The sequence below is a fragment of the Pseudomonas corrugata genome, from assembly GCF_001269905.1.
Taxonomy (GTDB): Bacteria; Pseudomonadota; Gammaproteobacteria; order Pseudomonadales; family Pseudomonadaceae; genus Aquipseudomonas; species Aquipseudomonas corrugata.
This window is the reverse complement of the sequence record NZ_LHVK01000007.1, coordinates 112116-227458: the sequence shown is the minus strand read 5'-3', so window position 1 is coordinate 227458 and position 115343 is coordinate 112116. Positions and strand designations below refer to the sequence as shown.

Below are 115343 nucleotides of genomic sequence, written 5' to 3'. Positions count from 1 at the left end.
CGCCCGACCCGCTATGAAACCCTTGCCGAAATGCTGGCCGGCCTGGTGAACGAAAAAAGCGATCCGATGCTGTTGATCGAAGGGTTGCATTACCTGACCCAGCTACCACTGACGTCCCCGAATGTGCATTTGCCAGTGCGCATCGACCAGATCGGGCGCCTGGTCAATGAGCTGGTGCCGGCCATGTTGACGGCCTGTCAGGAGCAACAACTGGCGTACTGGAATGCATCCGTTGGCGAGTCCGGCCCACGCTGGCATGAACTCTCCAGCACCCTGCGCAAGGCGTGGAACGTCGGGCGTATCGAGGACTGGACGACGACTGAGTGCGACATGGCCAGGCAACTGTTCCATTACCCCGACCGCAAGAACCGCAAGGAGAGCGACCCTTATGACACCCACGCGTATCTGATCGACGTCGACAAGGTGGATGGTCCAGAGGTGAAACGTCTGGGCGACAACTCAATCGTGGTCCTGATCGGCACCATCGAAGGCAAGGAAGTCATCCTCAAGTACTCGATCGTCAACGGCTACGAGAAGTTCGCTTCACAGCAAGCCCTGGGCCAATCCCTCCCGACCCATTTCGGTACGGCCACCTATCGCAAAATCCAGTGGCGGCTGTTTGAGCCCGACGGCAACATTTTCGATCACAAGGCCTGCGGGATGATTGCCGAGCAGGTCAAGGTCATCGGGTCCTCCCCGCAGACCTGGGTGACCTACGAGCCCCCTGTCAACGGCGAAGAAGCCGCTGAGGACGAGCTCGTGGCCTGGTTCCAGAGACAGATGCCCCATTGGTTGCTGGAGGCCTCGCCGTCCGATCAGACGCTGTTTGCCCAGTACATGAAGAACCTGTCGATACTCAATCAATCCCATGCCGGCAAAACCTATCTGGATGGGATTCCTGCCATCAAGGACTACGCGTTAAGCGAGCTGAAGAAACAGATGGTCCTGGACCATCCCGATGCCTCGACGCTCGATCTGAATGAAATCGAGTTCGAGGTACGCAGCCCCGTTATCTGGGGAAGCTTCGTCGTGCCCGGAAAGATCGATACCACCCGCTTCACCTTGGTCGAGCTCGCCTTGCAGAACCTGATTGCGCTTCCCCTGGGCGACAAAGCCGTCCAATCCCTGGGCGAGAACGAGTTGCCCGAGTGGATGACCGTGGCGTACATCGAAAACCTCATCGCCCAAGTCGATATCGGTCGCACTTACCTCGAGCTGGTGAAGGGCAAACTGCTCGACGATCCGGCAGAGTCGAGCCGCCGCGAAAAGTTGTACACCTCCCAGTTGCGCATCCAGCTGCCAATGCTGGCGCTGGAATGCAAAATCCGTGGGGAAGGACGCCTGGACGATAGGGGTTACCGCTACGTCGCCGCGCTGATGGAGCTTGATGAAGCCGATCGCAAGGTGGATGGAAAAGCCATTGTCGTGCGCCAACTGGCCTTCGTACCCGAACTGCAACTGGGTGACTCGGAAGACGTCGTGACCAATATGTTCGTCATCGGCCCCGAGGATGCGAGCGCCGGGCCTTGCGTGCTGTATCGGCCCATGCTGGAGCCGCAGCTGAGCCAGTACCCATCGTTCAGCAATCTGTTGTATGCGATCCGGCAGATCCCTTCGTTACGCCAATCGGTGCTGGCCTGGCTGCCTGATGGGGTGCGTAACGATTACGGTCGATTGGTTTTTCCAGACCTGCTGCCCTCCCCTTGGGGCATCGTGTCGTTCGTGACCGACCCTTTGACTTCCTTGGCTTATAGCGGTCCCGTCAGTTTGACCGACAAAACCCTGGGGACGGATTTCCTGCCGCAGTTGTTCAAGGCCAATGCCGATGCCTTGGTCGAACTGGCCGATCGGCAATCGGTGTCCAACCAGGAAAATCGCTGGGAAACCTTCAAACGCGCGGGCTGGCTGATGTTCAACCTGACCTTGCCTTACCTGGGAACCGCCGTTGGCACCGCAGCCTGGCTCTGGCAAATCCTGGACGACGTCGACACATTGATGCAAAACAAACCAGAGGCCGAACGACCGGCCAAGTGGGAGGCGTTCACTGACCTGCTGTTGAACATCGCATTGGCGATCATTACGCACGCCATCGACCGCGCCAGGGCCGCCAGGAGTCCTCACCGGGCAAAAGCCCCGCCGGAGGTGCGCGAACTGGAAAACCTGCCAAAAACACCCCACAAACTGGTGATAGAGCAACTCGGAGCGCTTCCGAATACGTCGCTGCCGACCGAGCACTACGAGACCATCCGTTCCGTTGGCGCCTTGATGGGCAGATCGCGGGAAAGCGCACAGTTCATCGACACCTTCAGCATCGACGAACCCGCAGATCCGGGAGAGCTCCAAACCGAGGGTGTGCTCAAGGGACTCTACGAACAGACGGGGGACTGGCACGCAAAAATGGCCGGCAAGTGGTTCAAGGTGCGGGTCGAAGGCGAGTTGGTCTCTATCGTCGACGGAAAAAATCCCTCCCGCGAGGGCCCTCCCCTGATGGGTGATGCCCACGGCAAATGGCACATCGACACACGCCTGCGGATACGCGGTGGCGGGTCCAAAGGTGTCAGGCAGAAAGTCATCGCCGACGCGCAGCGGCGTCGGATCGATCTGCTAGCTGCATTGAATCAATTCGAAGCAAAGAAGCCGCAGAACCAGAAAGCGCTGACAATGCAGGCCGAGGCAATGGACGAAGCGTCGGGCGCGGCCAGGGAAATCAAGCGCGATGTGTATGTCGCCACGCTGAAAACCCAGCGGGAAAACTACGAGCAAGCGTTGAGAACGCTGATGGAATGGCCGCTTTTCCAGTCAAGGCCCGACTACCCTCGAACCCGACTTGGCTACCTGAACGCCCAGGTCAACTTCACGTTCGCCGAGTTGGAAGCTCTCCAGGAACGCTTCATTCCGGCCTTGGACAAAGCCAAAGGCTTGATCACGTCCGGGGTCAAGGTGCTGGAACAACAGCACATTGACGCCGCCGAGAGCATGGTCAGCGTCGGTGACGACATGATCGAGCGCCTGGACTATATGGAGACGCGCTTCACCGAACTGAAGAACGTCGGCTATGAAGGTTTCGAATTCATCCGGCGGCACCGTAAGAAGATGCCGATCTATACGGCCGCCGACCTTCGCCTGATCAAGATCGATATGTTTCGTCACCTGTGCCTGACACTGGAAAGTGTCGAGTCGATGCCCGAAGGCTGGGGAGCGCTCAACCAGGTTGTCGATAACGCCACGGTCGCGTACCAAAGCCTGCGCGACGCCATCGATGAGCGCAGCGTGATCCGGCTGGATGAGCGGATCGATGCATTCGGTAGCCTGGCCGAGCAGTTCGCCGCCATCGACGAACACCTCCACTACCTGGGTAACGAGTACAAGAGCAGCGTGCGTCAGCCCCAACTCGCCCGACTGCGCACGGGGATCGCTACGCTTGAACAATGGACGTTGCGTCATCTGGCGGCCGCCCTCGATGAGAGAAGGGATCGGCGAAACGCTGGTTCCCCGTATGAGCAACGCCCCAGGCCGAGGAAAAAGTTCATCCGGGCGCGCTTCTGGGGCCTGGTCAGCGGCGAGCCGCGTTTATCCCGATCGATGGAGGAAACCGATTGGCTCGATGTGAAGAATCCGTTCTCGGGAGACATCATCGTCACGTTCCATCGCAAGGAAACCGGCGAATGGATCCCGCATATGAAACACGACGCCTCGAGCTCCACCGTCCCGGCCTTGAATATCAGCATCACGAAGGGCAACGACCTGATCAACGGACTGGCGGCGTTCAAGACACAGATCGAGGAAACCGTGAACCAGCCCAGCAAGACACCTGCCGGCATCGGGATGATCCTCAATGCCCACGCGGGCAGGATGGAGAAAGTCAGCGCGGCCATCAAGAAGGCCCTCGACCAGGCGCAAGGCGTGGCCTCAAACGAAACGTTCGAACTACCAGAAGAGCAGCGACGCTCGGCCGAAACCTTGCGCGTGCAGCTCGAGAAGGAAGCGAGTGCCCTTTATGTCCTGGGGTTCGAAACCGTTCTGAATGTCATCAAACAACGCCCGCCGACCATGAGCAGCATCATATGGCTTAAAAGTCGGAACCTGATTTCCATCACCAAACAGAAGAGCCGGCAACGCATCAAGTATCCGCCCTATGGCTTCCTCGACCGGTATGAGATCAAGGACATGAAAACCGGTAAGGTGCTCTGGTATGCAGACTTCCGTTACTCGACAAACTGGGTACCCGCCTACACATATCTTTCCGCACGCTTGAAAACCGTTACCCAAGCCAATCACAGGACCACCGTCATCGCCGGCACCGAATCCCTCACCCAACGTCAACTGATCGACCATTACCGCGCTGAAATCGCCGTGGATCAGGCCAAGGACGTGTTCTTTAGAAAAACGCGGTCATAAGCAAGGCCGGGCATCTGCCGATGCCCGGCCTTCACGCCTCAGCGCTTCCAGGCGTTCACCAGGCTCGCCAGCGCGGCAGCGATTGCCGCGGGTGGCACGGCTGCAAAACCCAGCACCAGCCCGCCACGAACCGGCGAGGTGGCGCTGGGCAGCCAATAGTTGCTCAAGCCATTGACTTCGACCCCCGCCGCAGTCGCCTGGGCGATCAGTTCACGCTCACGTTCGACACTGTCCACCGGCACCGTGACATGCAGCCCGGCCACGACGGTCGGCATGGCGCCGACACCCGCAATGTTTTGTGGCCAGCCCGCCAGCAGCGCATCACGCCGCGCCAATGCGGCCCGCCGCATACGCCTGATGTGACGCTGGAAATGCCCCGCCGCCATGAACTCGGCCATTACCGCCTGGGTGCTGACTTCGGAGTGGCGCACATCCACGGCACGCCGGCGGGCAAAGGCGTCCACCAGGCCAGGAGGCAGCACCAGGTAGCCCAGGCGCAAGGCCGGGAACGCCACCTTGCCGAACGTCCCGACGTAGAGTACGCGCCCCTGGCGATCCAATGCAGCCAACGGCGCCAGTGGCGCGCCGCTGTAGCGGTACTCACCGTCGTAATCGTCCTCGACGATCCAACCGTCGTTGCGCTCGGCCCAGGCCAGCAACTCCAGCCGCCGCGCGAGGCTCATCACCACCCCGGTGGGGTATTGGTGGGACGGTGTCACGTAGGCCAGTCGACACGGGTTCAACGAGGCGAGCGCGCTGCAATCCAGGCCCTCACCGTCCACCGGCACGCCTCTCACGTCGGCACCGGCCACGGCAAAGGCATGCCCGGCTGCGCGGTAGCCCGGGTTTTCCACTGCCACGACGTCTCCAGGGTCCACCAGCAACTGTGCACAAAGGCTGATGCCCTGCTGCGCGCCACTGGTGATCACAATTTGCTCAGCCGTGCAGTGCAAGCCACGGGAACTGCGCAAATATGCTGCAATCAGCCCACGCAAACGGGCATCGCCCTGGGAGTCGCCGTAGCACAGCTGTTGCAAGTCCGGTTTGCGCCAGAAAGCCGCGTTCAGCTTGGCCCAGACGTCGAAAGGGAACAGATCGAAAGCCGGGACGCCCACCCTAAACGCCCGTGGCGGACCACTGGGAGGCGCGGGTAAATGGTGCTTTTCGACCCGCTCCAACGCACCACTGTGGATAACTTTACTGGATGAAATCACAGGCAAATCCAACCAATCTGTGGATAACCCAGTGGATAAGCCTGTTGAAAACCCTGTGGACACTTTTGTGGATATGTTTTTCTCTCCGGGCCTCTTCGCGCGCAAACTCGCTTCCCCGGCGGTACCCATTCCAATGTGGGAGCGAGCCTGCTCGCGATGAGGCCGGCCCAGCATGAGAGAAGACAGCTCCGCCACGTAAGTGCCGTCCCCTACCCGCCCTTCAATGAAACCCTCGGCATAGAGCTGGTCGTAGGCCCGGACCACGCTGTTGCGGGAAATCGACAGCGCCGCCGCCAGGTCACGACTGGCCGGTAGCCGGGTGCCGCTGCCCAGCCGTCCATCCAGCACCCGCGCCCGCAGCGCCTGGTAAAGCTGGCGGCTGAGCCCCTGACGACGGTCCAGCTCGATTCCCGTGGGGTTGAACGACAATGGCGGCACGGCGTTGCTCATGACAACCCTCGCAAATGGACCTATCGAATTGGTCTTAAGTGGCTCTTACAACAGACCAATAGCCTGCCTAGGATGCTGGCATTCGCCAAGGAAAATCGTCATGTACAACCCCAAAGCCTTTGCCGTCGAAGACCTGTCCCAATTACACCGGATGATGGAAGCGTGTCGCCTGGCCTTGCTGGTCACCCATGGCGAGCATGGCTTGCAGGCCAGCCATCTGCCGCTGTTGCTGGACACCCGACAAGGCCCCAACGGCAGCCTCTACGGGCACATGGCCCGGGCCAATCCACAATGGCGCGACCTGGAATCCGGGGCCGAGGCGCTGGTGATATTTGCCGGGGCCGACGCCTACGTCAGCCCGGGTTTCTATCCCAGCAAGGCCGAACATGGCAAAGTCGTGCCAACCTGGAACTACCAGGCCGTACACGCCTATGGCGGCGCCGAGGTGTTCAATGATGCCCACCGGTTGCGCAACCTGGTGAGTGCCCTCACCGACCGCCACGAAAGCGGCCGGGCCCAGCCGTGGAGCGTCGACGATGCACCGGCTGAGTACATCGACAGCATGCTCAAGGCCATCGTCGGCTTCGCCCTGCCCATCCAGCGCCTTGAAGGCAAACGCAAACTCAGCCAGAACCGCGTCCCCGCCGATGCTGCGGGTGTGCGCCAGGGACTGGCGACCAGCCACGATCCCCAGGACCAAGCCGTCGCGAGCCTGATGTCCGAATTTTCGACCAAGGAATGAACATGAGCCAGATCGAGATCCGCCCTGTTACCGCTGACGATCACGCCGCGTGGCTGCCGCTGTGGCAGGCCTACCTGAGGTTCTACAACACCGAACTGCCAGATGCGGTAAGCCAAAGCACCTGGCAACGCTTGCTCGATGAGCGCGAACCGACCCACGGGGCCCTGGCCTGGCGCGGCGACACGGCCATCGGCCTGGTGCACTTCATTTATCACCGGTCCAATTGGAGCATCGAGAATTCCTGTTACCTGCAGGACCTGCTGGTCACGGAGCAGAGCCGTGGCACCGGCGTCGGTCGTCAGCTCATCGAGTACGTCTACGCCACCGCCAAGGCCGATGGTTGCTGCAAAGTGCACTGGCTGACCCATGAAACCAATGCCACGGCGATCCAGCTCTACGAGCGCATCGCCGAACGTCCCGGCTTCATCCAATTTCGCAAAGCCTTGTAAGGAGCGCCGCATGTTGACTTCACTTGCCGATTGGAAAGGGGTTCCGGCACCGTTCACACAGTTGATCGAAGGGCGTTTCATCCGCCTGGAAAAACTCGATCCGGCACGCCATGCCGACGGTCTGTGGCAAGCACTGGAAGGCCCCGGCGCCGATCCGAAACTCTGGGACTATCTGCCCTACGGCCCCTTTTCCGAGCGCAAGGCGTTCGATGCCTGGCTCGGTAATCATGCCGCGAACATCGACCCATACTTCTTCACGGTGATCGACCGCGCCAATGGCGAGGTGCAGGGCATTCTCAGCCTGATGTCCATCGTGCCAGCCCAGGGGCGCATCGAGATCGGCCATGTGACGTTCGGCGCTTCCATGCAACGTTCGCCGAAAAGCACCGAGGCGCTTTACCTGCTGGCGAAAGAGTCCTTCGCTTTGGGTTATCGACGCCTGGAATGGAAATGCAACAACGCCAACGCCCGCTCGAAATACGCTGCCGAACGATTGGGGTTCACGTTCGAGGGCGTCTTCCGCCAGCACATGGTAGTCAAGGGACAGAACCGCGACACCGCGTGGTATTCGATGCTGGATTCGGAATGGCCGGCGATCGGCGCGGCGTTCGAGCAATGGCTCAGTGAAGAGAATCAAAGCGAGAACGGACAGGTACGTAGCCTGGCGGAATGTCGCTCATCGCAGTGAGTGATGGATGATCGCCACCGCGAATCCCTTCGCGATGGCGATCGATCAAGGCAAGCTATCAGGACTCAGGCGGTTTCCGGGTGGCCAGGAAGGGTTTGAGCACCTCGGGCGTCACCGCACTTCGGGCATAGGGCCAGGCCCATTGCGGTATCGATCCATGAGCGCTCACGTAACTGGCGAAATCCAGCCGACTGTGCCCCGCCGGGCTCTGCGAGAAATCGAAATTATGGAGAAAGTACTGGGCCTGTCTTTCGCTCATGGTGTACGACCCCATGATCAACTGATGCGCCCGGGCCTCTTCATTGACCAGGCTGTCTATCAACGCCTCCGTGAAAGCCGACTCGCTGTTGAGCGAGCCGGGCCGCCCCAGGGCGAATCGAATATTGCTGTCGCTGAATGCCGGGCCCGTCAAATCCTGCCAGATGGCCCTGGCGCTTTCCCGCGAGATCCCGCGCATGGCACGAATGGACATCCACAGGTTCGGCCTGCTGAACAGGATCGCCACCCGGCTGTTGGAAAGCCGCTGCCCTGGCGCAGTGAACAACCTGGCGACAGCCGACAGGTCACTGTCCTTGAAGTACCGGACCTCCTGGAGAAAGTTGAAGAAGTCCAGTAAAGCCTGCCGATGCGTGAACAGACTGTTCAGGTTCCAGTCATCGAACGGTCGCATCCAGTTGATATCGACGCCACCGTATCTCGTCAATTCGTCATAACGACCACTGACATAATCGCCGATGAGCTGAAGTCGCATGTTGGATATGCTCGGGTTGCGAATCCATTGTGAAAGCAGACTCACGGGAAACAGGCCACCCAGGTTGGAAGCGATCACCGGGGACTTGAGAAGAATATTTGCCCGCGCCTGCAACATAGGAAATCGCTCGAGTGCCACGGTGAGCAGGTCGGCCAGGTCCTCGGCGCGGTCGTAATAAATGTGCTGCTCCAACAGTTCCGAGTCGTCATCCATGACATTGCCGGTCTCTTGCTCGTACCGTCTCTTGACCTTTTTCAAATCATCACGATCCACCAGATAGGCACCATTGAGCAGTTCCTCTAGCTGCGTATCGTCGAGATGACCATGCAGAGCGTCATCGTAGAGGACATACGCCAGACTGTTCTTTGGATGGTGATCGGTCAGCTCTCGGGCCCTGACCCCGTATTCGAGCATGATGTGAATCACGTCCTGGGAGAACATGAGGTGTTCATTGTTGAGCAGTTCATCAATTTCCGAATTTTCGATGGGACGTATCAACGTGTCCTCGAAGAAGGTCCGCACGGATCGATCGGTTTGCATGTAGTAAGGAATGCTGCTCAGTATCGGACGACCCGGAGCCCGGGGGGACAAGTAGCTACCGATGTGTTGCAGGATCTCGGGTGGCAAGTCGGCTTTCCGGGCTTGGCTCAAGGTCCTGCGCACCATGTCGTCGGCATACAGGTTCAGGAAATGCACCAACGGTCGAAACAGGTTATGCGGGTTGCGCGTGCCATAGACAATCTGACTCACGTCATACACCGCGGCCTTGCCCAACAAGTTCTCCAGGGAGCGTGCGTTATCCGCCAGCGCCTGCTGCAAACCGGTGGGCGGTGACACCAGGTAATGACTCATCTCCGGGTGCAGGTCGATATAGGCGGCGGTTTCATTGCGCAGCCCCTGCATCGAAAACGTTGGCTGGGGCTGCCCCTCGTTCAGTCCCCGGGCAACGGCATTGAAGAAGCAATTGCCGTCGGCATCGAACGTGACGTCAGTGTTATCAGCCAACCTTAAGGTGTAATGATTTTCACCGGTGCGTATCAGCACCACGTCAGTGTTGGACCTGAGCGGATGTGCGCCCGTCGGATAGCCGCTTTCCTCTTGCCCGGGGGTGAAGCGTATCGACCAGTCCTGGCGTCCACGCCGTTGATCCACGATCAACAAGCTGCGACGTTGCGGCCAGCTTGGAAGGCGGGTGATGAGTGACGGGACCAGATCCATGATCTCGACGTCCCACTCGTTTGACGTGCGGATCAGATCGGCCACGGCGCGAAGCGATGTCGAAGGTTGCTTAGGGGCTGACGGGCCCGGTTGGGGAGGTCCTCCGCTCGGGCGTTTGCCCCCTCCGCCCAGGCCAAAGCCCACGGCATGCCACTGCCCATCGGGCGCGCGGGCCACCGTGCTCCTCATCACGCCACTGGAGCGAATATTCAAGCCCGTCGCCGGGTCGACAATGGTGGCCTCGATGGCCTTGAGCGACGTATGGTCATGCACCCGGAATACCGTGCCATCGGGTTGCTGCACATACACCTGGCGAGCAGAGCGCCCCGTGACGCTGTCCGTGATCGTGGGGCGATAAAAGCCCTGGGCATCCGCTGACACTCCCCGGAGCACCGACCTATCCGCCACGGCATAGCGCCGATAAAGCGTTTCTTCCAAGGGCAATCCAAATGGCGCTTTAGCCTGGCTTTGGCGAGCCGTTATCGCCAGGAAAGAGGAGCGCCCTCGCACGTTGACGCTCACGCCACCGAAGCCGATAGCCTTCCGGGTGTTTGCCACCGCATGGACGAACGCCAGTGTCGTCGTATTCGTTGGCACGGCACCGGTCCTGAGCACCAAAAGGCCGGTCCTGACGGCACGGGTCAGCATCTGGAAACCGGGGATCAACAGCAGGCCGGCCAGGTCCATGACAATTTCAACCGTCATCATCACCAGCCGCGCGACGGTCTGCAGGCCAATGTCCCGGTTGCTGTTGGAGCGGTGATCCGCATAGGCGCTGTGAAAGTTGACGTGGGCCCGGTGAAAGCGCTCAAGCCAATCATCGGTAATCAAGACGCCACTGATCAGGGGCCGACCACGGTGCTGCCCCAAGGCGCGCTTTATCTCCTCTGGATCGAGGGCGCAAATGCGCGAACGGAAATACGCTCGCCATTCTTTCTGTTGCAGCAGCCCGGTAATGCCATCGCTCAGGTCGGAAAACTCTTGCAGGTCATTGCCCTGGGGGCTGTCCGGTAAATACACGCCCACGGTGCCCTTGATGTCCGGCCCAAGCTGGTCTGAAAAGATCAGCACACCGTCGATGCCGAGCGCGTTGCGCGGCGTACCACCTTGCGCGCTGACACTGCCGCCCAGGAGAAGACCGTGGACATGGATCCTGCGCCCGCTCACCCTGGCCCGATTCGCCGCCGTGGGTGATTGCAGGACCGCCTCCAGCCAGCTAGCCAGTAGTTTTCGCGGATGGGCTGGCTTGGCAACCGGATCCGTCACTCTGGCCTGGAACACTGCGTCGCCCCTGAGTGCAGCCTCATAGCCCTTGAATTCCAGGTGGGCCCGGTACGACGCCTGCCAAGCCGCCTTGTACCGAGGTTCATTCATTTGCTGGCGCAGCAGGATTTCATAGTTGCCACCGACATCGAGGCTCGTCGCCATCCTGGCCAGTTCGCCCCCGGTCACCGTGATCAGGAAGCCGTTTTCCGGATGTCGGATGCGTTGACGGTGTTGATCCAGAAGGCAGACCGCCAACACTTCGCGCATGGCGTTCGGGTATTGCCGTGGCCGCAGATTGTCGAGCATCAATTGGGTCAAGCTGCTGGTACGGGACTGCCTGGGGCTGGCCCGGTCACCGTAGAACAGCCTGACCAGGGTTTGGTCCGGGTCCACGTCGATGCGCGGGTGGATGGTTTGCTGGAGGTACTGTTTGATCTTCCGGCGAGCGAACTGCACCAGGGTAGGAACACCGCTGCCCAGTGTGTAGACGGCCTCGAATACCTTTGTTTCGAGACGGCGATAATGGGCTCGCTCGGCAAACGTCGCGGTCTTGTAGAAACCGGGGCGACGGTTTTCCACCAAGGTTTCCTGACGGGCCGCCAGTGGCCCGGCCAGTGACAACAGGGGCAAGCCAAGGGCATCTTCGGTTTGCCGGGCAAAGTCAGCCACCGTCACCGTTGCGTTTCCTGGCGCATCCAGGACTTTCTCCAGCGCCGCACGCTGCATCTGCAGCAGGTCCGCCGCCGCCACTTCGAAAACATGCCCGGACAGTTCGACGGAAATGTCCTGAATCCTGCACGCCTGGCCCTCAAAGGTGGGAAATACCTGTCTGATCAGGTCCTGGAAAGCGTTGAAGCGCTGAAGCCCATGCTCCAGGGAATACAGGAACAGCGATGGCCGGTCGGTAAACTTGATCACCATCGCTGCAGGCCATTTTTGCGGCTGCGCGGCGCCGCTATCGAGCCTGACCGCATAGGCATGGGGAACCGGTGCGCGCAACAGGCGGCCTCTGTCCGCCTGGGAAGGATGGGTAGTGATGATGTCCAATAGGCGATCTTCATCGCTTTGCTGGATTCGCTCGCCCTGGCTGAGTCGAGCGGCAGGATCCCGATCGGCTTTGTACAGGTCGAAAAGATGCAGGAAGCGCCGGGACAATAACTGCGCGAGGGCGACTTCGGTCGTGGATGACGCCGCCACGCCTGGCAACACCTCCCAGCCCTTGCGCTGACGAAAGAGCACCAGTTCGTCGCGGAACTGACGCTTCACCCGTTCATTCGTGGCTGGATGGGCCACATAGAACACGGCTTCCATGGCCCGCAACGTGTGCTCGTCCAGCGGGCCGGCAAAGACGCTGTCGGCCTCCTCCAGGGAATCCGAACGGGTAAAGAACCCGACGCCACCCTTCGAAAAGTCGGGCGCCGTGTCGCTGAGCAAACAGTTGCGCATGACGTGGGTAAAGCTGTCCGAGGCGGCCAGGATGCGCCCACCGTCCGGGCCCGTGGTGAAGCGGCTCACATAGCATTGATCCGGTTCGATGTCCGGAAGCAGCGATGCACGAAATTTCTTGGCGGGAATCCTGGTCTTGAGCAGGCCGACCAGCAGCGCGCCCATCACCCTGTCGAAGGTGGGAACGGCTGCGAACAGATGGGTCAGCTGTACCTGGTGGGTGTCCAGCAAGTCCAGTTGCCTGAGCTGTTCCTTCGCCTGGGCATCGATCGTTTCTGATTGCGGTATAGGTGACGCAGCACCCGGTTCATCCTTGGGGGAAATCGACATCTCAATGGTCCGGTTCTGATTGAAAGAGTCCGGACCCTATCGCGCTGTTCGTCCCGAGATGACGTACATATGTATAGAGGGCAGTGGAACTGGGAGGGAAACGTAAGCTGATATTTATGGGTAATTGAAGCCCGTTATCGCGAGCAGGCTCGCTCCCACAGGGGAAATGCATTCCAAATGTGGGAGCGAGCCTGCTCGCGATGACAATCGATCAGCCGATGATTCGCTACCGGCTCAAGCCAACTTCTGCGCCAGCACCGCAATATGCTCCGGGCCGATTCCACAGCAACCGCCCAGGTGACTGGCCCCACGTTTCTGCCAGTCCGCCGCCCACTGGAGGTAGCCCGGCGGATCGAGGTCTTCACGCAGCGGATCCAGCCCGTCGTTGGCGGTCGCTTCTTTGGGTTGCGGCGGGAAGGCGTTGGCGTAGGCGCCGATGTGGATCTTCACCCCCAGGCGCTCGAAGGTTTGCCGGGCAGCATCGATCGCAGCACCGATCACCTCCGGCTGGCTGCAGTTGAACAGCAGCGCCTCGACGCCCAGTTCGGCCGCAACGGCCGCAGCGTCCGCCACCGGCTCGCCGGAACGCAAGCGCGGCACTTCATCAGTGTCTTCGTCCTTGAGGGTGAACGACAGCCAGAACGGCTTGCCATCCTGGGGCAACCCGGCATGAATCGCCTTCGCTTCCACCGTCGAGCTTTGGGTTTCGGCCAGCCACAGGTCGACATGGGGCGCCAGGCCGGTTACCAGAGGCGACAACAGCTCACTGGCGCGGGAGGCATCAAACAGATCAGGCCGATAGGAACCGAACAGCGGCGGCAACGAGCCGGCAACCCGTACGGCTTTGCCGGATGCCTGCACCGCCCGCCGGGCCAGTTCGCCGGCCAGCGCTGCCAGGGCCTGGCCTTCGGCGGCGAAGCGCGCTTCGCCAATATGAAACGGCACGACGGCATAGCTGTTGCTGGTGATGACATTGGCGCCGCTGGCAATGTAGGCCGCGTGCACGGCCTCTACGGCCTGAGGGGCTTCGCTCAGGGCCAGTGCCGACCATTCGGGCTGCCTGAACGGCGCGCCACGGCGTTGCAGTTCGCGGCCCATGCCGCCGTCGAGAATGACTGTCGTTGCTGAGCCCATATGCGATTCACTCATAAGCTTATGAAAATAACTCACTACCGGAGTTGTTCTTATAACTATTTAATACGCACAATTCGGTTAACCACAACCTGTATTTTCAGCCAGGGCCTAACATGAAACTTCAACCATTAATGGCCTTGGGCCTGACTCTTCTGGCCGCCTCTTCGCAGGCGTTTGCCGGCACCACGCTGGACCGTATCGAGCAGAAAAAAGAATTGGTCGGCGTATTGATGGAAAGCTACCCGCCCTTCTCGTTTCTCAACGATCAGAACCAACTCGACGGGTTTGATGTGGACGTGGCCAAAGCCGTGGCGCAGAAGCTGGGTGTGAAGCTGCGCCTGGAAACGCCGTCCTGGGACGTGATCGCCGCCGGGCGCTGGAGCGGGCGCTATGACATCTGCATCTGCTCCATGACGCCGAGCAAGGCCCGCGCCGAAGTGTTCGACTTCCCGGTGCAGTATTACGCCTCGCCGGCAGTGATCGTGGTCAACGCCAAGGACGACCGGATCCATGGTGCCAAGGACCTGAGCGACAAGAAGGTCGGCCTCACCAGTGCCTCCAGTTATGAGAGCTACCTGAACAAGAACCTGGTGATCGAAGGCGCCGAGGATACCCAACTGAGCTATCCGTTCGACAACGTACAGATCGCCCCGTATGACACCGACAACGTGGCCTTCCAGGACTTGGGCCTGGGCGCCGGAGTACGCCTGGACGCGGTGCTGACCAATCTGGTGACCGCGCAACCGCGCCTGACCGAAGACAAACGCTTCAAACTGGCCGGCGAGCCGCTGTACTCCGAACCGAACTCGGTGGCCATCGAAAAGGGTGACGCCCAGTGGGACAGCAAGGTGCGTGAAGTCTTCGCCCAGTTGAAACAAGATGGCACCTTGAGCAAACTCTCGCAGAAATGGATCGGCGCCGACATCACTCAATGACCTCTTTTCCACCACCATCCCAGCCACCGCAACCGGTGGCTGAGTCGCGCCTGAAAAAAATCTTCGGTTTTCGCACACGGTTATACCTGACCTGGGCGGTCATGCTGGCGCTGTTCGCGAGTTTTTTCCTGGGCTTCGACCTGAAGTTCTCGATCATCCTGGACAAGTTGCCGAACCTGATCGGCCTGCATCTGGCACCCAACGGTTTTCTGCAAGGCGCGGTGCTGACGCTGTTCCTGTGCCTGTGCTCGATCGTCGCTTCGTCATTGCTGGGCTTCATCACCGCCCTGGCACGACTGTCCAACAGCGCGGTGGCGTTCGGCATTGCCAGTTTCTATGCCTCCTTCTTCCGTGGCACGCCACTGCTGATCCAGATCCTGCTGATCTACCTGGGCTTGCCGCAACTGGGCGTGGTTCCAGGCGCCGTCACCGCCGGGATCATTGCCCTGTCGCTGAACTACGGCGCTTACCTGAGCGAAATTTTCCGCGCCGGCATCGTCGGCGTCCCCCAAGGCCAACGCGAAGCCTCGCTGGCGCTGGGCCTGAGCGAGACAGTGATCTTCTGGCGCGTCACCCTGCCCCAGGCCATGCGCACCATCATCCCGCCGACCACCAACCAGTTCATCTCCATGCTCAAGGACTCCTCACTGGTCTCGGTGATGGGCGTCTGGGAAGTGATGTTCCTGGCGCAATCCTATGGTCGCTCCAGCTATCGCTACATCGAAATGCTCACCACGGCGGCGATCATCTATTGGCTGATGTCCATCGCACTGGAACTGATCCAGGCGCGCATGGAGCGGCATTATGGGAAGGCGTACCTCAAGCGCAGTTGACAGCCCCGTCGCTGTCAAACGGACCGTTCCGAGAGTGATGCAGGGCAACGTCCCGTACCGTGAACGCAGACGCGACGGGGCTTGTTCAAGACGCGACCGGCCTACAGGCTTCGTCGCGATCTCTCGTCAGAGGCACAGCGTTGACCGGCATCGCGCTCCAGAGGGAATGTTTAAAGTGCGGACTCTCTTCACGAGTCGGTCGCATCAGTGACAACTCCCGAAGTGCATGTGCCTGCCGTAGCCCAGCTCCCCAAACCTACCGAGCCTGCGAAAACTGCCCCTATTGCGCAAGCACCCGCCGCTCCGTCGCCAGTCGCCCCGCAGCAAAACCCGATGCCGCCATCAACGCCCTGCTGGGTAGCAACGTATTCAAGGCCGCCGAAGCTGTCGACCTGCTCACGGCCCATGACACCGCAAACCTCGCCAACGCCACCCTGGGCAGTAGCGCTCCGACCAGCAAGACCCAGGCGCGGCTGGACGGCCGGCGCTTCGACGGCGGACTCGACAGGGTTCGGTGTGGGGTAGAAATTTGCGCACAAAAAAAGGGGAGCACATGCCCCCCCGAGGTTAAAGCGTTGTATCGAGACTGTTAATTCAGCCTTCGATCTCGATCAGGATCAGGATCTCGCCCGGATTGACCCGGTCGCCCTTGGCCACATGAATGGCGGTGACCTTGCCGGCGATGGCCGCCTGCACTTCGGTCTCCATCTTCATGGCTTCGGTGATCAGCACGGCTTGACCGGCCTTCACCACATCGCCTTCCTTGACCAGCACATCGACGATGTTGCCCGGCATGGTGGTGCTGACGTGGCCAGGTTCAGACGCTTGCTTGCGCTTGCTGCCGCCACCGCCGACAAACTCATTGAGCGGTTCGAACACTACTTCTTCCGGCATGCCATCAATGGACAGGTAGAAGTGACGCTTGCCTTCGGCCTTGACGCCGACGCCGGTGATGTCGACGCGGTAGGTTTCGCCGTGAACGTCAATAACGAACTCGGTCGGTACACCCTCGCCGCCCGGCGAACTCACGCTGCCTGCCTCAGGGATCGGCAGCAGCACTTCCGGGGTCAGAGTGCCGGCTTCGCGCTCTTCCAGGAATTTGCGCCCGATATCCGGGAACATGGCATAGGTCAGTACGTCCTCTTCGGATTTGGCCAGAGCACCGATTTCGCCGCGCAGCTTGGTCATTTCCGGCTTGAGCAGATCGGCCGGACGCACGTCGATCACGTCTTCGCTACCGATAGCCTGGCGACGCAGCTTCTCGTTCACTTCGCCCGGAGCCTTGCCGTAACCACCTTGCAGATACAGCTTCACTTCGTTGGTGATGGTCTTGTAGCGCTCGCCGGCCAATACGTTGAAAAAGGCCTGGGTACCGACGATCTGCGAGGTCGGCGTGACCAATGGCGGGAAGCCGAGGTCTTCGCGCACCCGCGGAATTTCCGCCAGCACTTCGTTCATGCGGTTCAGCGCGCCCTGTTCTTTCAACTGGTTGGCCAGGTTGGAGATCATCCCGCCGGGTACCTGGTTGACCTGGACACGGGTATCCACCGCCGTGAACTGGCTTTCGAACTGGTGATACTTCTTGCGCACCGCATAGAAGTACAGGCCGATTTCCTGCAGCAATTCCAGGTCCAGGCCAGTGTCGAACTCGCTGCCCTTGAGAGCCGCAACCATCGATTCGGTGCCAGGGTGGCTGGTGCCCCAGGCAAAGCTGGAGATGGCGGTGTCGATGTGGTCCGCGCCGTTCTCGACAGCCTTGAGCTGGCACATCGCGGCCAGGCCGGCGGTGTCATGGGAGTGGATGAACACCGGCAACGATTGCTCGGCCTTCAAGGCTTTTACCAGTTCGCCAGTGGCATACGGGGTCAGCAAACCGGCCATGTCCTTGATTGCCACCGAATCGCAACCCATGGCTTCCATCTGTTTGGCCTGGGTCACGAAAGCGTCGATGGTGTGCACCGGACTGGTGGTGTAGGCGATGGTGCCCTGGGCATGCTTGCCGGCAGCCTTCACCGCCTCGATGGCCACGCGAAGGTTACGTACATCGTTCATCGCATCGAAAATGCGGAAAACATCGATGCCGTTGACCGCGGCCTTGGCCACGAACGCCTTGACCACATCATCGCTGTAATGGCGATAGCCCAACAGGTTCTGGCCGCGCAGCAACATTTGCAGACGGGTGTTGGGCAGCGCGGCGCGCAGCTGGCGCAGGCGCTCCCATGGGTCTTCTTTCAGGAAACGCACGCAGGCGTCGAACGTCGCGCCGCCCCAGACTTCCAGCGACCAATAGCCGACTTTGTCGAGCTTGTCGCAGATGGGCAGCATGTCTTCGGTGCGCATGCGGGTGGCGAGCAGCGATTGGTGGGCGTCGCGCAGGATTGTGTCGGTAACAAAGATCTTCTTGGACATGGTCATACTTCCTTACAGGCCTGCGTGGGCGGCGATGGCGGCGGCGATGGCCAGGGCCAGCTCTTCGGGTTTGCGCTTGATCGAGTAGTTGGTCAGTTCAGGGTGGCTTTCGACGAAGCTGGTATTGAACTGGCCGCTCCGGAATTCCGGGTTGCGCAGGATTTCCTGGTAGTACGCAGCAGTGGTCTTGACCCCCTGCAGGCGCATGTCATCCAGGGCGCGCAGGCCTCGGTCCATGGCTTCTTCCCAGGTCAGCGCCCAGACCACCAGTTTCAGGCACATCGAATCGTAGAACGGCGGGATGGTGTAACCGGTGTAGATCGCCGTATCGGTGCGCACGCCGGGGCCGCCAGGGGCGTAGTAGCGGGTGATCTTGCCGAAGCTGGGCAGGAAGTTGTTCTTCGGGTCCTCGGCGTTGATCCGGAACTGCAAGGCAAAGCCACGGTGCTGGATGTCTTCCTGCTTGACCGACAGCGGCAGGCCGGACGCAATGCGGATCTGTTCGCGAACAATATCGATACCGGTGATTTCTTCGGTGATGGTGTGTTCCACCTGCACCCGAGTGTTCATTTCCATGAAGTACACCTCGCCCTCGGCGAGCAGGAACTCCACGGTGCCGGCGTTCTCATAGCCCACGGCTTTGGCGGCGCGCACCGACAGGTCGCCGATATAGGCACGCTGCTCGGGCGTCAGTTGCGGGCTGGGGGCGATTTCGATCAGCTTCTGGTTGCGCCGCTGGATCGAGCAGTCCCGTTCGAACAGATGCACCACGTTGCCGAAACTGTCACCCAGGATCTGCGCTTCGATGTGCTTGGGATTGACGATGCACTTTTCCAGGAACACTTCCGCCGAACCGAACGCCTTGGTGGCCTCGGAAATGACCCGCGGGAACGCCTGTTCCAGTTCTTCACGGCTGTTGCAGCGCCGGATACCCCGGCCGCCGCCGCCGGAGGTGGCCTTGAGCATCACCGGGTAACCGATCCGGTCGCCCTCGGCCAAGGCCTCCTCGATGCCCGACACGTTGCCTTCGGTACCCGGTGTAACCGGCACACCGGCCTTGATCATGCTGCGGCGCGCTTCGGTCTTGTCGCCCATGCGGCGAATGACTTCCGCCGCAGGACCAATGAATTTGATTCCGCGTTCGGCGCAGATGTCCGCCAGTTCGGCGTTTTCTGAGAGAAAGCCATAACCAGGATGCAAGGCATCGCAGCCTGTTTCGACTGCCAGGTTCACCAATTTGCGCGGATTGAGGTAGCCGGCCAGCGGGTCAGCTCCGATGCTGTGGGCCTCGTCCGCGCGCTTGACATGCAGGGCATGGCGATCAGCGTCGGAATAGACCGCGACCGAGCGAATGCCCATCTCGGCGCAGGCGCGCACGATGCGGACGGCAATCTCACCACGGTTGGCGATCAAGATCTTTTTTATCAATTGGAGGTTCCCTTGAGCCGGTGATACCACGGCCTGAGGTTCAGGCCGACGCGTGACCAGATGTAACAATCGGTCGCAGCACCACACTAGTCCCGGTCGTTGATTAACAAAAATGAATATTTATTGGGATAGGCATAAGTGAAGACTTATAGTTGGAGTATCCGTTTCGGAGCAGGGTGACTAAAAAATGCGTAAGTCATTGATGCGTATGACATTGCGTCAGTTACAGATTTTCAATGAGGTGTGCGACTTGAGGTCCTACAGCCGCGCAGCCGACGAAATGTCTCTCACGCAGCCGGCCGTCAGCCTACAGATTCGATCCCTGGAAGAGCTGATTGGGCAACCGCTGTTTGAGTATGTTGGCAAAAAGCTCTACATGACCGAAGCCGCCGAAGCCCTGCAACGCGCCAGCCGGGACATTTTCGGACGCTTGGAAAACCTCGATATGCAACTCTCGGATATGCAGGGCTCGTTGCAAGGTCAACTGAAGCTGGCGGTGGAGTCCAGCGCCAAATACTTCGTGCCGCACCTGTTTGCCGCGTTCAGGCGCCAGCACCCGGAGGTCAATCTGAGCCTCACAGTAGTCAATCGCGGACAGGTGATCCGTCGCCTCTCGGATAACCGGGACGATTTGGTGATCATGTCCATGGTGCCTCAGGACATGGGATTGGAGTTCCTGCCCTTTCTCAACAATCCGATCGTGGCCGTGGCGCCGCCGGATCACCCCTTGTGTCACATGGGCCCACTGCGCTTGCAGGATCTGGAGCCGTACACGTTGTTGCTGCGGGAGCCGGGATCGGGCACGCGGCTGGCCTGCGAGGAATATTTCAAGGAGAAACGGGTGCATTTCACCCAGACATTGGAGGTGGCGTCAGCGGAAGCCCAACGCGAATGCGTGGTAGCGGGCCTGGGCGTGGCGTTGTTGACGCGCCACGCCGCGAGCCGGGAGCTGTCATCCGGCGCACTCATCGAGTTGCCGGTCGAGGAACTGCCGCTGTACCGCAGCTGGTGCCTGGTACAGGCCAGGGCTAAACGATTGTCACCGGTGGCCCACGCCTTCCTGGCGTTTGTGCGCGGCGAGCGCGCTCAGATCATTGGCCTGGTTGAGCGTTTCGACGGGAAGCCGCCGGCGTCGCCTGCCAGTAATTGAATTCTGTGACGTCGGGATACTCGCTGATTTCCGCCAGGAGCTGGCGCTGCTCATAACGGTCTTCGATCGCACGACGAAACGCCATGCGGCGCTGGTCTTCCTGTTGACGACGGGTTTTGACGGCGCTGCGTTCTTCGTAGGACTGGGTCATGTCGAGACTCCCAAGACGTATACGGGAGCTTTACGATGCAGGCACGGGATGACGGTTTGGCAACGCGGGAGTTACAGAACGATGAATGTTGCTACCAGTGGCCTGTGTGGCTTCAGGATCGTAGTTTGCAGCTTCAATCATCCAACGCCTTCACCGACTTGGGCGACAGCCGCAAGCTGCGAAGGCTGCGCTTGACGCTCTTGAGGTGGTTGACCAGGCTGGGGCCGCGAGCCATGGCAACGCCCATCGCCAGCACATCGATCACCACCAGGTGAGCGATGCGCGAGGTCAGCGGGGTGTATATCTCGGTGTCTTCGTGCACGTCGATGGCCAGGTTCACCGTCGAGAGTTCGGCCAATGGTGTCTGGCTCGGACAGAGGGTAATCAGCGAGGCGCCACTTTCACGAACCAGATTGGCGGTGATCAATAGATCCTTGGAACGCCCCGACTGGGAAATGCAGATCGCCACATCGGTGGGCTTGAGGGTCACCGCGGACATGGCCTGCATGTGCGGATCGGAATAGGCGGCCGCCGTGAGCAACAGCCGGAAGAACTTGTGCTGCGCATCCGCCGCCACCGCGCCCGATGCGCCAAAGCCGTAGAACTCGACACGCTGGGCCTGGGACATGGCCGTGACCGCTTTCTGCAGCGCCACCGGGTCGAGCTTCTCGCGAACCTCCATGAGGGTGTGCAGGGTGGTGTCGAAGATCTTCAGGCTGTAGTCGGCGACCGAGTCGTCTTCATGGATCGCAAACTGGCCGAAGCTCGCGCCGGCCGCCAGGCTCTGCGCCAGCTTGAGTTTCAGGTCCTGGAAACCGGAGCAACCGATGGCACGACAGAAGCGCACGATGGTCGGTTCGCTGATGCCGACACTGTGGGCAAGATCGGCCATGGAACTGTGCATCACGGCCGCAGGATCAAGCAGTACGTGATCGGCGACTTTCAGTTCCGATTTGCGCAGCAGGTGGCGTGACTGGGCGATGTGTTGCAACAGGTTCAAGGGGCTGGACTCTTGTTATTGGTGGTGGCCGGGATGTAGCAAGTTTGTAGTTATACTACAGGAAATGCCTTTTTGCCCGTCCATTACGTAACTCGATATCCAGATTTCATACCGCATGCACGCCATGTAGCAGTCCGGCGCTATAAACAGTCTTCATTAGCCTGTAACAAGGCGGCCAGACCCTCGGCCTCCACGGGGCGGCTGATGAGGTAGCCCTGGACTTCGTCGCAATGCTCGGTTTTCAGGAATTCGAGTTGCCCCTGCCGCTCAACGCCCTCGGCCACCACCTTGAGCGATAGTCCATGGGCCATGGCAATGATCGCCCGGGTGATCGCCGCGTCCTCGCCGCCCTCCTCCAGCCCACGAATGAACGCCTGGTCGATCTTCACGTAATCCACCGGAATACGCTTGAGGTAACTCAGGGACGAATAACCGGTGCCGAAGTCGTCGATCGCCAGCTTGACCCCAAGGTCGCGCAACTGTTGGAAGGTGGCGATGATGTGCTCGACGCTGTCGAGCAACTGGCTCTCGGTAAGCTCCAGTTCCAGGTATTCGGGAGCCAGGCCGGTTTCTTCCAGCACTTGGCGCACGAGGCTGACAAGCTTGCCCTGGCGCAACTGATGGACCGACAGATTCACGGACACCCGGATCGGTGCAAGCCCCTGGCGCTGCCATTCGCACGCCTGCCAACAGGCCTGGCGCAGCACGAACTCGCCAATGGGCCCTATCAGTCCTGTCTCCTCGGCGAGGCCGATGAAATGCCCCGGCGGTACCCGACCCATCGCCGGATGGTCCCAGCGCACCAGCGCTTCCGCCGCGTTCAGACGACCGCTCGCCAGACACAACTTGGGCTGATAGAAGACCTTCAGCTGGTGCTCTTCCAGGGCCTTGCGCAGCTGGTTCTCCATTTGCAGACGCTCCAGCGTACTGGCCTGGAGGCTGTCGGTGTAGAACTGGAAGTTATTGCCCCCCAGGTGCTTGGCATGTTGCATGGCCATGTTCGCCTGGCTGACCAGGGTGGAAACTTCCCGTGCGTTGTCAGGCAGCAGACTGATACCGATGGATGCGCTGACCACCAACTCGTGACCTTCAATGGTCTGCGGCAAACGCAACTTGGCGGACAAACGGGTTGCCATGCGCGCCAGGCTTGAAAGATTGCCATAGGCATCGAACAGCACCGCGAACTCATCGCCGGATAACCGGGCGATGGTGTTGGCTTCCGGCAGAGCATTGATCAGGCGCCGGGCCATCTTCTGCAACAACTGGTCGGCAATGTCATGGCCGAGGCTGTCATTGAGCAGTTTGAAGCGGTCCAGGTCGATGTGCAGCAAGGCCAGGCTGCGGCGCCCGCCCTGGCGCACCCGCTGCTGCGCTTCCTGCAGGCGTTCGCGGAACAGCGAGCGATTCGCCAGTCCGGTCAGCTCATCGTAATGGGTGAGGTAGCGCATCCGCTCTTCGGACTCGCGCCTGGCCGATAGATCGGCGAAAAAGCCTACAATATGACTGACGTTTCCTCGAGAATCCCTCACGATACTCAATTGCAGCCACTGCGGATACAACTCGCCACTGGCCCGCGCCTCCACCAGCTCACCCTGCCAGGTACCTTGCTGCCTGAGTGCCTGGCGAATAACCGGATAGTGCCGGCGCGCATCGCGGCTGCACGGCAGATCGACGACGTTGCGCCCCAGCATGTCCGCGATGTTGAAACCGGTAATCCGGGTGAATGCCTGGTTGGCGGCGAGCAGCGCATAGTGAGGATCGAAGATCACGATGCCTTCGCTGGCGGCCTCAAATACCGTAGCCGCCAGTTGCCGCTGCTGTTCCAGCTCTTTACTGACACTGATGTTTCTTCGGGTGCCAACCATGCGCAGGACCCGGCCGCTGGCGCTGCGCTCCACGGCCCGACCTCGATCTTCGAGCCAGACCCAGTGGCCATCACCGTGACGGATGCGATATTCGATCTGGTAGTCCTCGCTACGACCCTTGAGGTGTTCAACCAGGGCGCGCTTGAGCGCCGGCAGATCTTGAGGGTGCAGGCGTGGCGTGAGATGGCTGAGCATTGCCGTGATGTATTCCGGCTCCAGGCCCAGCAGTTCCTTGAGCTGGGTGTGATGGACTTCATCGGTCTGCAGGTTCCAGTCCCATAATCCCAACTCACTGGCCTTGAGGGCCAGGGCCAGACGCGCCTCGCTCTTGCTCAAGGCTTGACTGGCCACCTGCAGTTCAAGGCTGCGCTGTGCGACCCGCGCCTCGAGACTCACTTGGGCCGCACGCAGTTGTTCCTCGGCGAGACGACGCTGCTCAACCTCCCGTCCCAGGGCCCCGTTAAGTTCAGCACTACGGATTTGCGTCTGTTGCAGATGCTCGATCAGCGCCTGATTCTGGAACCGTCGCAGCATGCCGCTTTGCATCAGTCGATTGACCTGCCAGGCCACCACGCTCAGGGACACCAGCACCACCAGGCCGAGCCAACCCCATCCGCGCTGTTGTTCGTCACCGCCCCAGAAGAGGAAGCCGATGGCCGGCAACAGGCAGGGCAAGGTGAAGGACAAAAAGGCCGGGAGGCTCACGGCATAGGCAACACTGGCTGACAGGGTGGCCGCGCCGATCAGACCGAACACCCAGGCCTGTTGCTGGAAGCTGTCGGCCGGGACCAGGGCGATGCCGGCCCCGGCCAGCGTCAAGCCAGTCATCGCCGAACCGAGCAGGAACATGCGCAACCAGATCGGGTGCGCCTGGCGGCTGGGGATCGCCGAATCGAAGGCCGCGACCTGTATCACCCGTAGCGCCACCAGCGACAACAGCCAGACCAGCCATACGCTGACCAGGAAATAGCGTGACGGCTCCCACAACAGGGCTGCGCAGACCAGGCCGTTGACCAGCATGAACAACGTGGGCAGCAGCGAGCCCTGGTACAGCAACCGTGTACGCTCTACAGCCATCTCCGTGGCGTACTGCTTGCAGATGACCCGCGGTTCCACACAGGGGCCCGCCAGATCGGAATTGAGGGTCATAGGCACTGTTCTTGTTCTTGGGGGCACGGAGAACCCGAAACGAGCACCGAGCATACACAAGCCAGAGGCCATCACACACTGCTCCCCCTCACAAAAATGTCTAAAAATGTCGCCATTTCATTGGACGACAGCCCCTTCAAGCGTGTTTTGCCGCCGCTTGCACCCATGACTGACCGGTCATCCCAATCGGTTTTTTATCGGCTGAGATAAAGCTTGGTTTGCCCGGGGTGCCGCCGCACCCTAGAATGCGCCGATGCGCGATGATCTCTCCCTTCTGCTGAACTCCCTCAACGATGCCCAACGCCAGGCCGTAGCCGCCTCCGTGGGTCGACAGTTGGTCCTGGCCGGTGCCGGTTCCGGTAAAACCCGGGTGCTGGTGCACCGTATCGCCTGGTTGATCCAGGTCGAGAACGCCTCGCCCCATTCGATCCTGTCGGTGACCTTCACCAACAAGGCCGCTGCCGAGATGCGCCACCGCATCGAACAGTTGATGGGTATCAACCCGGCCGGTATGTGGGTCGGTACGTTCCACGGCCTGGCGCACCGCCTGTTGCGCGCCCATTGGCAGGAGGCCGGCCTGAGCCAGACCTTCCAGATCCTGGACAGCGACGACCAGCAGCGACTGGTCAAGCGGGTGATCCGCGAGCTGGGGCTGGACGAGCAGCGCTGGCCCGCCCGCCAGGCCCAATGGTTCATCAATGGCCAGAAGGATGAAGGTCTGCGCCCACAACACATCCAGGCCAGCGGTGACCTGTTCCTGGCGACCATGCGCAGCATCTACGAAGCCTACGAGGCCGCGTGCCAGCGCGCCGGGGTCATCGATTTTTCCGAACTGCTGCTGCGGGCACTGGATCTTTGGCGTGATCATCCGGGGCTGCTTGAGCACTACCAGAAGCGCTTCCGGCATGTACTGGTGGACGAGTTCCAGGATACAAACGCCGTTCAATACGCCTGGTTGCGCCTGCTGGCCAAAGGCGGCGACAGCCTGATGGTGGTGGGTGACGACGATCAGTCGATCTATGGCTGGCGCGGCGCCAAAATCGAGAACATTCATCAGTACTCGGCGGATTTTCCTGACGCCGAGGTTATCCGCCTGGAACAGAATTACCGCTCCACCGCGGGTATCCTCAAGGCCGCCAACGCCCTGATCGCCAACAACACCGGGCGTCTGGGCAAGGAGCTGTGGACTGATGGCGGCGAAGGCGAAGCCATCAATCTCTATGCAGCCTTCAACGAACACGATGAAGCCCGCTACGTAGTGGAAACCATCGAGAGCGCGCTGAAAACCGGCCTGGCCCGCAGCGACATCGCCATCCTGTATCGCTCCAACGCCCAGTCGCGAGTATTGGAAGAAGCGCTCTTGCGCGAGCGGATCCCGTATCGCATCTATGGCGGCCAGCGCTTCTTCGAGCGCGCCGAAATCAAGAACGCCATGGCCTACCTGCGCCTGCTCGAAGGTCGCGGCAACGACGCAGCCCTGGAGCGGGTGATCAACGTACCGACCCGGGGCATCGGCGAGAAAACCGTCGAAGCTATCCGCGATCATGCGCGTCACAGCCATGTGTCCATGTGGGAATCCATGCGTCTTCTGGTGACCAATAAGGGCGTGACCGGTCGTGCCGCGGGCGCTCTGAAGGCTTTCATGGACCTCATCGAGGACCTGGCCGCCAAATGCGCAGAAATGCCGCTGCACTTGATGACCCAGACCGTCATCGAGCAGTCCGGCCTGATTGCCTATCACGAAGCGGAGAAAGGCGAGAAAGGCCAGGCCCGGGTAGAAAACCTCGAGGAACTGGTCAGCGCCGCCCGCAACTTCGAGAACACCGAAGAAGACGCGGACCTGTCGCCCCTGGCGGCCTTCCTCGGCCACGCCTCCCTGGAGGCCGGCGATACCCAGGCCGAGGAGCACGAAGACAGCATCCAGTTGATGACCCTTCACAGCGCCAAGGGCCTGGAGTTCCCCTACGTGTTTCTGGTGGGCATGGAAGAAGGCCTGTTCCCCCACAAGATGAGCCTGGAAGAACCGGGGCGCCTGGAAGAGGAGCGCCGCCTGGCCTATGTCGGCATAACCCGTGCAATGCAGAATCTGGTGCTGACCTACGCCGAAACCCGACGTTTGTACGGCAGCGAAACCTACAACAAGGTGTCACGTTTCGTACGTGAAGTACCGAAAGGCCTGATCCAGGAAGTGCGCCTGTCCAACAGTGTCAGTCGTCCGTTCGGTGGCAGCCAGCAAAATGGCACCAGCAGCCTTTTCGGCGGCAGCGACATCCCGGAGACCGGCTTCAGTCTCGGCCAGACCGTTCGGCACTCGGTGTTCGGCGATGGCGTGATCCTCAATTTCGAAGGCGCCGGCGCCCAGGCCCGGGTGCAGGTGAATTTCAGCGAAGGCAGTAAATGGCTGATGCTGGGATACGCCAAGCTCGAGGCGATTTAGGCTCTGTACGAAAAGCCTAGAAGGATTGCTCGAAACGTTGTGTGGGAGCGAGCTTGCTCGCGATGGCGGTGAATCAGACAACATCGATGTTGACTGACACCCTACCATCGCGAGCAGGCTCGCTCCCACAGAGAGTCCCCTTCTCCATTCCGATAGAACTTGTCCACCTTTCCTACAGCCCAAAGCGAACAGGCCCTCTTGCGAAGCTGAAGCTGAACCTAAGCTGTCACGCAAAAGCCCGAAACACTCTGTCGCTAGCCAGCAACAGTTCACCTGTGCAACATGGCGCGCGTGCTACTCACAAATGGGAATGCCTTTATATGAAACGTTTTCTGAGCATCGCCATGGCGCTGTGCATTGGCCTGACGATGGCCATCGACGCCAATGCCGCCAAGCGCTTTGGCGGGGGTAAAAGTGCGGGCGCGGCCCCGACTCACCAGACCAGTCAGATGGCGCCGTCCTCCGCAGCCGGTCCGACTGCCGCCACCGCAGGCGCGGCCGGTGCCGCGGGAGCCGCCACCAGGGCCGGCGGTGCTTCACGCTGGCTCGGCCCCCTGGCCGGTATCGCCGCCGGCGGCCTGCTTGCCTCCATGTTCATGGGTGGCGGCTTCCAGGGCATGCAGATCTTCGACATCCTGATCCTGGGGGTCATTGCCTTCCTGGTTTTCCGCTTCATTGCCGCCCGTCGTCGCAAGCAGCAGGAGCAATACGCTCCGGCCGGTCATGCGCCTATGCAACGTGAAACATTCAACCAGCAACCTGCCGGCGGCTCGATTTTCGGCGGTTCGGCACCCGTGGCCGCCCGTCCGGTGATCAATGCCCCCGCCTGGTTCAATGAAACGAACTTCGTCGAGGCCGCGCGCACCCACTTCCACTCCCTGCAGCAGCATTGGGACGCGAACGAAATGGACAAGATCGCCGAGTTCGTGACCCCGCAACTGCTGGAGTTCCTCAAGCGCGAGCGTGCCGACCTGGGTGATGGCTATCAATCCACCTACATCGACAACCTTCAGGTGCAGTTGGACGGTGTTGATGATCGTACCGACAAGACCATCGCCACCCTGACCTTCAGCGGTGTGTCGAAGGACTCCCGCTTCGACCAGGGCGAAGCGTTCAGCGAAAGCTGGAACATGGAGCGTGCCCATGGCGAAAACCAGCCTTGGCTGGTGGCAGGTATTCGCCAGAACGGTTGAACCTTTACGCGTTTCGCGTGTTGAAATAAGAGAACCCCGGCTCAAGCCGGGGTTTTCTATTTCGCGGTTGCATCTATGGCGCGCTACTGTATAAACCGCCTCATGTAAAACCGCGCCATCGAGAAAGAGGACACCCGGACGTGGAAGAAATCATCGAACAATTGCGTGAAGCCAACGAACCGGTACCGGTTCCACTGGAGTTGCCCGACGAAGACTTGCTGGTAGAGATCGAAGAGCAACTGTTCATCGACATCCCGTTCGTCTTCAGGGAGTTTTTGCTGACCGTCAGCGATGTTGTCTACGGCAGCCTGGAGCCGGTCACCGTTACCGACCCACAATCCCACACCTACCTGCCGGATGTGGCTGCCAACGCCTGGGACGCCGGCGTCGACCGCAGCCTGATTCCGATCTGCCAGGACGGCGACGATTATTATTGCGTCGAAGAGGACGGTACCGTGGTGCTCTGGCAAGCCGAAGAAGAATTGATTGCCGAAGAAACCTGGGAGTCTGTCTGGCACTGGGCACGGGACGTCTGGCTGGAAAGCTGATCAGCAGCTGGGATCAATGCCCGGACGACTCCTTGTGGTTGTCCAGGGTTTCCATCAAGGCCACCTGCATCCTTGTATGCAGGCGGACGAACCATCGCCAGAGCAATGCCGCCACGGCAGTCGCTACCACGGCAATCAACACCAGCAACTTGTTGGTCGGCAAAATACTGGCCGACAGGGCTGCCAGTAGCAGGAAAATCACCAGTAGCGAGAGGATAGGGATCACTTCGGCAATCACCCGACGCACCCGCTGGGTGTGACGACCCGCCATCTCAGCCTTCACTCCCATCTCAGCCAGCAGCATCGATAGCGCCTTGAGCTTGCGATAGGCAGCGATCAGGAAGGGCAGCGACAACAGCAGCGCCCCGCCCCAGATCAATGCTTTCTGCCAGCTCGGGTCGCTGATCCAGCCTTGCAGGTAGATCGACATTCGTTCAGCGAAATACCCGCCCGACACGAAAATCGCGATGACCAGCGCCAGGTTGATGCCCACCTGCAGCAGAATCCGCCTGATCATCGAAGCAACCAGCGCTCCTTCGCCGCTAGGCTGGATGCTGCGCAGCCATTCACCGTACATGCCCAACACCCGCGTCAGCCGTCGCGGCATGACTGCCGCCAACTTGAGGGACAACGGATCAGCTGCACGGATCAGATACGGCGTCAACAACGTGGTCAGCACCGAAACGGCGACCGCCACCGGGTAAAGGAAGTCACTGGTGACCTGCAGCGTCATCCCCAATGAGGCGATGATGAAGGAGAACTCGCCAATCTGCGAAAGCCCCATTCCGACCCGCAGAGAGGTGCGCCCATCGTTGCCAGCGATAAAGGCGCCGAGGCCGCAGGACAACATCTTGCCCAGCACCACGGCCGCCGTGATCACGGCGATCGGCCAGGCGTACTGCAGCAATATCGCCGGGTCGAGCATCAGGCCTATGGCTACAAAGAAAATCGCACTGAACAGATCACGCACCGGCTCTACCAGCCGCTCGATTTTCAGCAGTTGCCGGGACTCGGCCATGATCGCCCCGATCAGGAACGCCCCGAGCACCATGCTGTATTCCAGTTTCACCACTAGCAGACAGAAACCGAAACACAGGCCCAGCACGGTGATCAGAAGCATCTCGTTGCTGTCGAACTTCGCCACGTAGGCCAGCAGTCTCGGTACCAGCAGGATACCGATGACCAGCGCGACGATCATGAACAAAGACAGCTTGCCGACTGTGGAGAACACCTCGCCGGAACTCACCGTTCCGCTGACGGCGATGCTCGATAACAAGGCAATGATGCCGATGCCCAGGATGTCTTCGACGATCAGCACGCCGAAAATCAACTGCGCGAAGCGTTCGTTCTTCATCTTCAAGTCGTTGAGCGCCTTGACGATAATCGTGGTCGAGGAAATGGCCAGGATTGCTCCCAGGAACAGCGAGTCCATGGTGTTCCAGTCGAACCAGCGGCCGATTTCATAGCCGATCCAGATCATCAGCACGATTTCGAGGAACGCCGCGATAAACGCCGTGGCGCCGACCTTGAACAGCTTGCGCAGGCTGAATTCCAGACCCAGGCAGAACATGAGGAAGATCACACCCAGCTCGGCCAGGGTCTTGATGGTGTCTTCGTCATGGATGAAACCGAACGGCGGCGTATGGGGACCGATGAGGAAACCGGCAACGATGTAGCCCAGCACCACCGGTTGCTTGAAACGATGGAAGAGCACCGTCACCAACCCTGCTGCCATCATGATGATTGCCAGATCTTGAATGAAATTGATGGCATGCATCGGTCGGGCTCCCTGATCAAAACGTCTCATCGCCAAGCTGAATGAGTCCGCCTCCTTTGTAGGAAATGCCCTTGAGGTGGGCTTTTGCAGGTTAACACCGCGACTTCCGACAAAAAGACGGTGCAATATATGGAAACAGATCCATCGACGCGTGACGGCGGGCACAGGCGCAGCGTCCCGATATCGGTGGTTTTGATAAAACCTGATGGCCTATGAGCCAGCGACCAGCGCCCGCAGAGGTGCACTCCCTGAATTGCTGCCTTGAACCGTGAGTACGTTATGGAACCCGGAAACGCCCAACTGTCGATGACGGTGTTGATGACCCCCGATATGGCCAACTTCTCTGGCAATGTCCATGGCGGCACCCTGCTCAAATACCTCGACGAAGTCGCTTACGCCTGTGCCAGCCGTTATGCGGGACGCTACGTGGTGACCCTGTCGGTGGATCAGGTGATCTTTCGCGAGCCTATTCATGTCGGTGAATTGGTGACCTTCCTGGCGTCGGTGAACTACACCGGCAACACGTCGATGGAAGTGGGCATCAAGGTCGTGACCGAAAACATTCGCGAACGCTCTGTACGCCACACCAACAGCTGCTTCTTCACCATGGTAGCGGTGGATGACCAGCGCAAACCCGCTGCGGTCCCGCCCTTGCAACCGCAGAACAGCGAAGCAAAACGCCGCTACGAGCAAGCGCAGCAACGTCGGCAGATCCGTCAGGAGCTGGAGAAGCGTTACCAGGAGATCAAGGCGGACGGGCCTTAACCATTCAGCCTGTGGGACCGAGTCGCGCCCTTCGCGAGCAGGCTCGCTCCCACAGTATCTGAACCTACTCGGTCAACGGTGGGAGCGAGCCTGCTCGCGAAGGCGCCGGTGTGAATCAAAGACTGATCGGCACCGCCTCGAACCGAACCCGCGGATGTGCGATCCGGTCCTGGGCACGGACCAGTTCCAGCTCATAGCTGGCGCACGCCTGGGTTTCCAACAGCACCTCATGCACCGCCGCAGCGGTGAATTCGCAGGCCGCCACCAGATTGTCTCCCAACAGGACCCGCGCCAGGAACAGCCCGGACGTCAGGTCGCCCACGCCAACAGGCTGGCGAGGAAAAGCCAGCAGGGGACGGCTCAAGTGCCAACTGCCATCGGCGGTCACCAGCAGCATCTCGAAGCGGTCCTCGGGCTTGCCGGGGTAGGCCAGGTGCTTGACCAGAACAGCCTTCGGCCCACGAGCCATGAGCGCGCGAGCCATGGCGAGGCAGTCGAGCAGCGACTGCGCCTTGCGCCCCGAGAAGCTGTCCAGCTCCAGTTGATTCGGGCACATGAGGTCAGCCACGGCCGCAGCCTCCTCCAACAGGAACTCACTGACCTCGGGTGCCACGATACAGCCCTTCTCCGGGTGTCCCATGACCGGATCGCACAGATACAGCGCCTTGGGGTTAGCGGCCTTGATCCGCGCCACACCCGTCAGAATCGCCCGCCCCTGCGCGGCACTGCCCAGATAGCCGGACAGCACTCCATCGCAATTGCCCAGCTCGCCAATCGCTGCGATGCCCTCGACCAATGCCGGTATCTGCTGCGGCGCAAACACTTCGCCGGCCCATTGGCCGTACTGGGTGTGATTGGAGAACTGCACGGTATTGAGCGGCCAGACATTCACGCCGACACGCTGCATGGGAAATACCGCAGCGCTGTTGCCTGCGTGACCGAATACCACATGGGACTGGATGGCAAGCAGATGAGGCGTCCGTTTCATGGGGGAGGGTTTCCGTAAAACGATTGAAATTCAAGCCGCGCAGTATGCGACTAAACACAGCCTGTACGACAGACCGGCGACACAGTTAAGCTGATAGCAACTTGTTGGAGCACTTCGTTCATGCTGACTCTTGGAAACATTTTCGTGCTGATGCTGCTGGCCACCGGTGGCGCGTGGTTATGGCACAACCATGGCTTGCGCGAACGGGCCCTGGCGAGAGTCGTGCAGCATTGCGCCAACCTCAAGATCGAGTTGCTGGACGGCAACGTAGCGTTGAAGAAGATCGGTTTCGTGAAGGATGGCAGTGGACGGCGGAGGCTGGCCCGAGTCTACAATTTCGAGTTCACCGTGACCGGTGAGTCCCGCCATACGGGTACCATCACCCAGTTCGGTGCCCACAGCGCGCAGATCGAACTCACGCCATATCCGATGCCCTTCGAAGAAACACCCGAAGCGCCGATTGAACCGGTCCAGACCAGGCCTCGGGCCGAGGTCATCGAGTTGAGCCAGTGGCGCCAGGAACACAACAAGTGGAAGCCTTGAAACAAAGCTGATTCACGGACGCCCACAGTTCGCCAGGCCGGCTTGGAGCGCTTCAACGTCCTGCGGCTCGCCGAAAATCAGTTCGAGCCGCGAGTCCTGGCGCCACTCGCTGGCTTGCCAGGTCAGCGCTCCCTTATCCAGTGCATTGGCCGACACCCAGCCATCGACGCTGTGGATAACCAGCTTCGCCCGTCTCCAGTTTCCGTTCTGCAGCCATTCCGTCAAGGCTGTCGGATCGAAGCGCTGGCTCGGGTGCCAACGCCAGCCGATGCTCCAGCCCTCTTCCCGCTGCTGATACAGGCAGATCGGCAACGTCGGATCGCTCCAGATCGCCGGCAGTTGGCCGACATCCCTGGGCACATTCAAGTTGTCCACAGCACCACTCCCCCGCACACCCAACCCCGGCAGCCTGTCGAGGGGCAATGCAGCCTGTTGCGTCCAGTGCTGCTCAAGAGGTGGTAGCTGGGCGGCGATGCGGGCACGGTCGGTTTCACTGAGGCCTTCGGACTTGTTCAGTACCAGCAGTCCGGCATGGGCCAGCGCTTGATGCTGCGCCTCGGGCAACGTTCTGCCCACGGCCAGCGCCCCGGCGTCCAGGACCATCACACAGGGCTGCACCGCCAGCACGCCGAGCCACGGCGGCTGTTGGAGCTGCTGCAGCAGTTGTGCAGGATGGCCCAGGCCGGACGGCTCGATAAACAGACGGTCCGGTCGCGCCTTGCGCAGCAGACGGCCGAGGCCGATCTGAAACGGAGCCCCGTTGACGCAGCACAAGCAGCCCCCAGCCACCTCCCCCAGTGCGATACCATCGGCCGCCTGAGTCAGCAAGGCGGCATCCAGGCCGATCTGGCCGAACTCGTTGATCAGCACCGCCCAGCGTTCATCGGCCGGGCGCTGGGCCAGCAGTTGCCTGATCAGGCTGGTCTTGCCGGCCCCCAAGGAACCGGCGATGACGTGGGTGGGGATGTTCTGCAACATAATCGGCGACTTTTGATGGAGGTAAATGATGCGGATAATCGGTTGGTGCTTGTTGGCGCTGATTTCGGACCAGGCACTGGCCCAAGCTTGCGTGGTTCACAGTCAAGCGGAGCGGCTCGATGTGAAAGTCTGCCAGCAAAACCGCAACATCCCGCCCAAACTGTTCGCCGACGGCTTCTGCCAACCGAACCTTGCCGGGCAAAAAGTCGACGTGCAATACGTCGATCAGTGCCCCGGCGGTGCCTTTGGCATCTGCAGCAACGCCCAAGTCGCCAATATGCCTTACCGCCAGGATATACACTATTACGGCGTAGCCACCGATACCGCTTATCTCAAGCCGTTTTGTGAAGGGAAAAGCCAGGGTATCTGGCTCAAGCCTTAGGCCAGCCAGTCCAGCGTGAGGATCAAGCGGCGTTCCCCCGGATCCGGCTCCGGCGAGCGATGAATCAGACCGAAGCCTTCATTACCCAGCCACTTTTCACCTTTTAGCAACGCCACTTCGCCAGTGCACAGCTGCTGGATCACCTGCCGATCACGGGGCTCGGCATCAGGTTGAGCCAGCCGTCGACGTTCCATGGCGCCCTCCTCAAGCCATTCGCTGCCAGCACCGGCGTACGTCGTGATCAGCCGCACCGGCACATGATCGACGTGAAAGCGTGGGCACATGGCCTTGTCCAGCGTCCGCAGGCGCAACCCGACCCGCTTGACGCCCAGCAGGCAGGCAAATGCGCTGACCAGCCAAGCGACATCGGCTACGAAGCCTTCATAGCCGTGCAGGTCGCTGAAACCGGCGGCAAGCCCCTTCAGTTCAGGTTGCGAGTCCTCCTCGGGCACATCGAGCACCAGTGACTCGGCCAACGGTTGATCCATTGAAAGCACCAACGCCGCAAAATCACTGATGTGCGCCGGAAGCTGACGCTGCCAGACCGCCAGGTTGGTGTCGTCTTCCAGAATCTGTGCCAGGGTCCGTGGGGTATCGCCCTGAACCTGCCGAACCTGGCGCTCCTGTTTCAGTGTGGGCGCCAGCATCAGGCCGCGACCTCGTCATGCCAGGAACCGAACGGGTCCGGCAACAAGCGCCAGCTCTCGATGCCGAGGGCCATTTCCGCATCCGTGAGCAGACATCCGTCCAGCTCTTCAGCGAGCAGGTCGAAGTCGATGTTCTGACCAATGAACACCAGCTCCTGACGGCAATCCCCAGTGCCGGGCAGCCAGTTTTTCATGATGGCAGCGGTGCTTTCCGCATCCTGGGGCCATTGATCCTTGGGCACGAACCGCCACCAGCGACCGGCAAACCCATGTCGCATCAACCCACCTGCCTGAGACCAACTGCCCGCCTCTTCAGGTTTGCTCGCTAGCCAGAAGAAGCCTTTGGAGCGCAGCAGCTTGCCATTGATCCAGGGTCGTTCGATCAGGTCGAAGAAGCGCTGGGGATGGAAAGGCCCGCGCGCCCGGTAGACTGTCGAAGCAATGCCATATTCCTCGGTCTCAGGCGCGTGCTCGCCGCGCAATACCTGCAGCCAGCCAGGCGCTTGAGCCGCACGCTCGAAATCAAAGCGACCGGTGTCGAGGATTTCTCCCAGGGGTACCTGCCCCATGACCATGGGCATAATCTTCGCGTGAGCGTTGAGACGCCTGAGGATAGCCACCAGTTCTTCCCGTTCGTGGCGGCTGATCAGATCGATCTTGCTGATCAGAATCACGTCGGCGAACTCGATCTGTTCAATCAGCAGATCCGTGATTGAACGTTCATCGTCCTCGCCCAGGGTTTCGCCCCGTGATGCCAGGCTCTCGGCGGCCTGGTAATCCGGCAGGAAGTTCAGGCCGTCGACTACCGTCACCATAGTGTCGAGCCGTGCGACATCGGCCAGGCTTCGGCCCTCTTCATCGCGGAACGTGAAGGTTTCAGCCACCGGCAAGGGTTCGGAAATGCCGGTGGACTCGATCAACAGGTAATCGAAGCGTCCTTCCCTGGCGAGGTGCCCGACTTCTTCCAGCAGATCCTCACGCAGCGTGCAGCAGATGCAACCGTTGCTCATCTCCACCAGCTTTTCTTCAGCACGGTTCAGGCTGACATTTCGCTGGACTTCGCTGCCATCGATGTTGATTTCGCTCATATCGTTGACGATTACTGCGACACGTAGATTGTCACGATTTCGTAGGACGTAGTTGAGCAGCGTGCTCTTACCGGCACCGAGAAACCCGGAGAGCACAGTTACGGGAAGACGATTGGGCATCAGGTATATCCTCATCGGACGGCCGTGTTGGAAGTGTGTGTTGTGGCGCGCTTTGTCAGGCTGCAGCTTCGGTCAGGGCGGCTTATTTTATGTTATAGTATAACGACAAATGCTCGCCAGCCCGAAATTCCAACTCTTCGAGTGTCACTGATGCGCATTATTTTAAAATTCGTATTCGCGTGCTGGATGCTGTCAGGCCCCCTGGAGGCGTCTGCCCAGACCTCGCTATTGGCAAATTGCACGCGCAGCGCGAACTTGCTGGCTTGTTCCGATGGGCAAGGGAATGCCTATAGCGTCATGACGGCTGGGAACACGGTTTATTTGCGCGGTTTTGAGGTGAAGGGCAGTCGGCATTGGGCACAAACGACCAGTCGCTACGGTCAATTGACGTTCTTCACGGGCTTGGCCTCGGACGGTGAAGCCTGGGTTGGTTACAGTCGACGCGTCGGCTGGACCACCCTGAATCGCTTTTCCAGTTCAGGCGGTGCAGCCGGTAAATTTATCTGCGGACGCATAAATGGCTGCCAGGATTCACGCTGATGTTTCACGTGGAACGATCATAAGAACCGCATGAAACTCTGTTCATGAAAAAGATCTAGTCGAATTTATCGTTACATTATAACATTAGCTTGACCCTACGACGGATCTTGATCATGAATGCATTTGCGCTTCCAGACATTGCTGCCCAAGCTTCGCGCCAAGCCTTGCCTCTCGATTGGGTGGGGATGTGTGGCGTCGCCTTGCCTGTGTTGATCGAAGGACAACAACTGAGCGCTATCGCGGACCTTGGCGTCAGCCTCGACGATGTGGACGCTCGCGGTATTCATATGTCCCGCCTGTACCTGGCGTTGGAGATGCTCGAAAACTCGCCGCTTTCTCCCCCACTGCTGCAACGTGTCTTACTGCATTTCCTGAACAGCCATGAAGGCCTTTCCCAAGCCGCCTCCCTGACCCTTCACACCGAATTGTTGCTCAAACGCCCTGCCCTGGTCAGCCCGTTATCAGGCTGGAAGCGCTACCCGGTGAGTATCGAAGCGCACCTCAAACACGCTGTGTTCCACGTGGAACTGAACATCCAGATACCCTACTCATCCACCTGCCCATGCTCGGCGGCACTTGCAAGGCAGCTGATCCAACAGCAGTTCGTGGATGATTTCGCGAATAAATCTTTGGAACATGCTGAGGTTCTGGCTTGGCTGGGTTCCTCAAAAGGGATCGTTGCTACGCCACACAGCCAACGCAGCATCGCGTCCCTGAACATTCGCTTGAGCGCGGGTACCAGCCAATTGCCGCTGCCGCGGATCATCAACCAGGCCGAAGCCGCCTTGGGCACCGCGGTACAAACCGCAGTCAAACGCGCCGACGAACAAGCATTCGCCCTCGCCAACGGTCAGAACCTGATGTTCTGCGAGGACGCCGCTCGACGATTGAGTCAGGCCTTGAGGCAGTCACCCGACGTCATGGCCCTCAATGTGCGCGTCGTTCACGCGGAAAGCCTGCATGCCCATGACGCCGTGGCGCAAAGTCGCTGGACACGGGAGGCAGCATGATCAGTTGCCAAGCCTTGCGTTGGGGCCCACCGGGACGTCCGCTCACACCCGAGCTGTATGTTGAGCGCCCCGCAGGCAGCCTGACGGCTATCATCGGCGCCAACGGTTCGGGCAAAAGCAGCCTGTTGAAAGTCCTCGCGGGGTTGCAAAAGCCCCTCTCCGGAAAACTCACCCTGACGGTTCCACGTCGGGGCGGCGTCTCGTTCCTGCCGCAGCAGCAACACCTGGATCGACAATTTCCCATCAGCCTGCAAGAGCTGATAGCCGCAGGAGCTTGGGGTAGCCGACACACACCGGCCCAGCGAAGCCAGCGACTCGGAACGGCGCTGGAGAACTGGGCGTTGACTGGCCTGGAAAATCGCCCACTCATGGCGTTGTCTGGAGGCGAATTACAACGCGCTTTACTCGCTCGCCTGAGTCTGGCTGAAGCGCCGTTGCTCTTACTCGATGAACCCCATGCAGCGCTCGATGAAGAGGGTCAGGCGTTGTTGTGGAAACACATTCACACCTGGCACGCCGAGGGCCGCACCCTCGTGGTTGTGTGTCATGACCTTGCCGCTGTACGCCAGCATATTCCCCACACATTGTCGGTCAGCCCCACAGGCTGCACGTTGGGTCGCAGCGTCGAAGTGATTACCCAACAACCTCATATGAAGGTGGCTTGATGCTCGCGGCCACTCATCTCTGGCAACCCTTTCAGGAATTCGTCTTCATGCGTCGGGCTTTGCTTGGTGGCCTGGTACTGGCCTGCAGCACAGCGCCGTTGGGGGTATTTCTGATCCTGCGCCGCATGAGCCTGATCGGCGATGCGGTGGCCCACGGCATTCTGCCCGGTGCCGCACTGGGCTTCTGGTTCGCCGGCTTGAGCCTGCCCGCCTTGACCTTGGGCGGCCTCGGCGCGGGCCTGGGCATGGCTGGACTCGCCGCTTGGGTGACCCGCCGAACCGGCCTGCGAGAAGATGCGAGCCTCGCGGCGATCTATCCCATTTCCCTCGCGGCCGGCGTGCTGATCCTCGGCGTCGCGGGCAAACGCCTGGATCTCCTGCACCTGTTATTCGGCTCGGCCCTGGCGGTGGACGGTCCGACGCTGACCGGCATGCTGTGGGTGTCGGCGGCCAGCTTGATTGCCATGGCGCTGATCTACCGCCCTTTATTACTCGACACGCTGGATCCGCTGTTCCTGCAAACCGTCAGCCGGCTCGGTCCGTTGGCCCACGGTGTGTTCCTGACTTTGGTGGTGCTGAACCTGGTGATTGGGTTCCAGGCCATTGGCGCTCTCATGGTGGTCGGCCTGATGATGTTGCCGGCCACCCCTGATGGCCATCGCTGCGCTGCTCGGTTGCCTCTCGGTCTGGTTTGGCCTGTTGCTGTCCTTCTATTTCTCATTGCCCAGCGGCCCGGCCATCGTGCTGGTTGCGGGGATGTTTTATCTGCTCTCCGTGATAGTCGGTCCGGTACACGGTCTGCTGCACCGCCCGCCCCTGTTCACATCCCCATGAGGTGTTTCCCGATGCGCGCCCTGCTCGTGCTATTCAGTTTGATGCTGTCGATGTCCTTGTCCGCCGCCGAGAAACTTCAGGTGGTTACCAGTTTCAGCATTCTTGCCGACATGACCCGACAGGTCGGTGGCGAGCATATCCAGATTACCAACATGGTCGGACCAGACGCCGATGCGCACACTTACGAACCGACGCCGGACGATGCCAAGGCGCTGCTCGGTGCAAAATTGATCATCAAGAATGGGTTGGGCTTCGAGCCTTGGCTGGATCGCCTGGTCACCAGCACGGAAACCGGCGCGCCCGTCATCAGCGCCAGTCATGGCGTGATTCCGCGCTCGCTGGATGAAGACGGGGAGACCGTTCCCGACCCACACGCCTGGCACAACCTGGCGAATGCCGAGCTGTATGTGAACAACATTACCAAGGCATTGGAAGCCGCCGACCCCGCCAACAAAGCCGATTATGAGCGCAACAGCCAAGCGTACCTGAAGAAGATCTACGCGCTGCTCGCGGATGCCAAGGCCAAGCTCGGTTCCCTGCCGCCAGGCAACCGCAAGATCGTGACGTCTCATGATGCATTCGGTTATCTGGGTCAGGCCTATGGCATCGACTTCATAGCACCACAGGGACTGTCCACTGAACGCGAGCCGTCAGCCGCCGAAGTCGCAGCGCTGATTACCCAGATTCGTCAGGCGCACGTCAAAGCGGTGTTCATGGAGAACATCAAGGACGCACGCCTGCTCAAGCAGATCGCCGATGAGAGCGGCGCTCAGATCGGCGGCACGCTGTACTCCGATGCCCTCGCTGCCAGCGGACCAGCCAGTTCCTTCACCGGCCTGTTCGAATACAACCTCAACACGCTGTACGACGCGCTGTCCAAACCGTAACCGTCAGTTTCACCTGCACAATGGTCAAGCCCTCGGCTTGACCGTTCCGCAATCCTGCCCCAACCACACGGCCCGGGTATCGAGGCTGCCATTCTGCTGGATGCCAGTGGCATTGAAGGTACCGTTGACCTTGGTAGTAAATTCCCGATCGCTCTGGAATGTCGCGATACCATTGCCCTGGGCTTTCGGGCAACTGAAGCGAAACTTCCACTGATTGCCGGTGCGCTCGGTGATCTGCTGTTTGCATCCCGACTGCGGATCCTGCAACGGGATGTCATTGGTCTGGACCTGGGCCGGCGTCAGGCATACCCGGATCCCCTTCCCGCCCATGGTAATGCCTTGCTTTTCCAGCATTGCCCGTTGCTCCGGGGTGATCTGGTTCTGCAGCTGGCCGAGAATAAGTTGCAGGTCTGGCAGGTTCTGGTTATCGACTTTCATGTTGCTTGTAGTCAGTTCCCACAAACCAGGCTGAAGCATTTGCGCCTGAGCCGCCACAGGAACTGACAAGCCAACCGCCAAGGCCAAACTCAGCAGACGAACATTCATTGCAAGAACTCCAGAGGACAGGTGGCCGTTAGACGCCGCCCACGGGCTTCGGTTCAGGCTCGGCGACAGTGAATTAAATAGCGACATTCGCCATGGAACATGGTTTGTTAGGCATTGAAACTTCAGGAGCAAGGCTGCCCATGGATTATTTTGGACCGCATGTTTTCGGTTACCTGATTGCGTTGTTTCATACCCTGGGTTCCATCGCCGCGGTACACGCGGTGTTGACGGTGCGCACCGCCCAAGGCTCGATCGCCTGGGCCCTGTCATTGGTATTTATTCCGTACCTGACGTTGGTTCCCTATCTGGTGTTCGGTCGCAGCACCTTTGACGGCTACATCCAGGCACGCCGCCAAGCCAACGAAGAAATGCGCAAGGCGATGTCCGAGCTGAACTGGCGTCCATGGGTCGAAGAGGCCCTGACTGCCCGTGCATCCCAGGCCTACGCCTCGCTACGCGCCATGCCCAAGCTGGGCCGAACGCCCTGCCTGGCGAACAATGAAGTACGTCTACTCATCAACGGTCACGTCACGTTCGAAGCCATTTTCCAGGCCATCGAGAACGCCAGGGAAGCGGTACTGATCCAGTTCTTCATCATTCATGACGACCGGTTGGGCCAGCGCCTGCAGGCGTTACTTCTGAAAAAAGCCGCCGAAGGGGTTGCGGTATATCTGTTGTATGACCGGATCGGCAGCCACGCCTTGCCCCATCACTATGTTCAGGCGTTGCGTGATGGGGGTGTCCATGTCAAAGCATTCGCAACCCGTAGCGGTTGGCTCAATCGTTTCCAGGTCAATTTTCGCAACCACCGCAAGATCGTCGCGGTGGACGGCGCGTTGGGGTTCGTCGGTGGACACAACGTGGGCGACGAATACATGGGGGAGATACCTCCATTGTCGCCGTGGCGCGACACCCACGTCGAGGTGCGCGGCCCCGTGGTGGCGAGCATGCAAGAGTCATTTGCCGAAGACTGGTTCTGGGCTGCCCGTTCGCTGCCGCCCCTGATCCTGCCAGACACCTACCCCGATGATGGCGTGCTCTGCCAATTGCTGGCCAGCGGGCCGGCCGATGCCCAGGAAACCTGTTCGCTTTTTTTCGTCGAAGCCATTCATGCGGCCAGCGAACGGGTCTGGATAACCACGCCCTACTTCATTCCTGACGAGTCAGTATTCGCTGCATTACGCCTGGCGGTGCTGCGCGGGGTAGACGTGCGTATCCTCCTGCCTTCACGACCGGACCATAAAGTCGTCTATGCCGCCTCCAGCCTGTATGCGTTCGAAGCGGTACGGGCCGGTGTACGGGTATTCCGTTTCGAGCCGGGGTTCTTGCATCAGAAGGTGGTATTGATCGACCGGGAAATCAGCGCCATCGGCAGCGCTAACCTGGACAACCGTTCGTTTCGGTTGAATTTCGAAGTGATGCTGCTGACGGTGGATATTCCGTTCGCTACCGAGGTGGAGCAGATGCTTGAAAAAGACTTCGCTCAAGCCCACGAGATCGCCAAGGAAGAAAGCCGGGAAACCCACCGATTGCAAAAAGTCGGCATGCGAATCGCCCGGCTCATTTCGCCAATACTCTAAGGCGTGTAGATATCGTCCCGAGTCCAGGGCAAATCATGGCTGCCATCGGCGTAGGCCTTCACGGCCAGAATTTGATGCAGGTTGATCCAGCCCTTGGCGAACGCATAAGCGCATCCAGCCAGGTACAGGCGCCAGATTCGCAACGCCTGCTCCGGCACTTCTTTCGATGCGGCCTCCAGATTGTCTTCGAGCCGTTCACTCCAGTGATCCAGCGTGCGCGCGTAGTGCAGGCGCAAGCTCTCCACATCGACAATCTCCAGCCCCGCCTCGCTGATCTGGGCCGAAATCATTGAAAGATGCGGCAACTCGCCATTGGGGAAAACGTACTTCTCGATGAAGTCCCCCGCGCCACGTCCTACCGGACGGCCATCGGTATGTTTGGCCGTGATGCCGTGATTCATCACCAGCCCACCCTCGCGGACCGCACCGAACAACGTCTTGCAGTATTGCTCCAGATTGGCGTGGCCGACGTGCTCGAACATGCCGACACTGACCACTTTGTCGAACCGGCCATCCTGCGGGAGGTCCCGGTAATCCAGCAACTGCAACTCCACCTGATCCTCCAGGCCCTCCGCTTGGACTCGCTCCCGGGCCAGGGCCAGCTGCGCTTTGCTCAGGGTGATACCGAACACCCTGACACCGAACTCCCGCGCCGCATAACGTGCCAACCCACCCCATCCGCAGCCGACATCCAGCAGGTATTCACCGGGCTGCAGGCGCAGCTTGCGGCACAGGTGACGGAACTTGGCTTGTTGGGCCTGTTCTAGGGTTTCGCTGCCCGTCTCGAAATAGGCACAGGAATAGGCCATGTCGCTGTCGAGCCACAGCTGATAAAACGCGTTGGAGAGGTCGTAGTGATAGGAAATCGCCTTGGCGTCGGCTTCCTTGTCATGGACTGAACGTACGGGCAGGCTATCACCCTCCTCGTCCACCAGCGCCTGACTCCATTCATCACAGACCCGTATCACTTCGCTGATCGAGCCTTCAAGCTCCAGCTTGCCTTCTACAAACGCCGCCCCAAGTGCGTCCAGGCTGGGATGGGTAAGTTTCGCGACCATTTGTGGGTCCTTGACCACAATCGTGACGCTGGGGTCGGCACCCAGCGTGAATTCATGGCCGTCCCAGAGCCGCAGCCGAAGCGACAGGTGGAGATTCTGTAAGGCCGGTGGAAGTTGCGCGAGCATGAAGTAACCCCCTTGTTTCAGACGTCTGAAATGAGGGTAGACCATCGTAGAAAAATAGCAGGCTATCCAATTTATAGCCTTTTTCTATCGTTGCCCGTATTCACTCCCTGAGCCGGTACTGCCAACTGTTACACCCTCTTCCACCATGGACTGCAAGTGCCGCGCGCAAGTTCTACCCCTGCTCCTGGACTTTCAGCAATGGCTCCTGAAAGCGTAGCAGCCTTCCGGCGTTACCTAACACCAACAAGGTGCTCAGGTTATGCAGCAGTGCGGCAATCATCGCCCCCGCCGCTCCAAGCCAACCGAACGCGGCAAAAGCGACAATCGCCAGCGTCCAGCCCAGGCCAATGATCACGTTGACCTGCAAGGTGTGCCGGCACTGGCGGCTGAGGCGTACGCAGGTGCCGAGTCGCCTCAGGTCGCTGCCGATAAGAACGATATCCGCCGATGCCAGGGCGATATCCGCGCCGCCGGCCCCCATGGCGACACCCACCACCCCGGCCTTGAGCGCCAGAGAGTCGTTGATGCCGTCACCGACGACCATGGGCCGGAAGCCATTGTCGATCTCCGTCATGACCCTCTTGAGTTTGTCCTCCGGTAGCGCCTGGGCCTGTACATCGGCGATGCCAACTTGCCGCGCCAACGTACTTGCCACACTCTGGCGGTCACCGGTCAGCAACAGTTGCCGCCCCAGGCCCAACGTCCGCAACTCGGCCATGGCGACCTGCGCTTCCGGCTTGACGCTATCGGCCAGCAGCAACCAGGCGAGGAACTCTCCATCCAGAGCCAGCCCGGCAATCGGGCCATCATGATCGGGCACCATTGAGGTTTCGATGCCTAGCTGAGCAAACAATTCAGGTCGGCCAAGGGCTGCTTCGCCCTGGCTGGTCATCGCCACAACGCCCAGGCCCTGTCGCTCGTGAATCTGCGCCAACGGCAGATACTCCTCCTGCTCCACCAGCCCTGCCAACGCCCGGCTGACCGGATGGCTGCTGGCGGAGCCGAGACTCGCGGCCAACGGCAACAGGAACGGCTGATCGCTCCCCGTGCTTTCGATGGATTGCAGGCGCAAAGAGCCGTAAGTCAACGTCCCGGTCTTGTCGACAACCAGTGACGTCAGGTCCGCCAGCTCCTCCAGGAAAGCCGAGCTACGGATCAGGATGCCATGGCGCGCCGCCACCGCGATTCCCGCAATGGCGGTCGCCGGCGCAGACAACACCAGAGCACAAGGACAGGCCGCCACCAACACCGCCAACATCGCCTGAGCATCGTTGGTAATGAACCAGGTCACCGCCGCGAGCAGTAACACCAACACCAGATAGCTGCCGGCATAGCGCTCCAGCAATCGTGTAATGGGGGGCTTGGAGCGTTCGGCGTTTTGCATCAGGGCGATGACTTTACCCAATGTCGACTCGTGCCCCGTACGGGTTACTTCCAGGCGCAGCAATCCATCGAGGTTGATCGCACCACCAAACACCTCAGTGCCTACGCCTGCTTCCAGCGGCACGGACTCACCCGTAATAGGTGCAGTGTCGAGACTCGCCTGACCGGACAGTACCCGGCCATCGGCCGGTACGCGATCACCGGCACGCACCTCCACCGTATCGCCGGGTTGCAACGTGGCGTTGTCGACTTCAATGATCGAGCCATCAGCCAACACCTTGCGACCCAGGCTGCGCGTCAGTTGTCCCAAGGCATGGATGGCTTCCTGGGAACCGATGACACTACGCTCCTCCAGCACATGGCCGAAAATCATGATGATCGGCAGCAGCGCAGCGGTCAGCAGATCCCCAGTAGCCCAGGCCCCCAGCATCGCCAAGGCGATCAGTTGATCGGTGATGCCGTGCAGGCTTGGATAACGCAGGCTGTACCATGCCGAACGCATCACCGGTACCGCGACCAATAGTGAAGCGAAACCCAACAGCAACTGGCTGACCCCGGTCTGCTCCGGCGACCAGAGGCGCCATACCAGACCCAGCGCGAGCAGACCGAGGGCAAGCATCGCCAGGGTCAACTGTCGGGCGGCCGTGCGTTGTTCGGCGTAAGACAACATCGGAACGGCGGCGGCTTGAGCGCTCATTGCTCAGCTCCCTGAATGATCAAACGGGAATCGTCTTTAGGGTCGACCGTGGTCACTGACCCGGCCTGGCGCAGAATGCCTGGGATGCGCTCGCGATAAAGGCGTAGCAGCATTTGTGGATCAGCATCTTTGGTCTTCGCCAGGCTGAGCACCGTGGCGGTGTCAGCCGAGGCTTTGGCGAGCCGTTCGCTTGCCTGGGCGTGAGCCACTTGCAGAGCACGGTCGGAATCCTGGCGAGCAGTCTGCGTCAGTTTCTCGGCTTCGGTGCGGGCATTGGCAACGGCTTTATCAGCCTGCTGACTGGCCGTCAACACCGCATTGAATGCGCCCACCGCAGGACCCGGCAGACTCGACTGGACGTCGACCCGTACCACCTCGATCCCGAGCCCCTGCCCCGTTGCCGCCAGATCGGCCAGCCGTCGGTTGATACCTTGCACGAGATCACCGCGCAGGCGTTCGCGGCGTTCGGCGGCCTGGTTGTCACTGCCAATCAGTTCGGGGCGAGCGACCAGAATCGTGTCCAGATCCCGAGCCGCTGTAAGGGTCACAGCGCTACGGGTGACGAGGCGGTCCAGTGCCGGGAGGACATGCTCGCCCTGCAAGACGAACGCATAGGGTTCAGTGACCTTATAGAACACCCGCACATCCAGTTGTACCACCCCGGCGTCGCCGGTCAATAAATAGCCAGAGCCAGCCAGGGCATCACTGACCGGCGAGGCAAAACTGGCGACACGATCAGCCTGCAAGGCCGCATCCGAGCGCAGCAGGTTTTCCACTCGCCGCTCCAGGACCCGATCCGCAGCCGGCAGCAGGACTACTTGCTCCACGGGACGCGGCCATGCCAACAGAAGCCCGGCGTTCTGAATACGATCCAGCGCGCCAAAGCGCAAGACCACAGCCCGGTTTTGAGGGTCGATCTGCCGAACGTTGGAAAAGGCCCAGGCCAATGCCGCCAGGACCGTGACTGCGTAAAGCGCCAGAAATGCCACGCGTCCAGCCTGAACCCAGGGGCTGGATAACTCATTTGTTCCACGTGGAACCACACTCATGGTTGTGTTCCACCTTTGAGTTCCACGGACGGTGGTCCATCGACCAACACCCGGAATGGCGCTGCATCGGTGCGCAAGATCAACTTGGTAGCGGGGCTGACAATCGTGCCCAAGGTGTCCAGCGAGCGCAGCAGGTTATACAGCTGAGGCGAACCGGCGTAGGCCTTGCCATAGATTTCAGCGGCCTCGACCCGGGACTGAGCCTCGATATCGGCGGCTTTCACCGTGGCATCCGCCTGCACGATCCGCGCATCCCGTTCAGCGGCGGAACGAATTTGCGCCGCTTCGCGCTTACCAATGGCGGTGCGTTCGGTGGCGATGGTTTCCCGCTCGGCACGCATGCGATCCACCGTCGCGGTCAACGTCACCGAAGGCAAGGTCAGACGCTCGATGCCCACTTGCAGCACTCGCACGCCATAAGTGGCGAGCAACTGCTGTTCGATCTGCTGGCGCAGCTGCGCTTCGAAATCGTCAATGCGCACTTGGCTGGCGTCGGTGTTGACCAGATTCGCCAGGTCAAAACTGGCAGCCGTGGTTTCCAGGGCTGATCCCACGAACGTGCGAATCTGTCGGGCGGCCTCGTCCGGTTGGTTCTGCACCGCACGCATGAAACGCTGGACGTTGGCCGGATCACCCTGCACCTGCCACGCTACGTAGGCCTGAACAATGATGCGCAAGCCGTCACGGGTACCGACATCCTGCAGACCGCTGGAGGTTGTGCGCAGTCGCAAGTCCACCGGAATCGCTGCCTCGAACGGCGTCGGCCAGCGCCAACCCAGGCCAGGCTGCAAAAGTACCCGTGCCGGATTGCCAAAGCGGGTGATGACGGTCGCCTCCCCCGAGCGCACCTGGACCAGGCTCGCGGCCGCGACGGCAAAGGCGACCAGCAGCGCCGCCCAGCCCATTCGCCGCCAGGGAAATGGACCCGCTTCCTGCGGGTCGCCGTGATGATGGTGATGATGCCCATGATGGTGACCGGCATGGCCGTGGTCATGATGGGCGTGATCGTGATGATCGTGGGAAGAAGACTGGCTCAATGGGCAGCTCCTGGCTGTACAAGGTTACGCGGCGATGCGGGATCGGCCGGAAGCGTGAAAGTGCGCAGATCGATGGTCGGCGCGTTGCCGCCGCCCAGACGGTGATCGAGAATCAGCAACCTGGAACTGCCAAGGCCCCGGCTCAGTTGGCTGAGGTACTGCTCCAGCACAAAGGCGTGGCCGGCCGTGGCGTATGCCTTGCGTTCGGCGCTGAAGCGCAAGTCGGAGGCCTGGGCAGTCGCGTTGATTTCTCGGGCGGTGGCCTGGGCTTGGTCGTGGGCAACACTGGCTTGCAGCTGTGCCTGATTGGTCTGCTCCGCCGCCGCACCACGTTCCCGGGCAATCAATGCCTGGGCACCGATCTGCGCCGCCTGCACACCGTGGTAGGCATTGGCCGCTCCCGCGGGTGGGTGGATCGCCTCGACGACAGTTGCCAGGATCTCCACGCCGCTGTTGAGCGCCTGCAAATCGTTCTGTACAGCCCGACCGATTTCATCGGCCAGGCTGACACGATCGGCCCCCAACAAACCGTCCAACGTACGCGAGGCAAACTCATGCACCAGGATGCGGCTGGCGGTGCTGCGAATCAGAGTAGGAATGTCGGCACTGTTGTAGGTCGCAGCCAGCGCCGCGGCATCGGTAAGGCCGATGCGATAGACAAAACGCACATCCATGTTGACGATCTGGAAGCTCTGCTGATCGGCACGACGGCTGGCAATCACCTGGGATTTATCGTTCACATGGCTGGCGTCCCACAAACGATTGGCAATCGCCGGTGCCGGTCCCTCCGCCGAGTCGGCCTCCGTGCTCACCCGGCTTTCGCCCACGCTGGTGGCCAGTTCATGGACGATACCGTTTTCGATGTTCAGCACCCGACCCAGCGGCCAGGGCAGACCGAACTGCAGGCCAGGACCGAACACCTCCACCGGCTTTCCAAAACGCTCATAGATGCCGCGCCCTTGCAGCGGCACTTCGTGCACGCCGGTGAGCAGCCAACCCACCAGCGATACCAGCGCCAGCACCGGCAAAAAAGCACGACGCATGTAGCTGAACGCCCAGATCTGGCGCAGGTCGATGCCGAAGCGGTTGTGCAGTTCATGCTGCAGGGCCAGCAAGGGCTGCGGTGGCCAGCGCAGCAGGTCAGCGATGACGCTGCGGCCAAGCAAGGTCGGCTCCAGGGACTCCCGGCGCGGGCTGAACAATGACAGCAGGGCCCGCAGCAATAGTTCCAGCGCCGCCAGCCCCGGCAACACTCCCATCAGCACCGCCAGGCGCACCGGCCAGATGGACGATTCACTAGCGAACAACAGGCACAGCGCGCCGAGCACCAACACGATAATCGCCAGGCGGGCCAGCTGCGCCAATGGCGATGCCTCCGGCCACTCGATAGAGGGTTGCTGGGCCAGTTGGCGTTCAAATACCAACAAGCCGAACGCCAACAACAATGAAAGCACTGCCCCCACACTGGCCGATGCGCCAAGCATGGCCGGCGGCAGCGCCAGATTCCAGGCTTGTTGCAGACTCAGCAGCGCCAACCCCGCCCAACCGGCCAGCCACAGAGTCGGCGCGCCGATCTGATTCAGCAGGCCGATCCAGCGCGCGCTGATGCGCTCCAGCAGTCGCTCATACCAGCCGGACGGCTCAACCGGGTCGTGCTCGACGACTGGGATAACCGCCGTCGGCAGCAATGCTCTGCTGCGCCATTGCGTCACCCACCAAGCGGATTGCAGACCGGCCCCCAGCACCAGCAGCGCGGCACTCTGACTCGCCAACAAAGCCGGCCACATCGATTGCGGCGAAAACAGCCCGACAAAGAAGCCGGACACCAACCCCGCACCCGCCAGGACGGCCAGCGCAAAAGCGATCCGCCGAATGCGTCGCCCTTGGGACTGTGCCTGCTGAAAGCGTGGCCGCTCGGCCACCAGTGCCCCCTCGACATCAAGATCGACTTGCATACCACCCCAGCACTTGTGGCGATCAAAAACCGGGCATGTGGACAGACACCACAGCCTTTTCGTTATATGGCGTTACCTTATAACCATAGCTGTGAAATTTCTGTTTTTAATTCTTCATGTTGGATGGCAAATCCGGTGAGATGAACAGGACCTTTGTGGCGAGGGGATTTATCCCCGCTGGGCTGCGAAGCAGCCCTTAAACCATTCAACACAATCTTTCTGGTAAACCGCGAGGTCAGGATCTAGGGGCTGCTGCGCAGCCCAGCGGGGATAAATCCCCTCGCCACCAGGTTTTCAAATGGGTCGAAGTCAGCCCGTCGACCTTTGCGCCTTGCGGCGACGCCGACTGATCAACCCCAACGCGCCCGCGACCAACAGCACCACGGCCCCGATCTGCAACCAACGCTTGTAGGGACGCAACGCGGAACGAATCGGGTCGAGGGCCTGGGTGACGTAGCGCTTATCAGCCGCACGGAAATCCGGCTCCTGGCACTGATGACCGAAATCCCCAGCCCAAGTCACATAAGGACCTTCTTTCACGTAACGCTGATACAGCGCGCTTTGCTCTTCCAGGCTCGAGTTGTACCCCACGGCCTTGCACAACACCGCCGCAAACGCCTGGCTGGTATGGGGCACATTGTCCGCCGCCTTGCTCGCCAGGGCGGTGGCGACAAAACGGTAATGAAAGCGCTCGTTCGGTTGCGCGGCGCTGGCCTGCTGACGTTGCACCTCCCCTTCGGCCACCAACGGCCCGACCTTCAGTTCAACCGGTTCCAGGCTGTAGTTGCCCCCCAGGGTCGCGTAGTCCGGCGCCATTTCGTAGCCGAGCAGCTCCATGCCCCATTCGCGCGCCATCCAGGATGCGTGGAAATACGCCTCAGCCCGGCGGGTCGGCCACCATTTAGACTCTGCCTCCTGGCGCAGTTGGCCATAGGCCCTGGCCTTGTTCTGCAGATCGGGGTTATCGAAGTAAGCCGGTGCTTCGTCATAGCGCCCTTCCCGCAGCAAGCGGCGGCCCAGCAGGTTACGCAGTTGCGCGGCTACCGGCAGTGGCACGTAGTTGTCGCGATCCTGCTGGCTCAATGGGGGTGGCGCCGGGACCTGGGCGTCGACGTACTGTTTCAACTCCTCGACGGTCAGTACCCGTTCGGCGACTGCAGCGGCGTCGTACCAATAGTTGCCCTGGCCACGGTAAAGCTGATCGAAGGCTTGCAAGTAGTCGCCCCGTTGCAGGGCCAGGATTGCGCTCTCGCCTTCGACCCGGCACTTGGGCTGCACTGTTTCGTAATCCCAATCCGGAGTGCGCCGATTGCCCCAGGATTCATCCTTCGGAAAAGCCTGGGCCGCCTTGGCATAGGCCGCAGCCGCCGCCGTCTTGTCACCGTCACGCACGGCCAGTTTGGCCCGCAGCCACCAGGCTAATCCACTGTCGCCGGCTTTATCCACAAAGGCTTTGGCGCTGGCGTAATCGCCGTGCTGATAGCTCACCGCCGCCAGCCGATCGGCATCATCCAGATTGCCATGACTGCTGGCTTGCAGCAGCTTGACCAGTCTTTTTTCACCGGATGGTTCCTCCCCATCCCACCAGTTGACGCGGCTGAGCAGGTAACTCGTCAATAACCGCTGCACGGCATCGACCTTAAGCAGCTCGCTCAGGCGATCATCCGGCTGGCCACTCAGGTCCGCCGCCAGGTACAGCAACGAGCTGTAACCGACCTCAGAGCCGTACAGTGACTGGGTCGCATACAGCTTGATAGCACTGTCCCAATCGTCAGCCGTATAGGCCACCCTGGCTTCTTCGCCGAGACTGGCGATACCCAGCTCCAGCGGATCGCTGAAACCGGCAACGCTCAGGTCACGGGCCTGACGAAACGCCGCTCGGGCCTGATCCCGCAATGCCGCCGGATCTTCATTGCCCGCCTCGGTACTCACGGCAAACAAGGCCCGCCCCAGGGAATAGGCCGCCCAGGTACTGCGCAACGGGCGCTGGTCCGCCGGCAATGCCAGCAATTCCTGGAACGTCTGGGCAGCCCTCTGGTTTTCACCAGCACCAAAGGCGGCCGCGCCGATGGCGTACAACCGTAGCTCAGCCGGCAGGTTCGCCGCTTGCACAGCGACCTCATCGACGTCAGTCAGCGCCCGCAACCGCTCCACCAACGCTTGCTGCGGCGGAGTCAGGCCAATGCGTTCAGCCTCGCTGCGCTGCGCCACGTAAGCAGACAAATCGTCGTAGTTGTAATCCGGGTTGCGCGTCGCCTCGCTGGCCGGCTTGAGTGCGGCGATGGCGTGGCCAAGACGCTTGATCTCGAAGCGAAAGCTGCCTTCGGGTAATTCGGCCAGGGACTGGGCGCGGTTGTCCAGCAAGCGCATCGGGAACTCCGGACCACAGGCCAAAGCCTGGCCGAACGGCAAACCGAGGCTCATACAGAACACCGGGCAGAGCAAACGACGAGGCCACTCACGGGTAAACATTGAAAGCTCCTTGTTCAATTTTCGTACAGCGCGCCCACCCTATCGCCCGTTGGGCACCGGCGGCTAGGCGACCTTCCTGAATGCGGGTGAAGGTAAGCAGTCCGGGAGTTTGTTGCAATGAATACCCAGCCAAGGCATCGAGCCCGTCACATGCGCCGACGGCAAGCGTCACGCGTTGAGGCCAGGGGCTGTCGAGATTGCCTCGATTGACCAGCCGGATATCGTACAAACCGTCTTTTTCCTCCAGCGTCAGGGCCAGGCGGCTGTCCAGCTTGTCTCCCCTGGCCACTGCACCCAGTGTGGTCAGACTCCAGACACGACGGTCACCTGCCAGCGGCAGTCGAAACCAGATCAACCCAGCCAGGTGCTTCGGCGGCTCGGCGCGCAGATCCGCGGCGAGCCCGGCCACTTGCTGCGGGTTTGCCAACAGTTCCAGCCGCTCGCCTCCCCTGTCGATCGGCACTTCGCTTTCAACCACCGGCGTGCCGCTCTCCTGGGTCAACAACGCCACACCATAAGCTGGCAGGGCCAGGTAAAACGGCCGCCGGGTGACCTTGCTCCAGCGCTCGGCCCAGTGCCGTGCCTGTTTCGGATCGAACAGCCCTTGCCGCGGGTTGCTCACCGCATGGACCTGCAACACGCTGCTGTCTACGGTTTCGAGCAGCCCGGGCAGCGCGGGGCTGTCAAGCCAGGCTGGCAAGGCCGTGATACTCAGCCGCAACGTGGACGGCAAGGTTTGGCGCAACTGGGTCAGGAATGCCCTATAGGCCGGCAACCGTGCGTTACCGGCGTCATGGTCGATCTCCACGCCCACCGGTGTCAGACCCTGGGCTTGCCAGTCGCTCAGCACTTGCTGGATCTGTGCGATGACCTCGTCCCGATCCAGTGTTCCGAGCTGGCCATCCAGGCGGATCACCGCGATCAGCGGCCGGCCATCGGCCTTGAGCAAGGCCGGATTGATCTGCGCACGGCTCCAACCCGCACGGGGAAAAGCCTGCAAGGCCAGCACCCGCAAGCTCGAGAAGTCCTGCTGACTCTGGCGCAGCGCCGCTTCGTGGGCCGAGGTCCACTGGCGTTGCCAGATATAGAGTTGTTGATCGAGAGGTGCAGCAGGCGGTTGCTCGCAACCCTGTAGCAGCAGCGCGACGAGTACCAGCGATGTCCGGAAAAGAAAAGTCATGAACCTTCATCACCCGCTGAAACCCGGCAGATTACCGCGTCTTGCTCCGGACGGGCATAGGCCAGGTCAGTGGGCCGAAGTTTTCATGTATCACCACAAGGTCAGGGCCGCCGCATTGTCGAACGGCCCTTTCCCCGCGCTACAGGCTACTTCTGCAAACCGGCAACCGTACGCGGCATGCCCACGAACCCGGGCAGTGCTTCAATCCGCGCCAACCACTCGCGGACATGGACGTAGTCGTCCAGCGACACGTTGCCCTCCGGCGCATGGGCGATGTAGGAGTAGCCGGCGACATCGGCGATGGTGGGAGCATCACCCGCCAACCAAGTGCTGCTACTCAAATGTTGATCGATGACTTTCAACAGACTGTGGGACCGCGCAATCACATCCTCGGCGTTATATGGCGCGCCGAACACCGTAATCAGACGCGCCGTGGCGGGCCCGGAATGGATTGGCCCGGCAGCCACCGACAACCAGCGTTGCACCCGGGCGGCACCCTCCGGGTCGCTCGGAAGCCAGCGGCCCCGGCCATACTTCTGCGCCAGATACACCAGAATGGCGTTGGAGTCGGCCAGTACCACACCGTCATCGTCGATCACCGGTACCTGTCCAAATGGGTTGATGGCCAGGAAATCCGCCTGTTTGTGTGCCCCCTTGGCCAGATCGACGAAGACCACCTCGACCGGCAGTTCGAGCAGAGAAAGCATCAGTTGAACGCGGTGGGCATGTCCGGAAAGCGGGAAGTGATAAAGCTTGATGGGGTTCATGGTCAACTCCGCTGGAAATGACGCCGTCAGCAGAACGGCATCGATGGCGTCATCTTCCCCCTTAGTTAAAAACTAGAGAATCACCCGCAAACGCAATCCATTATTTCCTCCAGCGAAACAATACATCAGCCACTCAAGTCCGGGTGCCTACGCAGGGCGCTCACCGTGAAATCGACAAAACTGCGAACCCGAGCTGGCGCATTGCGTCCACCCTGGTACAGCACGTGTATCGGCAGGGGTGGCAGCTCGAAATCGGCCAGGACGATTTCCAGGCCCCCGCTAGCGATCTCACCTGCCACTTGATAAGACAGCACACGCGTCATTCCCAGGCCCTGGCTGGCGGCGGTTATGGCGGCCTGATTGGCGGTGACCATCAGCCGAGGCACCGGCCGGACCGCCAACGTTTGCCCAGCATCGACAAAGGTCCAGCTTCTGACCTGGCCTATGGCCGAAGAAGCCACTACTGGCAGTCGTTCCAGGTCTTGCGGATGCCGGGGCCGGCCATGCCGAGCGAAAAACGCAGGAGAGCCGCAGACGACCAGCCGCACTTCACCGACGCGGACGGCGTGCTGGTTGCTGTCGGGCAACTCGCCGATGCGTACGGCAACGTCCATGCCCTCCTCGACCATGCTGACATTGCGATCCAGCAGCAAAGCATTGATAACGACTTCCGGATACTGTTGCAGGTACTCCACCAATATGGGCGTCACGAACAATTGCCCGAACAACACCGGCGCAGTAATCGTCAACTGCCCCCTGGGCTGGGCATGGCTGCCGGCCGCCGAATCCTCGGCTTCCTGTAGATCGCCCAGGATTCGCCGGCTGTCCTCCAGAAAGCGCTGACCGGCTTCACTCAGGTAAACGTTGCGGGTGGTGCGAACCAGCAAAGGCGTGCCGATGCGTTGCTCCAACGCAGCCACCGCGCGGGTCACGCTGGCCGCCGACAGGCCAAGACGCCGCGACGCCGCCGAAAAACCGGACTCCTGTGCAACAGCAATGAACACCTGCATTTCCTGAAACCTGTCCATCCATCCCCCGATGAAAAATCCTGATACAAGTTTGCCAGACACCGCAAAGCCATGCTGCACGGCCATTGTAGGGCCTGAGCAAACCGACCGCAGCGTGACGAGACGGTTGCAGCTGACCAGGCTTGTTACCATCGCGCCCATCATTACCGTTTGATGACTGATAAACAGCACCGTACAAGGCCTGTTTCGTGAACATTTTTTACCGCGGACTCTCTTCTCCCTTCGCTCCTTTGATCACCTTGGCCGGTCTGGTCCTGGTCGTTCCTCTCGCCCTGCGTCTGGCACTGGGTTGGTCCGATCCGTTAGGCTACCTGTCCGACGTGGGCGTTGGTGGGCTGCTGCTCGCGCTGCTCTACCGTCGCCCCCTCTGGCTGAGCTTGCCTGTGCTGCTGGCCTGGACCGCACTGACGCTGACCAACATCGAACTGGTCAGCGCCGTCGGACGCATGCCCAATCCCTCGGACCTGCACTACCTGACCGATCCGCAATTCGTCGAAAATTCCAGCAGCGGCGGCTTCGCCCATCCCTGGTTGGCCGCGCTGCAACTGACAGCGCTGGCGCTCTGGCTGATGGTCCTGCGGCCCGGCCGCTCACGCCGTGCACCATCCTTGCCACGCCACGCGTGGGCATTGCCTGCGCTGCTCCTGCTGATCCATAGCACCGTACAATCCTGGCACCCCACCGAGGCGGACCAGTGGAATGTGTTCAATCTACCCCATCAACTCGCCACAGCAGCGGTCTCTACCGGGCAAGACCAAATCAACGACTGGCTTGAAAGCGATGCAGGTATCCCACTCCCGCCAATGGAAGGCCTGACCCGGCTGGACCTCGATGGGCAGAAGCTGCTGGCCGCACCAGGCCAGGCGCGCAACGTGCTGGTCATCACCCTGGAAGGCATTCCCGGTGCCTATCTAGGTGCGAACCGTCAGGCTCTGAACAGTCGTTATCAGGAAAACCCCATGCCACGCCTCAGTGCCTGGGCCGAGCGAGGCATGAACACGCCCGATTATGTCCTGCATAGCCACCAGACCATCCGCGGCCTTTACGCAATGCTATGTGGCGACTACGACAAGCTCGACGACGGCACGCCCAAGGGCGTCGAAATGCTCAACCAGACCCGGCGCAACCAGGCCTGCCTGCCGGCCCAGTTGCGCCAGCATGGCTTTGCCACGCATTTCCTGCAGGGTGCGGGCCTGCGGTTCATGGCCAAGGACAGGATCATGCCCCACATCGGCTTCGACACAACCCTGGGCATGGAGTGGTTCACCCGACCCGCTTACCTGGAGTTTCCCTGGGGCAAGGACGACAAGACGTTCTTCGAAGGCGCGCTGGACTATGTCGGGCAACTGCAACAAACCGACAAGCCCTGGATGCTCACCCTGCTGACCGTTGGTACGCACCAGCCCTACTCCGCACCGGATGACTACCTGCAGCGCTATGACACCGCCAAACAGGCCGCCGTGGGTTACCTGGATGATGCGCTGGATAACTTCCTCATCGGCCTGGAACGCCAGGGCATCCTGAAAAATACTTTGGTGGTGATCACCTCGGACGAGTCCCATGGCATCGACGATGTACGCCTGGCGTCATCCTGGGGGTTCAACCTGACGCTGGCGCCGGAACCCTTGCCTCGCATCAAGCCAGGGACCTATGGCCATGTGGACCTGACCGCCTCGATCCTCGACTACTTCGGTTTCCCGGTGCCCGCGTCATTGTCCGGCCGCTCGATGTTCAGGGACTACGCAACGGGTCGGGAAATCATGTCGTTCACCAATGGCATGCTGCGCTACCACGACGGCAAGGGCACGTTCACCGAATGCGATTTCCTGCAGCGTTGCCGCTATTACGCCAGCGAAGGTTTCATCGCGGACCGGGCGACCTATGGCGGGCACTACAGCGGCCATCGGGCCAGGTTGATCAGCGCCCGGGCAACGGCCCTTGACCAGACCCTGCTGCGCACCCCCCTGAACCAGCATTATCAGTTCGGCAGCACCGAGAAAATTCCACTCCCAGCCCAGGTGTCCAACGACTGGACCGACAACCTGATCGGCGCCCAATACCTGGAAATGCCCAAGGGTTCACAGACCCGCGTCAGCCTGAGCATCCGTGCCATCGGCGCGGACCATACGGCCTACATTTCCCTCAAGGCCAAGGAGTTCGAACGTGATGTGTCCATGGAACTGCCAACGGATGTGGCGGTGACGCCTGAACAACCCCTGCTGATGAACATCCGTTTCGACAACCCACAGGCACGCAAGGCGTTTTCCTTCCATTTACTGGGCCATGGGACGGGTGCGATCGAGATCAGCGACTTCAGCGTCGTGACCGAGCTGCCGGACCAGGCGGACCAGGCGGACCAGGCGGACCAACCCGAATACCTGGACGATATGCAGGACAACAGCCAACTCCAGCCCAGTTGACCAAAAACGCCCAGCCATTGCAGACGGCTGCGCGTTTCACTATCCGGGGCCAGGCCTGGTCACTCGCGGCGCTAACCGCTGCGTTTCAATACTTATCCACAAAACATCGCTTCGCCGGCCGCAGCCACCAGCCAACTGGTACTGAGAATGATGCGCGTGGCGTTTCGCTGAATTGGCACCAGATGGTGCAGCGTGGTACCGGACTTGAGGAAATACACATCACCCCTGAGGTGGTGACAGGCCTTGCCGGGGTTGCCCAGGCTGTACTCCCAGACGTGCAAGTCATCCTTGTTCCCATTACTGTAGGGCACGCATTGCAATACATCGCCGCCCTCCGGGCCTTCAGGAGCCTCAATGATCCAGACCAGGGTGTAAGGGTAATCACCCCAATGCCAATCATGGGTATCATCTGGATGATTCAGCCTGCTGATCAGGTACTGTCCGCTGTCCGGGCAAGACGCCAGTTCTTCGTTTGCGATGCAGCTGAGGAAGTGGCGTAGCGACTCTGAGTGATAGAGCGCCGGAACCACGGCTGCGCCCTCGGCGATCTGCGCTTGAGGGATCATATGAACCTTGCGGTGGGGATCATGGATAAACAGGACCGTCGCCTCGTGTCCTGCCGAATATTCATCAAGCAACCCATGCACTTCGGTATGAAGCTCTTCCCACATCTCGCCAGGTAGAAATGAAAAGTCCTTGAAGTGAAAATAGCCATCTTGATGAAACGCGTTACGGACCTGTTTCATCCGGATTTCATTGTCCAGGAAATCCCGGAAGTGCTTGGAAAGTTGCTGTTCCACATCCGCCAAGTCCAGACCTGCTATTCGATTACTCATTCACTGCTCCATCTCATGGTCCGATTGTAGGACGAGAGAACTGTTCGCTACAGTGCAGCAGACGACAACAAACGGTAGTTTTTCGCCAAATGCATAACCATCCAGGAACAGTGGCAATTCTCGTCTACGAGGGCCTTTGCGTATTCGAATTCGGAATTGCGCTGGAGATATTCGGCCTGCCTCGTCCGGAGCTGGACATTGCCTGGTACGCCCATCGCCTCGTTGCTGTCGATCCGGTCCCCATGCGGGCACTGGGAGGCATTCAGATCTCGGTCGACGTCGGGCTGGAGGAGCTGGAAAACGCCGACACCATCGTCATTCCAGGATGGCGCAGTTATCGCGAACCGCCCCCGCAAGCGCTGCTGAACGCCCTCAAAAGTGCCCATGCCCGGGGCGCTCGCTTGCTGTCGATATGCTCCGGTGTATTCGTGCTCGCTGCCACGGGACTGCTCGACGGTGAAACGGTGACCACCCACTGGCAGTTTTCCGATGAGCTTGCCGAACGCTTCCCTCTGATCAACGTGGATCCGAATGTGCTTTATGTCGATTCGGGACAGATCATTACCTCAGCCGGCAGTGCAGCCGGCATCGACGCCTGCCTGCACCTGATCGCCCGGGATTTCGGTACTCATGTCGCCAACTCGGTAGCCCGTCGCCTGGTCATGGCGCCACAGAGAACCGGTGGCCAGTCGCAATTCATTGTCGCACCCGTGTGCACGTCGCCGCGCAACGAACTGAGCCAGGTCTTGCAGTGGAGCCGCGAACATCTGCACCAATCCCTGAGCGTGTCCGACATGGCAGCTCGCGTGGCCATGAGCGAGCGCACCTTCCTGCGTCGTTTCATCGAAACCACTGGCCTATCACCAAAGGCCTGGCTGCAACAGGAACGACTGAATCGGGCCAGGGAGTTGCTGGAAACCACCAATCAGAGCGCGACCAGCATTGCGCAGGCCTGTGGTTATCGCTCGGTGGAAAGTTTCCGGGCGGCGTTCAGGAACGCCGTCGGCTTGCCGCCCTCGGCCTATCGTGAAAGGTTTGGCAGCCCCAAGGTCGGCCGGCAAGCATCCCGGGTTACCGTTGCTGAAACTAATCCAGTAACCAATGCAATTTGGCGTACTGCAACAGCATGATGATCTTGCCGTCGCAGATGTCCCCGCTCTCGATCATGCCCAGGGCCTGGTCGAACGGCAGCTCCAACACCTCGATTTCCTCGCCCTCATCTTCCAGCCCGCCGCCGGCGTGTCGTTTGTCTTAGTCGAAATATTCGCCGACGAAAGCCCGGCGCGGTCACTCCAGTACAGTGGCGAAGACCTTGCCGGGGTTCATTAACCCGGCGGGGTCCAGCGTGCGTTTGATGGCCCGCATCAATTCGATCTCCAAGGGGTCCTTGAAGCGAACTGCCGCCTCAGGCTTGGCTTGCCCCAAGCCATGCTCGGCGCTGATGCTGCCGTTGAAGGCGCTCGTCATCCGGTAGATGACTTGCATGATCGCGTGTTCATGAGTCCTGAACGAGGCGTCCGTGTCTGCGAGCGGTTTGCTGATGTTGTAGTGCAGGTTGCCATCGCCCACGTGGCCGTAGGAAACGATGCGCACGCCGGGGAAGTCCTGTTGCAGGGCCTTGTCGGTGCACTCGATGAATTCCGGTATCCGGCTCACGGGCACGCTGATGTCATGCTTGAGGCTGGGGCCTTCATGATTCTGAGCCTCGGAAATGCCTTCGCGCAGCGCCCAGAGCGCCGCAGCTTGTGCCTGATTGCCGGCCAGTACCGCATCGATGACCCAACCGCATTCCAAGGCGCTGGCAAGGCCGTTTTCAAGCAGCAGCGCCAATGGCGCATCGGGCACGGTGTCTCGCAATTCAATCAAGGCGTACCAGGGGTGCTTCGTTGCCAGCGGGTCGCTGCAGCCAGCCACGTGGTCCAGGACAAAATCCAGGCTTTGGCGCGACATCATCTCGAAGCCCGTCAGGCGGTCGGCACACAAGCCGCGAATATGGCCGATCAAGTCCACCGCCGCCTGCGGCGAAGGTAGCGCGACCCAGGCGGTCGCCGTGCTATGGGTCGCCGGAAACAGTTTGAGCACCGCCGCCGTGATGATACCGAGCGTGCCCTCCGAGCCGATGAACAAGTGCTTGAGATCGTAACCGGTGTTGTCTTTGCGCAATCCCCGCAACCCGTTCCAGACGCGGCCGTCAGGCAGGACCACTTCCAGTCCAAGAGTCAACTCACGCATGTTGCCGTAACGCAGCACCGCCGTGCCGCCGGCATTCGTCGCCAGGTTGCCGCCCACCGTGCAACTGCCCTCCGCTCCCAGCGAAAGCGGAAACAGGCGACCGGCCTGGCTCGCGGCATCCTGCAATTGTTGCAGTATCACGCCGGCCTCGACCGTGATGGTTTCGTTAGCCAGATCGATTTCACGGATACGTTTCATCCGGGTCAAGGACAACACCAATTGGCTGCCAGAGGCGTCAGGGATCGAGCCGCCACACAAGCCAGTGTTGCCGCCTTGCGGCACCAAGGCAACCTGGGCGTCATGACAGATTCGTACAACCTCGGCCACTTCTTCGGTCGACGCCGGACGTATCACCAAGGCTGCCTGGCCTTGATAGGCATTACGCCAATCCGTCAGATAGCCCTGCATCAGCTCAGGGTCGCACACCAATCCTGCTTGCCCGACCACCCGCTCGATGCGTTGCAGCACCTCATCACTCAACGCTGGCATCTTCCGTCCTCGACCGGTTTACGGACGCTGCCCAAACGTGGCCTGATTCGCCGTCCAGCCAGCCACACGCTCGCTCAAGGACAATCCAAGGCCAGGTCGGGTAGGCACCAGCATGCGTCCATCGCGGGTTTGCATGCGTTCGTTGAACAGTGGCTCCAGCCATTCGAAATGCTCAACCCATGGCTCGCGGCTGTACGTGGCGGCCAGATGAATGTGCAGTTCCATGGCAAAGTGCGGCGCGATCATCAGTCCCGCTTGCTCGGCCAACGCCTGGACCCTGAGGTAAGGAGTAATGCCACCAACACGGGGCGCATCGGGCATCAGGTAATCGGCTGCGCGCAGCTTGATGAATTCCCAATGCTCGGCAACGCTGGTGAGCATTTCACCGGTCGCGATCGGCGTATCGAACTGCAGGGCCAATGCGGCATGACCTTCAGCGTCGTAGCAATCCAACGGCTCCTCGATCCAGACCAGGTTGAACTGCTCGAGACGTCGACACATTCGCTGCGCGGTGGGTCGGTCCCATTGTTGGTTCGCGTCGACCATCAATGGGAAGTCATCCCCCAGATGTTTGCGGATGGTGCTGACACGGCGCAGATCCAGCGCCTGGTCAGGCTGGCCGACCTTGAGCTTGATTCCACCGATACCCTTTTCCCGGGAGAGGTCGGTATTGATCATCAATTGGTCAAGCGGGGTGTGAAGGAAACCTCCCGAGGTGTTGTAGCACTGAACAGAATCGCGCTGGGCGCCCAGCAAGCGGGCCAACGAAAGATTTGCCCGCTTGGCTTTCAGGTCCCACAAAGCGACATCAAACGCACCAATCGCCTGGGTGGCCAGACCACTGCGCCCCACCGAAGCACCGGCCCAGCAGAGCTTGTCCCACAGCTTGGAAATGTCGCTGGGGTTCTCGCCGATGAGGCTGGGGGCGACTTCCTGGGCATGGGCAAATTGTCCGGGACCACCGGCGCGCTTGGAATAGCTGAATCCCAGGCCGCGATGGCCGTCCCTGGTTTCGATTTCCACAAACAGAATGGCGATTTCCGTCATCGGCTTTTGCCGGCCGGTGAGCACCTTGGCATCGCTGATGGGGTTGGCCAGCGGCAGGAAAACCGAGGCCACGCGCACCCAGGCAATACGGTCGTCGTCGGCGGAAGGCATTTGAGGCGCATCTTGCATGGCATGCTCCGAACGTTTGGGGTCAGCCGCTGCCGCACGGGTTCGTGTGACAGCGGTGTATAAGCAGGAATGAAAACGGGCTAGTGGCCTGTGTGGCTAATTCGTGCACTCGAAGTTGAGTACTCGAATTAACCGTACAGGCCACTAGCTGCGCATCAATTCGATAGCAGCGCTTTTCTTGTGGCGAATGACCGTCACCAAGTGCCAGGAGATAGACGCGGCAGCCAGGACGAGAAAGCCCGCTGAGATGGGGTTGGACAGGAAGCCGCCGAAATTGCCATCGGACAGCATCAGGCCACGACGCAAGTTGGTCTCCGCCATGGGGCCCAGGATGAAACCGATGATGAACGGCGCAATCGGCAACCCGCTCTTGACGAACCCGTAGCCCAGCAAGCCAAACAGCAGCACCGCCCAGACGTCGAAGATCCGGCTGTTCAGGCCAAATGCGCCGACCACGCAGAGCACCAGGATGATCGGCAACAGAATGTGCTTGGGCACCGCCAGCAATTTGATGAACATGCGCAGTCCGTAGAACTCGAGCACCAGCATCATGACTGAAGCGAGGATCAGCGCGGCGAAGATCGTGTAGACCAGCGGCGCCTGGCTGATAAACAGCAGAGGACCAGGCTGGATCCCGTGGATCATGAAACCGCCGAGCATCACAGCCGTGGTGGTATCGCCGGGAATGCCCAGGGTCAGAAGCGGAATCATCGCGCCACCAATGCCGGCGTTGTTTGCCGTCTCGCTGGCGACCACGCCGTCGATCTTGCCTTTGCCGAATTCCTCCGGGGTCTTGGAACGTTTCTTCGCCACAATGTAAGAAACGATATTCGAGGTACCGGCACCAATGCCGGGCAGGATACCAATCCCCAGGCCGATTACGGATGAACGGGCGGCATTAGGCAGTTGACCGACGAACTCCTTCATCGAAAAACCAAAACCTTTCACGCCTTTCATGCTGACGTGCTGTGGTTTGGCCCGATGGCTCAGGCGTGCGCTTTCAGCAAACTTCAGCACTTCGGCCACCGCAAACATACCGATCATGACCGTGAGCATGGCAAAGCCGCCATTGAGGCTCGGCACATCAAACGTAAAGCGGCGGATAGCCTCGACCGGAGCAATCCCAACGGTGGAAAAGGCAAAGCCCAGGGCACCGGCGAACAAGCCTTTGACCAACGAGCCGGTGGACAGCGTGGCGATCAACGTCAGCGAGAAAATCGCGATGGAAAAGTATTCGTGCGGGCCGAAACTCAAGGCCAGATCCGCCAGGATCGGAGCGATGAACATCAGCGCGACGATACTGAAAATGGTGCCCAGGAACGAGAACACCACGCCGACCCCCAACGCCTTGACGCCCATGCCCTTCTTCATCAACGGCCAACCATCGAACGTCGTGGCGATCGATGCCGGCGTTCCCGGTATGTTGAGCAATATCGCCGATATCAGCCCTCCCGAGGTGGCACCGACAAACAGCGCAACCAGCAGCGCCAGGCCCGGACCTGGCCCCATCGAGTAAGTCAGTGGCAGGCACAGCGCGATAGCCATGGTGGCCGAAAGCCCGGGCACCGCACCAAATACAATCCCCACCGCAACGCCGAGGGTCATGAGGAAAAACACGTAGGGAGTCAGTACGGCACCGAAGCCTTGCTGCATGAGTTCAATCATGACCGTCTCCTAGAAATCCAATAGACCGACAGGCAGGAGCAAGTCGAAGCCATGACGAAAAATGTAAAAGATCAACACCGAAGAAACGACCGCTATGAACGCGTACAGGAGGTGCTTGACCTTCTGTTCCGCAGGGGTCAACACGATGAATTGGGCGTATAGATAAAGGACGGTCATGACGATGAATCCCACGGGCTCAAGCAGCGCGGTGTAAAGCAACACCAACGCGAGGGACTTGAAGACCGTCGGGTAATCAATCTGCTCGGTTTTTTCAGCGGGTTCGGCAGATTGGTCCGGCAGCTTTCGCCAAGCCCATAATTGCAACGCGCCCAACAGGCACAACGCAATGGCGAGCAGCCAGGGCACAAACGCGGCATCGACGAAACTGCGGCGCGGCAGATTCAGGGTCAATACCAGATACGCTACGCCGGCACCGAGCATTGCCAATCCGGCAATCAGCTCGTTTCGTTTATAGGAATCCATACAGGCTCCTCTTGCTGGGAAGGACTGGGCTATCGGGTGCCAGTACGCACCCGAGCCCGTCGTGCGTTGTTATTTGGCCTTACGCATCTCGTCCTTGAACTGCATGAAGCTGTCGCGGGTTTTGTTCAGGGTGGCAATGGCTTCCTCGGTGCCCTGGAAGCTGACCGGTTGCTTGAACGACTTCTTCAACTCCTCGACGTACTCCGGCTCTTCGGTGATTTTCTTCATCGTATCGGCCATCTTCTTGACGATGGCCGGATCTGTACCCTTCGGGAAGGCCACGACGTAAGGCTTGTCCAGAATCAGGTCCACGCCTTGTTCCTTGAAGGTCTTGACGTCCCCCAGCAGCACGTTGCGCTCGGCGTTGGGTTGACCCAGGGCACTCATTTTGCCGCTGGCGATGTAATCCTGGACCGAGCCATAGCTGATGGCGCCGAGGTCGATACGCTTGCCCAGCAAGGCGACGATTTTTTCGGACACTGTGCCGCTGTCGACCATTTTCAATTTCACGCCGGCCAGCTTCTCGAACATCAGCCCTTGAATATGGGAGAAGCTACCCATCTCGGTACCGTAGGTGATGGTGCCGGGCTTGGCCTTGGCTTTTTCAATCAGTTGATCAAGGGTGTCGATGCCCGAGCTTTTCGCCGAGACAAACACCGCACCTTTGTCGACGCCAGCGATGCAGGAGACATCAAATGCATCAAAACGGTCCTCCGAGAGGCCTGCCACCTCATTCACGATCAACTGGCCGGTATGAGTAAACAGAATGGTATTGCCATCCGGCGCCGCGCTCTTGACCGCATCGGCGGCAATTGTCCCGCCCCCGCCGGCCATGTTGGTCACCACCATGGATTTGCCAGTGAGCTTGGTGAAGTACTTGGCCATCATTCGGGCATTGAAATCGGTATCACCACCGGCGTTGGCAATGACCACCACCTGCACGGGTCGGCTTGGCCAATCGCTGGCGTCGGCGGCCATTGCCGTGCCGGCGGTCAGGCTCAGAAAAGAGGCGATCAAAGAGGCGCAGAATGTTTTTCTCATTATTGTTCTCCAGGTACTGCCATTCATTGTGGGATGGAAACTAAGGAGGAAACGGACACGTCCGGAGCCACCGCCGGGCTGGACAGGCGATGCTGCTTGAACGTCAAGAGGGGAAAATTCGATTGCGCTGGCAAGCCTGCATAAGGCTTTCCAGACAGTGACGAAGGCCGTTGGCGCGCTGTGTAAAGGAGCAAGGCCGAGGTATTACCGACTTGCAGGGCTGCAAATGTAGAAGACATGTCTGCGCCTTTCGTTTTTATTATTTTCTGATGTCATACGTTGTCGTATGACTGAATCTCATCACCTATGCCTCAGGTTGTCAACGCAGTTGTTCAGCGGCTCGGTGTGAATACGACGAACAGGCTGTCAACAAGAGCGGGTTGGGCCTGCGTTCCGGCGCACAGAGGGTGGGGTATCGAGCAGACAAAAAATCTTCTGGGTTCAAGCTTGTAACGCTTCATCGAATGCGAAGCTGTGGAAGACCCCGATCAGCTCATGTTCCGACGCCGCCACGCTCGAGACTTGACCGGGGAAGAGCGTCCTGGCTGGACGCATGAGGTGAACCTAATCCAGCAAGCGATGCAACTTCGCGTACTGCAACAGCATGATGGTCTTGCCGTCGCAGATGGCGCCGCTCTCGATCATGCCCAGGGCCTGGTCGAGCGGCAGCTCCAGCACCTCGATTTCCTCGCCCTCCTCCTCCAGCCCGCCGCCTGCGTGTCGTTTGTCTTCGTCGAAATACTCGCCGACGAAAAAATGTAGCCGCTCGGTCACCGAACCAGGGCTCATGAAGGCTTCGAAGACCTTGCGCACGTCCTGGATGACGTAACCGGTTTCTTCCTGGGTTTCCTTGCGGATGCAAGTGTACGGATCGTCGTTGTCCAACAGGCCGGCACAGGTTTCGATCAACAAGTCATCGTGTCCGTTGACGAAGGCCGGAAAGCGGAATTGCCGGGTCAGCACCACGGTCTGCTTGGCCTTGCTGTATAGCAGGATTGTGGCGCCGTTGCCGCGGTCATAGGTCTCGCGGGTCAACTCCTGCCATTGGCCGTTGCGACCGAGGTAGTCATAGGTGGTCTTGCGCAGTACGTACCAGTTGTCCGAGAGCACTTCGACGTTCTTGATGCGCACGCGATCGTTGATACCGGTTGCCTGGGTCATTCATCCACTCCATTCGGGACCAGGGTTGCATTTGAAAGCCTGCTTACGCTGGCTTGATGTCGTTCATGACACCGCCGGAACACGCGGCAATGCTCGTTTGTGAGCCGTCTTGCCGTAGGCGCGTTCGATGATGTGTCGCGCCTGAGGCGACACCTCTTCACCCATCAGATACGCATCGATCTCCATGTAACTGCAACCATACGCCACCTCATCCAACCGACCGGGTGCCAGGTCTTCGAGATCGGCGGTCGGCGCCTTGTGCACCAGCGACGCAGGAGCGCCCATGGCATCGGCCAACCACCGCACCTGAGTCTTCGTCAGCCCGGACAACGGCGCCAAGTCGCATGCCCCGTCGCCGAATTTAGTGAAGAACCCCATCACCGCCTCCGCGCCATGGTCGGTACCGACCACCAGCCCATTGCTCATATTGGCAATGGCGTATTGTGCCAACATCCGTGCCCGGGCCTTGGCGTTGCCTTTGACAAAGTCGGTGTGCTCGGCCGAAGGCTGCAAGCCGTCGATCGCGATACTGGCCATCAGGCCATCCACACACGCGGCAATGTTGCTCGTGGTGATCAAGTCCGGCCGGATGAAGTCCAGGGATGCTTGGGCGTCTGGCTCATCGGCCTGGGTCTTGTAAGGCAGTCGCACGGCGATAAAACGCGCCTCGTAATCCTCGTCTCGCAATTGTTCCACCGCCAACTGGCATAGACGCCCGGCTGTGAGCGAGTCGACGCCGCCGCTGATACCGAGTACCAGGGACGTGCAACCCGACTCACGTAAAACCTGCTTGATAAACCCAACGCGACGGGCAATCTCGACGTGCTCACCGCCCTGTTTGAGTTGGCGATCGATGCCCAGTTCCCGGGCAATACGCTCTTGCTGAAGTGAAGTCATATCAGGCTCCCATCTGTGGATTGATCAGGGCGAGGTTGAACACTTGGGCGGCATAGCGAAGGAACGAAACATCTTCACAGACGTTCTTGATCGGATCATCGGAGAACTTCACCACCGGCTCGCCGTGGACGCGCACCAGTTTCATGACAATGCTCAGAGGTTCGACCCCCTCGACATCGCAGGCCAGGCTGGTACCCATGCCAAAACCGAACTTGGCCTTGCCGCGAACATGACGCAGGATCGGCAAGCATTTTTCAAAATTGAGACCATCGGAAAACATCAGATCCTTGGTGCGTGGATCGACACCCAATTCCCGGTAACGCCCCAGCACCTTGTCAGCCCAGACAATAGGGTCGCCTGAATCCTGGCGCAGCCCGTCATAGAGCTTGGCGAAGTACAGGTCGAAATCCTTGAGGAAGAAGTCGGTGCTGATGCAGTCCGTCAGTGCAATACCGAGCCGGCCACGATACTCGCGCACCCAGTTCTCCAAGGCCGCATTCTGACTCTCGCGCAAACGCCCGAGTTGCTGGTGAACCATCAGCCATTGGTGAGCCATCGTGCCGATCAGCGGGAGATCGAATTCGTAAGCCAGGTGCGCGTTACTGGTGCCGACAAACACGCCGGGAAAATCACTGCGCATGATATTCACCACTTCGCGTTGCGCCCTGAAGGACAGCCGACGGCGGGTGGAGAAGTCAGAAACACGAAACTCGGCGAGTTCTTCACGGCTGGCGTTTTTCTCCAGCCACTCGAACTTCTGATACAGCTTGCGGGTAACGTCGGCCAGTTCGACTTCGGGGTACTTCTCGCGGTTGCGCAGCTCGCTGACCATCGCCAGTACCGGCTGCTCGAACATGATGCAGTGCAACATCGGACCACGGACGCGGATATGCAGTTGACCGTCGACCTCCGACACGTGGATGTAGCGCAGATTGAAGCGAAACAGACCCAGGAACTGTTCGAAGTCCGGTGTCAGGTACTCGCGGAAACGCTTGTTGAACAGAAACCTTTGCTCCCCCTCGCGCAACTGCAATCCGGCAAGCTTTTCCAGCTCCACACGAATGTCCGGGATCAGGTGGCCGAGCCGCTCTTTGGAACGCACGATAAACTGATACTCCACCTCCACGTTCGGATGCTGGTGCAAGACCGCCTGCATCATGGTGAAGGTGTAGTAGTCGGTATCCAGAAGACTCTGGATGACACCGTTGCTTGGATCGAATGCGCTGTCCATGTTTGCTCCTCACTCGCCTGCCAGGCGAATGGTTTCTTCGCGGGTCCTGGCAATCCGGACCCCCGCTTGCCGCAGGTCCTGAATGGCTTGCGTGGCGCCCTCCTCACTGATGGCCCGGCAGGCCGGCAGGTGAACGATCACGTTGAAGCCGGCGGCCGCCAGTTGCAGGGCCGTGGTCTTGACGCAGAAATCCAGCGCCAGCCCGCCGACAAGAACCTGCTCCACACCCAGGCCTTTCAGATACTCGATCACCCCGGTGGACAGCTTGCCGTGCAGGTCGTGGTAACAGGCGCCGTACGGGTGAAAATCCGGCTCGACGCCCTTCCAGACGAAGTAGTCGTAATCGTAGGGAGTCGGCAATTCGTCCAGCAGGGTGAAACCTTCAGTACCGGGAACACAGTGGCTGACCCAAGTGATATCGGCGTGCTCGAGCCCGGTCGGGGTGAGCATCTGTGAATGCTCGGCGACCACCCATGGCGCCTGAGGCGAATGGGCATCCTTGCTGCCGACACGCAGGCTGGCCAGGGAAGCGATGAAATTCAGCTCTTCGCCAATTTGCTCTCCACCAGGCACTGGCAGCTCATCAGGACAAAGCGGTGTAAAGCTCTTTTGCGCATCGACATCGAAGGAAGCCGTCTTACGGTTCAGGCTGTTCATACTGGTTTCTCCTGTTCACGGCAACGAGAGTACATAACGTGTACTTTACTGACAAGCCACCGTGAAAAGAATTTTTCTTGCCTATCGATTCATACATATCTGAAATAGACATGGCTCAGATAAATTTCACCGAACACGCTTTTGATGATACGGTACATGTCGTGTACCTAAAGAGAATAAGCCATGTTCGAACTGGCCCTTTATGGCGGCGCCTTCAATCCCCCTCATGCCGGTCACGCCCAGGTGATGATCCAGGCGTCATTCCAGGCCAGGCGCGTGCTGGTCGCCCCAAGCTTCAGGCATCCCTACGGCAAGCGAATGGTTGGCTATGAAATTCGCCTGAAATGGCTGGAGTCGATCGTCGAGCACATTCAGCCGCTGTGCTGCGCGCAAGTGCATGCAAGCCGGGTCGAGCAGGTCGTCGCGCGTGGCGTCGAAGGCGCCATCTACAGCTACACCCTGCTTGCTCACCTGGCCGACAGCCTGGCCTTGGATGGCAAGCGGATAGCGTTAGTGATAGGCCAGGACGTCGCGGATCTGCTACCGACCTTCTACCGCGGCCAGGAATTACTGGAGCGCTTTTCCATCCTTTGTGTGGAAGAGAAGATCCATGTGCGCAGCACACTGGTTCGCGAACGACTGGCTTTAGGCGAACTGCTCCCCAACCACTGGATGGCACCCGGCATGGACCCGGTAAACTATGACCTTTACGCTACCCACGGAAACTGACATGCCGAACCGCACAGCCGCTGCGCGCGATTATCTGCACACCATCGACCTGTGTGTGCTGCGCTTCAACCGGGAAGCCCAGGCCCTTGAAATCCTCCTGAACCGCCGGGAAGCCGAGCCGTTCGCCGGCCATTGGGCGCTGCCAGGGATCGTGGTGAATGGAGGGGTCGAAGATCTCACGCTGAACGACGCCGTGGAGCGCCTGCGCAATTCGAACAAAGTGGGCATGCCGCTGGCCTGGATCGAACAGGTCGGCACCGTCGGCGACGCGTTCCGCGATCCACGCTGCTGGTCATCATCGACGTTCTATCTGGCCATTGTCAGCGATACGCCCCCGCTCGCCGAACACCAGGGATTCTTTGCGCTAAAGGACGTCGCTGACGCCACGATAAAACTCCCTTTCGACCACAACAGCCTGGTGGCTGCCGTGCAGGAACGGCTGTTTTCCAAAGCGCTCTACAGCAGCCTGCCGCTGATGTTCCTTGGTTCAGAATTCAGCGCGCCGGAAGCCGTGGGCATTTTTTCCCTGGTACTCGAGCGTCCGGTGCTCAAGACCAGCATGCGCCAGCGTCTGCTGAAGATGACCGAAGCAGGCTACCTGCAGGAAACCGGCCGCAAGAAAAGCGGCGACGGCGGCCGCCCGCAACGCACCGTGGAAAGCCTCAAACCGGGCAGCGTCTACCTTTTTGACCGGTGTTTTCTGGAGTGATGCTCAGCCCGGAATCCGGGCGCTCGGCAAGCGCGCATCCGCGTCACTTGATGCCATAAAAATTCCTACGATTGCCCATCATCTTTTCTAGTTCGACAAAACCTGTCCACTCGTCAAATCTTCGCCCAACCCTGGCGGGGACTCACAAAAACAAGACCTGACGAGCGTGCTCATGGGCATCAGTATGAAATTCGGCCACAAGATCCTTCTCGGTGCCTGCGTCATCTCGGTGGCGGTATTCCTGTCGTTCTCACTGCTCAATGACCGTCGACAACAAGCAAGTACCCGCGACGCGCTGCACAGCAGCTTGCAAACCACGGGCAAGTTGCTCGGCGCCAACCTCGACAATTGGCTGGCCGGACGGCTCCTGCTGCTCGGGGGCGCTGCCGAAACCATCGCCGCCGACCCCACACCGGCTACCGTCAACAGAATGCTCTCTCAAGACATCATCACCAAGACCTTTATCGCCAGCTATGTCGGGCTCCAGGACAGTCGTTTCTTTATTTATCCCGATCGGGTGATGCCCGATGGCTACGATGTTCGCCAGCGCCAGTGGTACAAGGACGCGGCCGCCTCCCTCAATCCTGTGCTGACCGAACCCTACATTGGAGCAGGCATCGATTATCTGATCATGACCGAGGCCGTGCCGATCAAGATCAACGGCAAGGCAGCCGGAGTATTCGGGGCGAGCCTGAGCCTGGAAAAGCTTGCCAGCATCGTCAACTCTGTCGATCTCAACGGCATCGGCTATGCCTTTCTGGTCAGTGACGACGGCAAGATCCTGGTGCATCCGGACAGCGCCTTGGTCACCAAGACTCTGGCCCAAGCGTTCCCTGAAGGCGCTCCGGGTATCAACGACAATCTGAATGAAGTACAGGAAAACGGCAGCACCCGCATTGTCACATTTACGCCGATCCACGGTCTGCCCTCGTTGCACTGGTCCATCGGCCTGTCTGTGGACAAGGACAAAGCCTATGCCGCGCTCCATGAGTTCCGCACCTCGGCCCTGATCGCAACGCTGATTGCGGTGCTGATTACCATTGCCTTGCTCGGTCTACTGATCAATGTTCTGATGCGGCCTCTACGCAGTATGGGCTTGGCCATGCAATCCATTGCCGATGGCGAGGGCGATCTGACCCAACGCCTGCAGAGCCTGTCCCAGGACGAATTCGGCGTAATGGCCGGCGGATTCAACCGCTTCGTCGAACGCATCCAGCACTCGATACGCGAAGTGCTGACGTCCAGTAGCCAACTTACTCAATTGGCCGCGCAGGTCAGCCAGGCATCGCACTCGTCGCTGAAAAGCTCCGACACCCAAGCGGCGTTGACCCACAACATCGCCACAGCCATCAACGAGCTGGGCGCCGCCGCCCAGGAGATCGCCCGTAGCGCCGCACATGCTTCAAGTCGCGCCTCGGATACCAAGAACCAGACCCAAGAAGGCCAGCAGGTGGTGGAGCGCAGCATCAGCGCCATGACGCAGCTCTCATCACAAGTGATCAATACCCGCCAGGACATCGAAAGCCTGAATGAAAAAACCTTGAAAATCGGCCGCATCCTCGACGTGATCAAGGGCATTTCCGACCAGACCAACCTGCTGGCCCTCAACGCCGCCATCGAGGCCGCCCGTGCCGGGGACGCCGGACGTGGCTTTGCGGTGGTCTCGGACGAAGTGCGCACCCTCGCCCACCGAACTCAACAATCGGCGCAGGAAATTCACAATATGATCGAGGAGTTGCAAGCCGGTGCCGGCAATGCCGTCAACGCCATGCTGGAAAGCCAGCGCCACAGCGACACCAACGTCAGCACCGCCAGGCTTGCCGGTGAACGGCTGAATCAGGTGCTGCAGGGCATTGGCGAGATCGACGAAATCAACCTATCCATGGCCACCGCCACCGAAGAACAAACCTCGGTGGTGGACAATCTGGATCGGGATATCAGCCACATCAATGACCTGAACCAGAAAACCGTCGGCAATCTGCAATCCACTTTGCAGGCGTGCAATGAACTGGAAAAACAGTCGATCCGCCTGCAGCAGATGGTCAACACCTTCAAGATCTGAAGGTGATCCAGGACCCGTTCGGCAGACGCCCCTCACTCCACTGTCACAGACTTCGCCAGGTTCCGCGGCTGATCGACATCCGTACCCTTGAGCACAGCCACGTAGTACGACAGTAACTGCAGCGGAATGGTGTAGAGGATCGGCGCCAGGCTGTCGTGGATGTGCGGCATGTGCACCACGTGAGTCCCTTCGCCATTGGTCATGCCGGCCTTTTCGTCAGCGAAGACGATCAGTTGGCCGCCGCGGGCGCGCACTTCCTGGAGGTTGGACTTGAGCTTTTCCAATAACTCGTTGTTCGGCGCCACGGTGACCACCGGCATGTCGTTGTCCACCAGGGCCAGCGGGCCGTGCTTGAGTTCACCGGCCGGGTAGGCTTCGGCGTGAATGTAGGAAATCTCCTTGAGCTTCAGGGCTCCTTCCATCGCTACCGGGAATTGCGCACCACGGCCCAGGAACAGGGTGTGGTTCTTCTCGGCGAACAGTTCGGCGATTTTTTCCACGGTGCTGTCCATCGCCAGGGCTTCACCCAGACGGGCCGGCAGGCGACGCAGTTCTTCCACCAGTTTCGCTTCCACACCCTCGGCCAAGGTCCCGCGCACCTGACCCAACGCCAGGGTCAACAACAACAGACCGACCAACTGGGTGGTGAAGGCCTTGGTCGACGCCACGCCGATTTCGCGGCCGGCCTGGGTCAGCAGGGTCAGGTCGGACTCGCGCACCAGCGAACTGATGCCGACGTTGCAGATCGCCAGGCTGGCAAGGAACCCCAAGGCCTTGGCATTGCGCAGGGCCGCCAGGGTATCGGCGGTTTCACCGGACTGGGAGATGGTAACGAACAGCGTGTCCGGTTGCACCACCACCTTGCGGTAACGGAACTCACTGGCGACTTCCACCTGGCACGGGATACCGGCCAGTTCCTCCAACCAGTAACGGGCGACCATGCCGGCGTGATAGCTGGTGCCGCAGGCGACGATCTGCACGTTGCGAACTTTGGCGAACAATTCGGCTGCCTGTGGGCCGAAGGCCTGGACCAATACCTGGTTCTGGCTCATGCGCCCTTCCAGGGTCCTTTGCACTACAGTGGGTTGCTCGTGGATTTCCTTGAGCATGAAGTGGCGGAACTCGCCCTTGTCGGCGGCTTCGGCACCGTCGCGGTACTGCACGGTCTCGCGCTCTACCGCTTGGCCATCGAGATCCCAGATCTGCACGCTGTCACGACGGATTTCAGCAATATCGCCTTCTTCCAGATACATGAAACGGTCGGTGACCTGACGTAGCGCCAACTGGTCCGACGCCAGGAAGTTTTCCCCCAGGCCCAGGCCTATCACCAGCGGGCTGCCACTGCGGGCCGCCACCAGACGATCCGGCTGTCTGGCACTGATCACTGCCAGGCCATAGGCGCCGTGGAGTTCCTTGACGGTTGCCTTGAGGGCGACGGTCAGGTCCATCAGTTCCTTGAGCTTATGATCGAGCAGATGGGCGATGACTTCAGTATCGGTGTCCGAAGTGAAGACGTAACCCAGGGCCTTGAGCTTTTCGCGCAGGGCTTCGTGGTTCTCGATGATGCCGTTGTGCACCACTGCCAGGTCGCCGGAGAAATGCGGGTGGGCATTACGCTCGCAGGGCGCACCGTGGGTGGCCCAACGGGTGTGGGCAATGCCCAGGCGGCCGATCAGCGGCTCGGCTTCCAGCGCCTGCTCCAGCTCACTGACCTTGCCCGGCCGACGCATGCGCTCGAGTTGACCGTCGTTGGTGAGCACCGCCACACCCGCGCTGTCATAGCCACGGTATTCCAGGCGCTTGAGGCCTTCGAGCAGGATGGCTGTGATGTTGCGTTCAGCAACGGCGCCGACAATTCCACACATGTTATTTCTCCTGGCTGACAGATGCGCAGATCACCTGGATGCCACGCGCCTGAATCTGATCGCGGGCCTCCACGGGCAAGCGATCATCGGTAATGAGGGTATGGACGCTGCTCCACGGCAGCTCCAGGTTGGGGATCTTGCGGCCGATCTTGTCGGCCTCCACCATCACGATGACTTCACGGGCCACCTCAGCCATGACACGGCTCAGCCCCAGCAACTCGTTGAAGGTGGTGGTACCACGAACCAGGTCGATGCCGTCGGCACCGATGAACAGCTGGTCGAAATCGTAGGAACGCAGGACTTGTTCGGCCACCTGGCCCTGGAAGGATTCGGAATGAGGATCCCAGGTACCGCCGGTCATCAGCAGCACCGGTTCATGTTCCAGTTCGTTCAGGGCGCTGGCGACGTGCAGCGAGTTGGTCATGACCACCAACCCCGGCTGCAGGCCGAGTTCAGGGATCATGGCGGCGGTGGTACTGCCGCTGTCGATGATGATTCGTGCGTGTTCGCGAATCCGCTTCACGGCGGCCCTGGCAATGGCTTGCTTGTACTTGGAGACGGTCTGCGCATTATCAGCCACCAACTCTTGCGGCATCGGGACCGCACCGCCGTAACGACGTAACAGCAGGCCATTGGTCTCCAGGGCGGCAAGGTCCTTGCGAATCGTAACCTCCGAGGTTTCGAAGCGCTTGGCCAGTTCGTCCACACTGACTTCACCCTGCTCTTGGAGCAAGGCGAGAATGTTATGGCGGCGTTGGGGTGTATTGCGCTTGGACATGGCGGTTTAAGTTTCGATTCGAAAGATAACGTAAGTAATCAAAACCTATTGCGTTGCGATCGTCAAGGCAGAGGGAGAAAAATTCAGAAATGTGGAAGTCCCTGTGGAAGTCCCTGCTCGCGATAGCGGTATATCAGCCAAGTAGTCATCGACTGACACAACGCTATCGCGAGCAGGGCTCGCTCCCACAGGGTGAACTGTGGATAACTTAAGGTTTCTTGATTTTTTCCGGACGCTTCCACCCGTCGATATTCTTCTGGCGCGCACGACCCACAGCCAGCTGGCGGTTATCCACATTTTGGGTAATGGTCGAACCGGCCGCCGTGGTCGCACCGCTGGAGATATCCACAGGCGCTACCAGGGAGTTGTTGGAGCCGATGAACACGTCCTCACCCAGCACCGTCTTCCATTTGTTCGCGCCGTCGTAGTTACAGGTGATGGTACCGGCGCCAATGTTGGTGCGAGCGCCAATTTCAGCGTCCCCCAGATAGGTCAGGTGACCGGCCTTGGCGCCTTCCCCCAGATGGGCGTTCTTCAGCTCGACAAAGTTACCCACATGGGCGCGGGCCTCCAGCACGGATCCTGGACGCAAACGGGCAAACGGACCGGCATCGCTGCCCTCCCCCATCACCGCACCGTCAAGGTGACTGTTGGCCTTGATCACCACGCCTTTGCGCAAGGTGCTGTCCTTGATCACACAGTTCGGACCGATAACCACGTCGTCTTCGATGACCACCTTGCCCTCGAGGATGACATTGATATCGATGACCACGTCGCGGCCCACCTGGACGTCACCTCGAACATCAAAACGGGCCGGATCACGCAGGGTCACGCCCTGGGCCATCAGACGGCGAGCAGCGCGCAGTTGATAGTGGCGTTCCAGCTCGGCCAGTTGCCGTCGATCATTGGCGCCCTGCACTTCCATGGCATCCAGTGGCTGCTCGGTGGCAACCACCAGACCGTCAGCCACCGCCATGGCAATCACATCGGTCAGGTAGTATTCGCCTTGGGCATTGTTGTTCGACAGGCGACTCATCCAATCCCCCAGGCGCCCGGCCGGCAGCGCCAGGATTCCGGTGTTGCCCTCGGTAATGGCGCGTTGGGCTTCGTTGGCGTCCTTCTGCTCGACGATAGCGGTGACCTGACCGTCGGCGTTACGCACGATGCGACCGTAGCCGGTGGGATCATCCAGCTCGACGGTCAACAGGCCCAGTTGTTGCGGACCAACATGCTTGAGCAGGCGCTGCAAGGTGTCGACTTCAATCAGCGGCACATCACCGTACAGAACCAGCACCGTGTCAGCGGTAATGAACGGTACAGCCTGGGCCACCGCGTGACCGGTCCCGAGTTGTTTATCCTGGAGGACAAAATTCAGGTCATCGGCCGCCAGACGTTCCCGCACGGCATCGGCGCCATGACCGATCACCACGTGAATGCGCTGTGGATCAAGTTGACGGGCGCTGTGGATAACATGACCGAGCATGGAGTTTCCAGCGATCGGATGCAGTACCTTGGGCAGCGCTGAACGCATGCGGGTGCCTTGGCCGGCCGCGAGGATAACGATTTCGAGAGACATGACTGGTACCAATCCTGGGTGGTCAATGACTGCGACCAGATAATGAGAGTCGCGAAAAGAAAAAAGGGTAGCCGAGGCTACCCTTTTTAATCAATCGCACAGAAAGCAGACGGCTTAGCCGCCGAACTTCTTGCGGATCTGCTGGACGGTGCGCAGCTGGGCTGCGGCCTCGGCCAGACGTGCAGCAGCAGAACCGTAGTCGAAGTCTGCGCCTTTTTCGTGCAGGGCCTTCTCGGCAGCCTTGACGGCTTCCTGAGCGGAGGCTTCGTCCAGGTCGGCAGCACGTTGCACGGTGTCGGCAAGGACCTTGACCATGTTCGGCTGAACCTCGAGGAAACCACCAGAGATGTAGAACACCTCTTTTTCCCCGCCCTGCTTGGTCAGACTAATCGGACCTGGCTTCAAGCTGGTGATCAGCGGTGCGTGCCCCAGGGCGATACCAAGATCCCCCAGCTCACCATGCGCAACCACAAACTCGACCAGACCGGAGAAAATTTCCCCTTCCGCACTGACGATATCGCAATGGACTGTCATAGCCATCTGATTGCCTCAACCTAAATTAGCGCCCGTTTCCGGGCGCCGGGATTACAGTTTCTTGGCTTTCTCGATCGCTTCTTCGATGCCGCCGACCATGTAGAACGCTTGTTCTGGCAGGTGGTCGTAGTCACCGTTGAGGATGCCTTTGAAGCCAGCAATGGTGTCTTTCAGGGAAACGTATTTACCCGAGGCACCGGTGAAGACTTCAGCCACGAAGAACGGCTGCGACAAGAAACGCTGGATCTTACGAGCACGGTTTACCAACTGCTTGTCGGCTTCCGACAGCTCGTCCATACCCAGGATCGCGATGATGTCCTTCAGTTCTTTGTAACGCTGCAGCACGTACTGAACGCCGCGAGCGGTTTCGTAGTGGTCGTTGCCGATCACGTTCGGGTCCAGCTGGCGAGAAGTCGAGTCCAGTGGGTCTACCGCTGGGTAGATACCCAGGGAAGCGATGTCACGGGACAGAACGACGGTGGCGTCCAAGTGGGCGAAGGTGGTCGCTGGCGACGGGTCGGTCAAGTCGTCCGCTGGTACGTATACCGCCTGGATCGAGGTGATCGAGCCTTGCTTGGTCGAAGTGATGCGCTCTTGCAGCACGCCCATCTCTTCAGCCAGGGTCGGCTGGTAACCTACTGCCGAAGGCATACGGCCCAGCAGTGCGGATACTTCGGTACCGGCCAGGGTGTAACGGTAGATGTTGTCGACGAACAGCAGAACGTCGTTACCTTCGTCACGGAACTTCTCGGCCATGGTCAGGCCGGTCAGGGCTACGCGCAGACGGTTTCCCGGCGGCTCGTTCATCTGGCCGTAGACCAGTGCCACTTTGTCCAGAACGTTGGAATCCTTCATCTCGTGGTAGAAGTCGTTACCCTCACGAGTACGCTCACCCACACCGGCGAACACGGAATAACCGCTGTGCTCGATGGCGATGTTACGGATCAGTTCCATCATGTTTACGGTCTTGCCTACACCGGCACCACCGAACAGACCGACTTTACCGCCCTTGGCGAACGGGCAAACCAGGTCGATAACCTTGATGCCGGTTTCCAGCAGCTCGTTGCCACCCGCTTGTTCAGCGAAGGTTGGCGCAGGACGGTGAATGCCCCAGCGCTCTTCGGTGTCAATCGGACCGGCTTCGTCGATCGGGTTGCCCAGTACGTCCATGATCCGGCCCAGGGTCGCTTTACCGACCGGTACGGAAATGGCTGCGCCAGTGTTGTTGACGTCCAGACCGCGCTTCAAGCCTTCGGTGGAGCCCATCGCAATGGTACGAACCACGCCGTCGCCCAGCTGCTGCTGAACTTCGAGAGTGGTTTCGGCGCCTTGAACCTTCAAGGCGTCGTAGATGCTCGGTACGTTGTCGCGTGGGAATTCCACGTCGATAACGGCGCCGATGATTTGAACGATACGTCCGCTACTCATAGCTGGATCCTCTGAATATTTGAACCGTTAAACCGCGGCAGCGCCGCCGACGATTTCCGAGATCTCTTGGGTGATCGCAGCCTGACGCGCCTTGTTGTAGATCAGCTGCAAATCGCTGATCAAATCACCGGCGTTGTCGGTAGCGTTCTTCATCGCGATCATCCGCGCGGCTTGTTCAGCTGCGTTGTTCTCGACCACCGCCTGGTACACCTGCGACTCCACGTAGCGGACCATCAAGCCGTCAAGCAGCTCCTTGGCATCCGGTTCGTAGAGGTAGTCCCAGTGATGCTTGAGTTCCTGTTCCGGGGTCGCAACCAGTGGAATCAACTGCTCCACGGTCGGCTGTTGCGTCATGGTGTTGATGAACTTGTTGGATACCACGGACAGGCGGTCGATACGGCCTTCCAGATAAGCATCCAGCATCACCTTGACGCTGCCGATCAGGTCATTGATCGACGGCTCTTCACCCAGGTGGCTGATAGCGGCGACGACGTTACCGCCGAAGTTGCGGAAGAAAGCCGCACCCTTGCTACCTACCACGCACAGATCGATCTCGACGCCTTGTTCGCGGTTTACCGCCATGTCCTTGACCAGGGCCTTGAACAGGTTGGTGTTCAAGCCACCGCACAGACCACGGTCACTGCTCACCACAACGTAACCGACGCGCTTGATGGCGCGGTCGATCATGAACGGGTGGCGATATTCCGGGTTGGCGTTGGCCAGATGACCAATCACCTGGCGGATGCGCTCCGCATAAGGACGGCTAGCAGCCATGCGCATTTGTGCCTTGCGCATTTTGCTGACCGCCACTTTTTCCATGGCGCTGGTAATCTTTTGCGTGCTTTTGATGCTCGCAATCTTACTGCGAATCTCTTTTGCGCCTGCCATGTAACACCTATCAGGTTAGCAAGCGGGAGCCTTGCGGCTCCCGCTGCGGCTTACCAGGTTTGGGTGGCCTTGAACTTCTCGATACCGGCTTTGAGGCCAGCGTCGATTTCGTCATTGAAGTCACCCTTCACGTTGATCTTGGCCATCAAATCGGCGTGATCGCGGTTGAAGAAAGCAATCAGCGCTTGTTCGAAGCTGCCGATCTTGGCGATTTCAATGTCAGTCAGGAACCCACGCTCAGCGGCATACAGCGACAGCGCCATGTCAGCGATCGACATCGGTGCGTATTGCTTCTGCTTCATCAGCTCGGTAACGCGCTGACCATGCTCAAGTTGCTTACGGGTCGCTTCGTCCAGGTCAGATGCGAACTGGGCGAATGCCGCCAGTTCACGGTACTGAGCCAGAGCGGTACGGATACCACCGGACAGCTTCTTGATGATCTTGGTCTGAGCGGCACCACCTACACGGGATACCGAAACACCGGCGTTCACAGCAGGACGGATGCCCGAGTTGAACATGGCCGATTCCAGGAAGATCTGACCGTCGGTGATGGAAATCACGTTGGTCGGAACGAACGCGGAAACGTCGCCAGCCTGGGTTTCGATGATCGGCAGAGCGGTCAGGGAACCGGTCTTGCCAGTCACGGCGCCATTGGTGAACTTCTCTACGTACTCTTCCGAAACGCGGGATGCGCGCTCCAGCAGACGGGAGTGGAGATAGAACACGTCGCCCGGGTAGGCTTCACGTCCTGGCGGACGGCGCAGCAGCAGGGAAATCTGGCGGTAAGCCACTGCTTGCTTGGACAGATCGTCATAAACGATCAGCGCGTCTTCACCGCGGTCGCGGAAGTATTCGCCCATGGTGCAACCGGAGTACGGTGCCAGGAACTGCAGTGCAGCCGATTCGGAAGCACTGGCAGCAACGATGATGGTGTTAGCCAGTGCACCGTTCTCTTCCAGCTTGCGAACCACGTTGGCGATGGTCGATTGCTTCTGACCGATTGCCACGTATACGCAGAAGATGCCGCTGTTTTTCTGGTTGATGATCGCGTCGATCGCCAGAGCGGTCTTACCGATCTGACGGTCGCCGATGATCAGCTCACGCTGGCCACGGCCGACAGGGATCATGGCATCGACAGCCTTGTAGCCAGTCTGTACAGGCTGGTCTACCGACTTACGCCAGATCACGCCTGGAGCAACTTTCTCGACCGCGTCGGTCTCGGTGTTGTTCAGCGGACCTTTGCCGTCAACAGGGTTACCCAGTGCGTCGACTACGCGACCCAGCAGTTCCTTACCAACCGGAACTTCGAGGATGCGGCCGGTGCACTTGGCGCTCATGCCTTCAGCCAGAGTCGTGTAGGCGCCCAGTACAACGGCACCTACGGAGTCTTGCTCCAGGTTGAGGGCCATACCGTAGACGCCGCCCGGAAACTCGATCATCTCGCCGTACATGACGTCGGCCAGACCGTGAATCCGCACGATACCGTCAGATACGCTGACGACAGTGCCTTCGTTACGGGCTTGGGAGGTCACATCGAGCTTTTCGATGCGGCCCTTGATAATTTCACTTATTTCGGAAGGATTGAGTTGCTGCATTGCTCTGCTGCCCCTTCAAACTCAAGATTTCAATGCTTCGGCAAGTTTCGCGATTTTGCCGCGAATCGAGCCATCGATAACCAGGTCGCCGGCGCGGATTACAACGCCCCCTATAAGGGACTTGTCTTCCTCGACTTGCAGGCGCACTTCCCGGTTGAGTCGTGCACTGAGAACCTTGGCGAGTTTGTCTTGCTGTTCTTGGTTCAATGCAAAAGCACTGGTGACTTCCACGTCTACCGATTTCTCCTGCTCGGCCTTGTACAGGTCAAACAGGGCGGCGATCTCCGGCAGAAGCGGGAGACGGTCGTTTTCAGCAACGACATGGATGAAATTCTGTGCCTTGGCATCGAACTTGTCGCCGCACACGTCAATAAACGTGGCGGCCTTTTCTGCGCTCGTCAGTCGCGGGGCCTTGAGCACGCGCTGCATGGTGTCGTCTTGCGACACCGCTGCTGCCAGGCCGAGCATGGCTGACCAATTGGCCAGTTGCTGGTGGGCCTGAGCGTGCTCGAAGGCCGCCTTAGCGTAAGGTCGGGCCAACGTGGTCAGTTCTGCCATGATCGCCCTCGCTTAGATTTCAGCAGCCAGTTGGTTAACCAGCTCTGCGTGCGCGTTTTGATCGATTGTGGCACCCAGGATCTTCGAAGCACCGCCAACGGCCAGGCTACCCACTTGGGCACGCAGCGCGTCTTTGACACTGTTCAGTTCCTGTTCGATCTCGGCTTGAGCCTGAGCCTTCACACGGTCAGCTTCGACACGGGCCTGTTCACGGGCTTCGTCGACAATCTGGGTACCGCGTTTCTTGGCTTGCTCGATGATTTCAGCTGCCTGAGCTTTCGCTTCGCGCAGTTGCTGACCCACTTTTTCTTGGGCCAACTCCAGGTCGCGAGCTGCTCGGCTGGCAGCGTCCAGACCATCAGCGATCTTCTTTTGACGTTCGTGCAGTGCCGAAATGACCGGAGGCCATACGAACTTCATGCAGAACAGTACAAAAATCAGGAACGCAACGGACTGGCCAATCAGGGTCGCATTAATGTTCACGCCAACACCTCGCAGTTACGTTGTCCATCACACCAAACTACTCGAAACATCCGAGTAATTAGCCAGCGATCTGACCAACGAACGGGTTCGCAAAGGTGAAGAACAGAGCGATACCAACACCGATCATGGTTACGGCGTCGAGCAGACCGGCAACGATGAACATTTTGACTTGCAGCATTGGAACCATTTCTGGCTGACGCGCTGCGCCTTCCAGGAACTTGCCGCCCAACAGGCCGAAACCAATTGCGGTACCCAGTGCGCCCAGGCCGATCAACAGTGCAACAGCGATAGCGGTTAGACCAACTACAGTTTCCATCTTTCCTCCCGACTTTTACGTCGTATGGTTTAGGTTTTTTTAATTTAAAGCGGTAAAACAAATCGTTTCATCATGGCCTGTTCGGGCCCCTTCCCGTTTGACCGGGAAGGACATCAGACTAGTCGAGACTGGCCTTAATGGTTTTCTTCGTGCGCCATCGACAGGTAGACGATGGTCAGCATCATGAAGATGAACGCCTGCAGGGTGATGATCAGGATGTGGAATACAGCCCACGCCCACTGCAGTACGACGCCCAGGCCACTGAGCCAGAGCAGGCCGCTGCCGAACATCACAGCGATCAGGATGAATACCAGCTCGCCGGCATACATGTTACCGAACAGACGCAGAGCCAGAGAGATAGGCTTGGCGATCAGGGTCACGAATTCCAGCAGGAAGTTCACCGGGATCAACAGGGCTTGAACGAGGATGTTCTTGCTGCCGAACGGGTGCAGGGTCAGTTCGCCGATGAAACCGCCGATGCCCTTGACCTTGATGCTATAGAAAATGATCAGTGCGAAAACCGAGAACGCCATGCCCAGGGTCGCGTTCGGGTCGGTGGTCGACACGGCGCGGAACGGGATGTGGTGGTCACCGGAGATCAGGATGGCCAATTGAGGAATCCAGTCGACCGGTACCAGGTCGACGGCGTTCATCAGGAACACCCAGACGAAAATGGTCAGTGCCAGCGGCGCGATCACCGGGCTACGACCATGGAAGCTGTCCTTCACGCTGCCGTCGACGAACTCGACCAGAACTTCAACGAAGTTCTGCAAGGCACCTGGCTGGCCCGAAGTCGCCTTCTTGGCTGCCATGCGGAAAAGGAAAACGAAGATCAGACCCAGCGCGACCGACCAGCCGAGGGTATCGACGTGGAAAGCCCAGAAACCCATTTCCTTGGCTTCTGCTGCGGAGTGGGCAAAGCCCCAGCCGCCGTTGGGTAGCTGACCGAAGGTCAGGTTCTGCAAGTGGTGCTGGATATAGCCCGAAGCGGTTGTCTCTGCCATGGTTGCCTCAAACGCCCTAAGGTCTCGAAAGTCTTGTTCTCATTAGCAGGGGAGCGAACCAGTTGACCATTTGGGCCAACAGGAAGACACCGAATACAGCCAGTGGTGCCAACGGCTTCACACCTGCGAACGTCAGTGCAAACAGCACTGCCGTCAAAATCAGTTTCCCCGCCTCGCCGGCATAAAAAGACCGGACGATAGCTTGGGCTGCTCGGGCGCCGGAAAACCGAAATGCCCTGTGAGCGAAGTAAATATTGGGGAGCGAGGCTATCAGACCTCCGCAAAGGCCCGAGTATCCGGCGACGACTCCTTTCCATTGCCAGAGCGCCAATGAGGCGATCAGTACAACGACCAACTGGGTCATCAACACCGGGAAAACAGCCAGACGATGGAATGGCAGGCGGTTTGGCGTGCGGGTTTCCATCGCTTTTGCTCTCCAATGGTCGGCTGCCTGAAATCAATAACTTGGCATAATTTGTGCCGACAAAATGCGCGCAGAGTATAGGGGCGGTTCTGCCCCTATTCAACTGCCGGGTAGTGATTTCCGACTGCACGCTACAAGAGCAATTGTTTCAGCGAATGTGCGCAAGGACGCCCTGTAGCTCATCAAGGGAGTTGTAGCCAATCACCAACTGCCCCTTGCCCTTCTTGCCATGGCGAATCTGCACCGTAGAGCCCAGCCGCTCGGCCAGGCGCTGTTCCAGGCGGGCGATATCCGGGTCCGGTTTCGGTGCTTCGACAGGGGTTGGTTTACCGCTCAGCCATTGACGAACCAGTGCCTCGGTTTGGCGCACGGTCAGGCCTCGTGCGACAACATGTCGCGCCCCTTCAACCTGTTGATTTTCCGGCAAACCGAGCAAGGCCCGAGCATGACCCATCTCCAGGTCGCCGTGGGACAGCATGGTCTTGATGACTTCTGGCAACGCGATCAGGCGCAACAGGTTGGCCACGGTCACCCGGGACTTGCCCACCGCTTCGGCGACCTGTTGTTGAGTCAGCTGGAATTCCTGTTGCAAACGCTGCAGGGCGACCGCTTCCTCGATCGGGTTGAGGTCTTCACGCTGGATGTTCTCGATCAGCGCCATGGCGATGGCGGTTTCATCCGATACGTCGCGCACCATCGCCGGAATGGTTTCCTGCCCGGCCTGCTGACTGGCGCGCCAGCGGCGTTCGCCGGCAATGATCTCGAAGCGCCCATTGCCGATCGAACGAACCACAATCGGCTGCATCACGCCCTGGGCCTTGATCGACTGGGCCAGTTCTTCCAGCGCCTGCGGATCCATGTCCCGGCGTGGCTGGTATTTGCCGCGCTGGATCAGGTCCAGAGGCAAGTGTTGCAGCTCACGCTGGTCGGCCTGTACGGCCTGTTCTTCCAGTGCGCTGACCGTGGGACCGCTGAGCAGCGCATCCAGTCCACGTCCGAGACCACGTTTCTTGACGGCCATGGGGTTTCCTTAAGTTGGCTGGGCAGCAGCGGTGCGTGGGTTGCGGCGCTGACGGCGAACCATCTCGCCCGCCAGGGCCAGGTAAGCCAGTGCACCACGGGATTGTTTGTCGTAGGCCAGGGCAGGCATGCCGTAACTCGGTGCTTCGGCCAACCGGATGTTACGCGGAATGACCGTGTCATAGAGCTGCTCGCCAAAGTGCTCCTTGAGCTGGACCGATACGTCGTTCATCAGGCTCAGGCGCGGGTCGTACATGGTCCGCAACAGGCCTTCGACTTTCAGGTCCGGATTCAGCAGTTCGGAGATGCGTTTGATGTTATCCACAAGGTCGCTCAACCCTTCCAGGGCAAAGTACTCGCACTGCATGGGGATAATGACCCCATCGGCGGCCACCAGGGCGTTGAGGGTCAGCATCGACAGCGACGGCGGACAGTCGATCAGGATGTAATCGTAGTTCTCCCGGATCGGCGCCAGTGCGCTGCGCAGACGGCTTTCCTTCATCTGCATTTCCAGCAGCACCACTTCGGCTGCCGTCAGGTCACGGTTGGCCGGCAGCAGTTGATAACCGCCGTGTTCGGAGAAATGCATGGCCTGGCCCAGATCGCATTCACCGATCAGGACGTCGTAGATGGAGTTTTCCAGGCCATGTTTATCCACACCGCTACCCATGGTGGCGTTGCCCTGTGGATCAAGGTCGATCAACAGCACCCGGCGCTTGGTCGCGACCAGGGATGCTGCGAGGTTGATGCAGGTGGTGGTCTTGCCCACACCACCCTTCTGGTTCGCTATCGCGAATACCTTAGCCATTCTTGCTTGTGTTCCCAATCATGCCGTGCGGCGCAGTATCAGCAGATGGCGTTGGCCTTGGCAACCGGGTACGGCCAGGGCGTGTTCGCTATCGAGGTGGAAATCCGATGGCAATGCTACCAGCTCATCGGCCGGATGGACGCCCTTCATTGCCAGCCAGCGTGTTTCGACGTCGCCCAGGTGGCGCGTCCAGTTGCTGAAATTCTCCATGCTGCTGAAGGCCCGGGAGATGATCCCGTTGAACGGCTGTGCAGGTTGGAACGCTTCGACCCGGCTGTGGATAACTTGCAGGTTATCCAGCTTGAGCTCGAGTTTGACTTGGGTCAGAAAGCGGGTTTTCTTGCCGTTGCTGTCCAGGCAGGTCACTTGCGAGTCCGGAAACAGGATCGCCAGCGGGATGCCGGGCATGCCACCGCCGCTGCCCACATCGAGCCAGCGACCGTTTTCGATGAAAGACATCACGCTGAGGCTGTCGAGCAAGTGCCTCGACACCATTTCGTCCGGATCGCGTACGGCAGTCAGGTTGTAGGCCTTGTTCCATTTGATCAACAACGCCAGATAACCCAGCAGTTGCGCGTGCTGGCTTTCGCTCAGGCTGACCCCGAGCTGCTTGGCACCTGTGGATAATTCTTCGGCGTGTTGCGAGGTGACCATCGAACTCAAGCGCTTTGCTCCAACTGACGGCCCGCGCCGCGTTTTTTCAAATGAATCATCAACAGGGAAATCGCCGCAGGAGTTACGCCAGGGATACGCGACGCCTGTCCCAGGGTTTCCGGCCGGGTCGTACCCAGTTTGCTCTGGATTTCCTTCGACAAGCCGGAAATGACTGTGTAATCGATATCCACAGGCAGTTTCGTGTCCTCACTAGCGCGCAGACGAGCGATTTCATCCTGCTGGCGGTCGATGTACCCGGCGTACTTGGTCTTGATCTCGACTTGTTCGGCGACCTGTGGATCGTCCGCGCCCTGGCCGGTCACTTCCACCAGCCCGGCGTAATCGATTTCCGGCCGGCTCAAGAGGTTGAGCAGGTTGTATTCATGCGTCAGCGGAGTGCCGAACTTCGTCGCGATGGCATCTCCCTGTTCGGTACCGGGACGAACCCAGGTGCTTTTCAGCCGCTGTTCTTCCAGTTCGATCCCTTCGCGCTTCTTGCAGAACGCGGCCCAACGCACGTCATCCACCAGTCCCAGCTCGCGGCCTTTCTCGGTCAGGCGCAGATCGGCGTTGTCTTCGCGCAGGATCAGGCGATATTCCGCGCGGGAGGTAAACATCCGATACGGTTCCTGGGTGCCCAGGGTGATCAGATCGTCCACCAACACACCGATGTACGCTTCGTCGCGACGCGGGCACCAGCTGTCCTTGCCCTGGGCACGCAACGCCGCGTTGGTCCCGGCCAGCAAACCCTGGGCTCCGGCTTCTTCGTAGCCGGTGGTGCCGTTGATTTGCCCGGCAAAGAACAGGCCGCCGATGACCTTGGTTTCCAGGCTGTACTTCAGGTCACGCGGATCGAAGTAGTCGTATTCGATGGCGTAGCCCGGACGAACGATGTGCGCGTTTTCCATGCCGCGGATCGACTGCACGATCTGCAGTTGCACGTCGAACGGCAGGGACGTCGAGATCCCGTTGGGGTAAAGCTCGTGGGTGGTCAGGCCTTCCGGTTCGATGAAGACCTGGTGGCTTTCCTTGTCGGCAAAGCGATGGATCTTGTCTTCGATCGACGGGCAATAACGTGGGCCGACGCCTTCGATCACGCCTGAATACATCGGCGAGCGATCCAGGTTGGCGGCAATGATCTCGTGGGTGCGGGCATTGGTGTGGGTAATCCAGCAGCTCACCTGTTGCGGGTGCTGCTCTTTCGACCCCATGAAGGACATCACCGGGATCGGCGTATCACCCGGTTGTTCGGTCATGACCGAGAAATCCACAGACCGCCCGTCAATCCGTGGTGGCGTACCGGTTTTCAGGCGGCCAACGCGCAGTGGCAACTCACGCAGACGCTGAGCCAGGGCAATCGACGGCGGATCACCCGCGCGACCGCCGGAATAGTTCTGCATTCCTATGTGGATAAGTCCACCGAGAAAGGTCCCGGTGGTCAACACCACGGCATCAGCGAAGAAACGCAGGCCCATCTGGGTGGCGACACCGCGGACCTGGTCTTGTTCGACGATCAGGTCATCGGCCGCTTGTTGAAATATCCACAGGTTCGGCTGGTTCTCCAGGATTTCGCGGACAGCCGCCTTGTACAGGACCCGGTCGGCCTGGGCACGAGTGGCTCGTACGGCGGGGCCTTTGCGGCTGTTCAATACGCGAAACTGGATACCACCTTTATCGGTAGCCATGGCCATCGCACCGCCGAGGGCGTCGATTTCCTTGACCAGATGACTTTTGCCGATGCCACCGATGGCCGGGTTGCAGCTCATGGCACCGAGGGTTTCCACGTTATGCGTCAACAGCAGGGTCTTTACACCCATGCGTGCTGATGCAAGTGCTGCCTCGGTACCGGCATGACCGCCGCCGATGACGATCACTTCAAAACGGGAAGGGAAATCCACCACGCACCTCGTGCCTGCTTAATTCAGGTAATTCGGAAATAGGTTATGAGTCTGGCCCGAACGTTTTCTGGACCAGGTCGGCAAGTATAGGGACTTCCCCTTTCCTAAAGAACCCTTTGCACAAAATTTAACCAGCTGTGGAGAACTCGCGGTTAAAAAAATAAAAAAGAAAGAAATTTATAAAACCTTTGTTTTTATGTTTATTCTTACTGCCCTCCCTTTCTGTGGATAAACAGCTACAGGCCTTTATTTTCAATGTGTACAGAGATTCTGAACCCTGTGGTCATCTGGCACTGAGGGGCTTGGATAACCGGTGTAAGCCTGTGGATTAAGTGGGTGCTTATCCACAGAGCGGATTATGTCCAGTTTCCAAGGGGGTTTATCAACTGAGCTCAGCGACAGTTACCCACAGGGCTTAACCCCAAGCAGAATTGCAGATACACCCGCGGGCGAGCCGCCATAAAGGGCAATCGAGGGAAGGGAGGGAGGGAAGTCGGGCCACAAGGAACGCAATGTGCAGCCCGCTTGAAGGAAAACTTACTTACCGATGCAAAAGCTGGAGAAAATCCGTCCCAACAGGTCATCGGAACTGAAGGCACCGGTAATTTCTCCCAGGAACTGCTGGGCGTGGCGCAAATCTTCGGCCAGCAATTCTCCGGCACCCGCCAGCGTAAGCTGTTCGCGACCGTGTTCCAGCGCGGCGCTCGCATGGCGCAAGGCTTCGAGGTGACGACGCCGGGCGCTGAAGCTGCTTTCCGAGGTTTGCTCATAGCCCATGCAAGCCTTGAGGTGTTCACGCAGCAGTTCCAGGCCCAGCCCAGCGTCTTTTGCACTCAGACTGATGGTCACGTGGCCGTCAGCGCTGACCTCAAGGGCTATCGCCTCGCCTGTCAGGTCGGCTTTGTTACGGATCAACGTGACTTTCGCCGGGTCCGGCCGTACTTCGAGGAACTCAGGCCACAAAGCGAAAGGATCATCCGCTTCCGGTGCAGTCGCATCAACCATCAGCAACACGCGATCGGCCTCGCCAATGGCCTTCAGCGCCCGTTCAACGCCGATCTTTTCCACCTGGTCATCGGTATCGCGCAACCCGGCGGTATCCACAACATGCAAGGGCATGCCATCGATGTGGATATGTTCACGCAGGATGTCCCGGGTAGTGCCGGCGATCTCCGTAACGATCGCAGCTTCACGGCCTGCGAGTGCATTGAGGAGGCTGGATTTGCCGGCATTCGGTCGCCCGGCGATCACCACCGTCATACCGTCGCGCAACAAGGCACCTTGTCCCGCTTCCCGCAGTACTGTGGATAACTCCTCACGCACTTTGTCGAGCTGGCTTAGCACGTGGCCATCGGCAAGGAAGTCAATTTCTTCTTCGGGAAAGTCGATGGCGGCCTCGACGTAGATTCGCAGGCCGATCAGTTGTTCGGTCAGGCCATGCACGCGCTGGGAGAACGCACCCTGCAAGGAACGCAGGGCATTGCGTGCAGCCTGTGCCGAACTGGCTTCGATCAGATCGGCGATCGCTTCGGCCTGGGCCAGGTCGAGTTTGTCGTTGAGGAAAGCCCTTTCGCTGAATTCACCCGGCCGGGCCAAGCGACAACCGAGTTCCAGACAGCGCTTGAGCAGCATGTCCAGCACGATTGGCCCGCCGTGCCCCTGCAATTCCAGCACGTCTTCACCTGTGAATGAATTTGGTCCCGGGAAATATAGAGCCAGGCCTTCGTCCAGCACTTGTCGGTCATCGCTGAAGAATGGGCCGTAGTGAGCAAACCGCGGCTTGAGCTCACGACCGCTGATGGCCTTGGCCGCGACACTGGCCAAGGGTCCCGAAACGCGAACGATGCCAACACCGCCTCGACCTTGGGCGGTGGCAACGGCGGCGATGGTTTCACGAGGTGTGCTCATAAACCGGTATCCAGACAAAAATGACAGATAGCAAAACGCCCCACTAGGGGGCGTTTTGTGTGGTTATCCACAGTGCAAGTTACGCCTCGGCTTTCTTCGTAGCCGACTCGATCTTACGCGTGATGTACCACTGTTGAGTAATGGACAACACGTTGTTCACAACCCAGTACAGCACCAGACCAGCCGGGAACCACAGGAAGAAGAAGGTGAAGATGATCGGCATCATTTTCATGACCTTCGCCTGCATTGGGTCCGGTGGCGTCGGGTTCAACTGCTGCTGGATGAACATGGTGGCACCCATGATGATCGGCAGGATGAAGAACGGATCCTTGATCGACAGGTCGGTAATCCACAGCATGAATGGCGCCTGGCGCATCTCCACGCTTTCCAGCAGAACCCAATACAGCGACAGGAACACAGGCATCTGCACGAGAATCGGCAAGCAACCACCCAGCGGGTTGATCTTCTCTTTCTTGTACAGCTCCATCATGGCCTGAGACATTTTCTGCCGGTCATCGCCATGTTGTTCTTTCAAAGCGGCCAGTTTCGGTGCCACGGCGCGCATGCGAGCCATGGACTTGTAGCTGGCGGCCGACAATGGGAAGAACAAGCCCTTGATCAGCATGGTCAGGAAGATGATCGACCAGCCCCAGTTACCGACGATGCTGTGGATATGTTGCAGCAGCCAGAAGATCGGCTGGGCAATGAACCACAGGAAACCGTAGTCCACGGTCAATTCCAGACCTGGGGACAACTGTTTCAGCACGGCCTGGCTTTTTGGACCGGCATACAATGTAGCGCTGGTTTCAGCCTTGGCACCCGGAGCAGCGGTCAATGCAGGACCGGTATAGCCGATGATGTAGTTGCCTTTACTGTCCTTGCGGGTCTGGACGATGTTGTTTTCGCCCTTCTGCGGGATCCAGGCGGTTACAAAATAATGCTGCAACCAGGCAACCCAGCCACCTTGAACAGTTTCCTTGAGCTGCGCCTTGTCCATGTCTTTCATGGACACTTTCTTGTACGGCTCGGAACTTGTCCACAGAGCGGCACCCAGGTAAGTCGCAGTGCCGGTGGCGGTGCTGGAGGAAGGATCGGCGCTGGCATCACGTTTCAGCTGCGCGAACATCGCACCGGACCAAGGCTGTGCGCTCTGGTTGTCGATCAGGTAGGACACGACTACGTCATACAAGCCACGTTTCAGCGTGAAACGCTTGATGTAGTTGACGCCATCCTTGCTGAACTTCAGGTCCACGACCAATTGGTCCTGACCGTCAGCCAGTTGATAACTTTTCTTCTCCGAAGAGTAGACCGGACGACCGGCCGGATTGGCATCCGGGCCATTGGCACCGATCAGGCCGCTCTGGGCCAGATAAGTCCGCTCGTTACCGTTATCGAACAGCTGGAACGGAATTTCCGGATGATCCTGGCGACGTGGATAAAGCGGCAGCGTCAGCTGGGCGACGTCACCACCCTGTGGATCGATTGCCAGTTGGAGCACGTCGGTCTTGATCTGGATCAGATCCTTGCTTGCAGCCACAGGGGCTTCGGCAGGAGCACTGCTATTGCTTGCCGCGCGCGGAATGTCATCACTGCTGGCAGCGTTGTTGCCGGAAGCAGTGTCCGGCAGGCTCGGTGCGGTATTGCTGGCTGCAACATTCTGAGTCGGCAAGGCAGCCTGGCCATAGTCCTGGTTCCATTTAAGAACCATGACATAAGACACGATTGCCAGGGCGACGATCAGGATCGTGCGTTTGATATCCATGATTACTCGGCCATCGAAGAAGAACGGGAGGTAGGGATAGGCGGAACCGGGTCATAACCACCGGGATTCCACGGATGACAGCGACCTAAACGACGAAAGGTCAGCCAGCCACCGCGCAGAAGGCCATGATTTTCTATGGCTTCATACGCGTAGCAGGAGCAGCTGGGGTAGAAACGACAGTGACTGGCCATCAGGGGACTAATGGCGTAGCGGTAAAACTGGATCGGAACGAGTGCCAGTTTACGCATCGGGACTGTCCACCCCTGCAGTTTCGGTGTTGACTGGTGATGCTGGCTTGTTGCGGGCCAGACGTTTCCAGAGCTTGCCGAAATGCTGAATCAGTTCAGGGTTTTCTACGTCCCCCAAACCTTTGCGCGCGACGATAACGATGTCCCATCCAGCCAGTGAATCCTGGTTCAGTCGGAACGATTCGCGCATCAGACGTTTGAGGCGGTTGCGCTGCACGGAGAGCTTGACGCTCTTTTTCCCGATAACCAGCCCTAGGCGGGGGTGATCGAGGTCGTTGCTGCGCGCAAGGAGCAGGAGATTTTTCCCCGGAACCTTGCCGGTAGGGGAGTCAAAGACTGCCTTGAAATGCCGGGGTGTAAGCAGACGCTTTTCCCGACTGAAGTCCTGACTCACCTCCAGTGCCGGATTATCAAACTGCCAGACGCGCACGACCTTTGGCGCGACGACGCGACAGGACGGCACGACCGTTCTTGGTAGCCATGCGAGCACGGAAACCGTGGGTACGAGCGCGTTTGATAGTGCTTGGTTGGAAAGTACGTTTCATGTCGTGTTACCTGGTTCGTCCACAACGGGCCGGAATGGCCCCCGTTTTAAGAGACCGGGGATTCTAGAGAAAGCAAGTCCATAGGTCAATTTCCAACCAACGTTTCCTTTAAATAGATATTCAGGCGTCCGGTTGTTGATCACGCAGCGCCAGATATAGAAATAGAGAAGGGAATTATTTAAAGCTTTTCTGTGAATCTTATAAAAGCTATGCGGCCTCCTGCCTGTGGATAACCAGCACAAGCCCTTGTAGAACGGCCTGTACAGAGAATGACAACTACAGGGGAAAGCAGTGTCCAGCCTGTGCTGCGGCCTCGGATAAGCTGTGTGTGGAAAGGTTGGTTATCCACAGGAGGCTTATCCACCGAGTTTCCCCCCGACTTGTACAATGGCCTCAGGCGGGGTTATCCACAGAGCTTATCCACTGACCGCCTGTCGTCTTTTTGTGGGTTAACGCATTGATAAATCGTGGCGGAGGATGAACCTGCGTGTGGATAAGTGAACGTCTGCTCGCTACAATGGCCGCTTGTTTTTGCCTCACCGGCTTTCAACTTAGGGGATGTCCGTGTCAGTGGAACTTTGGCAGCAGTGCGTGGAGCTTTTGCGCGATGAGCTGCCTGCCCAACAATTCAACACTTGGATCCGTCCGCTACAGGTCGAAGCCGAAGGCGACGAGTTGCGCGTCTACGCACCGAACCGTTTCGTTCTCGACTGGGTCAACGAAAAGTACCTGGGTCGGGTCATGGAGCTGCTCGACGAGCATGGCAATGGCATGGGGCCTGCGTTATCCCTATTGATAGGCAGCAAGCGCAGCTCGGCCCCACGCGCGGCCCCGAATGCGCCGCTGGCTGCCGCGGCCTCTCAGGCCCAGGCCGCTGTAGCGCCGGCAAACCCGGTCGCCCCGGCCTCGTCTCCAGCGCCGAGCAAAAGAAACCCACAGAAGGTGTCCGAGGCCAGTGAAGAGCCCTCTCGGGACAGCTTCGACCCGATGGCGGGCGCCAGCACTCAACAGGCACCGGTACGCGCCGAACAACGCACCGTGCAGGTCGAAGGTGCGCTCAAGCACACCAGCTATCTGAACCGCACCTTTACCTTTGAAAACTTTGTCGAAGGCAAGTCCAACCAACTGGCCCGGGCAGCAGCCTGGCAGGTGGCGGACAACCCCAAGCATGGCTACAACCCGCTGTTTCTGTATGGCGGTGTGGGTCTGGGTAAGACCCACTTGATGCATGCTGTGGGCAATCACCTATTAAAGAAGAACCCGAACGCCAAGGTTGTGTACCTGCATTCCGAGCGTTTCGTGGCCGATATGGTCAAGGCGCTGCAACTGAACGCCATCAATGAATTCAAGCGCTTCTATCGTTCGGTGGACGCGCTGCTGATCGATGACATTCAGTTCTTTGCCCGCAAGGAACGTTCCCAGGAAGAGTTTTTCCACACCTTCAACGCGTTGCTTGAAGGCGGGCAGCAGGTCATTCTCACCAGTGACCGTTATCCGAAGGAAATCGAAGGCCTGGAGGAACGTCTGAAGTCGCGTTTCGGCTGGGGCCTGACGGTAGCCGTCGAGCCGCCGGAGCTGGAAACCCGGGTAGCGATCCTGATGAAAAAGGCCGATCAGGCCAAGGTCGAGCTGCCTCACGATGCCGCGTTCTTTATCGCTCAGCGGATTCGCTCGAACGTGCGCGAGCTTGAAGGTGCCCTCAAGAGGGTGATCGCGCATTCCCACTTCATGGGCCGCGATATCACCATCGAGCTCATTCGTGAGTCTTTGAAAGACCTCCTGGCGCTTCAGGACAAGCTTGTTTCTGTGGATAACATTCAGCGAACCGTTGCTGAATACTACAAAATCAAAATATCCGATCTGCTCTCCAAGCGCCGTTCGCGTTCGGTGGCTCGGCCGCGCCAGGTGGCCATGGCCTTGTCCAAGGAGCTGACCAACCACAGCCTGCCGGAAATCGGCGATGTGTTCGGTGGACGCGACCACACCACCGTGTTGCACGCCTGCCGCAAGATCAACGAACTTAAGGAATCCGACGCGGACATCCGCGAGGACTACAAGAACCTGCTGCGTACACTGACCACTTGATGACCACCAGCGCAGCTTATTAAGGCAAGGGACTAGACCATGCATTTCACCATTCAACGCGAAGCCCTGTTGAAACCCCTGCAACTGGTCGCAGGCGTCGTCGAACGCCGCCAGACCTTGCCGGTACTTTCCAACGTGCTGCTGGTTGTCGACGGCCAGCAACTCTCGCTGACCGGTACCGACCTGGAAGTCGAGCTGGTTGGTCGTGTGCAACTTGAAGAGCCGGCCGATCCGGGTTCCATCACGGTACCGGCGCGCAAGCTGATGGACATCTGCAAGAGCCTGCCCAACGATGCGCTGATCGACATCAAGGTCGATGATCAGAAGCTCGTGGTCAAGGCCGGGCGCAGCCGTTTCACCCTGTCGACACTGCCCGCCAACGACTTCCCGACCGTGGAAGAAGGCCCGGGCTCGCTGACCTGCAGCCTTGAGCAGAGCAGGCTGCGCCGCTTGATCGAACGCACCAGCTTCGCCATGGCCCAGCAAGACGTGCGTTACTACCTCAATGGCATGCTGCTGGAAGTGTCCGCCGGTGTAATCCGCGCCGTTGCTACCGACGGTCATCGCCTGGCGATGTGCTCGATGCAGGCCGATATCGGGCAGCCGGATCGCCATCAGGTGATCGTGCCTCGTAAAGGTATCCTGGAATTGGCTCGCCTTCTGACCGAGCCGGACGGCAATGTCAGCATCGTATTGGGTCAGCATCACATCCGCGCCACCACCGGGGAATTCACCTTCACCTCGAAGCTGGTAGACGGCAAGTTCCCCGATTACGAACGTGTGCTGCCTAAAGGTGGTGACAAACTGGTAGTGGGCGACCGCCAGGCGCTGCGCGAGGCCTTCAGCCGTACCGCGATTCTGTCCAACGAGAAGTACCGCGGTATCCGTCTGCAACTGGCCAGCGGGCAGTTGAAGATTCAGGCGAACAACCCTGAACAGGAAGAAGCGGAAGAAGAAGTGGGTGTTGATTACAACGGCGGCTCCCTGGAGATCGGCTTCAACGTCAGCTACCTGCTCGACGTGCTGGGCGTGATGACCACCGAGCAAGTACGCTTGATCCTGTCGGACTCCAACAGCAGTGCCTTGGTGCAGGAATCCGATAACGACGATTCGGCTTACGTTGTCATGCCGATGCGTCTGTAATAATCAGCCTAGATGTCCTTAAGTCGCGTCTCGGTCACCGCGGTGCGCAATCTGCACCCGGTGACCTTCTCCCCTTCCCCCCGAATCAATATTCTTTACGGCGCCAACGGCAGCGGCAAAACCAGCGTCCTGGAAGCCGTACACCTGCTGGGGCTTGCCCGCTCGTTTCGCAGTACCCGGCTGTTGCCGGTCATCCAGTACGATCAATTGGCCTGTACGGTGTTCGGGCAGGTAGAGCTGGCGGAAGGGGGGCATAGCGCGTTGGGCATTTCCCGGGACCGGCAAGGCGAGTTCCAGATTCGCATCGACGGCCAGAACGCCCGGAGCGCCGCGCAACTGGCGCAGATCCTGCCGTTGCAATTGATCAACCCGGACAGTTTCCGTCTGCTGGAAGGCGCACCGAAGATTCGCCGGCAATTCCTGGACTGGGGCGTATTTCACGTGGAGCCGCGTTTCATGGCGACCTGGCAGCGCTTGCAGAAGGCGCTGCGCCAGAGAAACTCTTGGCTGCGGCATGGTACACTTGACGCCGTTTCGCAAGCGGTTTGGGACAGGGAACTGTGCCAGGCCAGCGCTGAAATCGATGAATACCGCCGCGCTTACATCAAAGCCTTGAAACCGGTTTTCGAGCAGACCTTGAGCGAGCTGGTTGAGCTCGAGGGCCTGACGCTCAGCTATTACCGAGGCTGGGACAAGGACCGGGAACTGAGCACCGTACTGGCTGGCTCGCTGCAACGGGACCAGCAGATGGGCCATACCCAGGCTGGACCTCAACGCGCTGACTTGCGCCTCAGATTGGGCGCCCATAACGCCGCGGACATTTTGTCCCGGGGGCAGCAGAAGTTGGTGGTGTGTGCCTTGCGTATCGCCCAGGGGCACCTGGTCAGCCAGGCCCGTCGCGGTCAGTGTATTTATCTGGTGGATGACCTGCCGTCCGAGCTGGACGAGGCCCACCGTCGGGCGCTGTGCCGTTTGCTGGAAGACTTACGCTGCCAGGTTTTTATCACCTGTGTAGATCACGAATTATTGAGGGAAGGCTGGCAGACGGAAACGCCAGTCGCTCTGTTCCACGTGGAACAGGGCCGTATCACCCAGACCCACGACCATCGGGAGTGAAGGCATTGAGCGAAGAAAATACGTACGACTCAACGAGCATTAAAGTGCTGAAAGGCCTGGATGCCGTACGCAAACGTCCCGGTATGTACATTGGTGACACCGACGATGGCAGCGGTCTGCACCACATGGTGTTCGAGGTGGTCGACAATTCCATCGACGAAGCCCTCGCCGGCCATTGCGACGACATCAGCATCATCATTCACCCGGATGAATCCATCACCGTTCGTGACAACGGTCGAGGCATCCCGGTCGACGTGCATAAGGAAGAAGGCGTTTCCGCGGCCGAGGTCATCATGACCGTGCTGCACGCCGGCGGTAAGTTCGATGACAACTCCTACAAGGTTTCCGGCGGGCTGCACGGCGTAGGTGTTTCTGTTGTGAACGCGCTGTCCGAGGAGCTGGTGCTCACCGTGCGCCGCAGTGGCAAGATCTGGGAACAGACCTACGTCCATGGTGTGCCTCAGGCGCCAATGGCTATTGTTGGCGACAGCGAAACCACTGGTACCCAGATCCACTTCAAGGCTTCCAGCGAAACCTTCAAGAACATCCACTTCAGCTGGGACATCCTGGCCAAGCGGATCCGTGAGCTGTCCTTCCTCAACTCCGGTGTCGGCATCGTCCTCAAGGACGAGCGCAGCGGCAAGGAAGAGCTGTTCAAGTACGAAGGTGGCCTGCGTGCATTCGTTGAATACCTGAACACCAACAAGACCGCGGTCAACCAGGTGTTCCACTTCAACATCCAGCGTGAAGACGGCATCGGCGTGGAAATCGCCCTGCAGTGGAATGACAGCTTCAACGAGAACCTGTTGTGCTTTACCAACAACATCCCTCAGCGCGACGGCGGCACCCACCTGGTAGGTTTCCGTTCGGCGTTGACGCGTAACCTGAACAACTACATCGAACAGGAAGGCCTGGCGAAGAAGCACAAAGTCGCCACCACCGGTGACGATGCCCGCGAAGGCCTGACGGCGATCATTTCGGTGAAAGTGCCGGATCCGAAGTTCAGCTCCCAGACCAAGGACAAGCTGGTGTCTTCCGAAGTGAAGACCGCGGTCGAGCAGGAAATGGGCAAGTATTTCTCCGACTTCCTGTTGGAGAACCCGAACGAAGCCAAGCTGGTGGTCGGCAAGATGATCGACGCCGCGCGTGCCCGTGAAGCGGCGCGCAAGGCCCGTGAGATGACCCGCCGCAAAGGTGCGTTGGACATCGCCGGCCTGCCGGGCAAACTGGCTGACTGCCAGGAAAAGGACCCTGCCCTGTCCGAACTGTACCTCGTGGAAGGTGACTCTGCTGGCGGTTCCGCCAAGCAGGGACGCAACCGCCGGACCCAGGCCATCCTGCCCCTCAAGGGCAAGATCCTGAACGTCGAGAAGGCGCGCTTCGACAAGATGATCTCTTCCCAGGAAGTCGGTACGCTCATCACCGCGCTGGGCTGTGGCATCGGCCGCGAAGAGTACAACATCGACAAACTGCGCTATCACAACATCATCATCATGACCGACGCCGACGTCGACGGTTCGCACATCCGTACCCTGCTGCTGACGTTCTTCTTCCGTCAGTTGCCGGAGCTGATCGAGCGCGGCTACATCTATATCGCCCAGCCGCCGCTGTACAAGGTCAAGAAAGGCAAGCAGGAGCAATACATCAAGGACGACGACGCCATGGAAGAGTACATGACGCAGTCGGCCCTGGAGGATGCGAGCCTGCACCTGAACGAAGACGCCCCGGGCATTTCCGGTGAGGCTCTCGAGCGCCTGGTCAACGACTTCCGCCTGGTGATGAAAACCCTCAAGCGCCTGTCCCGCCTGTACCCACAGGAACTGACTGAGCACTTCATCTACCTGCCGGCCGTCAGCATGGAGCAACTGTCCGATCACGCAGCGATGCAGGATTGGCTGGCCCAGTACGAAGTCCGCCTGCGCACCGTCGAGAAGTCCGGCCTGGTCTACAAAGCCAGCCTGCGTGAAGACCGCGAGCGTAACGTCTGGCTGCCGGAGGTCGAACTGATCTCCCACGGTCTGTCGAACTACGTCACCTTCAACCGCGACTTCTTCAGCAGCAACGACTACAAGACTGTTGTATCCCTCGGCGCGCAACTGAGCACGCTGCTGGACGAAGGCGCCTACATCCAGCGTGGCGAGCGCAAGAAAGCCGTCACCGAGTTCAAGGAAGCCCTTGAATGGCTGATGGCTGAAAGCACCAAGCGCCACACCATCCAGCGATACAAAGGGTTGGGTGAGATGAACCCGGATCAGTTGTGGGAAACCACCATGGACCCGGGCTCGCGCCGGATGCTGAAAGTGACCATCGAAGACGCCATTGGCGCGGACCAGATCTTCAACACCCTGATGGGTGATGCGGTCGAGCCTCGTCGTGACTTCATCGAGAGCAATGCGCTGGCGGTGTCTAATCTGGATTTCTGATCCTTCGGCAACGCCTGCTCCAAAAAAGCCAACGCTCATGCGTTGGTTTTTTTTTACGCTTGAAGAAGATGTTCCCTGTCAGCACTGGGTGCTCGATGATCGGGTAACGCAGTAACACTTAGGAACAAACCTTTCATTCTCAATCCCTTGCATATCGGCCCAGACCCCCGACACCACGGGACCTCAGCTTTTCTGGCGTAAAACTTGCGTGTTAAATAAACAACACCTCGTTTCTTTAAATTTACAAAAGACACGGTGGTACGAGGCGGTACGAATAAATTCAAGACCAAGGGTAGTCTCAATGAGTGGTACGCAAACTTCCAACAATCTGGAGCAAGGGCTCAAACCCCGGCATGTGACGATGCTCTCCATCGCCGGCGTGATTGGTGCCGGGCTTTTCGTAGGCTCCGGCCACGCTATCGCTGCGGCCGGCCCGGCTGTTCTGTTGGCCTATGCCGCTGCCGGTGCACTGGTGGTGTTGGTGATGCGGATGCTGGGTGAAATGGCAGTGGCTTCGCCGGACACCGGTTCGTTCTCGACTTACGCTGATCGTGCTATTGGTCATTGGGCCGGTTTCACTATCGGTTGGCTCTACTGGTGGTTCTGGGTGCTGGTAATTCCACTGGAGGCCAACGCCGCCGCGACCATCCTGCATGCCTGGTTTCCGAACGTGGCGATCTGGGCTTTCACGCTGGTCATCACATTACTGCTGACGATCACCAACCTGTTCAGCGTGAAGAACTACGGGGAATTCGAATTCTGGTTCGCCTTGGTCAAGGTCATAGCAATCATTGGCTTTATTGGCCTCGGCACGTTGGCGATCTTCGGTCTTTTGCCCACCAGCCAAGTCAGCGGTGTTTCACACTTGTTCGACACCCAAGGCTTCCTGCCAAACGGCATGGGTGCGGTGTTGGGGGCGATCCTGACCACCATGTTTTCGTTCATGGGTACCGAGATCGTGACCATCGCGGCGGCTGAATCGAAGAACCCGGGTCAGCAGATTTCCAAGGCCACCAACTCGGTGATCTGGCGGATCGGCTTGTTCTACCTCGTGTCGATTTTCATGGTCGTATCCCTGGTGCCATGGAATGACCCGCTGCTCGCCAGCGTGGGTTCCTACCAGACTGTGCTGGAACGCATGGGCATCCCCAATGCCAAGTTGATCGTCGATATCGTGGTGTTGGTTGCGGTGACCAGCTGCCTGAACTCGGCACTCTACACGGCGTCGCGCATGATGTTTTCGTTGGGCAAGCGTGGAGATGCGCCGGCCGTTTCCCAGCGCACCAACAAGAGCGGCACGCCTTACTGGGCGGTGATGCTTTCGACCGCTGCGGCGTTCCTGGCGGTGTTTGCCAACTACGTGGCCCCGGCGGCGGTGTTCGAGTTCCTGTTGGCCAGCTCCGGCGCCATCGCACTGCTGGTGTATCTGGTGATCGCGTTCTCGCAACTGCGCATGCGCAAGCAGCGCATGGCCCGTGGGGAAAAAATCGCCTTCAGCATGTGGTTGTTCCCAGGCTTGACCTACGCGGTGATCATTTTCATCGTCGCGGCCCTGACCATCATGCTGTTCCAGGAGGCCCACCGCGTGGAGATCCTGGCGACCGGGCTGTTGAGCCTGCTGGTAGTGGTCTCCGGATTGCTGGTGCAGCGCCGCCGGATTGCAAAAACAGGAAGCCTGGTACAGGCGCGCGGCTGATTGATCGTTCCCACGCTCAGCGTGGGAATGCAGCCAGAGACGCTCTGCGTCTCAAAGAGCCGAACGCAGAGCTAGGTTGATCGTTCCCACGCAGAGCGTGGGAACGATCAACCTAGCTCGCCACCGATGTTTCGCTTCCCGCCGTCACACTCTCCAACCGATACCCATACCCATAAATCGTCAACAACTGCCAACCTCGGTCCGCCGTCAGGCCCAGCTTGTTGCGCAGGCGATAGATATGGGTGTCGAGTGGACGGGATGAAGTCATTTCTTCGTGGGTCCAGAATCGTTCGTAGAAATATTCCCGGGACAATGGACGACCCAGGTTGGCGAACAGGCAACGGGCCAGGCGGTATTCCCGCTCGGTCAGGCTGATGGGGATACCGGCGCGGGTGACGGTCAGCTCGGCGTCGTCGAAGGCCAGGTCGTTGAACACCAGCATCTCGCTGGCCGGAGCACGTTGCAGGTTATGGCGACGCAACACCGCAGTGACCCTGGCCTTTAGCTCGTTGGGCCTGAAGGGTTTGCTCACGTAATCGTCAGCCCCGGTGTTGAGAGCCTGAACGATGTCGTGTTCACCGTCCCGGCTGGTGAGCATGATGGCGGCCGGTGGCGAGTCCATGTGCTCTCGAGTCCAGCGCAACAGTGACAGGCCGCTGATATCGGGCACTTGCCAATCGAGGATCAGCAGGTCGAAGGTCTCCCGACGCAGTTGACGCAACAAGTCCTCGCCGCGTTCGAAACTGTGCAGGGTCCAGGTCTGCTCTCCCCTGCCGGGGATCTGTTGCAGTGTCTGTTCCACCCGGCGCAATTCTGCCGGTTCGTCATCCAGTATGGCGACACGCATGGGCGCGATTCCTTGATCTCTAGGGTAACGGACATCATCAGGGGAGCGCGCAATCTGTCAGATCCGGTGCCGATCCCCTGTCGCAGGCTGCGACAATACCGGCTCACGGCGTAGAGGGAAAGGCAGCAGCACGCCAGCCATCGAGTCCGCTATAGTCTTGGGCTTCGCATCAACCATGAAGCCAATCCTCTCTCGTGTTCGGTCAGGGTATCTATGAGTCATCCGCGTCGCAGTGAAAGCCGTGAACCTACCCAGGCCCAGCGATTGTTTCGACAACTGGTGCGTGAGTGGTTGTGGATAAGTCTGCTGCTGTTACCGGTGACGGCGCTGTTGTCGCTCAGTGTCCAATCGTCTCGCCATGGATCGAGCGTCGTATTATCAGTGTGCCTGGTAGCCTGCGTGCTGGGACTTTTACTGCTGCGCCCTCACTTGGCCCTGTGGACAATGGTGGGTGGCATGACGGCGGCATTGTCGATCAGTGCTGTGCTGGCGTTAGAGGGTTGGTGGTGGTCACCGCTGGCGAGTGTATTGGGAATGCTGTTTGGTTACCTGATCTGGAATTGGCGACGCCTGAGCGTGGTGCTAGCCTATTTCGGCTGGGAGCTGGCGCGCCTGGACGCGGAGCCGAAAGTGTTTCCGGAGCGCCGACGTACCCCTTACACCGGCAGTGACCGCCTGCAGGGCCAGATCATGGCCCTCGAACAAGCGATGGGTAGAACCCGCGACACCCGCCGATTCATTGCTGATGGACTGGAATACTTGCCTGTCGCGACCATGATCAGCGATCCGCAAGGCAGGATACTGCTCGGGAACCGCAAGGCCCGGGATCTTTTCGGCCATGTCCTGGCGGGCTGCGATGTGCTGGAACAGCTTGTGCAGCTGGGGTATCCAGCGCTGGAGCGCGAACCCCATCACCGGTTATCCACATTGCCCTTGGTGGAGTTTCGCGACACTCGCGAACGCAGCCTGCGCCTGGAGCGGGCGCCGCTCATGACGGTTGACGGCGATACGCCCATTGGCTGGTTGCTCAGCCTTATCGACCTGAGCGCGGAGCGAGAAGCCGAAGAGCAGCGCAGCGTGATGCTGCGTTTTCTCTCCCACGACTTGCGTGCGCCTCACTCGGCGATTCTGGCATTGCTCGATGTGCAGCGGCATCAGGCCGGTGGGAATGATCTGCTGTTTGACCAGATCGAGCGCCAGGTCCGTCGAGCCTTGGGCCTGACGGAAGGTTTCGTGCAACTGGCCAAGGCGGAATCCGAGGCGTACCAGTTCCAGCCGACCCTGTTCGCCATGTTGATCCTGGATGTGGTGGACCAGGCTTTGCCCATCGCCCAGGCCAAGCGTATCCGGTTGACTCATGCCGTGGATGATGACGAAGCGATGGTGACGGCGGATCAGTCTCTGCTGACCCGTGCGCTGTTCAATCTGCTGGAAAACGCCGTCAAGTACAGCTTGCCTGACAGCTGCATTTCACTGACGGTTCGTTGCGCGGAGGGCTGGTTGGTCTGCGAGGTCAGCGATCAGGGTAAAGGCATTGATGCCGAGGATCTGCCGGCCCTGTTCAGCCAGTACCGGCGGTTCTCGTCAGCCCATGGTGTGGACGGGATTGGTTTGGGATTGTCGATGGTCAAAGCCGTGGTCGACCGTCATGGCGGCCACATTAAATGTCACAGCGTGGTCGGTGAAGGCACGACATTCAGTTTGCGGTTCCCCTTGCTGGGGGAGGAATCGAAAGATCACGGCGTTCTATGAAAATGGTTCCTGGCAGCGAACCGTATAAGTGCTAAGAAAAACTTATGCACCTGTTGCTCGGTTTTATGTTTTTAAGAAATATGCATTAAAAACAAACGGTTAGAAGATAAAATCTGCAGTTTAAGAACAAACGGTACACAGCTTATCCACAGATATCAGACAGCGAGCTGATCTGTAGCTGCTGGCGATGTGGGGGCCGGGGGAAGCGAGCCCATGTCACGTTGGGTCTGTTCGTTCCAGGCCTGGACCCGGTCGTTGAGCTCGGCAATGGCGCGAGGCCCGCTGCCTTGGGCATACATCGGCTCACCGATCACCACGGTGATGACGCCAGGTTTCCTGATCCAGCCGGCCTTGGGCCAGAATTTTCCGGCATTGTGTGCAATCGGCAATACAGGCAGATCAGCATTCACAGCCAATGCAGAACCGCTGCGGGAAAACTTGCCGACCGTGCCATAGGGAACACGGGTGCCCTCAGGGAAGATCAACACCCAGACGTTGTCCTTGAGCAGTTCGTCGCCCTTCTGCGCCACTTGCTTGAGTGCAGCTTTGGGGTTGTCGCGATCGATGGCGATCGGCCGCAGCATCGCCATGGCCCAGCCGAAGAACGGCACAAACAACAGTTCACGCTTGAGCACCTGGCTCAACGGCTCGAAATAGGCCGACAGGAAAAAGGTTTCCCAGGTGCTTTGATGGTTGGACTGGATCACACAGGGGCGGTCGGGCACGTTCTCGGCGCCCTTCACTTCATAGCGAATGCCCAGGAACACTTTGCTCAACCACAGTGCGCAACGGCACCAGTACACGTTGATGAAGCGGTAACGCGCCTTGAACGGCATGAACGGCGCGACAAAAAAACTCAGGGAGCACCACAGCAAGGAGCTGGTGCCCAACAGCAGGTAAAAGAGAAAAGATCTGATGGCCTGCAATATCGACATAGCGGCATTTACCGTTGCGGGCAATGCCCGCCTGTTCAAGCGCTTCCCGAACAATCCTTGATCAGGATGTCTTGGGAGCTCTAATTGTGGATAAGTTCAGCGGCAATCGCCGCCAGGTCGTCAAAAATCAAGGTGCCTACCGGTAGGGTTTTGCCCTGAGTCTTTTCGCCTTTCCCGGTCTTTACCAAAACTGGCTGACAATCGACGGCCTTGGCCGCCTCCAGGTCACCGAGGCTGTCACCGACGAACCATACGCCCGCCAGCGGTACAGCATAATGCTCGGCAATGGCCCTCAACATGCCCGGCTTGGGTTTGCGACAATCGCAACCTTCATCCGGCCCATGGGGGCAATAGACGATCAGCCCGACTTCGCCACCCTGCTCGGCCACCAGGGCGCGCAAGCGCTCATGCATGGCGTCGAGGACCGCGAGGTCATAGTAACCGCGAGCAATGCCCGACTGGTTGGTGGCAACTGCCACCGTCCAGCCGGCCTTGCTCAACTGCGCAATGGCTTCGATCGAGCCGGGGAGCGGCAACCACTCTTCCACCGATTTGATGTAAGCGTCGGAGTCATGGTTGATCACCCCGTCCCGATCGAGAATCAGCAGTTTCAAGGTTTACCCCAGCAGCGATATGTCGGCGACGCCGAGGAACAGGCCACGCAGGCGTGCCAGCAGCGCGTAGCGGTTGGCTCGCACGTTGGTGTCTTCGGCATTGACCATCACCGCTTCGAAAAACGCATCCACCGGTTCACGCAGTGCCGCCAGGCGTGCCAGGGTTTCGCTGTACTGGCGTGCCGCGGCCATCGGCTGTACTGCCTGGTCTGCCTGCTGGATCGCCGAATACAGAGAGAACTCGTTGGCGTTGTCGAAGTATTTGGCTTCGACGGTGGCCGCGATATTGCCTTCGGCCTTGCTCAACAGGTTCGACACACGCTTGTTCACTGCGGCCAATGCTGCCGCTTCCGGCAGTTTGCGGAAGGCCTGGACGGCTTGCACGCGCTGGTCGAAGTCCAGGGCTGAACCCGGCTTCAGGGCACGTACCGACAGGTAGGTGGCGACGTCGACGCCTTCATCTTCATAACGCGCACGCAGGCGGTCGAAAATGAACTCCAGCACCGCATCGGCCAGGCCGGCGGCCTTGACCTTGCTGCCGAACGCGTTGACGGCGAAGGCCACCGCATCGTTCAGGTCCAGGTCCAGCTGCTTGTCGATCAGGATCCGCAACACACCCAGCGCCGCGCGACGCAGGGCATAGGGGTCCTTGCTGCCGGTGGGCAGCATGCCGATGCCGAAGATGCCGACCAGGGTGTCGAGCTTGTCGGCGATGGCCACGGCCGCACCGGTCAGGGTGGTCGGCAGTTCGGCGCCCGCCCCACGGGGCATGTACTGCTCGTTCAGCGCCAAGGCCACGTCCTGCGGCTCACCGTCGTTGAGGGCGTAGTAGTAACCGGCGATGCCTTGCATCTCCGGGAACTCACCGACCATCTCGGTGGACAGGTCGCACTTGGACAGGATGCCGGCACGAGCCGCGCGCTGGGCGTCGCCGCCGATGCGTGGGGCAATGAAGGCCGCCAATTTCGAAACGCGCTCGGCCTTGTCGTAGACGCTGCCGAGTTTTTCCTGGAACACCACGTTTTTCAGGCGCTCGTTGAAGCTTTCCAGCGGTTGCTTCTTGTCTTGCTTGAAGAAGAACTCGGCATCGGTCAGGCGCGGGCGAACGACTTTCTCGTTACCGGCGATGATCTGCTGCGGGTCCTTGCTTTCGATGTTGGCGACCGTGATAAAGCGCGGCAGCAACTTGCCGTCGGCGTCCAGCAGGCAGAAATACTTCTGGTTGTCCTGCATGGTGGTGATCAGCGCTTCTTGCGGCACTTCAAGGAAACGTTCCTCGAACGAGCACACCAGCGGCACCGGCCATTCCACCAGTGCGGTCACTTCGTCCAGCAGGCTTGGCGGCACGATGGCGGTGCCTTCCTGGCGGGTCGCCAGTTCTTCGGTGCGCTTGCTGATCAGTTCGCGGCGCTCGTTGGCGTCGGCGAGCACGTAGGCGGCACGCAGGTCGGCCAGATAGTTGGCCGGCGAGGTGATGCGCACGCTTTCCGGGTGATGGAAGCGATGACCGCGAGAATCGCGGCCGGCCTTCTGGGCCAGGATCGTGCAATCGATGACCTGGTCACCCAGCAGCATCACCAGCCATTGGGTCGGACGCACGAACTCTTCCTTGCGCGCGGCCCAGCGCATGCGCTTGGGAATCGGCAAGTCATTGAGGGAGTCTTCGACGATAGTCGGCAGCAGGCTGGCGGTCGGCTTGCCCTTGATGCTCTGGCTATAGCGCAGCTTCGGACCGCTCTGGTCGATTTCGCTCAGGTCCACGCCGCACTTCTTGGCGAAACCCAGGGCGGCCTGGGTCGGATTGCCGTCGGCGTCGAACGCGGCCTGGCGTGGCGGGCCGTCGAGGTTGATGCTGCGGTCCGGCTGTTGGGTCGCCAGGCCGGTGATCAACACGGCCAGGCGGCGCGGTGCGGCGTAGACGTGCTTGGTTTCGAAGTTCAGGCCGGCCGTCTGCAGGCCTTTTTCGATACCGGCCAGGAACGCATCGGCCAGGGTATTCAGGGCTTTGGGTGGCAGTTCTTCGGTGCCCAGTTCAACCAGAAAATCTTGAGCACTCATTGTGCAGCCTCCAGCTTAGCCAACACTTCATCACGCAGGTCCGGGGTCGCCATCGGGAAGCCCAGCTTGGCACGGGCCATCAGGTAGGCTTGCGCGACGGAACGCGCCAGGGTGCGTACACGCAGGATGTATTGCTGGCGCGCCGTCACGGAAATCGCCCGACGTGCGTCCAGCAGGTTGAAGGTATGGGACGCCTTCAACACCATTTCATAGCTCGGCAACGGCAGCGGCTGGTCCAGTTCGATCAGGCGCTTGGCTTCGCTTTCATAGAAATCGAACAGTTCGAACAGCTTGTCGACGTTGGCGTGTTCGAAGTTGTAGGTCGACTGTTCCACTTCGTTCTGGTGGAACACGTCGCCATAAGTCACTTTGCCGAACGGGCCGTCGGCCCATACCAGGTCGTAGACCGAATCCACGCCTTGCAGGTACATGGCCAGGCGTTCCAGGCCGTAGGTGATCTCGCCGGTGACCGGGTAGCACTCGATGCCGCCGGCCTGCTGGAAGTAAGTGAACTGAGTCACTTCCATGCCGTTGAGCCAGACTTCCCAGCCCAGGCCCCAGGCGCCCAGGGTCGGCGATTCCCAGTTGTCTTCGACGAAACGGATGTCATGCACCAGCGGGTCGAGGCCCACGCGCTTGAGGGAGCCCAGGTACAGTTCCTGGAAGTTTTCCGGGTTCGGCTTCAGGACCACCTGGAACTGGTAGTAGTGCTGCAGACGGTTCGGGTTTTCGCCGTAGCGGCCGTCAGTCGGGCGGCGGCTGGGCTGCACGTAGGCGGCGTTCCAGGTTTCCGGGCCGATGGCACGCAGAAACGTGGCAGTGTGGAAAGTGCCGGCGCCTACTTCCATATCGTAGGGCTGAAGTACCACGCAACCTTGCTCGGCCCAGTATTGCTGGAGGGCGAGGATCAAGTCTTGGAAGGTACGCACGGCTGGCGTAGGCTGGCTCACGAAATTCACCTGTTTCTTGGGCTGCGATTTAAAGAGCGGGAGTATACCCGATTCGTTCGTGCGCACGCCCCCTGGAGCCTTATGCCACGCTGCTTTTGGTGTTCCGAAGATCCGCTGTACATGGCCTATCACGATCAGGAGTGGGGGACGCCGCTGCGCGATGCGCAGGGTTTGTTCGAGTTGCTTTTGCTCGAAGGGTTCCAGGCCGGGCTGTCCTGGATCACCGTGTTGCGCAAACGCGCCCATTACCGCGAGGTGTTGTACAACTTCGACGTACAGCGGGTGGCGCAGATGAGCGATGCCGAAATCGAGGACTTGATGCAAGACCCTGGCATCATCCGCAACCGCCTCAAGCTCAAGGCCGCGCGCCGCAACGCCGAGGCCTGGCTGGCCCTGGAAGACCCGGTGGCGTTCCTCTGGTCGTTCGTCGGCGACAGCCCCCTTATCAACCATTTCAAGGACCGCACCGAAGTGCCGGCCATCACTCCCGAAGCCGTGCAGATGAGCAAGGGCCTGAAAAAGGCCGGCTTCACCTTCGTCGGGCCGACCATTTGCTACGCCTTCATGCAGGCCTCGGGGATGGTCATGGACCACACCCAGGACTGCGACCGCTACGCCGAGCTGGCACACGGCGGTTAGAATAGCCGGCTCGCAATACGCCCATGAATTCAGGAGTGACCTGTGGATAAGTTGAAAGGCGCCTTGCTGGTCGGCGCTCTGCGGTTATTTGCGCTGCTGCCTTGGCGGGCGGTGCAAGCGGTGGGGTCGGCCATCGGCTGGCTCATGTGGAAACTGCCCAACCGCTCCCGCGACGTGGTGCGGATCAACCTCGCCAAGTGCTTTCCCGAGATGGACCCGGCCGAGCGCGAACGCCTGGTGGGCCAGAGCCTGAAGGACATCGGCAAATCCCTGACCGAAAGCGCCTGCGCCTGGATCTGGCCGGCCCAGCGCTCCATCGAACTGGTGCGCGAAGTCGAGGGCCTGGAGGTATTGAAAGAAGCTTTGGCGTCCGGCAAAGGCGTGGTGGGCATCACCAGCCACCTGGGTAACTGGGAAGTGCTCAACCACTTCTATTGCAGCCAGTGCAAACCGATCATTTTCTACCGCCCGCCCAAGCTCAAGGCGGTGGATGAACTGCTGCAAAAGCAGCGGGTGCAACTGGGCAACAAAGTCGCGGCATCCACCAAGGAAGGCATCCTCAGCGTCATCAAGGAAGTGCGCAAGGGCGGCCAGGTGGGTATCCCCGCCGACCCGGAACCGGCCGAATCCGCCGGCATCTTCGTACCCTTCTTCGCCACCCAGGCCCTGACCAGCAAGTTCGTCCCCAACATGCTCGCCGGCGGCAAGGCCGTCGGCGTCTTCCTCCACGCCCTTCGGCTGCCGGATGGTTCCGGCTACAAAGTCATCCTCGAAGCCGCCCCCGAGGCCATGTACAGCACCGATACCGCAACCGCCTGCGCCGCCATGAGCCAAGTCGTGGAGCGCTACGTGCGGGCGTACCCGAGCCAATACATGTGGAGCATGAAACGCTTCAAGAAACGCCCGCCGGGAGAAGCCCGCTGGTACTGAAGGCCCGCCACTCCATAAGATCGGCCCCACCGGGATTTATGGTGGATGCAGAGTCTACGAACACCCAAGAACCCCTGTGGGAGCCGAGCTTGCTCGCGATGACGGCGACACAGTCAACATCGGTGCAAGCAGACCCACCGCCATCGCGAGCAAGCTCAGCTCCCACAGGATTGGGATGGATGCAATGTCTGTGAACCACCCGGGAAAACTGTGGGAGCGAGCCTGCTCGCGATAGCGCCCTCACAGCCGCCGCTGAATTAACTGACTCCACCTTCCTGTGGCGAGGGGATTTATCCCCGCTGGACTGCACAGCAGTCCCAACCGCCTGAAGCCCTCCCCCAGCCAACCTGATTTCCAAAGCACAATTCAATAGCCTAACCTCCCCTATCCCCAACCAGCCAAGGAAGCGCCAATGGGCATTCGAGGTAACGACCGCCAGATCGATAACATCGAGTTCAACGTCAACGATATCGGCCGAAGCAAAGCCTTCTATGGAAGCGTATTCGGCTGGCGTTTCGTCGACTATGGCCCAACCTATACCGAGTTCAGCGACGGTCGCCTGACCGGTGGCTTCACAACCGGTGAACCTGTGCGCCCGGGCGGCCCGTTGATCATTTTGTACGCGGATGACCTGGAAGGTACCCAACTCAGACTAAAGGCCGCAGGAGCCACCATCAGCCGTGAGGTGTTCGCCTTCCCGGGTGGGCAACGTTTCCACTTTATCGACCCGGACGGTTATGAGCTGGCTGTGTGGTCTGCGTCCTGATCACCGATTGAGAACAAGCAAGCCCCTCGCCACTGCAAACCATTTCCACATGAAGTGTCCCGGATGCCGGCGAGATCATTCATTGTGGCGAGGGGATTTATCCCCGCTGGGCTGCGCAGCAGCCCCAACCCAACTCCTTGTTTATCGCCCCACTCCAACCCCTCAGCCAACCCACGCATCCTTGCGCCTTTGCCTACAACTACGCCAGAATCCGCCCGCTTGTGCGCTTTGCCCCCGGGTTCTATCGTCTTCCTGCCACTGCTCATCAGTGGTCGGGTTTAGTAGCCCGTGGTTTCCCGCAAGATGCATGAGCTCCATTCAGGCAGGTATTTTCCATCCCTGTTCTTGATGGTGGCTGTGCGCAGGGCGCTTCGGCGCGCCGGCAATGCTGGAATCCCCGGTCTACTAACCTGCGTACAGCCGCCACCCTTCTTTTAGTAGGGAAGAGGTCGCGGCCTCACTGAGGATTCCAGCTTATGTTCAAAGTAACTCCAAATCCTCCGGAAACGGAGCAAGCCTCCCCGCGCACAAAAAAGCTCGATGAAGCCGCGGAGCGCGCCCTGGATTTCTATCTCTCACCCAAAGAGACGAAACCCGACGATCCCCAGCCGGGCCAGATATTCACAATCGTAAAAGACATCGACAACGAATCCCTGCTCGCCAACCTCACCGAAACCCTGGCCTCGGCTGACGCCATGGTCAACGACCTCGCCTTCGAACTGGAAGGTTCACGCCGTCATGTGGCACTCGGTATTCAGCAACTGATCGAGCTGGGTTCGTTGCTGGCAAATCGGGTGCTGGATAACGTTGAGTCGCGATAGCAGGTAGACATTCGCTCAATCAATGAAGCAAACCCGACACCGTGTGTCGGGTTTGCTTCGTTTTACTGGATTGTCGCTATCTTCAATCGTTGTACGAAGAACTCGTAAATACCGTCTCGCCAAACATCGCACAGCCCTCTGGTCCATTACTCAAGGAGTCCCTCCCATGAAAATCGACTTCACTGGCCGTTACGTTTTAGTCACTGGCTCCACCAGCGGTATCGGTTTCGCCACCGCCAAAGGCTTCCTCGAAGCCGGCGCCCACGTGGTCATCAACGGTCGCAGCGAGAGCAGCGTGCAGGACGCATTGCAGCGCTTGGGTGATCTTGCTTCCAAGGCCGAAGGTTTTGTGGGGGATCTCAGCAACGCGTCAGGCTGCCAGGCATTGGTCGCCAAGTACCCGCGCTTCGATGTGGTCATCAACAACCTGGGCATCTTCAAGCTGGAAGATTTCTTCGATACGCCAGACAGCGAATGGCAGCGCTTCTTTGAAACCAACGTGATGTCCGGCGTGCGTGTGTCCAGGGCTTATGCGCAGGGCATGGTCGAGCGTGGTTGGGGGCGGATTGTGTTTGTCTCGTCGGAATCTGGCGTGAATATTCCTGCCGACATGATCCACTACGGTTTCACCAAGACCGCCCAACTCTCCATTGCCCGCGGCCTGGCCAAGCGCCTTGCCGGCACCGGCGTTACGGTGAACTCGGTGCTGCCCGGGCCGACGCTGTCCGAAGGTGTTGCCCAAATGCTCCAGGCCGATGTCGAGCGCACCGGGGAAAGCCTGGAAAAGGTGGCAGCGGATTTCGTCAACGAGCACCGCAGCACCTCGATCATCCAGCGCGCGGCGCGGGTCGAGGAAGTCGCCAACATGATCATCTATGCCAGCTCGGAACAGGCCTCGGCGACCACGGGGGCGGCGCTGCGTGTCGATGGAGGTGTGGTGGACAGCATCGTTTAGCAGGGGCGCCTAGTGAGCGCATAGATGAGTGTCCTCACCAAGGCCAATCGACATTCCGAGCATACAAAAACGGGGCTGCATTCATGTGCGGCCCCGTTTGGTTTGATTCATGTGGCGAAGGTACCTGCTTCCACTGAATATGACGCTGCCTTGAAAGTTGCTGCACTCATCCGGTTTACCACGGCTGTACCACCGAGCGGGAGCAAGCTCCCTCGCCACGGATCATTTGCGTCTTCAAGACTTTGGCTTAACTTCTGATCATGCCCACACATTCTGGCGCCTTTACCTCCAGCTACGCCAGAACCCGACTGACTGTGCAGCTTGTCCCTGGAACCTATCGTTTTCCACAATCCGGGTAAATCCACCCCTACTGCGCCACCGCCACCTGATTACGCCCCAACGCCTTCGCCCGATACAGCGCCTTATCCGCATTGTTCATCAAGCTATTGAGGTCTTTATGTCCAGCCTCCGTCGACGCGACGCCCAGGCTGGCCGTTATCCCGTGGACAGGCTCGATTACCAACCCACCAATAGTCTGGACCAGTTCTTCTGCAATCCTGGTGGCGACCTCAATGGAAGTATCCGGAAGCAAGATCGCGAACTCCTCTCCCCCTAGCCGACCGTGAATATCCGTCGAACGGAAGGACGAGCTAATCACCATGCCCATCTGGCGCAACACCTGATCCCCAACCTGATGACCATAGGTATCGTTGATCTGCTTGAAATGATCCATGTCCAGCATCACGGCGCATAACTCCAGCCGGTTGGCTTTGCAGTGGTCATAGAGCCGTTGGGCATGCTCGAAAAAAGCCCGTCGACTCTTCAGGCCGGTCAGTTCATCGGTTTGGGCGGCGCGGGTTGAAATGCTGTTCGCCTGTTCCATTTCACGAGTCAGTCGAAAAGCGGTTTCCAGTGCCTGGGACATTTTGTGTGTGGCGCGGGCTGCGAATGCTGCGAACACTACAATTGAAAGCGCCATGCCAACCTGGATCGGGGACGGTTGGAACAGCAGCCAGGCTGTGCATGGCAACAGAACCAGGCCAATGGAGGCGAGCGTCATGTCGCGGTAGGCCGAGTAGCAGGACACCGCGCTGACGGACATGCCGACCGTAAAGAGCATGACCAGTGCCTGCGACAGAAGATCGTCCGCCGGCATGAGCGCCAATGCGCCGCCTCCCCAGATGCTGGCGGACAGCACGAGGGTGATCCAGTATTTGCGCTCCCAGTGCTGAGGCGTGCGTTTGCTTTCGTCGCTGCGAACATAGGCAATGAACAAGGAGACGCGCAACAACGTCGACCCGGTCAGGATGGCCAGCCACCAGAAGATGACGCTGTGTTCAAAGCGATCCCAGCACAACCAACACAACATGATGGCCGCGAGGTAGCTGCCAAAAACTGCTGAAACCGATTGGCGAAAGAGTTGCTGTAGCCGGTCGGTTTGCACCTGCGCGGCGATGAACAAATTCTGGTCATCCCGAGATCCTAGGCAACTCATATGATCCACCTGATCGTGACGCAACTAAAAAGAACGATTGTGGCACCTCGCCAGCAACGCAAACAATCGAATTACACCTTCGCAAGACCCTGGAGCATTACCCAGCCCTCGAACGCATTTCAGGCATTTCAGAAATCGGGCGTTATCGGTCTCAATAAGTAGCTTGCACCAAGCATGAAAAAAGGAGCAGAGGACGAGATGAGTTCTGTGTTGGTGAATTGGGTGTCGGATAACGTCGAACCGCGATGGCAGGCAAAGAAAAACCCGACGCTTTACGTCGGGTTTTTCGTGGGGTGCGACTGCAAGCTCGACGTACTCAGTGTTACGGGTTACTCGACTTGCGACAGCTTGGCGTCGTCGCAACCGGCAGCACGGCACTCGCGCTCGACAGCTTTGAGTATGACGATACGCGCCTCGGTCTTCTCGTTGGCACAGTCCAGGTAGAGCAGGCCATCGTTGGAACAGGCGTTGTCACGAATTTTGATCCACTGGATCTGAGCGGCTTTTACTTTTTTCTTTTGATCCGGGTTCAGCGCGCTCATCGTCTTCTTGTATTGATCATTGATGTCCTGATCCGACTGAACCATTTTCAGCGACGCGCAATAGGTTCTGTCATAAGCGTTTCTAGGGTTATCGCAACTCATCGCAGAGGCCGATGCTGATGCCATTGCCAACAATGCCCCAACCAACAAAGACTTGATCACTACTTCTCTCCCTGAATGCCCTCTATTCATTAGAGGTCGTGGCGTGGA

General features: G+C 59.5%; 95 protein-coding genes and 3 pseudogenes (1 of these 98 only partly in view). 36 read left to right on the top strand and 62 right to left on the bottom strand.

Annotated elements, in window-relative coordinates; all coding sequences use genetic code 11:
* On the top strand, positions 1 to 4398 hold the 3' portion of the coding sequence (locus AD665_RS10665; protein WP_053192035.1) for a dermonecrotic toxin domain-containing protein. It extends 216 nt beyond the left edge of the window; only the last 4398 of its 4614 coding nucleotides appear in the window; the start codon falls outside the window, past its left edge; its stop codon occupies positions 4396 to 4398.
* Between the two features lie 38 nt (positions 4399 to 4436).
* On the opposite strand, the gene pdxR is transcribed toward AD665_RS10665, so the two are convergent.
* Positions 4437 to 6062 (bottom strand): MocR-like pyridoxine biosynthesis transcription factor PdxR, encoded by a 1626-nt coding sequence (gene pdxR, locus AD665_RS10660; protein ID WP_053192032.1) that lies wholly within the window; start codon positions 6060 to 6062, stop codon positions 4437 to 4439.
* 100 nt (positions 6063 to 6162) lie between these two features.
* Between pdxR and AD665_RS10655 the strand changes: the two genes are divergently transcribed.
* From AD665_RS10655 to AD665_RS10645, 3 genes are read left to right on the top strand one after another with little or no spacing between them, the layout of a single operon-like run.
* Positions 6163 to 6804 (top strand): FMN-binding negative transcriptional regulator, encoded by a 642-nt coding sequence (locus tag AD665_RS10655; protein WP_024777845.1) that lies wholly within the window; start codon positions 6163 to 6165, stop codon positions 6802 to 6804.
* A 2-nt stretch (positions 6805 to 6806) separates the two neighbouring features.
* On the top strand, positions 6807 to 7253 hold the full coding sequence (locus AD665_RS10650; RefSeq protein ID WP_053192030.1) for a GNAT family N-acetyltransferase: 447 nt from the start codon (positions 6807 to 6809) through the stop codon (positions 7251 to 7253).
* Positions 7254 to 7263: 10 nt separating this feature from the next.
* Positions 7264 to 7941 carry a GNAT family N-acetyltransferase gene (locus AD665_RS10645; protein WP_053192028.1) on the top strand — a complete coding sequence of 226 codons (678 nt, stop codon included), beginning with the start codon at positions 7264 to 7266 and terminating at the stop codon, positions 7939 to 7941.
* Between the two features lie 58 nt (positions 7942 to 7999).
* Here the strand turns inward: AD665_RS10645 and AD665_RS27830 are convergent, their stop codons facing one another.
* A complete protein-coding gene (locus tag AD665_RS27830) occupies positions 8000 to 12952 on the bottom strand; it encodes an OTU domain-containing protein (RefSeq protein ID WP_231995005.1) in 4953 nt (1650 codons plus the stop codon).
* 234 nt (positions 12953 to 13186) lie between these two features.
* Complete coding sequence (locus tag AD665_RS10635) at positions 13187 to 14086, bottom strand: homocysteine S-methyltransferase family protein (protein ID WP_053192024.1); 900 nt, start codon at positions 14084 to 14086, stop codon at positions 13187 to 13189.
* 113 nt (positions 14087 to 14199) lie between these two features.
* Between AD665_RS10635 and AD665_RS10630 the strand changes: the two genes are divergently transcribed.
* Positions 14200 to 15021: an ABC transporter substrate-binding protein gene (locus tag AD665_RS10630; protein WP_024777840.1), complete on the top strand. Its 822-nt coding sequence runs from the start codon at positions 14200 to 14202 to the stop codon at positions 15019 to 15021.
* Entirely contained in the window at positions 15018 to 15854 is an 837-nt protein-coding gene (locus tag AD665_RS10625) for an amino acid ABC transporter permease (protein WP_024777839.1), read from the top strand. The genes AD665_RS10630 and AD665_RS10625 overlap by 4 nt, the downstream gene beginning before the upstream one ends.
* Before the next feature lie 594 nt (positions 15855 to 16448).
* On the opposite strand, the gene oadA is transcribed toward AD665_RS10625, so the two are convergent.
* Together oadA and AD665_RS10615 are read right to left on the bottom strand one after the other, a co-directional pair.
* Positions 16449 to 18263 (bottom strand): sodium-extruding oxaloacetate decarboxylase subunit alpha, encoded by a 1815-nt coding sequence (gene oadA, locus AD665_RS10620; protein ID WP_024777838.1) that lies wholly within the window; start codon positions 18261 to 18263, stop codon positions 16449 to 16451.
* A gap of 12 nt (positions 18264 to 18275) precedes the next feature.
* Positions 18276 to 19691 carry an acetyl-CoA carboxylase biotin carboxylase subunit gene (locus AD665_RS10615; RefSeq protein WP_024777837.1) on the bottom strand — a complete coding sequence of 472 codons (1416 nt, stop codon included), beginning with the start codon at positions 19689 to 19691 and terminating at the stop codon, positions 18276 to 18278.
* A 187-nt stretch (positions 19692 to 19878) separates the two neighbouring features.
* Here AD665_RS10615 and AD665_RS10610 point away from each other — a divergent pair, with 187 nt between their 5' ends.
* Positions 19879 to 20841 carry a LysR family transcriptional regulator gene (locus AD665_RS10610; protein WP_024777836.1) on the top strand — a complete coding sequence of 321 codons (963 nt, stop codon included), beginning with the start codon at positions 19879 to 19881 and terminating at the stop codon, positions 20839 to 20841.
* On the opposite strand, the gene AD665_RS10605 is transcribed toward AD665_RS10610, so the two are convergent.
* The 3 genes from AD665_RS10605 to AD665_RS10595 all read right to left on the bottom strand — a co-directional run bounded on the left by AD665_RS10605 (position 20783) and on the right by AD665_RS10595 (position 25006).
* Positions 20783 to 20992, bottom strand: a complete 210-nt coding sequence (locus AD665_RS10605) for a PA3496 family putative envelope integrity protein (protein WP_024777835.1) — start codon at positions 20990 to 20992, stop codon at positions 20783 to 20785. The two genes, AD665_RS10610 and AD665_RS10605, sit on opposite strands and share 59 nt — an antisense overlap.
* 133 nt (positions 20993 to 21125) lie before the next feature.
* A complete protein-coding gene (gene hexR / locus AD665_RS10600) occupies positions 21126 to 21992 on the bottom strand; it encodes a transcriptional regulator HexR (RefSeq protein ID WP_003187110.1) in 867 nt (288 codons plus the stop codon).
* A gap of 140 nt (positions 21993 to 22132) precedes the next feature.
* Positions 22133 to 25006 (bottom strand): putative bifunctional diguanylate cyclase/phosphodiesterase, encoded by a 2874-nt coding sequence (locus AD665_RS10595; protein ID WP_024777834.1) that lies wholly within the window; start codon positions 25004 to 25006, stop codon positions 22133 to 22135.
* A 253-nt stretch (positions 25007 to 25259) separates the two neighbouring features.
* On the opposite strand from AD665_RS10595, the gene uvrD reads away from it, so the two are divergent.
* From uvrD to AD665_RS10580, 3 genes are all read left to right on the top strand, one after another.
* Positions 25260 to 27443 (top strand): DNA helicase II, encoded by a 2184-nt coding sequence (uvrD, locus tag AD665_RS10590; RefSeq protein ID WP_024777833.1) that lies wholly within the window; start codon positions 25260 to 25262, stop codon positions 27441 to 27443.
* A 320-nt stretch (positions 27444 to 27763) separates the two neighbouring features.
* Positions 27764 to 28636 (top strand): Tim44 domain-containing protein, encoded by an 873-nt coding sequence (locus tag AD665_RS10585; protein ID WP_024777832.1) that lies wholly within the window; start codon positions 27764 to 27766, stop codon positions 28634 to 28636.
* Positions 28637 to 28776: 140 nt separating this feature from the next.
* Entirely contained in the window at positions 28777 to 29184 is a 408-nt protein-coding gene (locus AD665_RS10580; RefSeq protein WP_003187120.1) for an SMI1/KNR4 family protein, read from the top strand.
* A 13-nt stretch (positions 29185 to 29197) separates the two neighbouring features.
* Here AD665_RS10580 and AD665_RS10575 read toward each other — a convergent pair whose 3' ends face one another.
* Positions 29198 to 30961: a cation:proton antiporter gene (locus AD665_RS10575; protein WP_053192022.1), complete on the bottom strand. Its 1764-nt coding sequence runs from the start codon at positions 30959 to 30961 to the stop codon at positions 29198 to 29200.
* Between the two features lie 279 nt (positions 30962 to 31240).
* On the opposite strand from AD665_RS10575, the gene AD665_RS10570 reads away from it, so the two are divergent.
* Complete coding sequence (locus tag AD665_RS10570) at positions 31241 to 31726, top strand: acyl-CoA thioesterase (RefSeq protein WP_003187124.1); 486 nt, start codon at positions 31241 to 31243, stop codon at positions 31724 to 31726.
* 115 nt (positions 31727 to 31841) lie between these two features.
* Here AD665_RS10570 and pdxY read toward each other — a convergent pair whose 3' ends face one another.
* Entirely contained in the window at positions 31842 to 32714 is an 873-nt protein-coding gene (gene pdxY / locus AD665_RS10565; RefSeq protein ID WP_024777830.1) for a pyridoxal kinase PdxY, read from the bottom strand.
* Positions 32715 to 32834: 120 nt separating this feature from the next.
* Here pdxY and AD665_RS10560 point away from each other — a divergent pair, with 120 nt between their 5' ends.
* A complete protein-coding gene (locus AD665_RS10560) occupies positions 32835 to 33257 on the top strand; it encodes a DUF3301 domain-containing protein (RefSeq protein ID WP_024777829.1) in 423 nt (140 codons plus the stop codon).
* Between the two features lie 12 nt (positions 33258 to 33269).
* Here AD665_RS10560 and AD665_RS10555 read toward each other — a convergent pair whose 3' ends face one another.
* A complete protein-coding gene (locus AD665_RS10555; protein WP_053192021.1) occupies positions 33270 to 34235 on the bottom strand; it encodes a CobW family GTP-binding protein in 966 nt (321 codons plus the stop codon).
* A gap of 28 nt (positions 34236 to 34263) precedes the next feature.
* Here AD665_RS10555 and AD665_RS10550 point away from each other — a divergent pair, with 28 nt between their 5' ends.
* Positions 34264 to 34617 (top strand): hypothetical protein, encoded by a 354-nt coding sequence (locus AD665_RS10550; protein ID WP_024777827.1) that lies wholly within the window; start codon positions 34264 to 34266, stop codon positions 34615 to 34617.
* Here AD665_RS10550 and AD665_RS10545 read toward each other — a convergent pair.
* Positions 34614 to 35264: a DUF1826 domain-containing protein gene (locus AD665_RS10545; protein WP_024777826.1), complete on the bottom strand. Its 651-nt coding sequence runs from the start codon at positions 35262 to 35264 to the stop codon at positions 34614 to 34616. The genes AD665_RS10550 and AD665_RS10545 overlap by 4 nt on opposite strands.
* Positions 35264 to 36472: a zinc metallochaperone GTPase ZigA gene (zigA, locus tag AD665_RS10540; protein WP_053192019.1), complete on the bottom strand. Its 1209-nt coding sequence runs from the start codon at positions 36470 to 36472 to the stop codon at positions 35264 to 35266. The genes AD665_RS10545 and zigA overlap by 1 nt, the downstream gene beginning before the upstream one ends.
* A 150-nt stretch (positions 36473 to 36622) precedes the next feature.
* Here zigA and AD665_RS26835 point away from each other — a divergent pair, with 150 nt between their 5' ends.
* The 5 genes and pseudogenes from AD665_RS26835 to AD665_RS10525 all read left to right on the top strand — a co-directional run bounded on the left by AD665_RS26835 (position 36623) and on the right by AD665_RS10525 (position 40408).
* Entirely contained in the window at positions 36623 to 37012 is a 390-nt protein-coding gene (locus AD665_RS26835; protein WP_080996581.1) for a glutamine synthetase, read from the top strand.
* 113 nt (positions 37013 to 37125) lie between these two features.
* Positions 37126 to 38022 carry a GTP cyclohydrolase FolE2 gene (gene folE2 / locus AD665_RS10535; RefSeq protein WP_053192017.1) on the top strand — a complete coding sequence of 299 codons (897 nt, stop codon included), beginning with the start codon at positions 37126 to 37128 and terminating at the stop codon, positions 38020 to 38022.
* Positions 38019 to 38687, top strand: a complete 669-nt coding sequence (locus AD665_RS10530) for a metal ABC transporter ATP-binding protein (protein ID WP_024777822.1) — start codon at positions 38019 to 38021, stop codon at positions 38685 to 38687. The genes folE2 and AD665_RS10530 overlap by 4 nt, the downstream gene beginning before the upstream one ends.
* A pseudogene (locus AD665_RS26830) lies at positions 38687 to 39521 on the top strand (metal ABC transporter permease). The gene AD665_RS10530 and the pseudogene AD665_RS26830 overlap by 1 nt, the downstream one beginning before the upstream one ends.
* Before the next feature lie 11 nt (positions 39522 to 39532).
* Complete coding sequence (locus tag AD665_RS10525) at positions 39533 to 40408, top strand: metal ABC transporter substrate-binding protein (RefSeq protein WP_053192119.1); 876 nt, start codon at positions 39533 to 39535, stop codon at positions 40406 to 40408.
* A 24-nt stretch (positions 40409 to 40432) separates the two neighbouring features.
* Here AD665_RS10525 and AD665_RS10520 read toward each other — a convergent pair whose 3' ends face one another.
* Positions 40433 to 40954 (bottom strand): DUF3617 domain-containing protein, encoded by a 522-nt coding sequence (locus tag AD665_RS10520; protein WP_024777819.1) that lies wholly within the window; start codon positions 40952 to 40954, stop codon positions 40433 to 40435.
* 140 nt (positions 40955 to 41094) lie between these two features.
* Here AD665_RS10520 and cls point away from each other — a divergent pair, with 140 nt between their 5' ends.
* Positions 41095 to 42534 (top strand): cardiolipin synthase, encoded by a 1440-nt coding sequence (cls, locus tag AD665_RS10515; RefSeq protein ID WP_024777818.1) that lies wholly within the window; start codon positions 41095 to 41097, stop codon positions 42532 to 42534.
* Here the strand turns inward: cls and cfaB are convergent.
* The 9 genes from cfaB to AD665_RS10470 all read right to left on the bottom strand — a co-directional run bounded on the left by cfaB (position 42531) and on the right by AD665_RS10470 (position 55286).
* Positions 42531 to 43718 carry a C17 cyclopropane fatty acid synthase CfaB gene (gene cfaB / locus AD665_RS10510; RefSeq protein ID WP_024777817.1) on the bottom strand — a complete coding sequence of 396 codons (1188 nt, stop codon included), beginning with the start codon at positions 43716 to 43718 and terminating at the stop codon, positions 42531 to 42533. The genes cls and cfaB overlap by 4 nt on opposite strands.
* Positions 43719 to 43890: 172 nt before the next feature.
* The gene (locus tag AD665_RS10505) at positions 43891 to 45798 is read right to left on the bottom strand and encodes a heavy metal translocating P-type ATPase (protein WP_053192015.1); all 1908 of its coding nucleotides are present in this window, start codon (positions 45796 to 45798) and stop codon (positions 43891 to 43893) included.
* On the bottom strand, positions 45795 to 46847 hold the full coding sequence (gene hflK / locus AD665_RS10500; protein ID WP_024777815.1) for a protease modulator HflK: 1053 nt from the start codon (positions 46845 to 46847) through the stop codon (positions 45795 to 45797). The genes AD665_RS10505 and hflK (AD665_RS10500) overlap by 4 nt, the downstream gene beginning before the upstream one ends.
* Positions 46844 to 47884 carry a protease modulator HflC gene (gene hflC, locus AD665_RS10495; RefSeq protein ID WP_053192013.1) on the bottom strand — a complete coding sequence of 347 codons (1041 nt, stop codon included), beginning with the start codon at positions 47882 to 47884 and terminating at the stop codon, positions 46844 to 46846. Before hflC ends, hflK (AD665_RS10500) begins: the two co-directional genes overlap by 4 nt.
* Positions 47881 to 49839, bottom strand: a complete 1959-nt coding sequence (gene hflK / locus AD665_RS10490) for a protease modulator HflK (RefSeq protein ID WP_053192011.1) — start codon at positions 49837 to 49839, stop codon at positions 47881 to 47883. The genes hflC and hflK (AD665_RS10490) overlap by 4 nt, the downstream gene beginning before the upstream one ends.
* Positions 49840 to 50148: 309 nt before the next feature.
* A complete protein-coding gene (locus tag AD665_RS10485) occupies positions 50149 to 52311 on the bottom strand; it encodes a hypothetical protein (RefSeq protein ID WP_024777812.1) in 2163 nt (720 codons plus the stop codon).
* Positions 52298 to 53491 carry a DUF3142 domain-containing protein gene (locus AD665_RS10480; protein ID WP_053192009.1) on the bottom strand — a complete coding sequence of 398 codons (1194 nt, stop codon included), beginning with the start codon at positions 53489 to 53491 and terminating at the stop codon, positions 52298 to 52300. The genes AD665_RS10485 and AD665_RS10480 overlap by 14 nt, the downstream gene beginning before the upstream one ends.
* A 146-nt stretch (positions 53492 to 53637) precedes the next feature.
* Positions 53638 to 54258, bottom strand: a complete 621-nt coding sequence (locus AD665_RS10475) for a glutathione S-transferase family protein (RefSeq protein WP_024777810.1) — start codon at positions 54256 to 54258, stop codon at positions 53638 to 53640.
* A gap of 125 nt (positions 54259 to 54383) precedes the next feature.
* Positions 54384 to 55286 carry a LysR family transcriptional regulator gene (locus AD665_RS10470; protein WP_053192007.1) on the bottom strand — a complete coding sequence of 301 codons (903 nt, stop codon included), beginning with the start codon at positions 55284 to 55286 and terminating at the stop codon, positions 54384 to 54386.
* A gap of 188 nt (positions 55287 to 55474) precedes the next feature.
* Between AD665_RS10470 and AD665_RS10465 the strand changes: the two genes are divergently transcribed.
* On the top strand, positions 55475 to 57706 hold the full coding sequence (locus tag AD665_RS10465; protein ID WP_053192005.1) for an LTA synthase family protein: 2232 nt from the start codon (positions 55475 to 55477) through the stop codon (positions 57704 to 57706).
* A 92-nt stretch (positions 57707 to 57798) separates the two neighbouring features.
* On the opposite strand, the gene AD665_RS10460 is transcribed toward AD665_RS10465, so the two are convergent.
* Positions 57799 to 58542, bottom strand: coding sequence for a HalD/BesD family halogenase (locus AD665_RS10460; RefSeq protein WP_053192004.1), 744 nt, complete (start codon positions 58540 to 58542; stop codon positions 57799 to 57801).
* A gap of 89 nt (positions 58543 to 58631) precedes the next feature.
* Here AD665_RS10460 and ftrA point away from each other — a divergent pair, with 89 nt between their 5' ends.
* Complete coding sequence (gene ftrA, locus AD665_RS10455; protein ID WP_053192002.1) at positions 58632 to 59672, top strand: transcriptional regulator FtrA; 1041 nt, start codon at positions 58632 to 58634, stop codon at positions 59670 to 59672.
* Here ftrA and AD665_RS27825 read toward each other — a convergent pair.
* The 10 genes and pseudogenes from AD665_RS27825 to AD665_RS10410 all read right to left on the bottom strand — a co-directional run.
* A pseudogene (locus AD665_RS27825) lies at positions 59629 to 59817 on the bottom strand (GDP-mannose pyrophosphatase); the annotation flags it as partial. The gene ftrA and the pseudogene AD665_RS27825 sit on opposite strands and share 44 nt — an antisense overlap.
* A 12-nt stretch (positions 59818 to 59829) precedes the next feature.
* The gene (locus AD665_RS10450; protein WP_033034301.1) at positions 59830 to 61263 is read right to left on the bottom strand and encodes an FAD-binding oxidoreductase; all 1434 of its coding nucleotides are present in this window, start codon (positions 61261 to 61263) and stop codon (positions 59830 to 59832) included.
* A gap of 18 nt (positions 61264 to 61281) precedes the next feature.
* On the bottom strand, positions 61282 to 62439 hold the full coding sequence (locus AD665_RS10445) for an L-talarate/galactarate dehydratase (RefSeq protein ID WP_024777804.1): 1158 nt from the start codon (positions 62437 to 62439) through the stop codon (positions 61282 to 61284).
* A gap of 144 nt (positions 62440 to 62583) precedes the next feature.
* Complete coding sequence (locus AD665_RS10440) at positions 62584 to 64104, bottom strand: tripartite tricarboxylate transporter permease (protein WP_024777803.1); 1521 nt, start codon at positions 64102 to 64104, stop codon at positions 62584 to 62586.
* A gap of 9 nt (positions 64105 to 64113) precedes the next feature.
* Positions 64114 to 64587 carry a tripartite tricarboxylate transporter TctB family protein gene (locus AD665_RS10435; protein ID WP_024777802.1) on the bottom strand — a complete coding sequence of 158 codons (474 nt, stop codon included), beginning with the start codon at positions 64585 to 64587 and terminating at the stop codon, positions 64114 to 64116.
* Between the two features lie 69 nt (positions 64588 to 64656).
* Positions 64657 to 65628 (bottom strand): tripartite tricarboxylate transporter substrate binding protein, encoded by a 972-nt coding sequence (locus AD665_RS10430; RefSeq protein WP_024777801.1) that lies wholly within the window; start codon positions 65626 to 65628, stop codon positions 64657 to 64659.
* Between the two features lie 564 nt (positions 65629 to 66192).
* On the bottom strand, positions 66193 to 66789 hold the full coding sequence (gene nudK / locus AD665_RS10425) for a GDP-mannose pyrophosphatase NudK (RefSeq protein ID WP_053192000.1): 597 nt from the start codon (positions 66787 to 66789) through the stop codon (positions 66193 to 66195).
* A gap of 63 nt (positions 66790 to 66852) precedes the next feature.
* Positions 66853 to 67686, bottom strand: coding sequence for an ammonia-dependent NAD(+) synthetase (gene nadE / locus AD665_RS10420; RefSeq protein WP_053191998.1), 834 nt, complete (start codon positions 67684 to 67686; stop codon positions 66853 to 66855).
* A 1-nt stretch (position 67687) separates the two neighbouring features.
* Positions 67688 to 68917 (bottom strand): nicotinate phosphoribosyltransferase, encoded by a 1230-nt coding sequence (gene pncB, locus AD665_RS10415; protein ID WP_053191996.1) that lies wholly within the window; start codon positions 68915 to 68917, stop codon positions 67688 to 67690.
* A gap of 9 nt (positions 68918 to 68926) precedes the next feature.
* Positions 68927 to 69574 carry a nicotinamidase gene (locus tag AD665_RS10410; protein WP_053191994.1) on the bottom strand — a complete coding sequence of 216 codons (648 nt, stop codon included), beginning with the start codon at positions 69572 to 69574 and terminating at the stop codon, positions 68927 to 68929.
* Positions 69575 to 69757: 183 nt separating this feature from the next.
* Between AD665_RS10410 and AD665_RS10405 the strand changes: the two genes are divergently transcribed.
* The 4 genes and pseudogenes from AD665_RS10405 (at position 69758) to AD665_RS28145 (ending at position 73074) form a co-directional block, all read left to right on the top strand.
* On the top strand, positions 69758 to 70303 hold the full coding sequence (locus tag AD665_RS10405; protein WP_053191992.1) for an adenylyltransferase/cytidyltransferase family protein: 546 nt from the start codon (positions 69758 to 69760) through the stop codon (positions 70301 to 70303).
* Between the two features lies 1 nt (position 70304).
* Entirely contained in the window at positions 70305 to 71012 is a 708-nt protein-coding gene (locus tag AD665_RS10400; protein ID WP_053191990.1) for an NUDIX hydrolase, read from the top strand.
* A 172-nt stretch (positions 71013 to 71184) separates the two neighbouring features.
* A pseudogene (locus tag AD665_RS28150) lies at positions 71185 to 72216 on the top strand (PDC sensor domain-containing protein); the annotation flags it as partial.
* Complete coding sequence (locus AD665_RS28145; RefSeq protein ID WP_392396981.1) at positions 72190 to 73074, top strand: methyl-accepting chemotaxis protein; 885 nt, start codon at positions 72190 to 72192, stop codon at positions 73072 to 73074. The pseudogene AD665_RS28150 and the gene AD665_RS28145, both read left to right, overlap by 27 nt.
* 32 nt (positions 73075 to 73106) lie before the next feature.
* Here AD665_RS28145 and glmS read toward each other — a convergent pair whose 3' ends face one another.
* From glmS to rpmH, 21 genes are all read right to left on the bottom strand, one after another.
* Complete coding sequence (gene glmS / locus AD665_RS10390; protein WP_024777793.1) at positions 73107 to 74939, bottom strand: glutamine--fructose-6-phosphate transaminase (isomerizing); 1833 nt, start codon at positions 74937 to 74939, stop codon at positions 73107 to 73109.
* A 1-nt stretch (position 74940) separates the two neighbouring features.
* On the bottom strand, positions 74941 to 75717 hold the full coding sequence (locus AD665_RS10385) for a DeoR/GlpR family DNA-binding transcription regulator (RefSeq protein ID WP_024777792.1): 777 nt from the start codon (positions 75715 to 75717) through the stop codon (positions 74941 to 74943).
* Positions 75718 to 75925: 208 nt separating this feature from the next.
* Positions 75926 to 77293 (bottom strand): bifunctional UDP-N-acetylglucosamine diphosphorylase/glucosamine-1-phosphate N-acetyltransferase GlmU, encoded by a 1368-nt coding sequence (gene glmU, locus AD665_RS10380; protein WP_024777791.1) that lies wholly within the window; start codon positions 77291 to 77293, stop codon positions 75926 to 75928.
* A 114-nt stretch (positions 77294 to 77407) separates the two neighbouring features.
* Entirely contained in the window at positions 77408 to 77833 is a 426-nt protein-coding gene (locus AD665_RS10375; RefSeq protein ID WP_024777790.1) for a F0F1 ATP synthase subunit epsilon, read from the bottom strand.
* Positions 77834 to 77878: 45 nt separating this feature from the next.
* Positions 77879 to 79255 carry a F0F1 ATP synthase subunit beta gene (atpD, locus tag AD665_RS10370; RefSeq protein WP_024777789.1) on the bottom strand — a complete coding sequence of 459 codons (1377 nt, stop codon included), beginning with the start codon at positions 79253 to 79255 and terminating at the stop codon, positions 77879 to 77881.
* A 27-nt stretch (positions 79256 to 79282) separates the two neighbouring features.
* Positions 79283 to 80143: a F0F1 ATP synthase subunit gamma gene (atpG, locus tag AD665_RS10365; RefSeq protein WP_003187188.1), complete on the bottom strand. Its 861-nt coding sequence runs from the start codon at positions 80141 to 80143 to the stop codon at positions 79283 to 79285.
* A gap of 50 nt (positions 80144 to 80193) precedes the next feature.
* Positions 80194 to 81738, bottom strand: coding sequence for a F0F1 ATP synthase subunit alpha (gene atpA / locus AD665_RS10360; protein ID WP_024777788.1), 1545 nt, complete (start codon positions 81736 to 81738; stop codon positions 80194 to 80196).
* Positions 81739 to 81759: 21 nt separating this feature from the next.
* Complete coding sequence (locus tag AD665_RS10355; protein ID WP_003187192.1) at positions 81760 to 82296, bottom strand: F0F1 ATP synthase subunit delta; 537 nt, start codon at positions 82294 to 82296, stop codon at positions 81760 to 81762.
* 12 nt (positions 82297 to 82308) lie between these two features.
* Positions 82309 to 82779: a F0F1 ATP synthase subunit B gene (locus tag AD665_RS10350; RefSeq protein WP_024777787.1), complete on the bottom strand. Its 471-nt coding sequence runs from the start codon at positions 82777 to 82779 to the stop codon at positions 82309 to 82311.
* 58 nt (positions 82780 to 82837) lie between these two features.
* A complete protein-coding gene (gene atpE / locus AD665_RS10345; protein WP_003097235.1) occupies positions 82838 to 83095 on the bottom strand; it encodes a F0F1 ATP synthase subunit C in 258 nt (85 codons plus the stop codon).
* Positions 83096 to 83229: 134 nt separating this feature from the next.
* Complete coding sequence (atpB, locus tag AD665_RS10340) at positions 83230 to 84099, bottom strand: F0F1 ATP synthase subunit A (RefSeq protein ID WP_024777786.1); 870 nt, start codon at positions 84097 to 84099, stop codon at positions 83230 to 83232.
* Positions 84100 to 84115: 16 nt separating this feature from the next.
* Complete coding sequence (locus AD665_RS10335) at positions 84116 to 84523, bottom strand: F0F1 ATP synthase subunit I (protein ID WP_024777785.1); 408 nt, start codon at positions 84521 to 84523, stop codon at positions 84116 to 84118.
* A gap of 148 nt (positions 84524 to 84671) precedes the next feature.
* Positions 84672 to 85544, bottom strand: coding sequence for a ParB/RepB/Spo0J family partition protein (locus AD665_RS10330; protein WP_024777784.1), 873 nt, complete (start codon positions 85542 to 85544; stop codon positions 84672 to 84674).
* A gap of 9 nt (positions 85545 to 85553) precedes the next feature.
* Positions 85554 to 86351 (bottom strand): ParA family protein, encoded by a 798-nt coding sequence (locus tag AD665_RS10325; RefSeq protein WP_024777783.1) that lies wholly within the window; start codon positions 86349 to 86351, stop codon positions 85554 to 85556.
* An 18-nt stretch (positions 86352 to 86369) separates the two neighbouring features.
* Positions 86370 to 87005, bottom strand: coding sequence for a 16S rRNA (guanine(527)-N(7))-methyltransferase RsmG (gene rsmG / locus AD665_RS10320; protein ID WP_173668675.1), 636 nt, complete (start codon positions 87003 to 87005; stop codon positions 86370 to 86372).
* A 5-nt stretch (positions 87006 to 87010) separates the two neighbouring features.
* A complete protein-coding gene (gene mnmG / locus AD665_RS10315; RefSeq protein ID WP_053191988.1) occupies positions 87011 to 88903 on the bottom strand; it encodes a tRNA uridine-5-carboxymethylaminomethyl(34) synthesis enzyme MnmG in 1893 nt (630 codons plus the stop codon).
* A gap of 537 nt (positions 88904 to 89440) precedes the next feature.
* Positions 89441 to 90811, bottom strand: a complete 1371-nt coding sequence (gene mnmE, locus AD665_RS10310; protein WP_053191986.1) for a tRNA uridine-5-carboxymethylaminomethyl(34) synthesis GTPase MnmE — start codon at positions 90809 to 90811, stop codon at positions 89441 to 89443.
* Positions 90812 to 90890: 79 nt separating this feature from the next.
* Positions 90891 to 92573 carry a membrane protein insertase YidC gene (yidC, locus tag AD665_RS10305; protein ID WP_024777779.1) on the bottom strand — a complete coding sequence of 561 codons (1683 nt, stop codon included), beginning with the start codon at positions 92571 to 92573 and terminating at the stop codon, positions 90891 to 90893.
* A 2-nt stretch (positions 92574 to 92575) separates the two neighbouring features.
* Complete coding sequence (gene yidD, locus AD665_RS26825) at positions 92576 to 92821, bottom strand: membrane protein insertion efficiency factor YidD (protein ID WP_010465488.1); 246 nt, start codon at positions 92819 to 92821, stop codon at positions 92576 to 92578.
* A complete protein-coding gene (gene rnpA / locus AD665_RS10300) occupies positions 92814 to 93215 on the bottom strand; it encodes a ribonuclease P protein component (protein ID WP_024777778.1) in 402 nt (133 codons plus the stop codon). Before rnpA ends, yidD begins: the two co-directional genes overlap by 8 nt.
* Positions 93216 to 93231: 16 nt before the next feature.
* Positions 93232 to 93366: a 50S ribosomal protein L34 gene (rpmH, locus tag AD665_RS26820; protein WP_003213577.1), complete on the bottom strand. Its 135-nt coding sequence runs from the start codon at positions 93364 to 93366 to the stop codon at positions 93232 to 93234.
* A gap of 564 nt (positions 93367 to 93930) precedes the next feature.
* Here rpmH and dnaA point away from each other — a divergent pair.
* The 5 genes from dnaA to gabP all read left to right on the top strand — a co-directional run bounded on the left by dnaA (position 93931) and on the right by gabP (position 101829).
* Positions 93931 to 95451, top strand: coding sequence for a chromosomal replication initiator protein DnaA (dnaA, locus tag AD665_RS10295; RefSeq protein ID WP_024777777.1), 1521 nt, complete (start codon positions 93931 to 93933; stop codon positions 95449 to 95451).
* Positions 95452 to 95490: 39 nt separating this feature from the next.
* Positions 95491 to 96594, top strand: coding sequence for a DNA polymerase III subunit beta (gene dnaN, locus AD665_RS10290; RefSeq protein WP_024777776.1), 1104 nt, complete (start codon positions 95491 to 95493; stop codon positions 96592 to 96594).
* Positions 96595 to 96606: 12 nt separating this feature from the next.
* A complete protein-coding gene (recF, locus tag AD665_RS10285) occupies positions 96607 to 97710 on the top strand; it encodes a DNA replication/repair protein RecF (protein ID WP_024777775.1) in 1104 nt (367 codons plus the stop codon).
* A 5-nt stretch (positions 97711 to 97715) separates the two neighbouring features.
* A complete protein-coding gene (gene gyrB, locus AD665_RS10280) occupies positions 97716 to 100133 on the top strand; it encodes a DNA topoisomerase (ATP-hydrolyzing) subunit B (RefSeq protein WP_024777774.1) in 2418 nt (805 codons plus the stop codon).
* Positions 100134 to 100434: 301 nt separating this feature from the next.
* Positions 100435 to 101829: a GABA permease gene (gene gabP, locus AD665_RS10275; protein ID WP_053191984.1), complete on the top strand. Its 1395-nt coding sequence runs from the start codon at positions 100435 to 100437 to the stop codon at positions 101827 to 101829.
* 112 nt (positions 101830 to 101941) lie between these two features.
* Here the strand turns inward: gabP and AD665_RS10270 are convergent, their stop codons facing one another.
* Positions 101942 to 102676 carry a response regulator transcription factor gene (locus tag AD665_RS10270; RefSeq protein WP_024777772.1) on the bottom strand — a complete coding sequence of 245 codons (735 nt, stop codon included), beginning with the start codon at positions 102674 to 102676 and terminating at the stop codon, positions 101942 to 101944.
* Positions 102677 to 102889: 213 nt separating this feature from the next.
* Between AD665_RS10270 and AD665_RS10265 the strand changes: the two genes are divergently transcribed.
* Positions 102890 to 104428 (top strand): PAS domain-containing sensor histidine kinase, encoded by a 1539-nt coding sequence (locus AD665_RS10265; protein ID WP_053191982.1) that lies wholly within the window; start codon positions 102890 to 102892, stop codon positions 104426 to 104428.
* A 155-nt stretch (positions 104429 to 104583) separates the two neighbouring features.
* Here AD665_RS10265 and AD665_RS10260 read toward each other — a convergent pair whose 3' ends face one another.
* The 4 genes from AD665_RS10260 to glyQ all read right to left on the bottom strand — a co-directional run bounded on the left by AD665_RS10260 (position 104584) and on the right by glyQ (position 108985).
* Entirely contained in the window at positions 104584 to 105363 is a 780-nt protein-coding gene (locus tag AD665_RS10260; RefSeq protein WP_024777770.1) for a lysophospholipid acyltransferase family protein, read from the bottom strand.
* Between the two features lie 80 nt (positions 105364 to 105443).
* Positions 105444 to 105977 (bottom strand): D-glycero-beta-D-manno-heptose 1,7-bisphosphate 7-phosphatase, encoded by a 534-nt coding sequence (gene gmhB / locus AD665_RS10255; protein WP_024777769.1) that lies wholly within the window; start codon positions 105975 to 105977, stop codon positions 105444 to 105446.
* 3 nt (positions 105978 to 105980) lie between these two features.
* Entirely contained in the window at positions 105981 to 108035 is a 2055-nt protein-coding gene (gene glyS, locus AD665_RS10250) for a glycine--tRNA ligase subunit beta (RefSeq protein ID WP_024777768.1), read from the bottom strand.
* On the bottom strand, positions 108032 to 108985 hold the full coding sequence (gene glyQ / locus AD665_RS10245) for a glycine--tRNA ligase subunit alpha (RefSeq protein ID WP_024777767.1): 954 nt from the start codon (positions 108983 to 108985) through the stop codon (positions 108032 to 108034). The genes glyS and glyQ overlap by 4 nt, the downstream gene beginning before the upstream one ends.
* Positions 108986 to 109066: 81 nt before the next feature.
* Here glyQ and tag point away from each other — a divergent pair, with 81 nt between their 5' ends.
* From tag to AD665_RS10220, 5 genes are all read left to right on the top strand, one after another.
* Positions 109067 to 109624, top strand: a complete 558-nt coding sequence (tag, locus tag AD665_RS10240; protein ID WP_053191980.1) for a DNA-3-methyladenine glycosylase I — start codon at positions 109067 to 109069, stop codon at positions 109622 to 109624.
* Between the two features lie 42 nt (positions 109625 to 109666).
* The gene (locus tag AD665_RS10235; protein ID WP_024777765.1) at positions 109667 to 110554 is read left to right on the top strand and encodes a lysophospholipid acyltransferase; all 888 of its coding nucleotides are present in this window, start codon (positions 109667 to 109669) and stop codon (positions 110552 to 110554) included.
* Positions 110555 to 110966: 412 nt separating this feature from the next.
* Entirely contained in the window at positions 110967 to 111320 is a 354-nt protein-coding gene (locus AD665_RS10230; RefSeq protein ID WP_053191978.1) for a VOC family protein, read from the top strand.
* 476 nt (positions 111321 to 111796) lie between these two features.
* Positions 111797 to 112141, top strand: a complete 345-nt coding sequence (locus AD665_RS10225; RefSeq protein ID WP_053191976.1) for a DUF6124 family protein — start codon at positions 111797 to 111799, stop codon at positions 112139 to 112141.
* Positions 112142 to 112307: 166 nt separating this feature from the next.
* The gene (locus AD665_RS10220) at positions 112308 to 113096 is read left to right on the top strand and encodes an SDR family NAD(P)-dependent oxidoreductase (RefSeq protein WP_024778394.1); all 789 of its coding nucleotides are present in this window, start codon (positions 112308 to 112310) and stop codon (positions 113094 to 113096) included.
* A gap of 367 nt (positions 113097 to 113463) precedes the next feature.
* Here AD665_RS10220 and AD665_RS10215 read toward each other — a convergent pair whose 3' ends face one another.
* Together AD665_RS10215 and AD665_RS10210 are read right to left on the bottom strand one after the other, a co-directional pair.
* Complete coding sequence (locus AD665_RS10215) at positions 113464 to 114591, bottom strand: GGDEF domain-containing protein (protein ID WP_053191974.1); 1128 nt, start codon at positions 114589 to 114591, stop codon at positions 113464 to 113466.
* 329 nt (positions 114592 to 114920) lie between these two features.
* Positions 114921 to 115295 carry a lysozyme inhibitor LprI family protein gene (locus tag AD665_RS10210; protein WP_080686221.1) on the bottom strand — a complete coding sequence of 125 codons (375 nt, stop codon included), beginning with the start codon at positions 115293 to 115295 and terminating at the stop codon, positions 114921 to 114923.
* Between the last annotated feature and the right edge of the window lie 48 nt (positions 115296 to 115343).

Excerpts from the sequence above, each read along its gene's own strand:
- zigA (WP_053192019.1), bottom strand. The coding sequence starts at position 36,472 with ATGCCCAATCGTCTTCCCGTAACTGTGCTCTCCGGGTTTCTCGGTGCC.
- atpA (WP_024777788.1), bottom strand. The coding sequence starts at position 81,738 with ATGCAGCAACTCAATCCTTCCGAAATAAGTGAAATTATCAAGGGCCGC.
- AD665_RS10355 (WP_003187192.1), bottom strand. The coding sequence starts at position 82,296 with ATGGCAGAACTGACCACGTTGGCCCGACCTTACGCTAAGGCGGCCTTC.
- AD665_RS10375 (WP_024777790.1), bottom strand. The coding sequence starts at position 77,833 with ATGGCTATGACAGTCCATTGCGATATCGTCAGTGCGGAAGGGGAAATT.
- AD665_RS10325 (WP_024777783.1), bottom strand. The coding sequence starts at position 86,351 with ATGGCTAAGGTATTCGCGATAGCGAACCAGAAGGGTGGTGTGGGCAAG.
- AD665_RS10400 (WP_053191990.1), top strand. The coding sequence starts at position 70,305 with ATGCCGAACCGCACAGCCGCTGCGCGCGATTATCTGCACACCATCGAC.
- hflK (WP_053192011.1), bottom strand. The coding sequence starts at position 49,839 with ATGCAAGTCGATCTTGATGTCGAGGGGGCACTGGTGGCCGAGCGGCCA.
- AD665_RS10460 (WP_053192004.1), bottom strand. The coding sequence starts at position 58,542 with ATGAGTAATCGAATAGCAGGTCTGGACTTGGCGGATGTGGAACAGCAA.
- gabP (WP_053191984.1), top strand. The coding sequence starts at position 100,435 with ATGAGTGGTACGCAAACTTCCAACAATCTGGAGCAAGGGCTCAAACCC.
- AD665_RS26835 (WP_080996581.1), top strand. The coding sequence starts at position 36,623 with ATGCGCATTATTTTAAAATTCGTATTCGCGTGCTGGATGCTGTCAGGC.
- AD665_RS10635 (WP_053192024.1), bottom strand. The coding sequence starts at position 14,086 with ATGGGCTCAGCAACGACAGTCATTCTCGACGGCGGCATGGGCCGCGAA.
- pncB (WP_053191996.1), bottom strand. The coding sequence starts at position 68,917 with ATGGACAGCGCATTCGATCCAAGCAACGGTGTCATCCAGAGTCTTCTG.
- AD665_RS10385 (WP_024777792.1), bottom strand. The coding sequence starts at position 75,717 with ATGTCCAAGCGCAATACACCCCAACGCCGCCATAACATTCTCGCCTTG.
- cfaB (WP_024777817.1), bottom strand. The coding sequence starts at position 43,718 with ATGCTCGCGCAACTTCCACCGGCCTTACAGAATCTCCACCTGTCGCTT.
- uvrD (WP_024777833.1), top strand. The coding sequence starts at position 25,260 with ATGCGCGATGATCTCTCCCTTCTGCTGAACTCCCTCAACGATGCCCAA.
- AD665_RS10330 (WP_024777784.1), bottom strand. The coding sequence starts at position 85,544 with ATGGCCGTCAAGAAACGTGGTCTCGGACGTGGACTGGATGCGCTGCTC.
- cls (WP_024777818.1), top strand. The coding sequence starts at position 41,095 with ATGGATTATTTTGGACCGCATGTTTTCGGTTACCTGATTGCGTTGTTT.
- AD665_RS28145 (WP_392396981.1), top strand. The coding sequence starts at position 72,190 with ATGGCCGGCGGATTCAACCGCTTCGTCGAACGCATCCAGCACTCGATA.
- AD665_RS10650 (WP_053192030.1), top strand. The coding sequence starts at position 6,807 with ATGAGCCAGATCGAGATCCGCCCTGTTACCGCTGACGATCACGCCGCG.
- AD665_RS10520 (WP_024777819.1), bottom strand. The coding sequence starts at position 40,954 with ATGAATGTTCGTCTGCTGAGTTTGGCCTTGGCGGTTGGCTTGTCAGTT.
- tag (WP_053191980.1), top strand. The coding sequence starts at position 109,067 with ATGCCACGCTGCTTTTGGTGTTCCGAAGATCCGCTGTACATGGCCTAT.
- AD665_RS10525 (WP_053192119.1), top strand. The coding sequence starts at position 39,533 with ATGCGCGCCCTGCTCGTGCTATTCAGTTTGATGCTGTCGATGTCCTTG.
- glmS (WP_024777793.1), bottom strand. The coding sequence starts at position 74,939 with ATGTGTGGAATTGTCGGCGCCGTTGCTGAACGCAACATCACAGCCATC.
- pdxY (WP_024777830.1), bottom strand. The coding sequence starts at position 32,714 with ATGAAACGGACGCCTCATCTGCTTGCCATCCAGTCCCATGTGGTATTC.
- AD665_RS10480 (WP_053192009.1), bottom strand. The coding sequence starts at position 53,491 with ATGACTTTTCTTTTCCGGACATCGCTGGTACTCGTCGCGCTGCTGCTA.
- dnaN (WP_024777776.1), top strand. The coding sequence starts at position 95,491 with ATGCATTTCACCATTCAACGCGAAGCCCTGTTGAAACCCCTGCAACTG.
- yidD (WP_010465488.1), bottom strand. The coding sequence starts at position 92,821 with ATGCGTAAACTGGCACTCGTTCCGATCCAGTTTTACCGCTACGCCATT.
- AD665_RS10630 (WP_024777840.1), top strand. The coding sequence starts at position 14,200 with ATGAAACTTCAACCATTAATGGCCTTGGGCCTGACTCTTCTGGCCGCC.
- AD665_RS10450 (WP_033034301.1), bottom strand. The coding sequence starts at position 61,263 with ATGCCAGCGTTGAGTGATGAGGTGCTGCAACGCATCGAGCGGGTGGTC.
- rsmG (WP_173668675.1), bottom strand. The coding sequence starts at position 87,005 with ATGGTCACCTCGCAACACGCCGAAGAATTATCCACAGGTGCCAAGCAG.
- atpD (WP_024777789.1), bottom strand. The coding sequence starts at position 79,255 with ATGAGTAGCGGACGTATCGTTCAAATCATCGGCGCCGTTATCGACGTG.
- AD665_RS10645 (WP_053192028.1), top strand. The coding sequence starts at position 7,264 with ATGTTGACTTCACTTGCCGATTGGAAAGGGGTTCCGGCACCGTTCACA.
- AD665_RS10230 (WP_053191978.1), top strand. The coding sequence starts at position 110,967 with ATGGGCATTCGAGGTAACGACCGCCAGATCGATAACATCGAGTTCAAC.
- mnmE (WP_053191986.1), bottom strand. The coding sequence starts at position 90,811 with ATGAGCACACCTCGTGAAACCATCGCCGCCGTTGCCACCGCCCAAGGT.
- AD665_RS10475 (WP_024777810.1), bottom strand. The coding sequence starts at position 54,258 with ATGAACCCCATCAAGCTTTATCACTTCCCGCTTTCCGGACATGCCCAC.
- AD665_RS10435 (WP_024777802.1), bottom strand. The coding sequence starts at position 64,587 with ATGGATTCCTATAAACGAAACGAGCTGATTGCCGGATTGGCAATGCTC.
- AD665_RS10220 (WP_024778394.1), top strand. The coding sequence starts at position 112,308 with ATGAAAATCGACTTCACTGGCCGTTACGTTTTAGTCACTGGCTCCACC.
- glmU (WP_024777791.1), bottom strand. The coding sequence starts at position 77,293 with ATGTCTCTCGAAATCGTTATCCTCGCGGCCGGCCAAGGCACCCGCATG.
- AD665_RS10555 (WP_053192021.1), bottom strand. The coding sequence starts at position 34,235 with ATGTTGCAGAACATCCCCACCCACGTCATCGCCGGTTCCTTGGGGGCC.
- oadA (WP_024777838.1), bottom strand. The coding sequence starts at position 18,263 with ATGTCCAAGAAGATCTTTGTTACCGACACAATCCTGCGCGACGCCCAC.
- AD665_RS10655 (WP_024777845.1), top strand. The coding sequence starts at position 6,163 with ATGTACAACCCCAAAGCCTTTGCCGTCGAAGACCTGTCCCAATTACAC.
- glyS (WP_024777768.1), bottom strand. The coding sequence starts at position 108,035 with ATGAGTGCTCAAGATTTTCTGGTTGAACTGGGCACCGAAGAACTGCCA.
- AD665_RS10260 (WP_024777770.1), bottom strand. The coding sequence starts at position 105,363 with ATGTCGATATTGCAGGCCATCAGATCTTTTCTCTTTTACCTGCTGTTG.
- AD665_RS10570 (WP_003187124.1), top strand. The coding sequence starts at position 31,241 with ATGGAACCCGGAAACGCCCAACTGTCGATGACGGTGTTGATGACCCCC.
- atpE (WP_003097235.1), bottom strand. The coding sequence starts at position 83,095 with ATGGAAACTGTAGTTGGTCTAACCGCTATCGCTGTTGCACTGTTGATC.
- AD665_RS10530 (WP_024777822.1), top strand. The coding sequence starts at position 38,019 with ATGATCAGTTGCCAAGCCTTGCGTTGGGGCCCACCGGGACGTCCGCTC.
- AD665_RS10585 (WP_024777832.1), top strand. The coding sequence starts at position 27,764 with ATGAAACGTTTTCTGAGCATCGCCATGGCGCTGTGCATTGGCCTGACG.
- AD665_RS10545 (WP_024777826.1), bottom strand. The coding sequence starts at position 35,264 with ATGCTGGCGCCCACACTGAAACAGGAGCGCCAGGTTCGGCAGGTTCAG.
- hflK (WP_024777815.1), bottom strand. The coding sequence starts at position 46,847 with ATGAGTGTGGTTCCACGTGGAACAAATGAGTTATCCAGCCCCTGGGTT.
- atpB (WP_024777786.1), bottom strand. The coding sequence starts at position 84,099 with ATGGCAGAGACAACCGCTTCGGGCTATATCCAGCACCACTTGCAGAAC.
- AD665_RS10445 (WP_024777804.1), bottom strand. The coding sequence starts at position 62,439 with ATGCAAGATGCGCCTCAAATGCCTTCCGCCGACGACGACCGTATTGCC.
- AD665_RS10505 (WP_053192015.1), bottom strand. The coding sequence starts at position 45,798 with ATGAGCGCTCAAGCCGCCGCCGTTCCGATGTTGTCTTACGCCGAACAA.
- AD665_RS10405 (WP_053191992.1), top strand. The coding sequence starts at position 69,758 with ATGTTCGAACTGGCCCTTTATGGCGGCGCCTTCAATCCCCCTCATGCC.
- AD665_RS10595 (WP_024777834.1), bottom strand. The coding sequence starts at position 25,006 with ATGACCCTCAATTCCGATCTGGCGGGCCCCTGTGTGGAACCGCGGGTC.
- AD665_RS10625 (WP_024777839.1), top strand. The coding sequence starts at position 15,018 with ATGACCTCTTTTCCACCACCATCCCAGCCACCGCAACCGGTGGCTGAG.
- AD665_RS10215 (WP_053191974.1), bottom strand. The coding sequence starts at position 114,591 with ATGAGTTGCCTAGGATCTCGGGATGACCAGAATTTGTTCATCGCCGCG.
- AD665_RS10430 (WP_024777801.1), bottom strand. The coding sequence starts at position 65,628 with ATGAGAAAAACATTCTGCGCCTCTTTGATCGCCTCTTTTCTGAGCCTG.
- yidC (WP_024777779.1), bottom strand. The coding sequence starts at position 92,573 with ATGGATATCAAACGCACGATCCTGATCGTCGCCCTGGCAATCGTGTCT.
- AD665_RS10440 (WP_024777803.1), bottom strand. The coding sequence starts at position 64,104 with ATGATTGAACTCATGCAGCAAGGCTTCGGTGCCGTACTGACTCCCTAC.
- AD665_RS10550 (WP_024777827.1), top strand. The coding sequence starts at position 34,264 with ATGCGGATAATCGGTTGGTGCTTGTTGGCGCTGATTTCGGACCAGGCA.
- AD665_RS10560 (WP_024777829.1), top strand. The coding sequence starts at position 32,835 with ATGCTGACTCTTGGAAACATTTTCGTGCTGATGCTGCTGGCCACCGGT.
- AD665_RS10610 (WP_024777836.1), top strand. The coding sequence starts at position 19,879 with ATGCGTAAGTCATTGATGCGTATGACATTGCGTCAGTTACAGATTTTC.
- rpmH (WP_003213577.1), bottom strand. The coding sequence starts at position 93,366 with ATGAAACGTACTTTCCAACCAAGCACTATCAAACGCGCTCGTACCCAC.
- recF (WP_024777775.1), top strand. The coding sequence starts at position 96,607 with ATGTCCTTAAGTCGCGTCTCGGTCACCGCGGTGCGCAATCTGCACCCG.
- AD665_RS10485 (WP_024777812.1), bottom strand. The coding sequence starts at position 52,311 with ATGTTTACCCGTGAGTGGCCTCGTCGTTTGCTCTGCCCGGTGTTCTGT.
- AD665_RS10335 (WP_024777785.1), bottom strand. The coding sequence starts at position 84,523 with ATGGAAACCCGCACGCCAAACCGCCTGCCATTCCATCGTCTGGCTGTT.
- atpG (WP_003187188.1), bottom strand. The coding sequence starts at position 80,143 with ATGGCAGGCGCAAAAGAGATTCGCAGTAAGATTGCGAGCATCAAAAGC.
- AD665_RS27830 (WP_231995005.1), bottom strand. The coding sequence starts at position 12,952 with ATGTCGATTTCCCCCAAGGATGAACCGGGTGCTGCGTCACCTATACCG.
- AD665_RS10225 (WP_053191976.1), top strand. The coding sequence starts at position 111,797 with ATGTTCAAAGTAACTCCAAATCCTCCGGAAACGGAGCAAGCCTCCCCG.
- pdxR (WP_053192032.1), bottom strand. The coding sequence starts at position 6,062 with ATGAGCAACGCCGTGCCGCCATTGTCGTTCAACCCCACGGGAATCGAG.
- AD665_RS10270 (WP_024777772.1), bottom strand. The coding sequence starts at position 102,676 with ATGCGTGTCGCCATACTGGATGACGAACCGGCAGAATTGCGCCGGGTG.
- AD665_RS10410 (WP_053191994.1), bottom strand. The coding sequence starts at position 69,574 with ATGAACAGCCTGAACCGTAAGACGGCTTCCTTCGATGTCGATGCGCAA.
- nudK (WP_053192000.1), bottom strand. The coding sequence starts at position 66,789 with ATGACCCAGGCAACCGGTATCAACGATCGCGTGCGCATCAAGAACGTC.
- AD665_RS10575 (WP_053192022.1), bottom strand. The coding sequence starts at position 30,961 with ATGCATGCCATCAATTTCATTCAAGATCTGGCAATCATCATGATGGCA.
- ftrA (WP_053192002.1), top strand. The coding sequence starts at position 58,632 with ATGCATAACCATCCAGGAACAGTGGCAATTCTCGTCTACGAGGGCCTT.
- nadE (WP_053191998.1), bottom strand. The coding sequence starts at position 67,686 with ATGACTTCACTTCAGCAAGAGCGTATTGCCCGGGAACTGGGCATCGAT.
- AD665_RS10470 (WP_053192007.1), bottom strand. The coding sequence starts at position 55,286 with ATGGACAGGTTTCAGGAAATGCAGGTGTTCATTGCTGTTGCACAGGAG.
- folE2 (WP_053192017.1), top strand. The coding sequence starts at position 37,126 with ATGAATGCATTTGCGCTTCCAGACATTGCTGCCCAAGCTTCGCGCCAA.
- AD665_RS10605 (WP_024777835.1), bottom strand. The coding sequence starts at position 20,992 with ATGACCCAGTCCTACGAAGAACGCAGCGCCGTCAAAACCCGTCGTCAA.
- AD665_RS10265 (WP_053191982.1), top strand. The coding sequence starts at position 102,890 with ATGAGTCATCCGCGTCGCAGTGAAAGCCGTGAACCTACCCAGGCCCAG.